The organism is Prevotella sp. HUN102, assembly GCF_000688375.1.
Lineage (GTDB): Bacteria > Bacteroidota > Bacteroidia > Bacteroidales > Bacteroidaceae > Prevotella.
On sequence record NZ_JIAF01000004.1, the window covers coordinates 1 to 114,164 of the forward strand.

Genomic DNA, 114,164 nt, shown 5'->3' on the forward strand with positions numbered 1-114,164 from the left:
GCATTTTGGGTAAAAGCAAATGCTCCAATACAGCTTAATATGGGCTTTATGAATCCGAAAGGCGATAAGAGAGTTGCACCATATAAGTATTTTACAGCCGATACAAAATGGAAACGAGTTGTATATACATTTGTGGCAACAGGAGATAGCCAACCCGATACAGAATTGTTTTTCCGCACCGATACAGCTGATATGCAATTTGCAAACTTATATATGACAAAGTTTGTTTTAGTTGAGGGGAACAAAGCCCCCGAATGGAACTCAAGCAACCAAGAGGTACAGAGCATGATTAAGGCTAACAAGGATTTATTAAAAGCCATTACCCAAAACTACACACAAATTGAGGGTGGGCTTATCCTATCCACATTCTTAAAGCTGGGCGCATTACAAAAAAGTGATGCTTGGGTTGAGAGTGCAGGCTTAAAAGCTATGCTCAATAGTACAGATGAGATTGCTGCATATTTTGGAGGCACTTACCAAGAGGCATTGGCAGGAAACAATGAGGGTATGACTATTATATATCACAATGGAAAGCTGAAAGCACTCAACGCAGAGATTACAGGTACTATAAATGCTACAAATGGAACTTTTAGTGGAAAATTAGATGGTGTTACAGGTACTTTCCGAGTTTTACAAGCTCTTGATAGTAACGGTAATGTAAAGGCAGAGATTGGCTTTAATTCCAGTGAGGGGAAGCTGTATTTTAGTGGAGATATGCAGCACCAAGGAACTAAGGACGGACGTAGCTTGCGCTTTTATTCCTCTGATATTTGGTGTCGTGGCTCATTTGGAGCAAGAGAAAGAAACTTGTTAGTTATCAAGGGAGCTTATGGTTATTATTATCCAAACGGTGTGTACACAGATGGCAACTATGTAAGTTTAGCATCTAAAACCAGTAGTAATGGGGAAAGATATTATGAGGTTGATTGCTATGGGCGAACTGGCGATTACAGCGGTTTCCCTGTTGATACCATAATCTTTAACATACAAGGTGGCTCTGTATTTCAATACTGCTTAAATGCTGCTGCAACACAAAGAATAATGATTATCAATGGTAATGATAGCAGCAATAATGTTAAAATCTTCTCCAATGGTAGAGCAGTTGTTTGGAATGGTGGAGAGATTGCAGAGGTCGTGCAAATGCCTACTCCCTCTTCATTCACAACACCAAGCATAAATACAAATCATTTAGGTGCTGGTTTGTTGGTGGGAGCTTTTAGAGATAATAACTGGCAATAATTGCCTATACTTTCAAAAGTTAGACAAACAAAGCGTGAATATAACTAACGCTTTTCGTATTTTTGAAGCGTAGAAGAATAAACAAATAATAATTAAACAATAGCCAAATGGGATTACTTATTGGTGTTGGGAACACAGTACCCAAATTTCCATACCAAGAGTTATGGTATGGCATTCGCATTAACCTCAAAAATGGAGGGCATAATGTAGCAGATGGTAAGGTTGAGCGTGTGGGGAACTTAGACCTACATCGCTCATTGCCTATACAGAAACGTATTAGGCGTTATGTAGCACATGAAGATGGAACGGTTAATTATTGGCTGGGGGCTAACGATAGCACCTTAAAAGAGGGAGGAGGAGCTGCAAAACTTAATGCTGTTGATGGTATTGTGCAACTCTACAAGCCCGATTATTACCGTAAGTTTGAGTTCGATGGGGATTACCTCCTTGTAGCCATTAGTGAGGTTGCATTGCCTGGATTTACACGTATGAAAGAGAAATCTCGTAGTCCGTGGCTGGCAACATTCAACCGCACAAACAATAAGCCCACCTGTGCATCTTTCCTACAATGGGAAAGCAACGGCTCTGTAAAGCGTGTTGCTGAAACAGGGCTGCTTGACCTACTCCCAAATGCAGCAGATTACAGAGGCGGTACTAATGTTACTGGCAACGATGGAAAGCCAACAAGCGTGCTGGGTATGCCTGCAACAAGCACCAACAAGGCTACTATACGGACACGGTGCAAGAGTTTGGGCGACAACTGGCATTGTGGAGGTTGGCGTTTTCGTGAAGAAATGAGCTGGTTAATGGCTATTGAATTTGGAGAACTTGATAGCCAAGCTCCTTACAATGCTCAAAAAACAGAAGATGGGTTTGCGCAAGGAGGATTGGGCAACGGCTCTTATGTAGGTGGAGAATGGGGAGGTTTTAATGGCTGGCAGCCATTTATTCCTGCTGGTATCACTGCCAAGCTGGGTAACAATACTGGAGTTGTTGATTACCTAATTAAAGAGTGGAAGAGCGGAGTAGATAAAACCATTAAAGTAGCCAGTTACAGAGGCTGGGAGCAACCGCAACAATACCTGTGGGAGCATAACGATGATGTGCTGGTATTCTATACACCTTTTGCAGATGGTGGAGCTTGTAAGTTGTATTTATGTAGTGACCCTGCAAAGTTTACCACTCCAAGCGACCACGCAGGGGAAAATGTAGATGGTTATCAAGAATTAGGATTGCTACCTACTGGTAGTAACTACATTTCTGAAATGGGAGTTGCCAATGGCTACTCTTTCCCAAGTAGCGTAACAGGTGGAGCTGCTAATAAGAATTATTGCGACTATTTTTGGAGGCAGACAGTAAATGCCACAAACAATGCTGATGGCTGGTATCAACTCCTCTCCTCTGCTGGTGCGTACTATTCGGAGCATGCGGGTGTTCGCTGTGCGTATGCGCTTCATCGAGGTGCGGATACGGGTGCGGTTGCGACGTGGGGTTTCCCCTTGTGCCTTGAATTTCCGAGTTCCGATGGCATTTAGTTTTGTTTGAGTAAAATATTGCTCTGTGTGAGTTCATAATAATACGGTTACGGTGGTTCGGGAACTCCTCTCCTCTGCTAATGCGAACAATTCGGAGAATGCGGGTGTTCGCTGTGCGAATGCGAATAATCGAGGTGCGAATACGAATGCGAATTGGGGTTTCCCCTTATACCATAATTACGGTTTTCCCTTTTAAGGAGAATCTTTGCAACCACCGTAAACCTTGCCTCACAAAAGCACCTTATACAAGGGTGCTGGCAAAAGAATATGGTTAAAATAAAGTGCTGGTAGATTGTGGTTTACCACAAGTGCGAAAGCTCTTATAAAACAATGGCACATAAGATATATGCAAATAGTGAGAATGGGTATTGGAGGGTATGCAACCCTCTAAACGTGCTAAGAGCTACGAATAATACCATACGTGGCAAAATGAATAGACACGATGTAAAAGATTACTAAAACGTGCTATTGTGATGCTATAAAAAATGTATGGGAGATGCTGGAATATCAAACATTCAAGCCATCAAAATACACAGAGAAAACTATTTTTGATGTGAAGCAACGCAACCTCAAAATAGCACCGCTATACCCCGATAGAATAGTACACCACTGCTTGATAGATGTTATTGAGGAAGATTTGCGCAAGATTTTTATTGCCAATACCTATGCTTGCATTAAAGGGCGTGGAATACATAAGTGCCTAACCGATTTGAACCGTGCGTTACAAAAAGATAAAGCAGGTACAAAGTATTGCCTAAAAATAGATGTAAGGCATTATTACGATAGCATTGTACATAGCATACTCAAAGATATAATAGCAAAAAGCTATGGGGATAAAAAGCTGCTTTGGCTTATGCACCTTATAATAGATAGTACAGAGGGCGATATTGGTTTACCAATAGGCTTTTTAACAAGCCAGCATTTTGCAAATTGGTATTTAAGCCCATTTGACCATTGGGTTAAAGAGGTGTTGCGTGTAAGGTATTATTACAGGTATATGGACGATATTGTAATACTCGCTAATAGTAAAGCAAAACTGCACTATATACTTGAACAAGTAAGAGAGTACTTGCAAACAAAGCTAAGGCTAACTATAAAAGCAAACTGGCAAATATTCCCAGTAGATGCACGCAGTATAGACTTTGTAGGTTACAAAAGCAACCATTACAATATATTGGCACGAAAAAGCATTTTGTACACCTATTGGAGAAAGTTGAAAAGGCTGCAAAATAGTTATGGAGCGATGACAGAAAGCGAGTTGCGACATAAGCTATCTGCACACTTTGGCTGGCTGCAACATTGCTCAAACAAGCATTATAAAGAGATAATAAGTTTAACATTAAAACAGATAAGAATAAAACAAATGGAAGAAAAAAGATTGAGTACAGGCTTGCATAGCGATAGCGTGCAGCCCACGTTTGATGTGATTGATAGAGCGAAAGGTACAACGCTGTACAATTTCAACCAGCACTACGAGCAAGTAGATGATGAGCAAGGTAAAAAGCACAAGGTTAATGTGTATGATAGCCTTTTGTGTTATTACCCTGTTACTGCCAATACTGTATTGGAAACTCTCATTATGGCTAAGTATAGCGATAACCTTGAGAAGAAACTGCTCAACGATTATAACGCAGCAGTAGCAGGTATTGAGGACGAAAGCAAGAAGCAGCCGTACCTTGATTTCCTTGCAGAGCGTAAGGCTTTGCGTGCTATGGTTGATGCAGATTGTGCAACTAATAACATTCCTATGGAGTAAGATATGACAGAGGAAACTTACGATTTTGCAGACCTCCCACTGCAAGGGGACGGAGCAAACCCACAAAAGCCAAGTGGAGATTACCCCAGTATAGACACTGTAATAAATAAGCCTATTTGGTGTACAGGTTTTACAGAAGATGTTGATACTGAAAATGGCAAACGCACTCTTATACGATTTAAGTGGGATTTGGGAGAGGCTGAAACGGCTTTTTGGACGAGCAGCAAGAAACTGCTTGCCATTGTAAAACACCCAAATATCCGTTTTCCTTTCCATACCATTATTAAGGTAGTACTCATTAGAGAAATGGCTGGCTTTGAGTTTCGCAGCGCAAAAGAAGCCATATCGCAAGATGATATAGATGCGTACAACCTCTATTTAATGAAGAAACGTAGTTATATGAAGCAAAGGAGATAAAGTATGAATTCAATCCTTAATTATGAGCAGTTACGCCTTATAGTCGTTACTGTAATTAGCACCCTATTAGGTATGATTACGCCTACTAATGGGTTTGTTTTAGCTCTCATTATTATGAGTAGCTGGAATATATGGTGTGGTATGCGTGCAGATGGTGTGGTTATACACACCTGCAAGAATTTTAATAAAAAGAAATTCAGAGGAGCATTAAAAGAATTGTTGCTTTACATTGCTATTATTTACCTCATACATTCTGTAATGGTTATGTGTGGAGATAAGGCAATAGCCTTGTATGCTGTAAAGAGCATAACTTATGTATTTGCATACGTTTACCTACAACACTCATTTCGCAATTTAACTATTGCATACCCTAACAACCTTGCAATATGGGTTATTTACCTTGTTATACGTTTGGAATTTAAGCGAGCAATGCCCAGCCATATTAAACCTATTATTGAGCAATACGAGCAAAAGAAAGCAAAACAAAAAGAAGAGGAGGCAAAAAATGAAAGTAATAATTGATAATGGACACGGCAAGGACACACTGGGCAAACGTAGCCCAGTGTGGGCTGATGGCTCACAGTTATTCGAGTGGAGGTATGCACGAGAAATAGCCGTAATACTGGAGCAAGAACTTGTAGGGCGAGGCATTGATGCAGTACGCATTGTACCCGAAGATACAGATATATCGTTACGAGAACGATGTAATAGGGTGAACAAGCTATGCGCAAAAGTAGGAGCTAAAAACTGCCTGCTTGTAAGCATACATTGTAATGCTGCTGGAAATGCAGGGAAGCCTATGCAAGCAAGAGGCTGGAGTGTGTTTGTAGGGCTTAACGCCTCACAAAATAGCAAATCATTAGCAACCCTTTTCAGCGCAAGTGCAGAGGCGCAAGGCTTAAAGGTGCGTGTTAGCTCTCCAAACCAAAGATACTGGGTGCAAAACCTTGCTATGTGTAGAGATACCAAATGCCCAGCAGTGCTAACTGAAAACTTATTTATGGACAACGAACAGGATTGCAAACTGCTACTCTCTAATGAGGGGAAACAGAAAATCGTTGAAACGCACGTGCAGGCAATCCTTGATTACATTAGTATGATATGAAAAGGTATTTAATTGTATTATTGCTTGCTGCTGTTGCGTTGGCATTTGGAGCTATACAAAGGTGTAGCAAGCTGAAAGAGGAGAACAAAAGGTTGGCAAATAACCAAACCGCTCTTATGCAAGAGGTTAAATTGTACAAAACCCAAGATGGTAAAAATGCTGCAAAGGTTGTTGAGCTATCTCTGAAAGGGAAAGAGTTTAAGCAACTCAATAGCTACCTTAAAGAGGAGGTAGAGAGGCTGGGGCTAAAAATTAAAAACCTCAAATCAGCTACCAGCACCATAACGCTTACCAGTTTGAAGATTGATACTGTTATAAAAGACAGTATTGTATTTTTACCAGCCAAAGGCATAACAGATACACTCAAATGTTTCAGCTACAACGATAGCTGGATAAATGCCAGTGGGTGTATAGGTGCTGATAATAGGTTTCAAGGTACATTTGAGAGCAACGACACTATTTCTATTATTGCTCACAGAGTACCTAAACGCTTCTTATTCTTCCGCTGGGGTTGCAAAGCGATAGAAGTTGAGGTTGTAAGCCATAACCCACACACAAAAATAAATTACGCAAAGATGATAGAGTTTCAAAGAAAATAGCTATTTTTGCAGCACATAACCACCGAGCTTTACACGCATTTTTTTGCAGTTGTGGCTCAAATGTGGTTCAAAATAGAATTACAAGTGCTTCCAATGGACTGACCCACAGCACAATAATAAGAATTGGCTATTAGCTTCCGGTTCTGAAGGTCTTGGGTTTGAATCCCAACGGAGTCACCATCACGGAACAAGCGTAAGCCCAATGAATAAAGGGTTTTCACTTGTTCCTTTTTATCTTTATCAGTATTCGTAATGTTTAAAAGTGGCATTTAAACGCCAAAAGTAATTCCAATTTGTTTTAGCAAAATTTTAGCAATAGTTATGGCAACATTCAAAGCGACTATATTCAAGGACAGGCAACGGTCAGATAAGACGTGGAACGTGGTAATACGGTTCACGCACGACAGAAAGGTAAGATACCTCTCCACAACTATGTACGTAACGAAAAAGGACATAACGGCTTCCTATAAAATAAAGAACGCAGACATTCTCGACCGATGTAACGACCTGATAAAAGTCTATCGGGAACGAGTGAATGAATTAGACTTGGAATTTAACGAGATAGATATTGACACGATTATTTCTTATCTCAAACAGAAGAAAGAAAATAATGGAGTATCCTTTACTGATTTTGCTCATAAATGGATGGCGAAGCACACCGAAATAAAGGGAATGAAGAACTACAAGACCTCTCTTAATTCATTCTGTGCCTTTATGGGACGAGATAATATACTATGTGATGAAATTACCGTAAAGATAATGAAAGCCTTTGAGGAAGCCTTAAAAGGCCGTCCACGAGCACAATCGCTATACCCTAACTGTATCGTCCGTATCTTCAATGAAGCAAGAGACTACTACAACGATGAGGATAACGATATTATCCGTATCAAGCACTCGCTAAGGAAGTATAAGCCGGTAGAGCAGAATGTGGCGGAGAAGCGTGCGTTAGACGTGGAAACGATAAGAAAAATATTTTCCCTACCTTATAGTAGGGAAATACAGAGAAATGGAAAATTAAGTAAGCGCAATCTCGCCCTTGACTGCTTCAGGCTGTCTTTCGGCCTAATGGGCATGAATTCGGCAGACCTTTATAATGCCACTGATTTTGATGGGAAGACTATCACGTACAATAGAATGAAGACCAAGGATAGGCGTAGCGATAAGGCAGAGATACGTGTGGACGTACATTCTAGTCTTGTCCCCTTAGTGGAAAAGTATCAAGGAGAAGGACGTGTATTTAATTTCTTTAAGCGTTTTTCAACTATGGAATCATTTAATAAAGCAATAAACAGCGGGTTAAAGAGCATAGGAGAAGAATTAGGTGTAGAACGGCTTCAGTTCTATGCCGCACGGCATTCCTTTGCTACTATTGCCGTGAACGACGTAGGAATAAGTAAGTATGTTGTAAATGACATGCTGAACCATATAGACCCTGCATTGAAAGTCACGGAATTGTATATCAGAAAGGATTTCAAGGCAATAAATGATGCGAATGTAAAAGTTTTAGATTATGTGCTAAATGAAAACTAACACAGCACTTAACACACGAGCTAACACAGCAAGCACCTTTGTAATTATCTGCAATTATGACACTTATAGAGTTGGGAAAAGAAAACTAACACACAACCTAACACAGCAGGTAACACAGCATAATATATTGTATTTGTCGTGTAATTTTGATATAACGAAACAAGATTTATCTAAGCAGAATTTGCTTTTCGATAATTTTTGCTATATTTTTGCAGGAAAACCTACAAAATGGAGCAGATAATCGAGACTATCAGAAGAATAGAGAAAGCACGCACGGCACTCCGTCAGGCGATAGTGGAAAATGAACTGGCAACATCACCGAAATTGAAAGATTTATCCTTGATGCCGAAGATGTACGAGGTGTTCGAGGAAATGAAAGGGCGCAATATAACAGTAAATGACCGCAAGGAATTTATCTTTGCAGTCATTTACCTGTATTCGCCTTGTAAATTCTTCGGAGGAAAGATGCCGCAGGGGATGCGCAAGGCCATCAGCAGAACGATGAAGATTGACAGTACCTGCATTTCCCGAACCTGCACGGAACTGATGGTGCTATACACCACCTATTCCGACTTCAGGCAGGGAGTGGACGAGCTGCTTAATGCAGTGTTGAAGAAGTTAGAGAGATTATCTTTCATGGCTTTCTCCCGAACGGCATCATTGATAAACCTGTTCTTGTTGGGTTGCGCATCAATAATTGTTACAAGGTCTATGTCTGCCTTGTAGTGATAGTCTTTCCCTATGCGAGGTGGTCTTCCCGCACCTACTCTTCTACCTCCACTTTTGCCTTTTGTTCCTACCATATTATCCTTTTATTAACCACTCTGCCGCCAATTCTATAAAATCAAACTGTGTCATATTCTTTGCCCGTAATGCCGATAGCGCAGCATTTAGGTTAATGATTAATCTTCAGAAACTCTTACAATGTAATATCTTTCGTCTTCTTCGTCGAAAGATTCGATTGATACGCTAATTGTAGTCTGCCAGTCGCCGTTCATTTCGCCGTCAATCTCAAACTGCTGCTCTGGCTCTGTAATGCGATAGGTATCTTCAACGACATTGTAGCCGAAACGGCTCATCTGGTCGAGAACCTGCGCCTTAACCCCTTCTGATTCTTCGCCGTGATGTTTGATTCGATAACTAAATTCTTCATAATAATTACAGTTGTTGCGGTGTGTCTCACCGTTCTAATCGTTTTGTTTCTAAATCACGATGCAAAGATAAACATTATCTTTCAAAGGTGTACACTTTTACTCTTTTATTTAATATATTTTAGTGTACACTTATTCAAATGTTAAAGTTAGGTTAAAAAGCATCTTTGATGTGCACTAAATCAAATATGATAGTTATCTTTGCATCGTGATTAAGAATAAAAGTAGTAACAATTAAACATTACGATTATGAACGCAGACATTTTTTCAGATGCAGAAGTTATTGCAATTTTTAACAAAGCTCTCAACGAGCCTACATTAGAAGAGAAAGAGACAAAGAGAGTGAGAAGAGCAAGACGGGCAAAGATAGACTTCTTCAATCTTGAAGAAGTTACAGAGAGAGAGATAAATTTATGAACTTATAAAGGTAACGAGGCGGCTAACCACCGCCTCACAATACAAAGAGATATGACGCAGATTGTAGTAGAGTTCTATGCTCGCAAAAAGAGTCTTTGGGGCGAAGAAAGATTAGAGCGCAAGATTGTCAAAACAGGCAAGAGTACCATTGAAGAAGCGTATGATGTGGCAGTGGCGAATGGGCATAACCCAAACAAAAATATACGCTGGTGGTCAGAACCCATGTAAATTGCAACAATCCGCTCGTTGTGGCTTATCACAGGGTGGATTTCTTTTTTATAATAATATTTAACCGTACCTTTGAGGTGCACAAATTTTTCAATATGAAAATTAAAGTAAATGGTCAAGAGTACGAGGCATACGACCTCGTAATGCGCAGAGAGAACGCAGAGGCAATCATTGACGGTAAGAAGCAGATGGAGATACGCAGTTTCAACAGTCATTATATGGGCTTGTTTTACGACAAAGAGAAGCGTAAGGCACTCGACCCGAACGACCCGAACGCAGAAGAGCCGTTTAAGGACATTCAATTTGTCAGATTCCACAATTACAATTATTCGTGGTATCTTGACGTGCAGATAGACGAGATAGGCAGCTTAATCCTCGACAAAGAGGGTATCGGCGGCTTGCAAGATGATTTCAATTTCCATGAGTTGGACGACGAACTTGAAAGATACAAGGACACCCCAGCCGATGAGATACCTCTTGTTTTCTACCTGCATATAAAAAAGATTGTAGGGCGTAAAGCCATATAATTCACGATAACATTAGTTACATTCAAAAGGTTGAGTTATGTCAAGAGAACCTTATGCCACGGACGCCAAGGGCAACAAGTACTATTCCCGAAAAGAGTACGAAGATGCACGTAGAAGGGCGTCAAACACGGCCGCTCATAGAAAGGCTTATGTGTTTAAGAAAATCAAGGCTTTAGCATCTTAATCTATGATTAGGGCAACTGAAATCATAGACAGGGTAGCCGAAGAGACCGACAGGGTTATATTGTTCCACTCGGCATCGGGTAAGGACAGTATAGCCCTTTTGGACTTGATTGCGCCACGCTTTAAGGAGGTGGTGTGTGCATATATGTATATCGTGAAGGACTTGCAGCATATCAACAGGTACATCAGCTATGCCGTGAACAAATACCCCAATGTTCGCTTTGTGCAGATTCCTCACTTCGCCCTTGCCTCCTATCGCAAGGTTGGCTATATGGGTTGTGCGAAGAATGAGAAGCAGAAGCAGCTGACAATGGCGAAGCTAACGGATATCGTGCGTGAGAGATACGATATCGAGTGGGCCTTCTTCGGATTCAAGAAGTCGGACAGCCTTTACAGGCGAGCAATGCTAAGGACGTATGAGGACGAGGCGATAAACAGGAAAACCAAGAAATGTTATCCGTTGTCTCCCTACAAGAACAAGGACGTACTGGCATATATCGAGCGTGAGGGGCTAATCAAACCCGAAAGGTATGGTAACGCACAATCGGCAGGGACGAATATCAGCGATATGGATTATCTGCTGTGGTTGAGAGAGAACTTCCCACAAGATTTGCAGAAGATATTAAAAGAGTTCCCTTTGGTAGAAAGGTTGATTTTTGAGTATGACAATAAAGACAAGTGAAACCTCCGTAATCAAGCGGTCGCAGATAAATCTCAATCCGCTCAACCCAAAGCGGCATACGGAAGAAGCCATTAAGTTGCAAAAGAAGAACCTGCAAAAAATAGGCTTTCTCGGTGGTATTGTTTGGAACAGGATAACGGGAAACCTTATAGACGGACATCGCAGGGTGTACGCTATGGACTTGTTGTATAAGTATGATGGAAGGAAGGAAACAGACTATGACATCAAGGTAGAGGTGTGTGAGTTGGACGACAAAACAGAAAAAGAGCAGCTTACCTATATGGCGGTCGGGAATACTAAAGCCGATTATGATCTCATTGCAAAATACGCTAATGATATTGACATTCATAACGTAGGACTTTCTGACAGCGACATTAAGGATATTCTTTCTTTTACTGATACGGACATTGAATCAGTCACGGACAGTATAGACGATTTAATACTCCCACCTGCCGAAGAAGAGAAACCAATACCATTAGAAAAGACAGCGGAAGAGAAGAAGCAGCACGTAAAGGATATAAAAGAACAGGTTAAAGAAAATGCCGAAAAAAGACAGGTAGACGAAGAGGCATATATCATGCTTTCCTTTACCAATTCTGAAAACAAACAGGCTTTCTGTGATTTGTTCGGAATTGATATATCAGATAAATTTATGAAGGGAGAGAAACTCCTTGAAATGATGGATTAAATATAAACAGTTATGGCAAAACCCAAACACGACTACGACAACATAGATTTCTTCAAGCGCATAGAAGCACTTGCAATGAATGGTTATACGGATGAGGAGATAGCAAATGAACTCGACCTCGCAGCAGACGTGTTTGGGGCTATGAAGAATGGCAACTATCAAGGGTGGAATGAAGAGGAAAACAAACGCAGAGGAAGTGAAATTTATAGGGTATTAGCGCATGGTCGCACCCGTATCAATGCCCTTGTACGCTCCGCCTACCTCAAAGGAGCTTTCGGTGGAAAGAAGACAAAATCGAAAATCGTCAAGTATGTGCAGGATAAATGCTACTGCATGGGGCAGGACAAGAAATGCCCAAAGTGTGGCGGTACAGGTTGGGTTGTCCTTACTGACAAGGCGGTAGTGCAGGAGGGCGAGACAGAACTTCCACCGAATATGCAAGCCCTCGCCATGTGGATGTACCACCACGACCCCGAATGGCGCAAAGTGGAGAGGAAACAAGACGAGGAAGCAATCGACATTCCGACAGACATCAATCACGGCGTAGATATTGGCAAGTGGATAGAAAAGGAGGTTAGCAATGATTAAGACCTTTCCAATCTATTATCCGCTGTACCAGAATACGGATAAGTTTATTATCCTCATTACAGGAGGTCGTGGTAGCGGTAAGTCGTTCAGTACCTCTACATTCCTCGAACGGCTGACCTTTGAAATGACCCCAGTGGAGAAAATAGTGCATCAGATACTCTATACTCGCTATACTATGGTTTCTGCCAATATCTCCATTATCCCCGAGTTCTTGGAAAAGGCAGAGTTAGACGGCACACAAAAGTATTTCCGTTCCACCCGTTCAGAGGTTATTAACCGAATGACAGGTAGCAAGGTAATGTTTCGTGGTCTTAAGACTTCCAGCGGTACACAAACGGCAAAGTTGAAATCCATTCACGGCATTACTACCTTTGTCGTTGATGAAGCGGAGGAGTGGGTGTCAGAGAAAGAGTTTGAGACTATCATGCTCTCTATCCGTCAAAAAGGAATACAGAACCGAATCATCATCGTGATGAACCCCACGGACAACAACCACTGGGTTTACAGGCGTTTCATCGAGAATACACATAAGGAGGTGATGTATGACGGTGTGCCCGTTCAGATAAGCACTCACCCGAATGTGTTGCACATTCACACTACCTACTTGGATAATATCGAAAACCTTTCTCCAGAGTTTATCAAGGAGGTAGAGGAAATGAAAGCCAACAACCCCGAGAAATACGCTCATACCGTCATGGGCAGGTGGGCAGACGTTGCGGAGGGTGCTGTCTTCAAACATATAGGTGTCGTTAAAGAGTTCCCGAAGTGGTGTAAAAAGGTTGCATTGGGGCAAGATTTCGGCTTCACACACGACCCCAGCGCAGGAATCCTTTGCGGTATTATTGACAACGACTTATACCTCGATGAGTTGTTCTACCACACTGGAATGTTATCTACCGACATCATCAAAGAATTGCGCAAGGTGGATGGCTTAAAGGTTTTCTCCGAGAGTGCCGACCCTCGACTGATACAAGAGATACACAATGCAGGCATAAAAATATACCCAGTGGATAAGAGCGGAAACTCTATTATTGCAGGTATTGATAAAATGCTGTCTTTCGACAATATCTTTGTTACCGAGCGGTCGTATAACCTCCGTAAGGAGTTCCGCAATTATGTATGGGACAAGGACAAAGACGGTAATTATATCAATCAGCCAATAGACGCATGGAATCACGGCATAGACGCTGTTAGGTACTATGTGCTTGGCTGTTTGTTAGGTAAGATTTTGAAACCAAAGGGCGACCTCGCAGCAGCATTTGCCCGATAAAAAGGATAATAAGATGGGAAGACAGAAGAAAATATCCGAGCTTCAAAAACTCTATAACAGTTCTGATGAGAAAAAACAGAAATTCATATTAGACACGCTATCCAATGACATGTTCAAAATGTTTTTCAATGCAACGCTGACAATGAAAAGGAAAAAGAAAGGATAACAATATGGCAACACCGAAGACATTACAGGAAATCCTCGCAATGGAGGACATAGACCAAAAGATAGCCTACCTAAAGAAAGGCAGGCGCACGGCAACTCCTGACACCGGAAAAAACCTTGCTGACTGGGAGCCGAAACGGCACGACATCAATGATGAAACCAAGTACCCGAAGATTAAGGTGCTTGTTCAGATGGAGGAAACGAAGTTTGACGCCGAAACAAATAAAACTATAAAAATCTCTGCCAAATACGATTACAAAGAGCCTAACCGCATAGCCCTCCCTATCGAGCAGGACATTGTGAACATTCAGACAGCGTTCACCGTGGGGACAGAGCCAAAACTCGATTGTACGCCCGAAGATGACAAGGAACGTGGAGTATTTGAGACCCTCAAGCAGGTGTTCAAGAAAGGCAAACTGAAATATCAGAACCGTAAAATAGTCCGTTCGTGGCTGTCCGAGCAAGACGTGGCGGAGTATTGGTATGCTGTGAAAGATGACAGTTTCTGGGCAAGGCTGAAAAGAAAGATTGCAGGGATATTTGGGCATGTAGTCCCCGAGTATCGTCTGAAATCGCAGCTGTGGTCTCCCTTTCGTGGTGATACCCTCTATCCGTTCTATGACGATAGCGGCGATATGGTGGCTTTCTCTCGTGAGTACAAGCGTAAGGACTTAGACGGAAACGAGCATACCGTGTTTATGACCGTTACCGACACTATGGTATATCAGTGGGAATTTGATAAGACGTGGACTGAAAATGCCGAGCGTTCAGTTAAACATGGATTTAAGAAGCTCCCTGTAATCTATGCCCACCGTAGCGAATCTCTTTGCAGCAAGATTAAGCCACAGCGTGAGCGACTGGAGAAGACCCTAAGCGGTTATGCCGATTGCTTGGATTACCACTATCTCCCTATGCTCATGCTCTTTGGCGACCTCAATCCCGAGCTGCTGACTGGTGATGTGAGAAACCGAATGATGCAACTAACAGGAGAGGGTGCTAACGCTAAATACCTCACTTGGAATCAGGCAAGCGACCCTATCAAGGTGGAGATTGAAACTTATTTTAATGAGATATACGCCCTTACCAATACCCCTCGCATATCCTTTGACCAGTTGAAAGGTACAGGTAACGCATTGAGTGGCACAGCGTTCAAATACGTGTTTATGGCTGCCCACATGGCAGTACAGAACCATGCGGAGGAATTAGGACCGTTCTTCCAAAGACGTGTGAACTTCCTCGTTTCTGCCATCGGCTCACTTAACTCTTCTTTGGAGAGTGCTTGTAATACTATTGGCGTGGAAACGGAGATCGTACCGTTTATGATTGACAATGAGCGTGAGAGAGTAGATACAGCTGCGGCTGCTGTGAGTGGTGGCGTGTGGTCGCAGGAACACGGAGTAACCTATTGTAGTAATTATGGCGAGTTACAAGACGAGTTGCTGCAAATCAAGGAGGAGCAACAGGAAAAGGCTGCATTGGCACAGCCGAAAGAGGAGTAACTTCTTTTCAAAGAATATTTATCGTTTACACATTTTCGAGCCGTCTGTACGTGAGTATGGGCGGCTTTTTTATGTCATTTTGCCACAACCGAAGCGTTGTGGCTTATGCGCTGATGAAAAACACAGATTTCCACATTATAAAGTGTAATTTTGGGCAAAAGATTGTTTCAGGATAACACTTTAAGAAAATGAACATTTACGAACAGATTTTGGCAGGTCTCAAAACCAAGTTTCAAGGGGTTGAGGATGCCACCCTCCAGCGTATCGCAAGCAAGAAAGCGGAGGGAGTAACGGACGAGAGTAAGGTAAACTCAATCGTTGAGGGTATCTCCTTTCAGGACGTATTGACAAGTTATGGCGACTATCGGGCTGATGGAGCGCAGAAGACCGCAATCACGAATTACGAGAAGAAGCACAACATCAAGGACGGTAAGCCAGTAGAGGAAACCAAGCCACAAGACCCACCCACAGACCCTAAGCCTAACGAGCCGCAGGATTTGGCTGCACAGATTGCAGCAGCATTGGGTACGGCACTCAAGCCACTATCAGACCGACTGGACGCAATGGACGCAAAGACAAAGGCGGACGCACGCAACCAGCAGATTGACGAGGTGGCAAAGTCGTTTGGTATTCCCGAATTTGCCTACAAGGGCAAAGTAATCGCTGAGGATGCAGACCTTAATCAGTACTTCACGGACTTGAAGCAGGAGATGCAGAACAGCGGTTTTCAGTTCGCCAAGTCTCCCGAAGAGGGAAATCACGAACACCAGAGCGAGGCGAGTGCCATCGCCGACCAAATCAACAAAGGCACTCAAGAGATTGTAGAACAGAATAACAAGTAAAAATTATGGCAGCAGGATTTGTTTATAATTTGAAACCCAAAGAGGTGCAGGAAGAGCGTTACGATGTCTCTACCGGAGTGCGCCGTCGTGGTAACTATATCCTCGACGTGGCAGGGCTGGCAGTAGGCAGTTACCTTCCGTCTTTCCTCCCCATCGCAGCGGATTTGAAAGCCAAGTCCGCAAAAATAGCAGTGCGTGCGCTGGTCGTAGAGACAGCAGACACCACAGCAACGAAAATCAAGGTAGTCAAGAACCCTTATCTCAAAGACGGAATGATATTGGGTACTGGCGCAAAAGGAGCGACTATCCAGTCTATCGACCGCACCAATGCAGATTATGACGAGGTAACACTCGCAGCAGCATTTGGCGCAAAGGTAAACGCAGGAGACGCCCTGTTTGAGGCATCAGCAGCAGACGGTAAAACTCCTAAGATTGTGGCTAACTCCGCCCTCTATGAGAACCATAAGGTAACGGAGGGTATCAACAGCGTTGCACTTCTGATGCGTGCATTTGAAATTGAACCCGAGAAGTTGGTTATGCCGTTCTGTGCGGCTGACAAAGCCAACCTTCCTCATTTCCAGTTTAACGAGTAAAAAGAAAGGACAAGATTATGACATTGACTATTCAGACTTTGTTCAACGAACCCGCTATTGTGGGTGCCGTTATTAACCGTGTCCTTCAGACCCGTAAGGACGCTATCTATTGGCAGCAGTACCTCAACTTCCGTCGTACCACTACCCGAGTGTTCAAGGACTACATCGGTTCCGTTCGTGGAGTTATGGCAGGTAGCATCAACTCCCAGTTTGGCGAGAAGCCTATCCGTGAACGTCAGAACATCGGCAGCGGATATGGTGAGATAGCCTACCTTGGCGACCGCTATCAGATGAGCGTAGACCGTCTTGAGGATTTGCGAGACCTCATTGACAAGTACAATGCAGCGAATGCCGCAGGGCAGGTTTCCGCCCTGAACGACATTATCGCCTTCATCTATGACGACTATCGGCAGGTAATGTTGGCGGCTCACAAGCGTATGGACTTGGTTGTGGGTTCGCTCCTTATGACTGGTAAGGCTGTTGTCCGCAACAAGGACAAGGCACAGAGCGAACAGGGTGCTACCGAGTTCCTTAACATCGAGTTGCCGTTTAACACACTTGTTCCTGCAAAGAGTGATGTGGTAGTGGACAGCAAGGTGAAGATGGTTTCTTGGTTGCAGGCTAAGCTCAACGAGATTGCTCCCGACTATGGCAAGTATCAGAAGATGATTATGAGCCGTGGCACATTCGTGAAGAATATTCTCGGTTCTTCGGAGTTCGGCGAGATGTTCAAGATGCAGTTAGGACAGAATCAGATGTACCTCTCCACTGGTTTGGTTACTTCTGACCTCGCATCGCAGCTGTTCACTGGCATTGGTCTCCCTGCCATCGAAATCAAGGAGGATTATGTCAAGGAACAGACAGGCAAGAACGTACAGGTGTACGCAGACGGCTACATTACCCTGCTTCCACAGGACAAGGTGGGCTATATGCGTTTCCACACTCCTTACGAGGCTACCGACCCAGTACCGGGCATGACCTATACACGTTCAGGTGAGGGAGAAATGCTGGTGGCTTCCAACCGTGACCACAACGGCCGCTATCTCGAGTACACGGCAGAGTGGATTCCACAGATTGCAGACCCGACAACCATTACCAACATTGACCTCTCTAAGGTAAACGCAGGCTAATGACCATCAAGGAATACATATCAGACAAGTTTCAGTCTTTCGGCATACAGGTGTCGGAGGCTGACTTGTTGGATATGTCCCTCAATGCCAACAAGGATTTGGAGGAAGAGGTAAGCCAAGAGTGTATCGGCTCTGTGTCGGTGGCTATGGCTCGCTTCATCCCCTCCCTTTTGCTCCGTGCGACCTCAATCAACGAGAGCGGTTTCTCCATGTCGTGGAATATAGACGGCATAAAGAGTTACTACTCTATGTTATGCAGACAGTACGGACTGAAAGACGAACTCAACGACAACAAACCCAAAATCCGTTTCCTATGATGTACGCTCCACACATATTGCAGGTAAAACAAGTAACACCGTTTCAAGAGGATGAGTTCGGACACTCTATCCCCGGTACTGGTGGCGAGCAATGGGTAACGCTTTGCAGATGCAGATGCGACGACAACACCACAAAGGAGTTCAAGTCTGCCAATGGCGAGGTGTACCGACCTAACTATCACGTGGTATGTGAGATGAGGGTAGATGTCAAGGCAGGGACAGAAGTAAGGTGTCTTGAGGGCGACAGCGTAAGGGGCGAGGGAAAGGTTTACATTCCAAAGAGAACGAATTTCTTTAATTATACAGAACTATGGTTATAGATAGCGATTTCTCCGATGTAGATGAGTTCTTCGATGAGGGAGAGTGGGAAGTGGAAAAGGCTATGATTGATGTTGGCGATGCAGCCGTAAAGGATGCGGAGGAAAGCGGCAACTACCAAGACCACACACTCACTTTGAGAACGTCTAACGGCTACGATGTAGATAAAGACGGACTGACATTGGAGAATACAGCCGACTACGCTTCTTATGTCGAGGCAAAGGGATTTGATGTGTTGAGCGGTTCAGCATTGAGAGCCGAGAAGAAACTAAAAGAATTGTTTGAATGATAGTAACTACCGACATAGCGGATATTCTCTTCCGGGACTGCAAGGATTTCGGGATAAAGATTGTGCCGTTTGGAAAGACCCTAACAGGTGAACTGACAGGCGAGCGCATCACTATCCATGTCAAGGGGCAGACACCCGAGACATATTGGGAGAAGAGCTTCTGTGAGGTCAATCTGTGCGTACCCGACCTTAGCCCCACCGAAGCGAACTACCCACGTCTGAAAGCGTTGGAGCGCAAGGCAAAGGAGAAGTTCAGAAGCGTAACGGACACTTTCGACGGCACGAGGTATCTCTATGAGGTGGACACTATTACTATTGAAGCGGACACTGCTTTGAAGTGCCATTTTGTTAATGTAAGATTATTGTTTAATGTATTAAATACTATTTGAGTATGAAACCATTTATCGGATTGAAAGCTGTTTATTATGGTGATGTTATGAAAGTGGCTCTTACCAAGCAGGCTTTGACAACTTGGCTGGGAACAGCTAAGAAGATTGAGAACGTTCACGAGGGAACGTGGAGATACGAGCAGGAAGATGCTACGGAAACCGAGTATATCAACGAACTTACGGGCGAGCCTTATTTCATCGACCAAGAAAAGAAAGGCAAGAAAACAATGTCCATCACTATTGGAGAGTACGATGTTGAAACCAGAGTTGCCCTTGCAGGTGGAAAGGCTCTCGATGCAGGTCTTGGTTGGGAAGCACCTGCCGATATTCCTGTTATCGAGAAATGTTTTGTCGGTCTCACCAAGACTGGCAATTACATCGTGTTCCCGAAAGCCTCTATCAAGGCAAAGGCAGACACACAGAACAAGAATGTAGGCTTGGGCATCACGGCCACAGCTATGGCTACGGGCGTATCTGGACTGCAAAGCGAGTATCTCATCGATGGCTCAAAGGTGGGTTAAGCTAAGAAGATTTTAGGATAACATCGGGGTGGAACGTGGCATTAGACCACCTCCACCCCCTTTTAATTATTTTCATTATGAGCAAAGCAAGTAAATTGATTTCTGATGCAATTATCGGTGCAGATTACATCCTTGTATATGTGAACAACAAAGCCTACCCTGTTAAACCTCCGACAATCAAGAAGATGGCAGGGGCTATCTCTTGTATCAGTAATTTGGATTTAGAAGACAAAGGGACATTAAAGGAGATGTTCCTATCAGCAAAGGACTGTAAAGCATACGCACAGGCTCTCTCGTGGTTTGTGAAAGGCGATTTGTCCCTTAGCGAGGAATTACAAGAGGGTACTTTTGAAGAGGTCGTAGATGCGCTTTCTTCCGCTTTTGATTTGGTGGGTATCAACCCTTTCTTGAAAGCTGCCAGTTTGACGAGGAACGCAAGCCTGCTGGCAGCAAGTCCGAGATAGTCGGAAACCGCACCCTTTTGGGGCAAATAGCGTCATTCGTGGATAGCTTGCATCTGACGTATGATGAAGTAGTTAATATTATTCCTTACCGTAACCTTGTCATCATGCAGAAAGACAAACAGCACGAGGCTTTCGGGGAGGTCGAGAGAGAAGTATCGGACAGCGAGATGTTCGGGGGCAAGTTTGACGAGCTGAAATAAAAAAGAGGGTAGCCAAAATTAACGGCTACCCTTTTCAATGTATTTTACTTCATTTTTCTCAAAATATCTATATCCTGAAAAAGAACCAGTCTTACAAAAGAACTTATCATCTTTTATTGAATCTACTATCAACTCACGACCGTCAAAAATAGACTCAACTTTATCTCCCGGTTTTACAGCATCAAGTCTTGGGTCATATTCTTTTCTCTTATCTTTAATTTCATTATCCACAACGTCTTTTTTAACGTCGGATATATTAGGTGTTTCAAAGCAAATATGCTCCGTCAATTTCCTCACATCATTTGTCATTATCCATAACTTGAAAAATAGGATAATCTGCAATATGCCAAAGATTATCAGCAAGATTGCGAATAGATTTAAGTCACCCATACCTTTAGTTATTTTGATTATTTAATAATTTCTTTGCTTTTTCTAAGCGAGTTATAAATTCCATAACATCATATTGAACAAAAGCCCATTTCCCATCTTCATATCTTATACTCTCGTTAGTTTCAAGTGCCTGCATAACCATATCGTGGAGAGAACTATCTGTATTACACGCAACATCTGCTCTTCTTTCATTCTCTTTCATAAAAACACTAATAGCAATCTTTATAACTCTAATTTCATTTACATAGTCCTTGCGTTTTCTGTATAAGATTGCCAATCTTTCGTATGGGTGTTTTACAGGTAATTGTGGAATAATCGCCTTTTCATAAACATTTATAGCTTCATCTATCATCTTTTCCTTTTCTAAGTTAATTCCAAGACCAATCAAGCGTGAACATTCCTCAAAATGATTTGTTTCCGTGAAAGGTTCTGTTTGTATTGGTTTCTTAAATTTCGCAACATCTAAATTAGATATTACTTCCATAAGTGCATTTTCATCTGAAAGCAAGACCTCTCTTGGAGTAGAGCCAGTCGCAATTCCTACAACTCCAATTTGTTCAAGTTGGTCAATTATTCTCCCTGCCCGATTATATCCAATACTAAATCTCCTTTGTATTGTACTTGTAGAACATTGCCGCGTGGAAATGACAAGACGTGCAGCATCTAAAAAACATGGGTCAAAATTTAGTAACTTGATTATATTTTGCACCTTAGATATATCTCCCTCTTTTAATTTTAAAGTTGGTTTTTCATATTCTTTCTCCACAATGTCATTTTGTAACGGTTCGTCATTTACAATGTCAACAGAATGTTTTTCTTTAGGGTTAGGAATACACAAGCCTATAATTATACCACCTATTGACAACAAAGGAAACCACCACCAAGAAGCATTGCCGAATGTTGGTAAAATGACAGATAGAAAAAGCGAAACGAAAATAACAAGAAAGCGTAAAGGATTTGCATTTATAGTTTCATTTTCTTGTTGCCTTTTCAGATCTCTATATGGAATATTTTTTGCACCACTTATCTTTTGTCTTGCATATAATCCAGTTCCCGGTATTCCTACATTTGTATAAATACCTTTCTTTCCTATTGTAACCTTTGCTCCTCGTGGTCCAACAGATAGACTTGTGCCACTTTTGCTTACATTCAAGTGTACGCCTTTAACTATTTTAATACGCTTGCGAAATAGTATTCCCATTATTTCCTATTGTTTACAAGTTCTTCCAAGTCTTTCCAACTATCGGCATGATAGATATTCTTACCATCCTTAATTAGAGCCACGAAGTTTGCACTCCCTGCCACTTCTTCGGATGAAGCGAACAACTGCCACATAGGGACATCAAGCATACAAGCAATCTCTTCTGCTTTTTCGACAAGCAACTTCCCTCCTACTTGGCGGCTCAACGCTTGGCGACTTACATCCATCTTGTCTGCAAGTTCCTGAAGCGTCATATTCTTTTCTTTTAGTATTTCCTTTATCCTCATATTGCAAAGATAGGCATTTATACATAATGTAAATAGAACTATTTACTAAATAATGTTAATAGCAATAATTTTATTACCCTTTTCCTTATTTATGTAAATAATTCTATTTACCTTTGCAATATGATTTAGAAACAAACGATTATTTCAGCCCTACGCATCACGGTTAAGCGACTTGATTATGGCAACAACATTTAGAAGTGAATTAAGCGAGTTGATGAAGAAGAGTTGGCAACTGGTTAAGACCTACGGCATCAGTCTTTCAGAAGCAATGCACAAAGTCTGGACACTCTTCAAGTTACGCAAGGCAATGAAGAAAGGTGTAGTGAAATTCTATTACGAGAAACTTTCGGGCGAGATAAGAACCGCTTGGGGTACTCTTAGAGAAGACTTGATACCTGCCACTTCGGGCGAGAACCGTAAGAAGAATGACAGCGTACAAGTGTATTATGATAGCGAAAAGCAAAGTTATCGTTGTTTCAAGATTGTAAACCTTATTAGAATGGCATAATTTATCTTAAAGGTAGGTATTGAAATAGTTAAATATCCCTTACAAAAAGTCCACTTGTGGATTTTGAAGCGAACAAGTAAAAATGCGCTACAAATCAAGGGGTTGCAACGTATCTGTTTAATATCTACCTTTGTATCAGAAAGTCGCTCGTGTGGTAACAAGCGATAGAGAAGAAATTTAGGGGTATTGATTTTAGGTGTATGTTACCACTTTAGACACCTTTAATCTTTGCCCCTGTTTTTATAAACAAAAAGGGCAGTGTTACAGCACCGCCCAACGTGAAACAATGAACACGAATAATACAATTCAGAATTTCGACAGCAAAGGTAATCAATCTTTTGCTAACAGCAACAAAAACGCTATCCAAGTTTTCAACAATCCGCAATTTGGCGCAATCCGAACTGCTGGCAGTGCAGACAATCCTTTGTTTTGTTTGTTAGATGTGTGCAAGGCTTTAGGACTTACGACAAAGTTTGTAAATTAACGACTTAACGATGAGGTTGTTTCAAAACACCCCATCACAGACAGCCTCGGAAGAACTCAACAAGCGTTGTTTGTGAATGAAGACGGTTTGTATGATGTGATACTCGATAGTCGTAAGCCCGAAGCACGACAATTTCGCAAATGGGTAACATCAGAAGTACTGCCCTCTATCCGCAAGACAGGCGGCTACATTGCCACCACCCAAGAGGACACGCCCGAACTTATTATGGCAAGAGCGTTGCAGGTTGCGCAGCAGACCATCACCAAGCACCAGCAGATGTTAGAGCAAGCCAAAGAGCGCATAGCCCTGCAAGAGCAAGAGATAAAGCAGCAAGCCCCCAAAGTTCAGTATGTAGATGAGGTGCTGCAATCAGTGAATACCTACACATCTACACAGATGAGCAAAGAACTCGGCTTGCGAGAGGCAGAGCAACTGCACAAGATACTCAAAGAAAAGGGTATCATGTTCAAGCAGTCGGGGCAGTGGCTACTCACGGCAAAGTATTGCGGCAAGGGCTACACAAAGCCACGCACGCACCAATTTACACGCAATGACGGCAGTATAGGCACGAACACCACCACCGTTTGGACAGAGAAAGGCAGAGCGTTTCTGCATCATATTATGAACGCAGCATAAACTTATTACAGATTAAACTTTCACTAACGATTATAAACGATTGAATATTATGGCAACAGAAGATATTAAAACGGCACGTACCATCGTGCTAAGCAAAGAAACGGCAGCATTGTTCGACTGCAAGAAGAATTTGGACGAGTGTTTCAACAAATTAGGTAAGGTTCACGATAAAATCTTCTGCCACAATGAGCAGTTCGATGATAAACTGTCCAATGCCTACGTGGCGATAAATCAACTTATCATGGACTTGCTCACCGAGCAGATTGATTATAACAGCACAGAGAGCCATTACAAGGTGATATGATTCGACATACAATATTCAAAGGGCTGCCTACCATTTGGTAAGCAGCCCTTTTTTGTGCCTTTTTGCCACAATAAAAACGTTGTGGCTTATAATGGAAAATGATATACACGCTTCTAATTTATAATGGGTATTTTTGGGAAATATACATTATAAAATTAGAATTAGATATGCCGCAGTTATCATTCCGTATAAATGCTGAGTGGGAGAAAGTTCAGAAACTCAGAGATGAAATTGCAAAGTTGAAGCAGGAGATTAAAGGTACTGATGCTATTCAGAATCCTACTGCTTTCAACAATCTTAATAACAAGTTACAGCAGACCTCCAAGGAGTTAGGCAACGTAACAGGTAGGATTGCGCAGGCTTCCGCCACAATGGAGACCGATTTCAAGCAGAAAATCTTTGCAGCCTCGCAGGGTGTCAATGACTTCACGGAGAAGATTATCGCACAGAAAGCGGTAGTCAAAGATGTTGCAGCTGATGTAAAGCGGTTGGGAGAAGCCTACCGTGATGCAAAGAAGTACAGCCCAATGTCGGCAGACGGAAAACTTGCCGAATGGAAAGCCGCCAAACGTGCGCTTGAAGAGGAGAAAGCCGCCTTATTCAGCCTTACCCAAGAGCAGGCAACCGCACGCCTATTCGTAAAAAGGCTGAATGATGAGTACAAGGCATTCCGGCAGGAAGGAGGAGGAACGGCGCAGACAATGAACTTGCTTTCCTCCAAGATGAAAGGAATTGCAGCTACCGTTATGGGTGGCATAGGGCTGAAAGAACTTGCAAGCCGTATTATCTCCGTTCGTGCCGAGTTTGAGAGTATGGAAACATCACTCAAAGTGTTGCTGGGTGGAAGCCAAGAAAGATTGGATAAAATAATGGGGCAAATCAAAGAGTACGCCCTTGCATCGCCTTTGAACACAAAGGACATGGTCGGTGCGGTGCAGATGATGACCTCTTTCGGTATCGAGGCGGAGAAGTCAATCGACTACTTGAAAGCCATCGGGGATATTTCAATGGGTGATACTGGCAAATTCAATTCCCTTGCACTCGCTTTCTCGCAGATGAGCAGCGCAGGAAAATTGATGGGGCAAGACCTTATGCAAATGGTCAATGCCGGATTCAATCCGTTGGAGGAAATTTCACGCAAGACTGGCAAATCCATAGGTGAATTGAAAGAAGAAATGTCTAAGGGTGCTATCACTTCTAAGATGGTACAGGACGCTTTCATATCCGTAACATCAGCAGGTGGCAAGTTTTACGGCATGGCATCAGAGGGCGCAAAGACGCTCAACGGACAGATTTCCATGCTGCAAGAGAGCTTCGATAATATGTTCAACGAGATAGGCTCAAAGGGCGAGGGGGTAGTTATGTCTGCCGTCAAGGCTGGTACTTATCTCGTGGAGAACTACGAGACCGTCGGAGGAATCATAATGGGAGTGGCAACCGTTTACGGAGTTTACAGGGCTGCATTGGTGGCGAATATTGCACTCGAGAAAATACAAGCCTTGAATCGTCTTTCTTCGATAAAACATACCACATTACTTGGAACGATAACAGATATTCTGAAAGCAAAAACGGCGGCACTCAATACCACAATGCTTGCAAGTCCCGTGTTTTGGATAGCTGCCGCAATAGTTGGAGTGGCTTATGCTTCTTATAAACTTGTTACATCTGAATCTGCCAAGGAGAGAGCAGTCAGGAAGACCAATGAGGCTATGGAGGAGCAGAAAAAAATACTTGATGAGCGAAAAGAAAAAATAAATGACCTTATAGGTATTATTAAGGATCAAAATTCAACAGAATATGATACTTTGAGTGCATATAAAGAACTCAAGGAAATAGCTCCTGAACTGACGGAAAAGTACACGCAGCAGCAGATTGCAGCACTTGAAACTTCTGAAGCACAAAAGGAACTCAACAAAAGTATGAATGAGATTGAGTACAAGAATGTGCAAAAAGAAATTGAAGATTTGACAGAAAAGCAGAAAGAACTTCAGGGAACAATAGAACTTTATGCCAATTCCAAATCATTGACTCAAGGAGATGCTCTGAATATGGCATCTACTGCCAACGAACTAAATGAGGTCAATGCTCAGCTTGATATTCTTAACGGAAAGTTAGGGCAGATGGACACTATCAGAAAAGAGATAGAGGAAAATAATAAACCTTACGAGATAAAGCTGAAGGAAGCCGAAGGTAATGTTGAGGCAAGGCAGCATATCCTTGATTTCTATTCTGAAGCTATGACTATGATTGAAGGCTTACAGGACAGTAATGATGGTATCAACTATGACAATGCAAAAGCACAGATAGACACATTTGTTAGTAATGCTGAAAAGGAATTGGACGACTTAAGGAAGGAACAAGAAAAAGACCCTTTAAATATGTCGTTGAAACTTGAGGCTATGGAAAAACAGTCGCTTCTCAATGACATATTGGCAATGAAGGACAATTTGGCCATAACTGGTGTTACGACCATTCCTCTGTTCTTTTCGGTAAAATATGATGGAGCAAAGGGATTGTTGGGAAAGGCTCTTGAGACCCTTTCGGGTGTGAAGAAGAACAAACCTCTTACTTTACAAGACGAATATGCCAATGCCTCAAAGGAATATCTAAATGCTAAAAAGAAACTCAACGAGATAGATAGAAATAAATCGGCACACACATCGAAGGAAAGAAAAGAGGCAGAGGAGGCTGTAAAGGTTGCAGAGTCGAGATTCAGGGCATTGGGTGGCAATATTGAAACACGCAATTCATCAAGAAATAAATCAAACGAGAAGCAGCGTAAGGCAGAGCAGGCAAGACATAAGGCAGAACAGGAAGCTCGGGAACGCCAACGTCAAGCCGAGGAAGCTGCACGCAAGCGTGAAACCCTCTTCGAGAGAAACATCGAGGCCGAGATAAAGGCGGACGACGACCTTATCAGGGCAGCAGAGGCGAAAGAGGAAGAGAGAATAGCATCCATAACCGACGCAGGAGAGAGAGAACGGGCTGAATACCAACTCCAGTATGACAAGACCATCCGACAGATACGGAAGCAGGCTGATGAAATGCAAAAGGCTAAGTACGAGGAGAACAAGAAAGACTGGGATCTGAACAACACCGACAAGACTAAGGTCTATTCCGACACCGAGGAGGGAAAGAAAGGTTACAAGGCCGTGAAACTCGGCGAGAACGAGGAAAGCTACATTCAGGCGATGATTGGCAAGGCTGACCGTGAATACGAGAGCCAACAGGGAAAATGGATGGAGGAACGGAGAGACGCACTCACGGCCTACCTGAAAGAGTACGGCTCGGTACAGCAGCAGCGTCTTGCCATCGCAGAGGAGTATGAGAGGAAGATAGCCGATGCAAGGACAGAGGGCGAGCGTCTCTCCCTCAATGCGCAGAAAATGAAAGCCTTGTCCGACTTCGATATAAAGAACGAGAAAGACGGACTGAACTGGGAAGAGGTTTTCGGAGACTTGGGAAATCAGACGATAGACAGGCTCGAGGAAATCAAGGCAAGGCTGCGTGAAATGCTCAATTCCGACAATCTCGACATCGAGGGCTATAAGTCTGCCGTGGAGCAGATAGGAAAGGTAAACGACGCTATCATCGAAGCACAAGACAGGCAGAACCCATTCTTCAGCCTTACCACGGAGCACGCAAGAGAGCGCAGAAAGCTCGAGATGGAAGCCGCAGACGCCATACAGCGGCAGACCGATGCAATGAACAGTCAGGCAGCTGCCAAGACGAGACTGTTCGGCAGGCAGTATGACGCAAGACAGGCTATTGAACGCACGGGCGTGAAGTATGACGGAGACATCACGGCTTCCAACACCGACGCCATTCTTCGTGAGGTGGAGAGGAAGTACGGCACGGACAGCGAGCAATACAGGAACGTGCGTAAGGCTATGGAGAAACTCGCAGAGAGCGAGATAGCCCTTGTATCGGCAAACAAGAAGAAGATTAAGGCGGACACCGATGCAGCCAATGCGCAGGGCAAGCTCAACAAGTTCCTCGATAACATTTCCAAAAAACTGCAAGGATTCATAGAGAGTTTTGAAAAAATCAACGCCAACATTCAGGAAATGCCGAACCTCCTTTCAAATCTCGGAGTGGACGGAGACAGTGCATTTTTCAAGGGGGTCGAGGATATGGCAAATGCCTCCAACGATGCGCTCGGGGCAATAAAGGATTTCGAGAGCGGTAATTTCGTGGGTGCCGCCGCAAAGGGCGTCAGCGCAATCGGCAATATAGTCAATGCGGGGCTGAATCTCTTCGGAGGTGGGGCTGACAGCGACAGGAATCTTGAAAAAGACATCGAACGGCTTACCTCATCGAACGAGGCTCTTATGAACTCCATAGATGCGCTTTCCGATGAAATGAAGAAAGGCGCAGTTGCGAATGCTCAGGAAATATACGAGGAGCAGAAGAAGCGGCTTGCGCAGGCCGAGAGCAATACACAGGAAATGATGGAACGCTCGGCAGGCTCGCACAAGAAGGGATTCGGAGGAAAGCACTCCTCAGCTTCGGCGATAGACAGAGACCTTAGGGGAACTGACTACTGGCAGCAGATAAGCAGCCTTCTCGGAAAGAAAGTAGGAAACGCCGGCAACTTCTTCAACCTCACGAGCGAGGAAATGGCGAGGGTCGCAAGAGAGCTTCCGGAGATATACTCGAGGATAAAGTCGCTTGCGGATGACGGATACAAGGACGCCGCCCAGTTTATGGACGAGTACATAGGCTATCACAAGCAGCTTGAGGAACTCGAGACGCAGGTGTTGGAGAAGCTCACATCCTCGTCATTCGACAGCATCGTGGGCGATTTCGAGAATGCGCTCCTTGATATGGAATCGGACGCCGAGAGTTTCGCCGAGAGTTTTGAGGGGTATATGCGCAAGGCTGTCATAGGTGCGCTTGTCTCGAACCAGTACAAGCCGTTGATAGAGAAATGGTACAAGGCTTTTGCCGGTTATATGGAATCGGACAAGAAGCTCGACCCCGAGGAAATCAGGAAACTCAAGGAGACGGGCGGCTCATACGTGGACAAGGAAACAGGAAAGAGCGTTGATTTTGAGAGTTGGAACGACATCGTAAAGATGGGGATTGATGCACGGAACGCCATCTTCGGAGAACTCGGACTTGGAAGCGGCAGCCAGTCGCAGAAAGCAACAGCTAACGGTGTTACGGAAATTACCTACGAGCAGGCGAGCAACATCGTTGCGCTCACTACGGCAGGGAATATCACACGAGACCAGATAAAGGACATCATAACCCTTACGAATGCGAAGATAGATGATTTCAAGGCCGTGCAGATGGAGACAAAGAATATTGCAGACGAGTTGAGGACAATACAGGCAAACTCCTATATTGAGTTGCAGGGCATACACGAGGACACCACTGCTATGAGCAAGGCTATCAAGTCTATGAGCAGCGACGTGTCGGATATTAAGAAACAAATTAAGGATATGTAACAATGGCAGAATTACTGATTAACGGAAAGGACGCTCTGGAAGAGTGGGGCGTGAGAATGGGGGATAACTTCCTTGATACGATTAACAGCTATGATACGTTGAAAGAGTACATCACCAACAACGACCGGACAAAGGACGGTGTGCAGTACGCTGATGTCATTCCCAAAGTGAACGAGCGGAGCCTTACGCTCAACTTCACGATGCAAGGAAATAGCGCAGCCGATTTCACGATAAAGAACAAGGCATTTAAGGAAGTCATGCGAGCAGGGAACGTTACAATACAAGTACCTGCCGACAGCCCCGATGTGTATCATCTTAAATACACGGGAAAGAGCTGCACCTTTGCACGGAACACGGAAAGGACATTTGCAAAAATTGGGTTGGCTTTTGTTGAGCCGAATCCGAAGAATCGATTGTAAAATACTCAACGCAAAAATGCGTTTAGCTTTTGAATCAACAAGTTACATAGAATCTTCGACCTTATCCGAGAAAACAAGGCAGCATAAATAAAGGGTAGTCTTAATGGCTACCCTTACATCTTTCTTAAATAGAAATAGATGGATGAATATCAAGTTTTTCTTTTATTTCGTCTAATGTTTTTGCATAATACACGTACCAACCACCATTTCCACCAGCATCTCGTGCTCCAATGTAATACTTATTCTTAAAAGTAAAAAGATAGATAGTTTGATATTGCCCCTTGTATGAATCTAAATATGTATATCTTTCTCGTAAACTTTTTGTAACCTGTATGAAAAAAGTACCATATCCCCCCGTTATACTTGGAATATCAATTTCTGAAAGAACATTTTGCAATTTACCATTTTCAAAATAGTAACGATGATAGACGGGGTATGTCAGCGTTTGGTCTACGTAATCGATTCTATTGTCGTATGAAGCATTATACATTGATGTCTCCTTTCCTTTTATTGTTGGTAAATCTACTCCGAAATCAATCACGGGCATACCTATATAATTGGTAATAGGCTTTACAACAACAGGTAAATCAACGTTTTGCCCTTTATAAGAAACGGTTATGATTGCACTTCCGACATGATTACCATTCACGTGGATTTTACGGTTCTGAAATTAGGTGCATCACCACATACAGCAGGGTTTTACAAGCGAATTTCAGACCTTGAAAATAAACTGAAATAAAGGTAACGGTGGGGCTAACCACCCCACCACAAAATAATGTCCATTAATGAAGATGATTATCCCGACTGGTTAGACAATCCCGTATCGAAAGAGGAAGCCGAGCAAATGATGGCTGAATACCTGTCATACACGGCTGGTATAGACCCTGAATAGCTAATTTGCCACAACAAAATCGTTGTGGCTTTTCTATTTTCTCTAATTTCTCTTGTCCTATCTCTTCTTGCTATCTTTGCCTATATGGTTATCTACGACATAGACGGTAAGAAGCTGCTTGACGCAATCCTTACAGAGAGTGCCGAGCATGAGCAAGAGTTGAGCAAGTCAGACTTCGTGAAACTCTCGTGGGAAAGTGATGTAAAACTCACTATTCCTGCCGGGTCGTATATTGTCCCATTTGAAGACGGACTGAAATACCGCTTACTCAATGCCTACACCCCTTCAGAGACAGATAAGGGTTTTAAGTATGATATAAGTTTCCATCATCCTTTGATGTGGCTTAGTCGTGTGCCGTTTCTGTATGTGGAGAACGACTTAAAACAACAGGAATGGTCGTTTGATGGGCTGACGGTTACGGCACTTGAATACGTCTGCAAGGCTATCAATGAAGCCTTTAACATCACAGACGATAACAAGAAATTTACCTACACCCTTTGCGGCACGGTGGACGGCTCTGTTAGTTTCTCCGTATCTTCAAATGACATACTCTCCGTTCTTTCCTCTATCGCACAGGCTTGCAAGGACAACAGCTGCGAGTGGCATCTGTCATGGGAGCATCGCTGCCTTTATTTCGGGCAGATAGCCATCAACTTAGGCGAGGAAGTTCCTTTGCTCAAAGTCCACGATAATATCCAGACAGCATCGGTAAGCGAGAGTAAGGAAGATTACTACAACTGCTTCTATCCGCAGGGTTCGACAAAGAACATGAGCCGCAAGGCGCAGGTAGGAACAGGAAACGTTGCTACCCTCGCACGTTTGGGGCTTGATACCACCAAGTACCCTGACGGCTGCATTTACATCGGTACAGATGGAAAGGTTATCACAAAGGCACAGTTTGAGGCAAGCAACGCTATCAAGCAGACACTTGCCCTCTCCTTTGATGACATATTTCCTCATATCGACCTTTACGCCTACAATATCCGCAAGCGCACAAGGTATCTGAAGAACGACACCACGGGCGAGTATGAACTGGATAGCAAGGGGAACAAGAAGATATACACAGTGTGGTATATGCGCCTTGCATACTGCACCACGACAAAGGACACGAGAAAGACACTCGTAAACACCACCACCGACAACGGTATTACCCACTACTGGTATGACTACGACCTCGACAGGAAGAAACAGGTCTTGCAGGGCTATGAGTTAAAAGGGACGTTCAAGGTAAACACGCATACCACGAACAACAAGTATGACGCCCTCACACAGTCTTTGGTCGGACAGCCGAGTGGACAGGACGGCTTCGAGTTGTACTACCACGAGGAAAACAGCCACTCAATCTCGGCCAATTCATCCGAGGGAGACAGTGGAGTGTCCGTGCTTAAGGGCGACTACAAGATTAAGATGTATCAGAGCGGCGACACTATTATCCCTACCAATGAGGAAGACGGACTGATACCGCACGGCAAGGCTCTTCCAGACCTCACCTGCAACATCGTTGTGCTGTTCAACATCGTAATGGGCGAGTACGAGACAAAGCTCGCACAGGAGGAACTCGCTGCACGCACCATCAAGACCATAGAAGACAGGACAAAGGACAAGAACAACTATACAACTCGTTCCAATCCCGTAGAGTTCGCAAGGAAGAATCCTAACCTCCATATCGGGCAGAAAGTAACCTATGATGACGGCTTTGGCTATAAGCTCTCCACACGAGTTATCAAGCTCGTAACGAAACTCGACTATCCTATTATACAGGAGATAACACTCGGAAACCAAGCCATCAAGGGAACAATCTCGCAGTTGAAGGAGGATGTGAGCAACATCCTCTCTGGCAATTTCAGCGGAGGGGGAATCAACGGAGAGCAGGCATACAGCATAGTGAGAAACTACGTTGATGACCGTTTCCTCCGTAAGAACGCTCCTGACACCGCCCGTGATCTCATCACTTTCCTCAAGGGCGTCATCCTCGGTAAGGACTACTCCATTACCGCACAGGGAAAGGCCGTATTATCAAGCATCTTCGGGAAATCGTTCCAGCAGGGCATCAACGGCAGGGATTTCGGCTTCTGGACGGACGAGAAGGGACGGGGACACATAGAGACGGATTTCCTCTCGGCGAGGGTAAAGGCCGTGTTCCAGTCGCTCGAGATCAGGGAACTCTCATACGTGGGCGGCAACTTCGTGTTCTCCGGCGCAGGCGGGAAGATATACAGGGTCGCGGCGACAGACAGTCAGGGGAAGCCGACCGACGGCGAGCCTTTCGCCTACCGCTGCTATATGATAGCCGACGACGGAACGACCCGGACCATAAACAAGTTCAAGATAGGAGACCAAGTTCGCTGCCAGACGTTCAACATCAAGGAGGGCGTCTATGAGAACGTGGGCAACAGGCACTACTGGAGGCTGTGCGTGGGCACGGGCACGGAGGAAGTGGACGGAAAGACGCTGAACTACATAGACCTCTCGAACTCACTCTCCGTGGAGGTGGAATATGGGGGAAGACGTATAAGCTGCATAGGCTACGACGAGGGAGCAATGGATATTCCACAGGCCGGAGACAGCATCGTTCAGGAGGGTTCTCAGACGGACGGGGAGCGTCAGAGTCTGATAATGATCCTGACCGAGGGAACGGAAGCTCCCGCGATAAGTATGTACGACGGAGTGAACGGCTACGACCTCTCATCCCACCGTGTGATACATTTATCTCCAAAGGGATGTGTAATCTCGTCCCAATACCTGACAGTGCAGAGCAGCTCGGGTGCAACCTCCCCGATGGTGACCTACCTCGGCGACTGGCAGCCCGACGGACGGTACGGGCACTACGACAGCGTTACCCACGACGGCTCCACGTGGCTCTGCACCGTCCCAAAGGGGCAGCTCGCCACGGAGGAGCCGTCCGAAAGCAGCAGCCAGTGGAAACGGCAGGTGGCAAAAGGAGAAAGTCCGGTATCCGTCCAGATATTGGGAGGCAACATCATCCGCAACGGACAGGGATCGACAACGCTCACGGCATACGTGTGGAAAGGCAACGAGGACATAACGGAAAGGTTCAAGCCCGGGGACTTCTCGTGGACAAGGGACAGCGGCAACCCGGAGTACGACACGGAATGGAACAGACGGCACAGGGGATTCGGACGGACGCTTACCGTGAGCGCGCAGGACGTTTTCAAGCGTGCCACGTTCGACTGCATACTCACGATGTGAGATGGGAAACGGGAAATGGGAAATGGGAAATGTGAAATGGGAAAACTCTCACATCCAACATCTCACATCCAACATCTCACATTTAAAATTATAAAGCAATGGCAACAACAGCAAGAAATCAAATCACGATCGTGGACCTCAACGACGCCAAGTCCGTGCAGGTCTACTTCACGGCGTCGCAGGGGTTCTCGCAGCACTACAACCCCGACACCCACAAGTTCAGCCCGGCGTACCCGTCGGCGAACAACGTCATAACCCCGAGGGTGTACGAGACGGGCGACCCCAACGACCATCTGGCGCGCTGTACGAACGTGAGGTACACCATCAACGGCACGGCCTTCACGGCGTCGAACTCCAACACCTCATACGTGGTCGGGGCGGACGGCAGGCTGACCGTCAAGGTAAACCTCACGGGCAACCTCAACGTAACCTTCGAAGCCGACTACGCCGACGAGGACAACATCGTCTCCAAGATCGGAGGCTCGTTCACGGTCGTGCGCAACGAGTCATCGGGCGCACTCTTCCAAGTGGTGCTCACCTGCCCCAAGGGCAACATCTTCGACAAGTCCGTAGCGGGCGACCTCACGGTAAAGGCGCAGGCCGTGCGCGGGGGAACGCCCGACACTACCAACGTGAGCTATGCGTGGACGCAGTTCGACATCAGGACAGGTGTGTGGAAGCCAGTGGCGTCGGGACGCTCCAACGGGGCGGTTCTCACCGTGAAGCCCGACGACGTGCTCAACTTTCAGACCTTCAAGTGCGTGGCCACCGACGCCGGGGGCAGCGACGCGGCGGCGACGGCGGAGGAGATCGTTACCTTCCAGGACCTCACCGACCCCTACGTGCTCGAACTCTACTGCCCCACGGGCGACAAGATAGTGAACGGCACTGGCTCCACCACCGTAAACGCCCGCGTATGGCAGGGAGGAACGAAGGTGGAGGACGAGGCAACGCCCGAGCCGAGCCGTAAGTTCACCTACGCGTGGATGAAGCTCGACGCCTCCGGAAAGCCCTCCAACTTCAACGGAACCACGTCGCCCTCCAAGGCCGGCAACCCCCTCACCGTGGGGGCGGCCGACATCAGCGGCAAGGCCACCTTCGTGTGCGAGATAACGAAGAAGTAAGAAGGGACGGGAAATGGGAAAGTTTTCCACATCTTCCATTTCCCCTCTCACATTTCACATCAATATGATACTTGCAAGAGGACAGATAACAATCACTTCGATACACGACGGCAGGGACGGGAAATCTTCTGCCGTGAGGAAACTCGACACGCACGTCCGTAAATATGACAGTGCGAAATGGGAAGTCTATGCACAGTCCGGGCGCAGGGAAACATGGAACGCCATCGCCAACGTCAGGGATTTCAACACTGGAGACACGGCCTATCTCGAAGGCATTGTAACCGACAGGGGAAACGCTGAATGTATGCTGTTTGGTGAAGTGGTGGGGAAAAACGGAAGCGACATCACGCTGAAAACGACGGCTTTCATAAAAGACGGAAACAACGGCACGGACGCCTACTCCGTGGACCTCACTCCCTCGGAAATAGTCTTCGAGACCGACATCAACGGCACAGCCGTCAATCCGAGTGGGAAGCCCGCCGCGCTCACGGTGCGCAGAGGCTCGTCCGTAATCCAGCCCACGTCCGTGAGCATCACACGCCTCGAGGGCTGCACGGCGCGCTTCGAGAGCGGAAAGGTCATCATAACCACCCTCGCCCGGAGGGACGGGATGTCCGTCCCCACCGGCTACGTGAACCTCCGTGTCACCGCGGATGGAAACACCTTCGAGAAGCAGCTCGTCTTCACGGTCAATACGCAGGCCGTGCTCACAAGCATCACGGCCGAGAACGGGCAGATACGGCAGCGCGTGGAAAAGGTTGAGAGCGAGAATGCGTCCCTCACCACCTCCGTGAGCCAAATCCGACAGCAGGCCGACAGAATTTCCGTTGAGCTGACGCAGCGCAGGTTCTCGGGCATCAACCTGCTCAAGGGGGCAAGCCTGAGAAGCGAGAACCTCACCATCGAGACCGACACGACGACCATCTGGGGAGGAACGCTGAGCGAGAAGAGAATCGAACTGACAGCCGGCTATCGCTGCGCCTACATCAAAGCGGCGGGGCAGACGGCCGACACGCAGGGCGGGCTTTTCTTCGTCGGACGCATCAACGGCAGGGGCGTCTACACCCTGTCATTCCGCGCCCAGCTCGCCACCACGCCCGACAGGGGGATGAGAATCAACGCCTGCCTGAACAGGACGATGAACACCCGCGTGCAATGGCTGCCCGAACAGTCATTCGAGCTGCTGTCCAATTCCGAATGGAATCAATACACGTTCCAGATACAAGTGCCCGACACTACCTGCCCGTATCTTGAGGTTTCCATCCGGCTCGTGCGCAACGGCGAGGTCAGGATCAGGGACATCCAGCTCGAGGAAGGAACCGTGGCCACGGCGTGGAAAGACCCAGACACGAGGGAGGCACTCAAACGGTCGGGCCTTGACATCGACCTTGAGAAATTCATAGCCACCACCGACAACTTCGTGATAAGGAACTCGAGGGGCGAGGACAACCTTCTCGTGGATGAGCACGGAATGGTAAACGCGAAGCTCATCAGGGCGCGGACGCTCGAGACCCTCAATCAGGGACGCGGCTCCGTCAGGGCCGAGAACGGCGTCCTCGAGGTGCTCAACCCACAGGGAAAGGTAAACATAAGGTTCGGACTCGTGAACGGTCTCGTCGTGCTCGCCTACTACGACAACTCCGGAAAGCTCCTCTACACCCTCGGACCCGACGGGATGAGCGCGAGGGACATCACCGAGGAGAAGTTTCTCGAGAAGCCCTTCGCAGAGATAAACCCCACGGTCTATCCCGTCGCCAAGATGGAGGACATCGTGTCCAACGGCAGCCTGATGCGCACGCTCTTCGCCCGGAAGGGCAGCCACCCCGGCAACGCCCTCAGGGACGTGATACTCTACCAGTACACTGCCGGAAGGGTGGGCAACGAGGTTGTGAGGGGACTCTGGGCAGATACTCCGTCGCAGGCAATCGGGGCAAACGGCAGGTACTTCCCGAGAATAGGCAACGTGGCATCAACGCCCAACGCAAGGGGATTTTTCGCCGAGACAAGTTACACTTGGGGACTGATAGGCGCAGTGCCACAGGATTACAGCAGATACGAGAGATTCTACGCCGTCAAGGTAAACTTCAACCAAGGCTCCTTCAAGCGGAGGATACTCGTGCTGCTCGACGGACTGCCAGCAACGGTCGAAGTATATTCAAACACGATTTATGAAATATGAAAAGGGAAACGGGAAAACTCTCCCATCTCCCATTTAACATCTCCCATTTAACATCTTAAAAACAACAAGCAATATGAAACAGTACAGAAAACAGGACGGAACAGTCTACGACGGCATTTCCATACAGTTCGAGGGAATGACCATTACCAACCCCACCGAGGAGATGCTTCTCCGTGCGGGCTACGAGGAGTACATCCCAGAGATCTACGTGCCCGTGGCCGAGGAACCCACGGCAGCCGAGGTGCTCGAGGCAGTAAAGAAGCACATCAGGACGGACGCCATCAGCGACGGGGATGCCGTTAAAATCGCAGCCGTCTTCCCGACGTGGAAGTCGAGGATAGGACGGCAGGTGAAGACGGGCGAGAGACTCTGGTTCAACGGCTGCCTCTATAAGGTAATGCGGGACCATACCGTGGCTGAGGAGCGGCAGCCGAGTATCTACACCCTCCAGCTTTACGATCAAGTGGGGACTCACGACAGGGGAAGGAATTCCTCCGATGCGATAGAGTTCCAGTACGGAATGGCTCTCGTGCAGGGACGCTACTACAAGGACGACGGACAGCTCTACCTCTGCACGATGTCCCTGCCCAACTGCACGTTTGACTTGAAACACCTCGTAGGAGAATACGTGGAGAAGGTACTTTAATTTAAAACGACGGCGCAAATGGTAAAGGAAAGTCTGGACACGGCAAGAGCCGTGAGCGACCTCGGGATGATGGCGGTGACGGCAGGGTTCTTCCTTGTACTGTCAGCCGGCTTGTGCATCGCCTGCTTCAGGTGGTTCAAGTCAATGATAGACAGGATGCTTGACAGGAACGTTGAAATGATGGACGAGCTGCTTTCGGAGACGAAGAGCCAGAAAGTCATACTTCAGGACATATCCGAGGGGCTGATGCCGGAGACCATCCTCCGGATAAGGAACACGGCGAACATAGTCTTCAACCTCTCCGTGCACGACGTGATAAGGGTAATCAGGCAGGTAAAGACGGAAAACCACATTTCCGACAGGGAAGCCACGAGGAGAAAAATCCGTCAGCTCCTGAAAACCCTGCACGACGAGAGGAACACGCTCTTCGACCTCTATACTTACGGAGGGCACAAGCTGAGGTTCTACACGAGGGAGGAATGGATAGACTGGGTGGCTGACGCCGTGGAGACGGAGGTCTACAAGGAGAGCTTCATAGAGGAGAAAGCCTATATGAGAGTGAAGTCCGTGTATGAGAGAATCAAGATAGATTTCAGCGAGCGGCTCACTTCGTGAGTTCAACGTTGATTTTACATGCAAACCATAAAAAGGAAAGGAAAACAAAATGGAACTGAGAGTGAAGAGAATTGCAAGGAGGGACACCTACACGGTAGGGCGTCTGTACGTGGACGGAAAGCGTTTCTGCGACACGCTCGAGGACACCGACAGGGGGCTGAGTTCCCTGATGACGGAGGCCGAGGTAAGGAACGTGAAGAAAAAGGGAATCACGGCGATTCCAACGGGAAGATACCGGGTGATATACACCTTCTCGCCGATGTTCAGGAGACGGATGCCCCTGCTCTGCGGTGTCAAGGGGTTCGAGGCGATACGCATACACCCCGGCAACACGGCGAGGGACACCGAGGGCTGCATCCTCGTGGGGAGGAACGCCAAGGTGGGGATGCTCACCGAGTCGCGCACGGAGTTTGAGCGCCTTGACGCCCTGATGAGGGATGCCGAGGCGAGGAACGAGGGTATTTACATAATGGTGGAATAACGGACTATGAATAAAATAAAGGGATATGTATGGGGCATCGTAATCTGCGCAGTCATCACGGTGCTCTCCGGGTGCGGGACGAAATACGTCCCTGTCGAGACACGCACCACCGACACCGTGTACAAGGCACGGACGGACAGCGTGGCGACGAGGAACGTATTCGAGACGAGGTATCTTTACGGCTTCAGGGATTCAATACGGATAAGGGATTCCGTGAGAATCAGGGTCAATGAGAGAGGGGAGGAGATAGGCAGGGACACGTGGCACCGTGAATTTGTCGGACGCAGCGAGAGGGAGTTCAGCGGCATCAGGAACGAGAGGGACTTCTACAAGGCGAAGGCCGACTCCCTTCAGGCACTCAGGTCTAAGTATAAGGAAGTGCCTAAGGTGGTGGAGAGGAAGCTGAACAGGTGGGAGCGGCTCAAGATGGACGTCGGAGGTGTCGCCATCGGCGTCAGCCTGATATTCGTCCTCTTCGTCATACGGTGGATAGTGAGAGCCGTGCGCGGCCGAATTTGATTTTTTTATATTTGTTTTTGTATCAGATTTTTTGTTCAGGTTAGTTTTTGGTTATGAAGAAGCCCCCATCCGTGCGTGAGTATGGATGGGGGCTGAAGTTTCAGGGTTTCGCATCAAGCTCCCTTACCAGTTCCTCGTTGAGTGACACCGCCTCCATCCCGCTTTCGTTGATGTACCGCTCCTTGGTGATATTGTACTCGATGATGTCGAATGCGAGCTTGCAGTCCGGCTCCTCGTCAAGGTCTATGTCGCAGTCCCGGCAGAGCCTGTCGGTTATTACCGACCACGCACTGAGGACAGGATGCAGCCGTGCGGGGAGGAAGGTCATCCTCAGATCCACAGGAGGTATCGGGGGTGTCTCCTCGAAAAACTTGTCGAAGAGGAAGACGGAGTATTTCAGCAGCTGGTCGGCGCAGATGACGTGCGCCTTCAGGGCTGACTCTTCCACGTTCCTCTTGTCGAGTGCCTGCTTGACGGCCATATACAGCTTGAAGACATGAGGCTTGAGCCTCTCGTTCACGGCATCGAGGAAGTCCATGTAGAGCTGCCTCTTGTCCACCTCCTCCGAGCGCATGTCTTCCAAGCTCCTCCTGTCGTAGTCTCCGTACCTCTTCAGAGCATCCTTGCAGGCTTTCTTGACCTCGTGCCTGTAATGCTTCGTTTTCTGCAGGAGCCTCACGGTGTCGAGCATTTCGGTGTGCGCCACGTCGTTGGCTGCGCACACTATCGTGTGGAAGAGTACCGATACCCTGTTGAACGTCCTCCTCTTCTCCTCCGTCATGGTCGTCTGGTTGGCAAGGTCTCCCGTCCCGATGCCTCCGGAGGGGAGTTTTCCAAGTGTGGTGTATGTCTTCATTTCTCTCGCTTGTATTGGTTGATGTAGTTCCTGTATAAGCGGGGGAAGAATCTCTTGATGTAATCCTCTCCGTACATTGCGTGCATTCTTTCGTACTGTTCTCTGTTCATATTCCTTTTGCTTTAAATTCCGTTTCAGGCGAACGGTGCTCGCCCTTCTTTATCATTCCTCTGTTCCGGACGCATCTGTTGATGGCTTGCATCAGCTTCAGGTTCCGCTCATTGAGCGCACGAGTGAACTTGGAATTCTTCTCAAGTCCGAGTTTGCGCGCTTTCCTTACAACCGTCCGTTGGGACACTCCGAGTTCCACGGCAAGGTCGGCGTTCTTGGTATCGCTGAAATGCTCCCTGAGCGTGCGGAGCATTGTGTCGCTCCAGTATATCCGCACCGTCCCTCCCTGCTTTGAGCAAGTCCGTCCGAACTGTGGGTAGAAGAAAATGCCGTCGGGCTTTTTTCTTTTGGACGCATACCACTCACGACCGATTTTCCTCTCACACTCCTTGCAGTATTTCGAGTATCTGTTCTTGCCCTTGTAGAACTCTCTCTTGTACTTCGTCTCCCCGCAGCGGGGACATCTTTTCTTCTTTGCGTATTTGGATTCTTTCATTTTAAATCTGGTTTATCTTTTATATTCCTTTTCTCCAGTAAGGTCTCCCGCCGAATAACGGATGGCCAAGCCAATAGCTTTTGCCAACAATGGTGGTACGGCATTCCCGATTTGTACCAACTGTTTGTTTTTCGTGCCTTCAAAAATGAAATCATCAGGGAAAGACTGCAATCGTGCCATCTCTCTTGCAGTCAAAACTCTCGGCAGTTTCGGGTGGATGTTCACGCCGCCGTGATTCTCTTTGATGGTACACGAAGCCTCGTTCCACGGGCATTTCTTCCACGCATCCGAATAACCCTTGTAGAGACTCTGTCCTTCGGGCAGCGCAGCCATTCTTTCAGCCATGTCGGGACGATGTCGTGTAGGCACGTGATTGAATTCCGGTGTAGAGGGCAACGTCATAAGGTCTTCAATGGCTTGTCCGGTGGTAACGTATTTGTCGGGTGTGAGTATCGGTTTCGGGTAATAAATTTTCTTTCCAATCTTGTTTCCGATGAAGATAACACGTTCACGCTTTTGCGGCACATAGTAGTCGGCAGCGCATAGTGTGGTTACGTGCATTTCGTAACCGATTTCCTTGAAGTCTGAAAGGATTTTTTCTTCCACCTTTCCTCCGAGCATACTGCGCAGCCCCTTCACATTTTCGCATAGTACATAGTCAGGATTCAGATTCTTCACTACTTCCAGCAGTTCTCTGTAAAGCGAATTTCTCGGGTCGTCCACAATTCTGTTGCCAGCCATACTGAAGCCTTGACAGGGAAACCCGCCTGCCACTAAGCTGAGCTTTCTGCCGTTCAGCTGTTGTTCCACGGTGGAATAAAATTCATTTTTCGCTTTCTGTGTGGTAATATCTCCCAATACGAACGGGTGATGGAAGTTTCTGTGATAAGTCATTCCTGCTTCCTTGAACCAGTCGAGACCACAAATGCCTTGCAACCCTGCCATTTCGAGGCCTTTGCTAAGTCCTCCGGCACCACAGAAACAATCCACGAAGGTCATTTCCGAGGGTTTTGTGTCGGTCCATGATGAGCTGATGTCTTGCCAGTTTACAATATCTGACCGCTTTGCTGCCTTTATAGGCTTCTTCTCTTCATATTCAGCTTCGCCAAAAAGATTATAAGTAATCTTTTCGGGGGCATTGCGCATCAGTCCAGCCAGTGCGTCGGCAGACCATGCGGGGAATATCTCCCCGTCGTAGTGCTTGCGGAAGAAAGCCCATTCGTCCTCCTCAAGGATTCCGTTCACGTAGCACATATCGGCAGTCTCGGGACTTACTCCCTGCTCAAGGAGTTTTCTGCCCTGTTCTATCGTCGTTGCTGTCCGTGTCATTTTCGATATATTTTCTGAATAACGCTCTCAGTTCCTCCTTGCACTTGCGATACGTCTCTATCGACTTGAAGGAAAAAAGAGTTAAAATGCCTTTTTCATATCCTAAAAAGGAGATTAGCTCCGGGGACATGGATATTATTATGGGTTCGCGGTCCTCAATCGTCCTCACTTCCATTTTCTCCGCATCCCACCAAAGACCTTCCTCTTTCATCCTGTCGAAGAGGAGCTGCTTTTCTTCTTCGGTGGCATGCCGGAAAGCGTCAGACCTCCATAATATATCCATCCCTCTTCCTCTTCTGTTATCGTAGTGAGAGGAAAAAGTTCCTCCGTCCGAATATTCCCTGAATATGACGGAGACACCATTTTCGTGGCTCATCAGTACGTCTCCGTTGCTGAACTCCTTTTTTTTCTCAACAACAACCTCGTTGTCGCTGACGGTGGCCTTGCATCCATCGGGAATCCGGATTCGGTCGCCTGACTGTAATTCTACCTTCATTTTATATGTGCTTTAATATCGTTACAATTACCCACGCAAGGCATATAGTCGTTACGCAGCCTAAGATACATTCTGTCGTTTCCATATTATTGATGTTTGTCGTAAAAAGCCGTCAATTCGTCTATGTACTTGTCGAGTTTCTCATCGAGTTCCCTCGCTTCCGGAGCATCGCCATAGCCTTTCTTGTAGCCGTTCTGATAGGCGTCATGGCACAGGCAGGCGACGGCAATTCCCATAAACAGGGAACCGATGAGGGCAAACGGCCTCTCTATGTGGAAGTGAAAGGAAGAGAAGCTGACGGTCGTGCGGCCTGCGATAAGCAGAAACACGACAAAAATGATGATGTAAAATACTGTTTTCATAATTTTCTTTCTTAAATCCATCTGTCCCGAATGGGCGTCCTTATGTTTTTCTCAAAGGTTCTGTATAACGATTCAGCTTTTTTTTCAATTTCCTCTACTGACAGCCATCTGCAAGACAGACCCAAAGCACTCCCTTCTATGAATAAAAATACTTTCACGTCATAGTTATGGCAGTCGTCAAGACGCCGTATATTCTTCTGTTCAGTATAGTCATACACGGCAAATTCTATCTGATAGGGTGGGCTGTCTTCACGGGAATTGCTGGGTAGTACCGTCTTGTACCATCCGAAGTCTTCGTGCTGATATGAGGACTTGAATTTCCCATATCCTTTTTTCCTAAGCTCTTCTTCGAGAGCGTTGTATTGCTCTGTTGTCATAGTCAATCTATCTTTTCAAATTGATACACCACCACAAACGGATTGCGCTCAAATGTACCCTTGCCGCTTACTTTGTCAATGAGGGCTGCATAGGCTTCACGAGGAGAAGTAAAATATCCTATCATATTGTTGTCAGAATGTTTGGGAGTTGGTCGGCAAGAAAAATAGTAATCATTATATCCGTCAGCTCTTAATTCTCCAACGAACTTAATACCTTCTCTCATACAATTTTCGTCAGATATATCCTGCAAGCATTCCATGCGCACATTGGTAATCCTGATGTGGTGGGGCATTAGGGAAACTTTCACGAACATCTTATTTGTGTTTCCCGGGACATCATGCCCAAACTTATCGAATTGTGGATTACCAATGTCAAGATAACATTGTGCTATCGCCACAACCTCGCCGACTTGATAGCGTGGAAAGAGTATGCCTATGGTGTCACCTTTTTTATTCACAAGGCCAAAGAAACGTTTGTTCCCACCCGTACAGCCACAGAAGAAACGGCGCACATCTCCTATTGTGTAACCAGCAGCCATTTTCGTAGGCTTCTCTATCCTCCGTGTCATTGTCTTTGTTCCGTCAAGCACCGCTTGGGTGAGGCAGAACTTATCGTTAAACATTATTTTCTTACTCATAATCCTCCAATATTTTAGCTTTTATTTCTTTTGCCTCCTCATAAGAACCGCGCCAAGGAAGACAACCGTCATATACTGTCTGCCACGGTAAATACCATGCGCGCTTTACTTCCACTTCACAGGAGCATATTCCTGCTTGAACAATTCTGACTTTCATATATTTATTTTCTTAAATTTTCCACACTTGCGACAAACAAATGTTTTCGTAATCTTGTATGGAAATTTGCTATCTCCATATTCATAGACACTCGTTCTGTATACCTGTTCCCATTCATGGCAACAGAGTAGTTTTGCTCTTATTTCTGACAATAAGCTCATTGCTTGCCTCCTTTCAGTTCTTCAATCAGTATATCAGCTATTTGCACGCAGTCTTTGATATAAGATACTATGCTCACATTCTCCATCGGCGTTGAGAATGAAGCCGATAGCACATCTTTCGCTATCTCAAACCTGCGTTGCTCCCAATTAGGTTCTACCTTAGGGTAATCATTCACACTTTCAGCGATTAAATCAACCTCGTGTATACGAAGAGATTTTACTTCACTTCCATATTTAACAAGTATTCTCTCGCTGTCTAAATCAAGTACTCTAAGCACCTCTCCTGTTTCTTTTATTCTTGCTTTCATAATATTTATTTTAATATTAACACTGCTGCTGCCACTCCCCAACCACTAAAAGCAATGGTGTAGCATATCCATTTTAGAAATTTTAATCTGTCTAAAGCATTAGCATACGCATTTTTGAATTTTATAGCGTCACCAAATTTTGCATCGAAAGTCTCATCACATAGATTTTTTACAATTCTTTCTATTTTTCGACGGCCTTTTTCGCTAAGAATAGGCTTAAATCCATCATTCTTATACAATCCGTTTTCTGTTGAGAAAGAAGTTGTATAATAAACCGTATCACCGTTATATCTGTCTTGGAAGCCCGTTTTTAAATCAATTCTGAACACACCTCTTTCTTGGTAATATGTCTCTGCCAAGCGTTTTATTTCTTTATCGTTCAACTTGGCTTTCTCATATAGTTGCGAATAATCATATTCGCTCAATTGCACTATTTTATTCATCTTTCACCTCGCTTTCTTTTGGGAGTTGCGGTATCTCCATCCAATAATTAACCTCATTAGCAGTCCTCGCACAATCTGCCGAATAGAACAAAGAAACTTCTACTCCTACCCACCCTTTATCATAGCGAGCTGTGATTACGCCATATTCCTTAGTGTTGATAAGCACGACAGTATCTAATTTCGGCAAATCCCCGTCGGCGACCGAGTGCCAAGGGCTTGCGGTTGCACCGTCATATAGACCTACATTGTACCATTGTTCCTCTCTGTCCGTTTCAAAGCAATTAGGCTCTGTTGGTCTGCCTTGATTTATTATTTCTTCTCGTGTCATAGTCTGTTATTTCATTAAATCAGGGTTATTACATGTAGGTTCAAATTGCCCTACTTCCAATTTGTAGTAGTTGCAGAAAAATGCGTACTTACCAAAAGAGGAGTGAGGGCATCTTGCACAATCCCCCCTTTTTGTGTTCGTATTTTCGATTTGTTTTACTTCTTCACCTGTTGCTTTAATTCTTGCTTTCATTTCCTATAATATTAGCTAAATATTAAATTCCAACGCTTTCGGTCGTGAAGATGTAGTGTCTGTCTTCTATCGTAATTCCGTTCATATTCGTATCGTAATTGTAAAAGGGGGTGCACTTCTCACTGGTAATTTACCTTTATCAGTGCGCCCCCTCTGTTGATTTATCTATTCCTTTTTTCCATTCTCCAAGTCGGCATACATCGCTTCCACGTAATCAACGATGCGCTTGTACTCCCTGCCACTTACCTTACTGTCCTTGTATGCCTTAGCGATAAGTTCCTCTCCAGTACCGTGAAAACAGCCTACTGTCCACATCTTATTAGAACGGGTATAAGTGAAGTAGCGTCCGCTTGACCAGATATTCTTTGACACATAGAAATCAAAGTAGCATTTTACCCGAGCATTGCCATACACCTCTGCATTGCCATACACCTCTGCATTGCCATACACCTCTGCATTGGCACACACCCGAGCATTGCCATACACCCGAGCATTGCCATACACCCGAGCATCGCCACACACCCGAGCATTGCCATACACCTCTGCATTGCCATACACCTCTGCATTGGCACACACCCAAGCATCGCCGCACACCCGAGCATCGCCGCACACCCGAGCATTGGCACACACCCGAGCATCGCCACACACCTCTGCATTGCCATACACCCGAGCATTGCCATACACCCGAGCATTGCCATACACCCGAGCATTGCCATACACCTCTGCATTGCCATACACCTCTGCATTGGCACACACCCAAGCATCGCCGTTCTGACTAAGATTCAGTTCACTCCGTACATAACCTCCAATATCTCCGGCATTAACGTTTCCAAAACTTACTAATGCTTCTATTGCATAGAGCGTAACTCCATCAACGACCTTTGTAAGGTCGGTTCTCAATTTGTACTTCTTTTCCATAATTATTTATTTTCTATATTCTATAAAACTGTTGATAATCGATGCAACCTGAATTATTACACCAAAAGTTATCTCCCTCATATCCGCCGTACCACCTGCATTCGTGGCAAGGGATATAGGTAAAATATTTTTTTGCTCATAATTATTTTCTGTTTTTTGCTTTCAGATATTCTTGATAAGACATACTGCTATTTTTATCCTTGCTTCTTTTCTCCTCCTCAATTTTGGATTTATGCTTAAAATAAGCGTTATTTCGCTCGATAATGAACTCTCGGATGGACAGGGTAATTACCATTGGCGAAAAATTACCGTAAATCTCTTTGTACTTCCCCAATTTGAACCTGCGAAAGAAAAGCATCAGTTCAGACACTTTCAAATAATAGTATTCGGAGGCTATCAGCGAGGCGAGTGATTCCGTCTGCCTGTCGTTAAGAGTTCCTTTGTTGTTTGTGAACGACACGCAGTCAGTAATCTGCGGCACGAGCCATATTGCGCCTGCCCTGCTGCCGTAGGTCTTGTTTAGTGTTGCGAGTGTAGGGTGATTGCCAAAGAAGCACTCCTGCGAGTCAGTGCAAAGCGTCTCCTGTAACGAGGGCGTGTAGACTTGCAGAATATGCTCCCTAAAGGTGTCAGCTCTTACCGTCAATGTCTGCGAGCATTCTGCCGAGGGCTGTTGCGCCTGCTTCGAGCGCACGCTGCGTATTGCTTCCGTTATTTCCATTCTTGTTAAATTGTTTATCGTTTTTTGCCCATATTATGAGCCGTTTTGATGTCTCCCAAGTCTTTTCGAGTTCAAAGCGCATCTTCGTTCCCGACTTGTTCCTTTCAGTCCAGTAGTTGAAGAAAGCCCTAATCATCTGTGGTTGGTAAATACCGCCACGAGAAACGACAAAGGGGATAAGGCTGTTTTCAAAGGCCTTTTCACGCTCCTTGCACTTAGCCTGTAAAACACCGATTACTCTCTGTGTTGGCTGCTGTGTTAGGTTGTGTGTTAGTTTTTTCTTTCCAACTCTATAAGTATCGTAATTACAGATGATTACAAAGGTGCTTGCTGTGTTAGCTCGTGTGTTAAGTGCTGTGTTAGTTTCCATTTCTATCTCTCCTTTTTTGATTAGGCTTGATAGCGTTGTACGGCATACTTGTAAAGTCATTCCACACGACTTTGCAAAGGCTCTGTAACTTATCCTCGTTATTCCGTCTTCGTCAGCCCCAACGAGTAACCGTAACATTACAAGCTGCTCGTTGGGGGAGAATTGCTCTGTAAACTTGTCATCGAGTTTTATCATGTTTTGTTAAGTTTACTTGCAAGAGAATTGAATACCCTTGCAAATTTCTTATACAGCTCCTTGTCCTGTATTGACGAAGTGAATTTATGAGCAATTTGTTTCTTTTTCAAGTCCCAAATCAGGCGCGCCTTATCCACTCCATCCACAAAGAAAATATGAGGATATTTGCGCCATTGAATTAACGTTCCGTCTTCAACCAACGAAACTATTTCAACAGGTAGCAATGAGGTGATGTACTCAACACCATTTATCTTGCTTTCCTCTCGTTCGATGGCTTTCTTTGTCTTTGCAATCTCATCTTGGAGGTTATTCAATGCGTTGTTCTGTCTGTCCCATCTACGCATTGTAGATTGACCGCACCGCTTATCGTTCAAAGGCTGTCCGTTAGCTTGCTTGACATCATTAAAATGCTCGGATAATTTGTTATTAAACCTTTCCTCTTTCGTTTTCAATGAGGATTTTAATATATCTAATCTGCTCATATCATTTCAATTTATACGGTGTCATCGGGTTTATCTCTGCCTCTCCCATTCTCTGCTTGAAGTGCCGGCATCTAATCATCTTGCTTGCCACCTCCCTCTCGTGAGTTATTGTACATTCAGAAATAACTGGATTGTGAGGAGCGGAGCGCATCAAATAGGCATTATTACATTGGTAGCAGGAATGAGTGATGAGTGATGAGTGATGAGTGATGATTGCTGGTTTCTTCATTGAAATAATACATTAGTTAATTGTTTTCCGTTGCTGAACACCGCCCACTTGCCTTTGCCGTTGGTATCGACAAGTTTCAAGTCCTCAACCTTGCCGAAGCGGTTGATATTACCACAGAGGTCTATAAACCACGCTTGTTTTCCTTTATATGGCCGTATCTCCCTGCCTACTATCTGATAGTACATAGCAAGCGACATTGTAGGGCGTGCCATAACCACCGTGTCAAGTTGAGGGTAGTCGAAGCCCGTAGTGAGGACATTCGCATTAGCAACTACTTGTATCTTTCCACTCTTGAAGTCAGTCAATATCCTGTCTCGTTCCGCTTTGGGGGTATCTCCAGAAACAACGGCACAATTAGGTATGCTGTCAGCCAGCCGTTGGGCTTCCTTGACAAATCGGGTAAACACCAGTATTCCTTTTCTCGCACCACCACGCTTGGGTTTCAGAAGTCTTTTCACGATGCTTACAAGGTAGAAATAGAAGTCTATACGCTGATACTCCCTTATCACAGACTTATCGGTATAATCAGCACCTGTGGTGTTGAGCTTCAGATTACCCTCGTTCCAACCAGTAGGAGATAATTGATAATACTCAATATTGGAGAGAAAGCCCATATCAAGCAAGGTTGAAATTTGCACTTGATAGATGACCTTTGAAAAGATGTGAGGTCGGGTGCGAGTGATGAACTTCAGCATTGAACCACCCATATAGGAAGAAAGACGGTATGGTGTTGCGCTTAGTCCTAAAATCTTCGTCTGTTCCAACGCTTCAAAGAAATCTTTGTACATTCCTTGCTTCGGGTTGCACTGGTGACATTCGTCCACGATGATGTATGTGAACCGTTGAAATAGTTCGGGGTGTGATTTTGCGCTGCCTATCGTTGCAAACGTTATCTTCCCCACCTCCTTTGAGTTGAACGATGCAGAGAAGATTGTGCAGCCAAAAGGATTGATTGCGCTCATCTTCTCGAAATTTTGTTGTAGTATTTCACGACTGGGGCAGAAGATAAGCACATTACTATTCAACCTTTCGGCTATTGATGCTATAATCCAACTCTTTCCTCCACCTGTCGGACAGACTATAATGCCGTTGTATTTTGCCTTGTTGTCGGTCAGAAAGGCTACTGCCTTATCGACCGCTTGCTGTTGATATTCTCGTAATTGTATGTTCATATTTCTTCCCATCCTTTAGGTATAAACTCATTATCATCTGTTTCTTTGGATTGGATGATGTCAACACACCCACGAATAAAATCATACCTATCAAGCGATTTGTCCTGAATGGCACGTGTAATTAAATCGGCATGGAAAATATTGAAATGCTGTAAAAGCAAATCATTGATTTTTTCTATTTCTAAATCATTCATACCTTTATCCCTTTCTCCTCACTTAGTTTCTTAACCAAAACCGAATAATACTTGATTAACATGATTTTATTTCCTTACCTTTATATACTTTGCCACTATCCTTGTATTTTCTGATAGTTTCATTACAACACCCCAATTCAAGCGCAAGACGTCTTATGCTTATGTATTCTTTGCATACATTGCTCTTCACATCTCTTGCTATAATATGGATAGAGCGAGGATTAGGCTTTATTTTTATTTCTTCAAAAACACTTTTATCAGAAGTTGAATAGTATTCAGCAGCAAAATACCATTTATATCCACGTGTGATATGGAGACCTCTTGCCGTCATACATCGTCTTATATTAGCTTCAGGAATACCAGTCTTTCGCATACATTCAAAAGCCGAAGTCCAATCTGCGATTTTATTACCTTTCATATCCAGTTGTACTATCGGTTTTGAGTTCCATCTTTTGTGAAAAGAATAATCTCCGCGTATCACACCAAGAACTTTAGCGGCATGATTTATATTTTCTTTTCTTGTACACCATTCAAGATTTGATGCTTTATTATTGCCTTTATTTCCATCTATATGATTAACGTCAGCACCATCAAAGAAGCCTTTTACAAACATTTTTGCAACCAGCCTATGAACGTAGAAAGTTTTGTATTTTTGCTTTCCTTTATACAAAATAATCGTTTGGTATGAGTTATTAGTTCTTGTATGATTTCTTGGGGACATAATCTTTTCTGCAATAACCCTTTTTTGGTTACCGAATTTAACCACTCTCGACAAAGACCTTACTCTCCCAAGATTACTTACTTGATATAACCCCTCATATCCAGTTATATCTTTCCAGATTTCTGTTTGTTCGGTTGTCGTACCGTTAGACGTAGTTAGGGCAATACTATTCTTCTTACCCTCTCTAATTTCATTGTTCTTTGGCATTTCTGAATGAAATTTGAGTGCATAAAAGAAGGCTATCAAGTCTCCATTCTCGCCAAAGAACAAATACTAACATCGAAATGTGAGTATCCAGTGGAAACTGATAGCCTATATCTTTGCAGAAATAGCTTCTAATAAGGATATAAAAATATACCCACGTTCCGATTGTCTTGTAAATGTTCTTTGGCGTTGAACATTGCAAAGATACGACTTTATTCTGAAATCGCAAAATCATTTGATATTTTTCTCGCTTTGTAATTTACTCACCAGTATAGAGTAGTATTTAATCAATTCCTCTAATTCCCAACAAGACCATTTTTTCGTACTATGCGCCTTAACGCTTAACATTTTATATCTTGTATCTCCTATCCTATTCAACACATATTGATTTAATTTTATAAGATGTTCGGAATTAAATCTATTGTCGTAGGCACATTCCATTACGCAATTATCCTCGTCAAATCGTGTTGCCATGTGTCTGCGGCTATATAGGTGGGAACAATCACCCTTTGCAAAAGGGAGTATTCTGCCACAAGTTGGACAACGAAACGTGCCGTTAGGAAAAGCATCCCTTAGCCTTATGTATTGGCTGAACACCTTATCCAGTTTCTTAACCAATGTTGCTTGGCTTGTCTGCCGTTTCTTCGGCTTGTCTGATTTCTTCTTTTTGATGTAATACGGCATTTTAGAATAGTGTTTGTTCTGTTATCTTTTGTTTCTTTCCGATGATGAAATCACAGATGAAATTCCTTACGTAATCCGGTGATATCAAAGAGCGCTCCATGCTGCATATTCCGGTTTTCTTTGAAGACTTTGCTGACATTATAGTCTTTTGTTTCTTGTCTTTTTGAAAGGAGCGTCCATAAGTCGGCTCACAGTTGACGAACCAGTATGCAGTTGGCTTCACGTAGTAGTCACCTCTTAACATTCTGTTTCTGTCTATTATCGTAGGCTTGAACAAAAAATTATTATTCAAGTAGCCGGGTTGAGTCCATGGATTTTCAACTATCATTTTTAGCCCACGTATCTTAACAATAGAGAATATTTTGATCAGTAACTTGTAGAAATATTCTCTATCTTCAGAACGTTTCAGTATTTTGTCTGCCATATCTCTGAATGTCAGCTTTCTGTAATTTACAGAATAAGCCGTCATTTCTATCATACTGTCTTGGCAGAAGTATATACAGGGAAAGAAAGCCATAATCAAGTCGTTTGGCGTTATATTGTCAAACACGCTTGCTTCACCATCGTAGCATTTCTCAATTTCCGCAAACAAGTCCATTACATGGTCTGTCTCGCCAAATTCGTTCTGTATGTCATAATCTTCTGCTTGATAACCGAGCTTGCGAAACTCATTCTTGAAAGTTCCCGATTGCTCGAAAAAACAATATATTTTACCTTTGATTTCCATTTGATAAATAATTAGTCGGAGTATGCGGACTCGAACCGCAACTGCTTAATCCCGTTTCACCTGCCACCGTTACAACTTAAAACAGATTGGCGTTTGGTATCGTCCCTGTTTGTGCTGTGCTACCATTACACTATACTCCAAAGTGTGGGGACGCTTCCCCACTGAACTTATAAAATTCCGATTATGAAGCCCTCACGGAGGATTATCTCCTATTGAGTTCTTTCAATCTTTCTTTAACATTACCGGAATAAACTATTAGATACTGATTGTGGAAATCAAAAACATGGTCTTTCTTGACCTCCCACCAACTGCTATAGTAATCTTTGAACACTATCGGTAGCCCTAATTTGAAAGCATACAACACATCGAGTATTTTGTTTATATCTGTCATTTGTTATTCATCTTTTATAAAAATTCTTTGTTGCGTTCAATCTCTATTTCCATCTGCTGAATTAGTATTGCTTCATCTGCCGATGGTATGTATATCCCAGCTTCCTGCGCTGCCCAATTTCTAAATCGGTCAATGGATAAGCTCATTTCTGCCGTATCAAGGTCGGCACTACTTCTAAGCACCTTTACCCTACCTAAATACTTGTCTTCCTTTTCTCGGATAAACAAGTCGGGATTAACGAGTTTCTTATAGTATTGCTGCTTAACCCATTCAAGCGTGTTTCCTGTCTGTGTTCCGAAATAGGCGAGAATAACGTGTAGATATTTATTGCTCTGCAATGTCCTACGTGGTTTCTTCTCTGTCAGCTCAACGATTTTCCCACTCTCTGCCAACTTCTTTGCACGGAGCAGGAAGTTGGCTTTGTCGAGTGGATTGGATGTGTCATACGTCATAGGCTAAAATGGAAAAGGCTCACCACTTGCATCTGTCTGCGGTGGAAACTGTTGCACCTGTGGCTGTGGTTGATACTGTGGTTGATACTGTGGTTGATACTGTGGTACAGGTTGGGGAACGTAACCGCCTTGTGGAGCTGGCTGTTGTGGTGCCTGTGGCTGCTGTGGTGCCTGTGGCTGCTGAACCTGCCTTACCTCAATGCCGAACGGTCGCACATGGATAAAGTGCTTGGTCTGCCCAGCCTGGTCTGTAATCTCTGTGCCTTGCAGGTCAAAGGAAACCGTTACCACTTGCCCGGGCTTGATATTGTCAAGCAGAGCCGTTTTACTCTCCATAAACTCAAATGCCAGTTTGTTTTCGTATTGAGAACGTTGCCCTGTGTACGGGTCGAATGTCGTACAATCCAAATAGAGTGTACGCTTGGTAAATGTTTTCCCACTTCTTTGAGATGTAATCTGCTGTGGTTGTCCTACTGCGAGGACAACTCCCGATTTGGTGTTTGCTGCCATTATGATTCGTTAAATAGTTTCTTGTCTGTTATCAGATTCCTGTTATCATTCACAAATCGTATGAAATCCTCACACCTTTGTTGGAGTATAGGAATATCACGATTTGGATTGAACCCATACGTTTCTGTGAATGATTCACAGTTGTACTTTCCTATCACCGCAACATTATACTCGAAAGTTCTCACATCACTACCCATCTGCATAAGACAGAAAGGATAAACCAAATGCTGATTATTTCGTTTGTACTTCCCTACGCTATATTGGCTTGCGGTTTTGATGTCGTGAACGGATAATGGCATAAGTTCGTCTATGAATCCATAGAGTTTAACATCGCCAAAGACTGTAGGAAGAATACCCTCAACGTATTTCTGCGTTACAGCCCCTTTGTAGTAGTTCGCAAACTCTCTGCATATACCGATAGGAAAGAAAAACTCATGTCCGTTATATTTTGCGTTCAGACCTATAAATTTTCTTGTATTTGTTACATCACAATAAATCGGTTTGCCTGTACATGGGTCGCAAGCACCATTAGCAATCTGTTCGTAGGCTTTTTCTATTTCCACCTTTTCAGATTTCCGATGCTCAATCATACAATCTATAACCTCATTGAAAGCCGTTCCTTTTGCGACGGCTTCATTATCATAAGGTACTCTGTTGATGCGGTCAATAAGCGACTGGAACTGTATATTGTGGAACTCTTCAGAAGTATGAGGGGGATTCTCGCTGAATCCCCAATACTTCTCATAGATGATGTCGCTATCCACGTATTGATGATAAGAATCAAGCAATGTCGGATAGATATTGTATTTAGGCTGATTTGCTTTCATAAGACTTTGTTTCTTTGTTGTAAACAATGCCCAGTTCTTTCAATTTTGCAGAAAACAAGGAGCGTGCTTTCATCAACGAGCTGCCGATATGTTGATAGTCATTGATATGCTCTGAAAAATATTCGGCATCTTGTGCATCTGTAATCTGCGAAATACCCTCCTCTATCTCGGCCAATAGGTTGTTGTACTTCTTTATCTCCTCTTCCTTTGCGGAGAGCATACCAAGATAAGGTACTATGACTTGTTTTTCTATAAAGTCATTTTTTATTGTCGGCTTACCCTGTGCATCAATAATAGTAGGAATATTCATCACGCCCGGAAGATTACAGGTATTCTTTCCGTCATTACGGCTTGTTGGGTCAAATGTAATAGTACGCATCTGACGTCCGTTCTCATTTTTCATTTCGAGGTAGCCAAGCAAATCAAGTTCTGTTACAATAGCGTTGTAGGACTTTTCACGCAAAGCAGGGATAAACACCGTATCATCACCCTCCTTGCGGGTATCACGGTGAGCAACAAAGACAACGTTTTTATTTAGGCTTCCAACGGTGCGAGTAAGCCAAGAAAACTCCTGATTGATACCTCCCCAATCTCTGATTTGAGGTTGTCTTGTTCCACACTTATAGGTAATGATGAAATCCATCATCTTTCCTATCGTGTCTATGACGATTGTCTGATATGCGGACAAATCTTCTTGCAGTACATCTTTCACATCTTGCCAACTGCTTACCTGCACAGTATCAACACCCTCCAAATGGGACATATTGATACGCTTAACGCCATTGTCGAAGTCCAGCAGCAACGGCTTAGGAGTTGATAGTGCCAACGTACTCTTACCCATACCAGCTTGTCCGTAAATCATCATCTTGATTGTGTTCGGAATACTTAATTCCGATGCTTTTCTGATTAGTGTCATAATTCCTTTATTTTATCGTTTACAAATAATCTATCTACTCTCATAATCGCTAGTGCTTTCTGTATCTCTGCCTTTGAATAGACCAAAGGAGAGTTTACGGCATTGCCCGAACGCCTTGCGTGTATCAAGCCTTTCTTTTCCAATTCCTGAAATGCCTTAAATTCTACATGGCGAAATTTAAGCCATTTCTTGACTTCGGATTGCCTTAATCTGTCCTGTGGCGGGTCATAATCAGCTACGGCTGTATTGTAACCCACTCGGACGAAATCGGCTATGATACCGCCAATCTCCTCTATACTCATATCAGTACCTTTGAATAATGGTAATATAACCGTTTTTTTCTGTCGTTGTGGTTGCAAACTTGTTGTTCATCGGGTCGCAGCCCGCATACTTGTTTTGTCGTGAACATTCCACTTGCACACCACTTGCAGTATAACAGTCCAATGGAACGTGCAATCTATTACCCCTGCCTACATGCTTGAATAATCCGGCATAGCTGTACTTCTTTTCCTTTAATATCCTTTCCATCTTGTTTTTTGAATTTTGATTCGTGGTGGCAGCAGGAGTCGAACCTGCATGGACTTACAAAGCGTTTAACATGGCCACTCTCACGCTATATGCCTTCCTCAATTTGAGGATGCGTCTACCAATTCCGCCATGCCACCAATTACCGCCCTATCCTCACGGACGGGACGGGTGATTTAAATTAAACTTACTACGATTATTCGCCTTGAATATAGGCAAGTGCCTCGTCCTTCGTGGCGAAGCAATATTTTTCCGCAAAACTCGTGAACTCATACCCACCCTTACCATCGGACGGATAGTATTCAACCTCTACGCTGTCCGCCTTGGCTGACACTACGATTTTCGCAATATCAAAGGCAACAAGCAGATGCTTGCTGCTGATACCTGTAACGTGGTCGCCCACGTTGAATTTTGTCTTGATTTCCATAATTGTATGATTTAAAAATTGTTTATCCACTCTGCGAGGCAGCACGTTGCAACCATAATGATGATGCCGACGTGCGCAAGTATTACCTCTTTATTCGTGAAGTTCTCGCCCCCAAGGAGAGAGAACGGCTCGTTTGTCTTTGCGAGCCAGTTCTTAAGGTTTGTCATATTATCTTCCATAAGCCCATCGCTCAAAGTCACCTCTGTGAGGAAATGCGGGGTCGCAGCCATAATCCACGTCTCGCCACATATCGCCGTCATACTCTTCTTGCCATGCCCCTTCAGGGTCTGCGTTGGCGTCAAGATAGTCGGCGATAGCCTCTTCAAGATTGGGAAGTTCGGTGTCCTTGTAAATCCTAACCTCATGCCTGCCGTGCTTGTCGCAGCCGACCTCTATCTGGTCGTCGTCCAGCAAATCTATCAGGCAAGAACAGCCATCGAAGTAATACTTGTCATTCTCATAATAGCTGTCGTGCGCAGCTTGCTCGATAGCTTCTTTTAGCTGCTTTCCAAATTCTTCTATAAACTTTTTCATAATCGTAATCTTTAACTTAAAATCGCACCCACGCCCAATTCGATTGCAGCACCCTGACGTGCAGCGTGGGTTATATTTTTCGCTTTAGCGAGACAGACCCCAAGCCTGCCTACTCAATCAAGTATTGAGGTTTTTCTTGACTGTCAGCGTCGTTCTGCGCCTACTTCTGCCATCTGCGGGGTCGTGGATTGTCAGTCTCGCCCGCAGCCTCTCATTTTCCGCGCCTCTCTGTTTTCACAATTTCAAAAAACACCGTAAACGCTTGCGAGGTTCAGATTATTTAATTATCTTTGCCGTGAACGTAAACAAATTACGTTTGCAAAGATAGTTTCTTTTTAGATACCAAACAAACATCTTGGTATCTTTTACGATACTATTAACACATATTTAACCTGACAAAAGGTTTATTTACAATTACACCTTATATAGAGAGGGAAAGAATATGGATTTAAAAGAGTTTGTAAGCGAAACCCTAACGCAGATATGTGAGGGCGTGAAAGATGCGCAGGAAAGATGTGAAAGCAGTGGTGCACTAATAAACCCAATGCTGGATGTTAAGGTCTGCAATAAGGAAACCTACCGCCACGACGGAAAAGATTATCCGGCCACCAACGTGAAATTCAACGTTGCCCTCACGGAATCTTCGTCAAATGGAGGAAAGACGGGGATAGGCGTTTTCTTGGGCAAGCTGTCCGTAGGACACGAATCCTCAAAAGGCGCACTATCCCAGTCTGTTACTTCTGTTGAATTTACAATAACCATCGTGCCTCCATACATAAATAGAAATGGTAAGCATGTACCATTGTCAAGCCTTGTCGGAATGTAACACCACCATCATGTCATGGAAATGCTCTGTCGCTAATCTAAATGCATCGTATGGGGCTGTTTTGGGATGATTTAGGATTGAAAAGTAGATTTTCGTAAATAATCTTTTTCTCCTATAATCTCTAATTTTTTTAAATATTCGTTTCATAGCAATATATTTAATCGTTCTTTGAAATACTGATACAACCGACCAAAGCAGTTCCTACACAGCTCTTACCTCCCTAACAAGGTCTGAAACGATAGCGTAAATCTTCTCAAGGAAGTGATTACGCTCGGCTACATCGAGGTTTGTCTCTCCTTTCGCTTTCTTGTAGGCTCTTATGGAGATATGGTAGCAATAATACAGACGCTCGTACACCTTGTGCCACACGTCCCTCTGCATGGTGTTCGTGGCTGCTGCGTATCTGTTCACGAGCTGACGGATTTTGTCCCTCAAAGACGGCTCCACGACTTCCTCCTCTGAAATCGTTACCGTGAGAAGTTTCCGGCCATTCTCCGCCCGCTCCCTGTCGAGTGCGTCCATACGGTTCTCCAGTACCTTCAGTCTGTGTTCCTGCTCCACCATAAGCTGAGCCTGTTTCAGCAGATACTCGGCACCAGTAAGCTGCTGTGGCTTCTCCTGTTGTCCTTTGAGGGCAGTTTCCATCTTGTTGAAGGCTGCGATATAGTCAAGTTTGAACTTCATCGCCTTTTTCCCTGTGAATCCCATAGCAAGGAGGGTAAACCCATCACGATTCATTACAAACATCGGATATTCCTGTCCATTCTGCACACTAACATAAGTCGCTTCTTCAAACATAGGGGTCTCGTTATTTTTGAGGACACCCCCTGTAAGGATGCTGCGAATGGCTTTCAAGACATTGTCGTGCGACTTCCCAAACTTCTCTGCAACCAACAAACTATTGGTTAAAACTTGGTGGTCTTCACTACAATAAACTATTTCTGACATAATATAAACTATAATAAAGATTAAACTGCTAACGGGAAGAGGAGCGAGTCCCCAGAGTTTGCCCTTACCCGTGATTGCTCATCGGGAAGGCTCTGAGGTTGTCTGCTTGACGGTTGTCGTCGCTGAGTAGCCCCACCACCACGGAGGACAATTCCGTAACGGTCGCCCGGCTTTCCACCATTGTCGGTGTCCCACCATCATCCGGACTCAAGTCTTGATGTTTGCCGTGTGTCCCACTTGCTAAGATGCAGGCCGTGGCGGTACTTCGCTCGTCTCCTCCTGCAAATCAAGGTCGGTTGTATAAAAAACAAAAAACCTCTGCAAGTGTGAGAGCCTTACAGAGGTGAAATATCTAAACTCCCGAAAGGGAAAATTTAGCGATGTCATTTGCATTTCTCTCACAAATGCAACGCAAAGATACTATCTTTTTAGATACCAAACAAATATTTTGGAGGATTTTTTATGGAAAAGACAAAAAAGGACAGATTATTCGAGGTTATGGAAGCCTTGGGATTGTCAGATTATCGGGTTTATACAGATGTTCCCGAGATAACAAAAAATATGATGACAAAATTGCGAAATGGAGAAACAAAAGACGCCTCGTCTAAGATACTTGAGCCATTTTGTAAGCATTACAAGAAAGTAAACCCATCCTATTTGTTAATAGGCGAAGGCTCCATGTTCACTACAGGCGACAATAACCAGTCCATTGTCGCAGGAGGAAATGTAACCAACTCAAACAACAGGACGACAGGAACATCCGGTATAAGTACAGCAAAGGCTGTTAAGCCGTATCTGCGTGAGGAACTTGCAAATATACCTTATGTTCCGGTGGATGCAAAGGCTTCTTTCATTGAAAGTCTCTACGACAATGCTTATGAAATGGAGACATACGGAGTAATGGCAGAAGATGGGGAGCAACTTAATGAAGCTGAATACAAAGTGTTTCAAATAGACGGAGACAGCATGATACCGAACATTCCGGATAGGTCTAAAGTTCTTGCAAAAATAATACCTGAGACAAAATGGGAGGAAGCATCAGGAGTTGTATTCGTCATCTATGGAAAAACTCTAACCATAAAGCGAATCTTAAAAAATAGCTTATTTAGCAAAAATATACTCACACTTAAAGCAGACAACCCTGTTTACGGGCAAGTGGATGTGGAAAGAAACGAGATAAGAGGAATATGGCAGGCTATTCGAATAGTGAGCCAAAGAATTGTTTAATTTAATATTTCATAGATGGGAAATAATCAAGAATTGGTTGCTGAACAAGGAAATATCAGCGATTCCAATAACAGTAACGAGGGAAACGCAGGGCGTGATATACTCAATAACTATACCGACAAAAATGCCGTAAATATGGAGATACATTCCAGTCAAGACGAAGTAATCAAAGGCCTGAAATCCGTCATTTTAGGATTGCAGCATCAGATTGACAGGATGCAGGACCAGATGGAGGTGTATCAGAAGCAGTTTACCAAGGCGCAGGAACTCAAGGAAAAACTTATGGATATGCTTTTGGAGGACAGGAAACTATTGCAGAAAAAATTAGAGGGTTTAAATTAGTTTTAGCAATGTTTCAACATTGGAGCTTATATGTTTTACAAACGCCTGTAAATAAAGCGTTTACACTCTTAAAGGACTTCGTTTCCGGTTCTGAAGGTCTTGGGTTTGAATCCCAACGGAGTCACCAACAGTAAAAAGAGAGTGTACGAATGGCGTTCACTCTCTTTTCTTTTTCAGTCTTACACCTATCTTATAAGCATACTTTACAGCAAGCCACGCACAATCGCTGCAAGGCTCTTGCCGTCTGCCATAGGCAACTGTGCCTTCACAGCCTTGATGATAATGCCCATATTCGCGCCCGGATTGGCTGCAATCGCTTCCTTTGCACACGCAGTAACTTCCTCTTCAGTAGGAACGGCAGGGAGATACAGGCTGATAATGTCAAGTTCCTTTTTCTCATTTTCAGCCAATTCCCCACGCCCGGCTTTCTCATACTGGTCGATGGCATCCTTGCGCTGCGCCACCATTTTCTTGAGAATGGAAAATTCCGTCTCCTCATCCATCTCCTTGCCTGCGCCCTCCTTGGAAGTCTTGAACTTCAGGAACTCTGTCTTTATCAGACGGAGCACGTCGCGTTTCTCTGTTTTCTTAGCCACCATCGCATCGCGAATCAGCTCATCAATATTGCCGTTAATCATCTTAATATATATTTTAGTTTGTCTTAAAACACATTTGTAGGTCTGCCCTCTCTGCAAAAGTAGCAAAATTTTGCTTAGTTTCATTCCGATATTCAATGTTTTTTCTGCAAAAGCGCAAATATCGCTCCAAGTTCAAGCTGATTCCGAACCCAGAGACATCAGTTTTCCCATCCGTAAGTCCTCAAGTGATTCATCTTTATACATCTAAAATATACGACCCGTAAGTATCTGAAAATCAATTATCTTTTTCCTCATTTCCATTCTTGCGAAGATTGCGTCCCATTCTTCGCAAAAACGCAATGCAATCTTGCGAAGAATGGAATGCAATCTTCGGTCATTTGCAAAGCGTGTATATTATCTCCGTAAAATAAGAGATATTCTGCTGAATCAATGATGAAATTTCTTTGGAGATTCAAGCAGGCAGTATTAAGAGAGCAAAAAGGTGTAGAGTCAACCAGCAAGTGCAAAATTACAACACATGTTTGAAGAACTCGCACTTTGGTGTGGAAAAGTTTAATTTTTCCCTTGGTCTTTCATTCAATTTCTTCTGTATGGCCATAATCCTCTTGTCCGTATAGTTCTCAAAGGAATCCTTTTTAGGTATATATTGTCTGATTAACTTGTTTGTATTCTCAATGGCTCCCTTTTGCCATGGACAATATGGATCTGCAAAGTACACAGGCACGCCCAACCATTTCGTGATATCCTTATGTGCGGCAAACTCAGGTCCGTTGTCAGTGGTAATGGTCTTCAGTCTGTCCTTGTATGGCAGCAGCAGTCTCCTGACTGCTTTTGCCAGAGGCTTCGACTGCTTCCCAAATGGCAGTTTCCGCATAAGCAACATATTGGTGGATTTCTCCACCAGTGTGAGTATGGCCCTTTGGGCAGGGTCGACGATCAGGTCCATCTCAAAGTCTCCAAATCTCTTCCCGTCCACTTCCTTGCTTCTCTCATGGATGCTCACCCTGTCCTTGACAGGAAGATGCCCACCCTTGGGGTGATGCCTGTATTTCATCTGATGTCTTGTGTGCCCGGCAAGTTTCCCTGTCGGGTCATCGTGGATGATGTTGTAGATGGACTGATGGGACACCCTTATCCCCTCATTCACACGCAGATACCCCGATATTTGTCTTGGAGACCATTGGTCATTAACGATATATTCCTTGATTCTCCAGACCAATTCGTCGGAGAGCCTGGAGTTGCTCACCGTTCGCCTCCTGCGCTCCATGGCCATGTCGTGCGCCTTCGTCCAGATATACTTTCCCGAGGGCGTGCTGTTGCGTTTGATTTCACGTGAGAGTGTTGCCTGACTGATGCCGACGATGGCGGCAATATCTTTTCTTGCGGTTTTCTTTTGAAGTAAGGCGAAAATTTGCGACCTTTGCTCCGAGATTAATTGATGGTACATAAACAATACAAAGTTAGTTAATCTTGGGGAGACTTCGGTCTCCCTTTTTTAATTTGTATTGCCGGTTGTTGCTTTTTCCTCGCCGAGAGATGCACACAACCTCTCGCTACGCTTCGAGAACGTCTGCATCTCTCGGCGAGGGCTACTCTTTTTTGCACTTCGATTTGGAATCTTCAAAGGTAGGGATGAAATTAATCGAACCAACAGGACGTTTATGAAGAAAAAGAATTAATTTTGCAATGACGAAATAGGTGATGGGTAATTATCGTCGCTCTTGAATGATGATTCCCCCTTTATTCCTTTCATTCGCTTATGAGGTGCTTCTCTCACTCAATTCGTTTAATCTCATAAATATATAAAAAGAAATATGACACAGCAACAATACAAACAGATTTTCAAGAACGACCTGAAGGAATATCTGCTCTCGCACGGCAAGGTGGACGAACGCCTGCCGGAAGCTCCCGACTTGGAGGCTCTCTGGTTGAAGATAGGACAGGCGTATCTTCCCGACGGAATGCGCGAGTACAACAGCTATCCTACCGTTGCGCTCGGATGGATGATGTATACCGGAATGGCTCTCGCCAAGTATTGGGACGAGGATTGGGAGGTCTATGGCAAAGTGGAGAATCTCTATACTTATCTCCTCGGCAAGACGGATTACGACCATTTGGACGACTACATTCGCGGGAAGGTTCTTCAGCTTACCGCTGAGGAGTCGAAAGCTCTCGAGCTGCTTGTGGGCGAATGTGCCTCGCGCACTTACAGTCAGATCAGAAGACTGCGCATAGAGCCGAGCACCAATGATGCTTTCCACGCCTTCCTCGGTGCTCTCCATCAGATGTATCTCTTCGGAATAGCCGTAGAGTTGAAGACGCTCGGCTATCGTATGACGGCAATAGGCTAAGAGATATTCCGAAAAACCGTTGAATAATAAATTTGTCAATAGTTCCATTCGCCATTTCGGTATCTCCGTGATAGTGTTTGCTTAGGTTATGCCATCTGAAGAGTATAACAGAAAACGCTCCCAAACCTGTGAGTGTGAGGTTTGGGAGCGTTTGTATTGTTTCTAATCCATAAAGTAAGAAAGGATGGGGCATATCAGCCTGTTCCTTCTTATGCAAACAGAAGAATCATCCACTGAGCCAACATTACGCGGAGGAACATCGTGAGCGGATAGACCGTGGCGTACTTGATGGCGGGAATATTGTTCTTCGACGCATCAGGCGTGAGCGACAAGGCAGGGGCGAAGGTCATATTGCCGGCTATGTAACCGAGCAGAGTGAAGTAGTCGAGCTTCAGCCAATAGCGACCGAGAATGCAAGTTGCCCAGAGAGGAATGAGCATTATCAGGGCAGCATAGGCCATCCAGAGATAACCGCCGTCGAGCAGCTTGCTCACGAAACTTCCTCCCACGCTCAATCCCACGCACGCAAGGAAGAGCGTAATGCCAAATTCCTTCAGCATAAGGTTCACACTCTGCGTGTTGTGCGTGTTCAGACGGAACCGGGTTCCGAAGTTGCTGATGAGGATTGCCACCACAAGCGTTCCTCCGGAGAATCCCAACTTGGCCGGCATCGGCATATTTCCGAGTGGGAATTCGATGCTTCCCACAAGAATACCTATCAGAATCACGACCGAAAGCACCATCAGGTTAGGTTTCTTGAGCGTGGAAACCGAGTTGCCCAGTATCTTTTCCACGCGCTTCACGTTTTCCTCCTCGCCTACGAGCACTACGGTGTCACCCGTCTGCAAAAGCAAGTCGGGCTTTCCGATAAGATGCACGCCGGCACGCAGCACACGCGAGATGTTCACGTGATAGATGGAACGGAACTTCAGTTCCTCAATGCTCTTTCCGTTTACCGTTCCCTGTGTTACGAGGCATCTTTTCGAGATGAGTCTTCTGTCGAGTTTTCCCCACAGGGCATCCGTCATTTCGATTCTGTGCCCGATGAAAGCGCATATCATTTCCATTTCGTGATGTTCGGAAATCACCATAATCTTGTCGCCTTCCTCGATAACCGACTTCGGATGCGCCATTTCTATCTCCGAGGTTTTCTTGTGCATAATTCTCGATACAAGGAAATCGTGCTTGTCGAGCAACAGTTTTACGTGTGCTATGTCGAGTCCGTAAACGCTGGGGTTCGATACTTCTATGGAATACACCAATGCCTCCTTGCCCTGTGCCTTCTCCCGGTCTTCAATGCGCTGCGATTCCTCGTCCACCTTCACTCTCAACACCCACTTCAGGCAGCCCGTTGTGAGTATCAGTCCGAGAATGGCCACCGGATAAGCCAGTGCATAACCGATACCGATGTCAGACGAAATGCTGCCCGATATTCCCTTTGCCGCTTCCTGCGCCGCACCGAGCGAAGGCGTATTCGTAACGGCTCCGGCCAATATGCCCACCATCGTGTCTATCGGAGTGCACGAAAGAGAGAAGATGAGATAGGTCATCAGGAGTGCCAGTCCGATGGAAAGGAGCGAGAGAAGATTGAGCTGGACACCTCCCTGCTTGAACGTTGAGAAGAATCCTGGCCCCACTATCATTCCGATACCGAAGATGAAGAGCACCATACCGCTTTCTTTCACGAATGAGAGCACCATCGGGTCGATCTGCAAGCCGAGGTGTCCGGCGAGAATGCCTGAGAACAACACCCAAGTAACGCCCAGCGAGAATCCTCCCACCTTGATTTTGCTCAGCAGAATGCCGACCGTAATGACAAGTGCCAGTACGAAGATAGACTGTCCGATTCCGGGTGTGGTAAGCAAACTTACGATTCCGTCCATAAGATAAGTTTTTTGCAGGATGCCCTGCATCCAAGTTTTTTATTGTAAAGCATCTTCCCCGTCCGTTCACTTCCGTGCCGTCGGCAGGGGGATTGATTAACGGTGCAAAGGTACAACAAACTTCTTATTCCAATCCCTTTTTCTCATTAATTATTTCTATGAGAGCGAAGAATGTCAATGCCTCTGGCAATGTCGGAGCATCAACAACGGCAGTTCTTGCTAAATAATTCCCCTCCATACACTTGCCGTTTGAAATAAAGTTTACGATATATTCTCGCTTTCGCTATCATTTGCTCTTTAATCTTTTGCCCTCTTAAAAGAAAAGCATTATATTTGCATTCGATTAATACATAATAGCCTATGAACAGGTAAAACAGAAAAAGACATAATAGATAGAAAGCGTTAGCTTGCATTCTTGTTCTTGAAATTCGCCAAAATTTATAGAGGCACGAGAGTAAAAGTTGATGCTCACGTCAAACGGCGTGGGCTTTTACTTGTTGAAGTGGCAATGGTGTTTGGCGATACCTCAAGAACATTAACGAAGTTATCAGTCCACGCTTTTTATTTGTCTCATTCAAAAATTTTTAAGGGCTGAAAAAAAGTTAATCATAAACGCATAAAAAACAGAATCAATGAAGAAAATATTAACCATCACGTGCCTTACTACAATGATACTGAGCGCAACAACGACATTTAGCTCTTGCAGCAGCGACAATAATGACACTCCAAACGTGCAGCCTTTTACTGCTATAAATCCTAAAAATGTATTTACAGGAGGACTTCCCAAAACAGCAGCCGAGATGAGCATTCAGACAAATGAGAAAGGACAGGTAGTCTCGCTCAAATCCGAAGAAGGAATCGTTACCTTCAAATATAATGAAGCAACAACACGTGGCACAGCACCTGCTTATGATGTAATAATGACGGTTGGAGATGGAAAGGAGAAGCTCGTCTGCAATTTGTACCTCAACAAAGACGGATTTGTCAGCCGTTGCGAGGAGGAAGAATATAATTTAGAGGGAATGGAAAGAGAATTATGGGATTTTACATACAACAGCGACGGCCAGCTGCTGACTATGCTGCGCATAGAAGGAGGCAAAGAGACTACTACTATTAAATATCAAGACGGAGATATCGTAGAAACAAAAACAGTTTCTGCCAGCGAACCTGAAGAAAGCAGCCTGTATAAGGTTTATTACACCTCGAATACAATTTCCACGCCTATTATAAACAAAGGCTGTATTATGCTTTTCGATGAAACTTTGGGTATTGATATGGACGAAATGAGATACGCCTACTATGCCGGACTGTTGGGTAAGGCTACCAAACATTTGCCCGTGCGTCTCGTTAGCGAGAAATATCAGGACACATCTCTGTTTGAGTGGACTTTGAATGCGGCAGGTTATCCTACATTGTTTTCAGCTGGAGTAGAAAAATACCCATTCACTTGGTAGCCAGAGAGGACGAAAAACATTTTATACTAACGCTCCCAAACCTGACACTCGCAGGTTTGGGAGCGTTTTTATTATCCTTTTTTTCAAGAAGGGAATTACCAACAATATGCTATTCCTCGCCTTTTGCAGACTCTGCGCAATGCTGCAAGATAATAACTGCGCTGACTGCACCATCCTCGCACATTACGTTCACGCTGAACAATCGCAGCGAGTTCTTCGTTGCTGCGCCTGCGCAAATAGAGATAATACCTGCCGGTAGCATACATTGCATAGAAGCCGGCCTTCATAGAAATGAATCTGATTTTCATAAAGATATTTTTTTAAGTTAAACTTACACATCTCTTTACCACCGTAGCTATCTTTATGTTTTGCTCGGTTGGTGCGTCTAAAGCGACGACTCTCGATGTTTCGTCTGCAAAGATACGAAATATTCTTGTATAATGAATTGATAAGGAGAGAAAAATTATTTCCTTTTCTAAGCAATAAAGCACGCAAAATAATTACAGTACGAGGAGATTCTCAAAAGCACTCAAGAGTCATTGATTTCATTTCAGACTGCAATTCATTATGCTCTGATATTGCTATGTTTTAATATTTATAAATGATTGATAGTCATTTGCTTACATCCTTGTGTCCGTTTTTGCGAAGAATGCATTGCAATCTTCGCACATTTGCTTTCCATTCTTGCGAAGATTGAAACGCATTCTTCGCACGTTTGAAAACAGAAAGAATGTCTATTGATTTTCAGCTATTTAGAAAGTGAACAACATTCTTATATGCAATGATAGATGTAAGGAGCAGTTCCGGCGAATTTGACATCAAATTTTTGAGCAATAATAGTAATAATCTGACATAATTTCGGTTATTAATAATGAATAGGAATGCCAATCAAGGCAAACTTTCTAAAATGTATGAGAATGATGGAAAAACTATCAAACATTGGCAGCTATCTTTTTTTAGCTGAACCTTTTCACTGTGATTTTTCAAAACGATTGTTTATTGGGCATCTGGGCAACCATCTGCTGAACGCAGCCGACTATCATAGCAGTGAGCGTGGATACGGAATGGACTATCTGAACACTATCAACAAAACGTGGGTATTGAGCCGTTTGGCTATTGAAATGGATGAAATGCCCGAGATGTACACAAGGTTCAACGTTGAGAGCTGGGTGGATGGAGTAATGAAATTCTTCACAAGCCGTAATTTCAAAGTGATTGGAGAAGACGGAATTGTTTATGGTTATGGTAAGAGTGTATGGGCAATGATTGATACGGAAACGCGTCAGCCGACTGATATCTTTGCCATTCGCGACGGACTGATAAAGGAGTATGTGGAAACGGAGCACGAATGTCCGATAGAAAAATCATCACGCGTGAAGATGGGTGGTGATGCTGAACTGGTACGCACGATTCCCACCTATTATAATGATGTGGATATCAATGGGCATATCAATTCCGTGAAATACATTGAGCACGTGATGGATTTATGGGATTTGGATTGGTATAAGGCGCACAGAGTGAAAAGATTTGAAATTGCATATATTGCTGAGTCGCATCAGGGCGACAATCTTAGTTTTTACAGGAGTGAAAATGCAGTAACTGATGGGCTTACGGACTTTTCTGTACGAATAACCAAGACTAATTCCGATGGCGAAGAGGTCGAGGTATGTAGAAGCAGAATATTATTCAAATAAATAAAATGGAATAATTTTCATTGTTTGTATAAAATATTTAAAGAAAATTTTGTAGTTTAATTTTAAATCGTTATCTTTGCATTAAGAAACAAAACAAGATAAGAAGTAAAGTTAATGATTAGGTATAAGTTGGATAAAAGGTAAAAGATTGTCAGGATAATTATGACAAGGGGCTGTTTGTTGATGGAAATGATGTGGAGGTGCGGATTTCTATTGCAAGGAACTCATAACTGACTGATGCGAACGATAAGACTGCAAGGTTCACGATGTGAAGATGTGGCGTGCAGCTGAAACAGTTTGCTGACTTTGCCTGAAAGCAACTAATTTTTTCTCGTACATAATTTTGTAAAGGAAGCTCTCTAATTGAAGAGAGCTTTCTTTTTATTTTGCATTGTCTGCAACTGAGTGTTGAGATTATTTTGTTCTGAAAACAAAGCTGCCATCCATCATAATTTCTTCTTCTGCCAATAAATCTTGCAGAGTCTGGCTTAAATAGTCTATATTCGTGGTGGAAGTGTCGGTCGGTATTTCCTTTAATTCTGTGATATGGTGCTTTTTGCCATCATTCAATATGTTGAGGATGGCTTTTTTGATTAAAGAGGTGGTATTCTTTTCTTCGGCTTTATGGTTCAGGCAGACGTCGCAATGCCCGCAATCCGTTGATTCTGTTTCTCCGAAATAGCGCAAAAGCTGTCTGCTTCGGCAAACACGATTGTTCTGGCAGTAATTGATCATTGCGAGAATGCGTTCCTCGAACTTTTCTTTCCTGTCTTCATATACTTCTTTTGGAATGCAGAGCTGCTCTCCGTCCACCCGGTCCAACGTGTATCTGATGAGTGGGATGTTCTTTCTTGGAATGAAATTGATGATGCGTTTCTTGCTGAGATTCTGCAGAACCATATAGGTTTGGTTTCTGTCCAGACCTGCTTCTTGGGCTATGTAGCTTTCGTCTATATAGCAATAGTCGGTGAAGAGTCCGCCGTAGTTTCTCAGTAAAGCTGTAATGACATTGTTCTCGTTCGGTGTGGAGTTGTCGAGACGGTATAACTCGTTGCGGCTGAGAATAAAACGAACCCTGGCTTTGGTATCGGGGTCCTGCACGTATTCCAAGTATCCTGCCCGTTGTATGATGAGCAGGGCGGCATTTACCTGAATTGGGAAATGCTTGAAGGCAACACAGAATTTGTCTATCGGAAATTCATAGGTCGCATCCATTCCGCTTCCTACGCCTATCTGATAGAAGTAGGCTAAGTGCTCGTAAACATTCTGTATATATTCTCTTGACGGGAATGTATCTTCGATTCTTTTTCTGAGATTTCGCTCGTCGTGGTTTCTCGTATAGAGCAAGATAGCGTAGGCTTTCCTGCCGTCTCGTCCGCCACGGCCGGCTTCCTGAAAGTAGGCTTCGGGCGAACTCGGCGCGTCAATATGGATGACAATACGCACGTCGGGCTTGTCGATGCCCATTCCGAAGGCGTTTGTTGCCACCATCACACGCACTTTGTCTTCCTGCCAGTCGTTCTGTCGCTGGTCCTTCACGGTAGGTTCCAAACCAGCGTGATACCAAGTGGAGGATATTTGTTTATGTATCAAGTATTTAGCTACTTCTTTCGTTCGCTGTCTGCTGCGGCAGTACACGATTGCCGTTCCTCCGACGGATTTGAGGATATGCACCATTTCTTCCATTTTATCCTCTGTCTCACGGAGCACATACGCAAGATTCTTGCGCTCAAAACTCATTCTAAACGCATTTTCTTCCCTGAATCCTAATTGTGTTTGTATGTCCTTGACTACTTCCGGAGTGGCTGTTGCGGTAAGGGCGAGGATAGGAATGTTCGGAAGTATCTCGCGAATTTTGATAATTTCAAGGTAGGAGGGACGGAAATCGTAGCCCCATTGGCTGATGCAGTGGGCTTCATCGACGGTGATGAAGCTCACTTTCATACGTTTAACCTTGATTTGAAAGAGGTCGGATGAAAGTCGTTCGGGCGATATATATAAAAGTTTTATACCTCCGAAAATACAGTTCTCCAATGTTGTTACAATCTCATCGCGCGACATTCCTGAATAAATGGCGGCAGCCTTAATGCCTTGTCGCTTGAGATGGTCCACCTGATCCTTCATCAATGATATCAGTGGTGTGATGACGATACACACACCTTCCGTTGCCATAGCCGGCACTTGGAATGTGAGCGACTTACCGCCCCCCGTGGGCATCAGTCCGAGCGTATCTTTCCCTGCTCCGATGCTTTCTATTACTTCAGCCTGAATGCCTCGGAAGTCGGGATATCCCCAATATTTATGAAGGATTTCCTTGTATGTCATTATATAGAGATTGCTCGATGATGAAGTTCTATTCTTCTTCTGACGGACGGATACCTTCTATCTGAAGCTGTACTGCACCACGCTTAAACACGTTGTCTTCTATGGTGTAGACGATATCGAAGGAACGTTTCGACTTGATGTAGCGTGCAGACTGGCTCTGTCCGAAAGCTATTCCGTTCATCACGTTGTTTGATTTGGAATCTACCAATTCCAGTTTGATGTGTTCCTGCTCACGGCCGACAACCTTGCTTGTGCCGAAATCGAATACGTCCTTTGTGCAGAACAGAGGTTTGGGATTGCTGGGACCGAAGGGGGCGAACCTCTTCAGGTCGTTGTGGAGTTTCTTTGTAATGTCCTTGAAGTCGATTACTGCATCGATGTCGAGCGAAGCCTCGGTCTGCTCGGGGAGAATATGCTCATCAACATATTTCTGGAAGCGTATTCTGAACTCCTTTACATTGTCCCATTTCAGTGTCAGACCTGCTGCGTAGGTGTGTCCGCCGAAGTTTTGGAGCAGATCGCTGCAACTCTTGATAGCCGAATACAGGTCGAAGCCTGCCACGCTGCGTGCAGAACCTGTTGCAAAGTCTTCATCTCGTGTGATGACAATCGTAGGACGATAGTAGATTTCCGTCAGTCTTGAAGCCACAATACCGATAACGCCTTTCTTCCAATGCTCGTCGTAGAGCACGATGCTCGTCTGGTGCTTCTGATTTTCAAGGCGTTCTACAATCTGATTGGCCTCTTCGGTCATCTGACGGTCCACATCCTTTCGCTTCTCATTGTATTCGTCGATGTGTTTTGCTGCGACAAGTGCCGTTGCCAAATCGCGTTCCACAAGGAGATCAACGCTCTCTCGGCCGTTCTCCATTCGTCCGCTTGCATTGATTCGTGGGCCTATCTTGAAGATAATATCGCTCATCGACAGTTCCCGTCCGTTGAGTCCACAGATGTCTATGATGGCTTTCAGGCCTACGCTTGGGTTCTGATTGAGCTGTTTGAGACCGTGAAAGGCGAGAATGCGATTCTCGTCCACTACTGGAACAAGGTCGGCTGCAATGCTCACGGCACAGAAATCGAGTAGAGGAATGAGGCGCGAGAAGGGAATATTATTGTTCTTTGCAAACGCTTGCATAAACTTAAAACCGACGCCACAGCCGCAAAGATTCTTGAAAGGATAAGGGTCGTCGGAACGTCTTGGGTTGAGAATGGCGACTGCCGGTGGCATATCCTCGTCGGGGACGTGGTGGTCGCAAATGATAAAGTCTATACCAAGCTCCTTGGCATAGGCTATTTCCTTGATAGCCTTAATGCCGCAATCAAGTATAATGATGAGTTTTACACCGGTTTCCTTTGCAAAGTCTATTCCTTTTTTGCTTACTCCATAGCCTTCTTCGTATCGGTCGGGAATGTAATAATCTATGTTGGAATAGAACTGTCGCAGAAATTTATACACCAATGCTACTGCCGTACAGCCGTCTACATCGTAGTCGCCATACACCATAATGCGCTCTTTTCGTCCCATGGCATCATTCAGCCTGTCAACGGCCACGTCCATATCCTTCATTAGGAAAGGATTGATGAGGTCGGATAGCTGTGGACGGAAGAATCTCTTCGCCGCACTTTCGGTAGTGATGCCACGCTTTATGAGGAGCGAAGCGAGGGTCGGACTTATGTTGAGTTTCTCTCCAAGCTCATTAGCTGCATTTGTCTGTTCAGATGTAGATGGTGTGTAGTTCCATTTAAAATGCATTTTAATTGTTTTTATTTCTGCTTGTAAAGGTACGAAAAAAAAGCGTAAGTCTGAAAAACTTACGCTTTTTTAATTCTATCTAACTATTAGCCGGCATTTGCCCGATAATAGTCAGGCTGTTTATATTCTTTTATTAGATGCCCATCTTCTGACGGATGTTAGCAGGAATTGCATTCTTGTTTACCATATAGTCCATTGTGTTGGCAGCAATGAATGTCTTTGTCATATACCAGATACCCTTGTACTTGCCTGTTTCGCCCCAAGAGTTCTTTACCATATAGTATTCCTTGCCGTTCTGGTCTTTAGCGATACCGAAGATAAGCATACCGTGGTCGTCTGTAAGCTCCCAGTTGTCGTAACGCTCCTGACGAAGCTGCTGTGTAGGAGTGATTTCAGGAACCTTTGCACCCATTTCTGCGATAAGGTCTTTCTGCTTTGCAGATGAAAGACCCAACCAACGTGCCATATCGCTGCCCTGCATGCTCTGAGCCTTCTTACCGTCTACCATATATGCAAGACCGTCGCGTGTGAAACCGGGTTCACTAACGTCGCCACCCCAAGCTACGCAATAGCCGTTCATAACAGCATTGTCGATGATTTCCATCATTTCATTCATAGGAACGTTGTGAGACTGTGGCATACGCCAGTTGTCCTGTACCTCAACAGCGAATGTTGAATAGAAAGGATGATGTGTGTAAGATGTAACTGTTACATAATCATCCCAGTTCAAACCGAGGCTGGCAGCGAATGACTTTGGTGTATATTCCTTGCCTTCGTATGTGAACTTCTCAGGACATTTGCCGAGATATGAATCCAAAATACCCTGAAGACCGACTTTCCACTGGCTGGAAATCTTGCTTGCCTTGTTTGTAGCAACAGCTTCAACGTATGGTTCCATTACAGAGAAGAACTCATTGAAGTTGAACAGAGAGTCGCCTGTCAATGAACCCGGGAAAGGCATTGCGCCTTCTGGGCAGATACCGTAGTTCATCAAGCAATAGAGAGGGTCGTAGCAAGAACCACCTTGTGAGAATTGAGCGTCGCCGTGCATACGTACAACGGTTGTAGCGCGGTCCATATAAGTCTTGTTGGCAACGAAACTCTCGCAAAGGTCGTAAGTTTTGCCACTCTTCTTCAGGATTTCAGCCTCAAAGTAGCCCAATGTAGAGTAGTCCCAACAAGTACCTGAACGGTTCTGATTCTTGATACTTGTGATAGGATTCTCCTTCACAACAGTAAATACAGGTTCGTTGTTTTCTTTTGCAGCCTTCTTCTTTGGTGCTGCTGTTGCGCCGGTAGCTATTGTAGCGAGAAGCGCAAGTGCTAAGATTTTTTTCATAATTCTTAAATAAATTTGCCGTCTAAATAAATAGATGTACAAATTGGTTAAAAGTTTAATTATTATTGTTTTTTATTTATTTCACTTTTACTATGCGTTCATAAATGCTTCCACATCATTCGGATGATAAGGAATCAGGTCCTTGCCAATGAAACGGCATCCGTCCTTAGTGATAAGGATATCGTCTTCGATACGAATACCACCGAAATCCTTATATGTATCGAGCTTATCGAAGTTGAGGAAGTCGGCACAGTGCTTCTTCTCACGCCATTCGTCGATGAGTGCAGGGATGAAATAGATACCCGGCTCGTCGGTTACAACGAAACCTTCCTCCAAACGGCGACCCATTCTCAGGCAGTTTGTACCGAACTGGTCGAGGTTAGGACGAGTTTCAGCATCAAAACCAACGTGAATCTGTCCCAATGCTTCCATATCGTGAACATCCATACCCATCATATGGCCGAGACCGTGAGGCAGGAACATAGCGTGAGCACCGGCAGCAACAGCGTCGTCGGTGTTGCCCTTAGCCAAGCCGAGTTCCTTCATTCTCTCGAAAATGATACGACATACTGCAAAATGCACGTCGGCATACTTCATTCCTGGTTTAGACAATTCGAGTGCTGCATCGTGAGCTTCCTCCACAGCCTTGTATATATCCAACTGACGTTGGGTGAACTTGCCGTTCACGGGATATGTACGTGTGTTGTCCGAGCAGTAATGGTTGATGGTTTCAGCACCACAGTCGCAAAGTACCAAACGACCGTCCTCCAAATCTGCCATAGATGGATTGCCGTGCATAATCTCTCCGTGCTGAGAGAGTATGATAGGGAACGAAATCATAGAACCGTATGAGTTTGCGATGCCTTCGAGCTGACCAGCGATGAACTTCTCCGTTACGCCCGGCTTTGCCAGTCGCATAGCGGTCGTGTGCATCTTGTAGCCAATTACTGCGGCGCGTTCCAATTCTTCAATTTCCTCCTGAGTCTTTACGGAGCGCATCTTTACCACAGCGTTGATCAGTTCAAGGCTGGCAGCCTCTTTCTGCTCGTTGGGATGAATGCCAAGAAGATCCATTATCTGAATCTTGATGTCGTGGCGGTAGGGAGGCAAGAAGTGAATCTTACGCTTCGACTGCATTGCTCTGTCGCAAATGTTCTTCAGCTCCTTCATAGGTGCTGATTCCCTCACGCCCACCTGAGCTGCAAGATCTTTCACGGCATCGACACTGCCAAACCAGACTATATCATCAATATCAATGTCATCACCAATCAGCTTTTCAGTGTCTTCATCGATATCAATCACTCCCACGAGTCCGTCGCGCTTCTGTCCGAAATAATAGAGGAAAGAAGAGTCCTGACGGAAAGGAGAATAGCCGTTAGCAGGGCAGTTTGCCGGCGATTCATTGTTGCCAAACAAAATGATAATGCCGTCTTTTACGAGCTTCTTGAGCTCAGCACGACGACCAATGTACGTTTCTTTGCTAAACATATCGGCTTAAATTTTATTGGTAATGCTGCAAAGATAATGAAAATTCCCATAAATTCCCTATCTTTGTAGTCAAATTAATGACTTTTTTTATGGAAATTAATAGAAATACGGGACTTGTGTTAGAAGGAGGAGGTATGAGAGGCGTTTTTACGGCAGGTGTGCTTGACGCTTTTATGAAACATAACCTTTATTTCCATTACGTGGTTGCAGTATCGGCAGGAGCCTGCAACGGACTTTCCTATATGAGCCGACAGCCCCGCAGAGCCAGAGCTTCCAATATCGACCTGTTGGCTAAATATAATTATATTGGTGTCCGGCATCTGGTTACGCAGGGATGTATCTTTGACCCCGAATTGCTCTACAAGCGTTTTCCTTATGAAATCATTCCGTTCGATTACGATACTTTCTTTGAGAATATGCGGAAGGGCGACGTTTTCGAGATGGTTACAACGAATTGCGAAACAGGCAGAAGCGAATACTTGCAGGAAACCTCTGGCGATGCTCATCGGCTGAACGAACTTGTACGCGCTTCGAGCAGTCTGCCTTATGTCAGCAAGATTGTGAATATCGACGGCACACCGATGCTCGACGGCGGAATTGCCGATTCCATTCCGGTTCTCAGGGCGATAGAGACAGGGCACGAAAAGAATATCGTAGTCTGCACGCGCAACAAAGGCTGGCGGGACAACGGCAGGGATCTGAAACAACCTAAGTTTGTGTACCGCAACTATCCACGTCTGAGAGTGTTGTTGAGCCGACGGTTGAAAGCCTACAACGAGCAGTTGGACTTGATTGATGCTTTGGAAGCAAAGGGCGATATTCTTGTTATCCGTCCTGAAAACCCGATTGTGGTTGGGAGAATGGAGAAAGACGTGCAGAAGCTCGAAGCGTTATACGAAGAAGGATTCCAACTTGGCGAAAGATTCACGGAATTATACGCCTGAAAACGTCTGGCAATTGTCAGGCAAGTTGATACTGTATTTTATCCCGCCTTCAGATAAATCCGAACGCATAGGCATATATAAATAAGGTATGTGCTTATCAATCCATTACCTTCTATTCGATATAGCCTTTTCCTGACCTTAAGACTGATTTTCAATCTTCGCAAGATTGCGTTCCATTCTTCGCAAGATTGCGTTGCGTTTTTGCGAAGATTGCGATGCATTCTTCGCACGTTTGGAAAACGCATCTTCATCGGTCTGAAATTACAGGTTGTATTTCTGAGTTTAGGAGAAGGATGATTGAAGAGATACAAGAGAATAAATGAATAAATATCTTCGCTAAGCGATTTGTTTATTCGCTTGCAAATCGCTCCTAAAATTGGATATTGTTTTTCGATTTCGTATATAAAATATACAAACGGCATTCAGATTGTGGTTCTGAATGCCGTTTTCTGTATAGTGATATTGAATTTTATGCTTCAGCAGCCTCGTCTTCAACTGCCTTGAAGTGTGCAAGGTCTTCCGCATTGAATGCCTTGACGTAGGCAGTGCTGCCGATAACTTCTTCTTCCGTCATACGGACGAATACGTTGGCAGACTTTGCGAACAGTTCGGGAGCCTTGCTTGCGTCCTCAATAAGGAGAAGCGACTCGATGATGCCTGCCGTCATATTGTAGAGACGGCGTGCAAGGAAGTCCTGTTCGTCCTGATTGTCGTCTGCCTTAACCTTCTCGAGGGCTTCCTCATAGCGTTCTACGAGTTTGGCAACACGAGCCTGCAAAGACTTCATTTCGTCGGAAACCTCGCCTTCGAGCATTTCCTTCATAATGGAAAGATAGGTGCCGTTGGTAATGTATCGGATTGCTGCAACCACCTGAAGCTGTGTCGTACCCTCATAGATGGAGAAGATGCGTGCATCGCGAAAGAGACGCTGGCTCTTGTACTCCATAATGAAGCCTGAACCACCGTGGATGGAGATGGCATCGTAGGCATTCTGGTTGGCATATTCGGAGTTGATTCCCTTTGACAATGGTGTGAAGGCATCGGCAAGACGTGTGTACTTCTTCATTTCCTGACGGTCTTCGGCAGAGAGTTTCTCGTCGCGCGCAATGTCTTCGAGTGCCTTGTAGATGTCTACGTAGCGTGCTGTCTGATAGAGCAGCGAACGGCCGGCGTCGAGCTTCGCCTTCATACGTGAAAGCATATCGTAGACAGCAGGGAAAGTGATGATTTTCTTGCCGAACTGGGCACGGTCCATGGCGTAGTTCAGGCCTTCAACGTAAGCCTCTCGCGCTACGCCGACACTCTGAGCGGCGATACCCAGTCGGGCACCGTTCATCAATGCCATCACGTACTTGATAAGTCCCATACGTGTATTGCCGCAAAGTTCGGCCTTGGCATTCTTGTAAACCAATTCACAGGTAGGCGAGCCGTGGATACCCAACTTATGTTCTATGTGGCGGACATCGACGCCGCCGTCGCGCTTGTCGTAGATGAACATCGAAAGACCGCGGCCGTCGCGTGTGCCTTCTTCGGAACGGGCGAGCACCAAGTGGAGGTCTGAGTCGCCGTTGGTGATGAAACGCTTCACACCGTTCAGCCGCCAGCAGTTCTCCTTCTCGTCGAATGTAGCCTTGAGCATAACGCGCTGCAAATCGGAACCTGCATCAGGCTCTGTCAGGTCCATTGACATCATTTCGCCTTCGCAGATGCGTGGGATGAACTTTGCACGCTGTTCGTCGGTTCCGAACTCGTAGAGCGTGTCGATACAGGACTGCAACGACCAGATGTTCTGGAAACCGGCGTCGGCTGAAGAAATCATTTCCGAGAGCATAGAGAACACCACGTTCGGCAGATTCAAGCCTCCGTACTGGCGCGGCATACTTACGCCCCAGAGTCCGGCCTTGCGTGTTGCCTCGATGTTTTCGTATGTCTTGCTCGCATAGTGCATACGGCTGTCAATGAGGTGTGGTCCTTCCAAGTCTACGGATTCGGCGTTCGGCTCGATGATGTTTGCCGTAACGTCGCCACAGATATCGAGGACACGCTTATAGTTTTCGATTGCGTCCTCGTAATTGACGGGAGCATCGTCGTATGTCGCAGCATCTTTATAGTTTCTTTCCTTCAACTCAACGATGCGCTTCATCAAAGGATGATTGAGGTGGAACTCAATCTCCGGTTGGTCGCTATAATAATTTGCCATAATCTTTATTTCTTTTTTGTTTCTTTATGAAGAATGTACAAGGCGCAGCTTAATAAAATCAAGGGCAGAATCCCTACCAGTTCAGGATGCTTGGCCGACATCATTGACACGATGCTGCCCATACTTCCCGCAATAAGAAGACTAACCTTTTGCATTTTACTTGCTGTTCTCCTTATAATATTTAATTAACTTCGGCACAACTTCCTCAACAGTACCGTTGATTACGTAGTCTGCAATCTGATTGATAGGCGCATCAGGGTCGTTGTTGATGGAGATAATGATACCTGCATCCTGCATTCCGGCGATATGCTGAATCTGTCCGGAAATGCCACAGGCGATATAAACCTTCGGATGAACGGTAACACCAGTCTGACCTACCTGACGGTCGTTGTCTACCCAACCTGCATCGACTGCCGCACGAGACGCACCCACCTCTCCGTGGAGCTCTTTTGCCAACTGGAACAGCAGATCGAAATTCTCCTTGGAACCGACACCATAGCCACCGGCTACGACGATAGGAGCACCCTTCAGGTTGTTCTGTGCCGGCTCAACGCGGCGTTCAATTACCTTTACGGCATAGGAAAGCTCGTCTACATACTTGCTTACTTCCGGATAAACCACTTCGTTCTTTGCCTTGCCGTCGTAGACAGCCTTCTGCATCACGCCCGAACGCACCGTAGCCATCTGAGGACGGTTTTCGGGATTCACGATGGTAGCCACGATGTTGCCGCCGAATGCAGGGCGAATCTGGTAGAGCATATTCTCATAGTGCTTGCCAGCCTTCTTGTCATCGTAATCTCCGATTTCAAGTTGAGTACAGTCGGCGGTAAGCCCAGACGTCAATGAGGATGAAACACGAGGCCCGAGGTCGCGCCCAATAACAGTAGCACCCATCAAGGCAATCTGCGGTTTCTCTTCATTAAAGAGATTCACGAGAATGTCTGTGTGAGGGGCTGACGTGTAAGGGAAGAGCCCTTCGCCGTCGAACACAAATAATTTATCCACTCCATAAGGAAGAATCTGGTCTTCCACCTTGCCCTTGATGCCGCTTCCGGCAACGATTGCGTGGAGTTCTACGCCTAATTCATTGGCGAGCTTACGGCCTTTCGTAAGCAATTCCTGCGAAACTTCCTGTACGGTTGTTTCTTCTATTTCGCAATATACAAATACGTTGTTCATAAATAATACTGTATCACATCATCGGTCTGCCGTTCTTTCTGCTTCTTTCTGAAAGCAATGCGGATGAAACAGCCTGCCGACCGTGGATGATTATATTTTCATTGGAATAATTTGAATTGATATGCTTGAACCTTTATCCTCTCCGTTGCTGAATGTTTCGGATTCCACAGCCTCCCTTTCAGAAGAAGAAGGAGAGAGATTTCCGGTTATCCAATTATCTTCTCGTCGAGAAGTTCCTTTACCAATCCTTCTATATCAGCATCCGAACCTGTGATAGTCTTGCTTTCCTTAGCTTGGAACACGATGTTCTGAACGCTCTTCACCTTGGTTGGAGAGCCGGAAAGACCACACTGGGCTTCGTCACCATCAACATCAGCTACCGACCATTGGGTCAAAGTCAGGTAAGGACGCGTCTCGTAAAGCTCTGCCCACGGCTCGTCGCCCTTGCGCTCCATAGGACAGGTTGCGTACTTATATTTCATTACGAGCTTGGCATTGCAGGGACGAGCCGGTGCAGCCGTGCCGTTTACCGTAATAACCACCGGAAGAGGGGCAACAACGGTTTCCACACCACCGTCGATATGGCGGCGGATGGTAGCCTTTCCGTCCTCCACCTTCAGGATTTCCTCTGCGTAAGTAACCTGATTCAGACCGAGCTTCTGTGCCACCTGCGGACCAACCTGTGCCGTATCGCCGTCGATAGCCTGACGGCCGCCGATAACAATATCCACATCGCCAATCTTCTTGATGGCAGTTGCCAGTGCATAAGACGTAGCCAACGTGTCGGCACCTGCAAACTTACGGTCGGTCAATAGCCAACCGGTGTCTGCTCCACGGAAAAGTCCCTGACGGATTATTTCGCCTGCACGGGGAGGTCCCATAGTGAGAATACCAACTGTTGAACCAGGGTTCTCGTCTTTCAGCCGAAGAGCCTGCTCCAAAGCATTCAAGTCTTCAGGGTTGAAGATAGCCGGCAGCGCGGCACGGTTCACAGTGCCTTCAGCTGTCATAGCATCCTTGCCCACATTTCTTGTGTCTGGTACCTGCTTGGCAAGTACAACGATTTTCAAACTCATAGATATAATGTGTTGTTTAGAATATTTTGTTTAATAGAATCGGATAGCAAAAGTACATTTTTTTTATAACACCAACAAATTAATTGCACAAAATAAGTACGTTCGTGCACAAATCTGTCAGATTGAGCATTCTCTTTATCTCCCTTTTGTAATAATTACAGCTCTGAAGATAACAAAAAGTATTCTGAATTTCGGTGCTTGAAAGTGTGTAAAATACAAATTTAACAGATATTCAGCCCTTTATCTCAATAAAAATATGTACCTTTGACAACTGTATTATAACGAAAAGTATGAGTAACAACTTATTATCAGGAAAAAGAGGCATCATTTTCGGTGCATTGAACGAACAGTCAATTGCTTGGAAAGTAGCCGAGCGTGCCGTTGAAGAAGGCGCACAGATTACACTTTCAAATACTCCAATTGCGGTAAGAATGGGAACAGTCAATGCACTGTCCGAAAAACTCAATTGCGAGGTTATACCGGCTGATGCCACAAGTGTTGAAGACTTGGAAAACGTATTCAAGCGTTCTATGGAAGTCTTAGGTGGAAAGATTGATTTTGTACTGCATTCTATCGGTATGTCGCCGAACGTTCGCAAGCGTCGCACATACGATAATCTCGACTACAAGATGCTCGACACGACACTCGACGTGTCTGCCGTTTCATTCCATAAGATGATTCAGAGTGCGAAGAAGCTCGATGCCATCAGCGAAGGAGGTTCAATCCTCGCCCTTACCTACGTGGCTGCACAGCGCACATTCTACGGCTACAACGATATGGCTGACGCAAAGGCACTCTTGGAAAGCATTGCGCGCAGCTTCGGCTACATCTATGGACGCGAAAAGGGCGTGCGCATCAACACGATTTCACAGTCTCCTACAATGACTACTGCCGGACAGGGCGTGAAGGGTATGGACAAGCTCTACGACTTTGCCGACCGTATGTCGCCACTCGGCAACGCCTCTGCTGCCGAATGCGCTGACTACTGTATCGTAATGTTCTCCGACCTTACCAAGAAAGTAACAATGCAGAATCTCTATCACGACGGTGGTTTCTCCAACGTGGGTATGAGTCTCCGTGCTATGGCTACTTACGAGAAGGGACTCGACGAGTACAAGGATGAAAACGGTAATATTATCTACGGATAAGCACCATTTTTCATACATTAATGAATGGGGCGACACTCTCAAAGTGTCGCCCCGTTTGTTTTCGTTTGATTTGAAGAACAGAGATTCTTTTTCTTGTTCTGTCCTGCATTTTTTGCGATAATATTTCTTATTCTCGTCTATGATTTTCTACTGATTTGGGATGCGTCTGCAAACGTGCGAAGAATGCAAAACAATCTTCGCACGTTTGCAGCGCGTTTTTGCGAAGAATAGAATGCAATCTTCGCACGTTTGGAATGAGAGAGGACAAGTATTGATTATCAGACACTTACATACGATAAAACAATAACGGCATAGAAAGGAGATGGATTGCACTATGGAATAGAGCTGATGGGTGTGAAGACCAGAGAAGCAAAGTATAACGGAGAACAAAAAGAAGGGAAGGAAAGATAGAGATGCTGGCAGAAGGAAGTGCAGACGTTTGGCGAATGATGTTCTCTTGCACCTTATTATATTTATTATAGATGGTAAGTTTTCTTGGCAAAGATAATATAATCAGCAGATATTTTGTTATCTTTGCAAGTGGTTCCCTTCGGAATGCCATCCTCAAAATTCAGCGAAAATATATGATTGACAACCCAACGGTACAAAGGATTCTTGATGCAGCGAATATTGTAGACGTAGTTTCGGAATTTGTTTCTTTGCGAAAGGCAGGAACAAGTTACAAGGGATTGTGCCCGTTCCACGACGACCGAACGCCGTCGTTTTCCGTCAGTCCGGTAAAGGGAGTGTATAAATGTTTCTCGTGTGGCGAAGCCGGCAACGTGGTAAACTTCATAATGAAGCACGAACAGGTTACGTATCCTGAAGCGTTGAAATGGATTGCAAGGAAATACAATATCGAAGTTCAGGAACGCGAGCTTACTTCGGAGGAAAAGCGTCTGGAAAACGAGCGCGAGTCTATGTTTCTCGTGAATGAATGGGCATCGAAGTATTTCCAGAATATCCTGAAAAACAATGTAGACGGACAGGCTATCGGTTTGCAGTATTTCCGCAGCCGTGGATTCCGGGACGACATTATTCAGAAATTCCAGTTGGGATATTGTCTGAACAACCGACAGGCTTTCTCCAATGCCGCCCTGCTGGCAGGCTACAAGAAAGAGTTTCTGATAAAGACAGGACTGTGTTTTGAACGCGAAAACGGCGAGCTCGTAGACCGTTTCAACGGCCGTGTCCTCTTTCCTTGGATAAGCGTGAGCGGCAAGGTTACTGCATTCGGAGGCCGTCTGCTCGACTCCCGCACAAAGGGCGTGAGTCAGAAATACGTCAATTCGCCCGACAGCGAAATCTATCACAAGGAAAGAGAACTTTACGGAATCTTTCAGGCGAAGAAAGCCATTGCGAAGTTCGACCTCGTATATATGGTGGAAGGCTATACGGACGTGGTTTCGATGCACCAGTGCGGCATTGAGAACGTGGTGGCAAACAGCGGAACTGCGCTCTCAACCCATCAGATAAAGCTGCTCCGGAGATTCACGCCGAACATTGTTTTGCTCTACGACGGCGACGCAGCCGGGCAGCACGCAGCTCTCCGCGGTACGGATATGCTGCTCTCGGAAGGGATGAACGTGAAGGTTTTGCTGATTCCCGACGGAAAGGATCCCGACGAACTGGCACGCAGCTATTCGGCTGAGGATTTCCGAAAATACATCGAGGAGAATCAGACCGACTTCATTGTCTTTAAGATAAACGTGCTCCTGAAGGGCGTGAGCGACCCCGTGAAGCGTTCGGAGGCCATCAATTCCATTGTTCAGAGCATTGCCGTGATCAAGGATCCCATTCTTCGCGACACCTATCTGCGCGAGTGCGCACACAGAACAGGCGTGAAGGAGGAGACGCTGATTGCACAGATGAACCGGTATATACACAGCGACCGCGAGCAGCAGCGCAAGGAACAGGAGCGAAGGATGGATGCAACGCCGCTTTCCGAGTCTGTTCCGAGTCCTGTCCGACCTGCAACGCCTGTGCAGCAGGCATCCAAAGTTGAGACAATGCTCGTGCAGGCAATCGTGCGCGATGGCGAGAAAATCATCATCCGCGATGTTCCCAATGAGGAAACAGGCACTACCGTAAATCTGAACGTGGCACAATACATTGCCTACGACCTCGGTCTGGACAACCTTTCCTTCTCCAATCCCGTCTCAATTCAGATTCTTCAAGAGGCAGTTGAGCACAGTTCGGACGAGGGATTCAAGGCAGAGGAATACTTCACTCATCATTCCGACATCAATCTTTCCACCCTTGCCGTGAAACTGAGTGTTGATAGGTTCCAACTTTCAGAGAGTCTGCAGCTCAAGGAACGCGAGACCGACCTCCGGGACAGAATCATCCACCTGATACTCGACTTCAGGATGAACTACGTGGAGCAGCATCTGAAGGCATTGCAGGCGAGACTTTCGCAGGAACAGGACATCGACAAGATGATGGAGATAATGGCAGAACTGAAGAATATGCAGGAAATGCGCAACATTCTCGCCAAGAAACTGGGCACGGATATTGTAGTAAGGTAAGTATGATAAACCATTTCAGGAATATATTCAGGCGCAAGATTCAGCTTTCGGAACTTGCCCCATCGATCAACCGACGGTTGGTCAGCAAGGCTCTGTCGGCTCTCAACTGCCAATATCAATGGAAGAAAGACGGCGAAGACCAGACAGCTTTCTATGATTTTCAGAGTGGGCACTTCGGAATCCGTGTTCAGCAGAATGCCCCGAATGTACTCTTGTCCTTCCCTTATATTGCAGAAGCACCAATGGAGCACGTGAACAATGTGCGGCAACTGTGCAATCAGTTCAATCTCAGCTCAGACGGACCACGCTTTACCTACGTTATTGATGAGGAAAAGAACGTCATAAATGTGCATTTGCTTCACAGTCTTCTGCTCGATGAAGACCGTGCGCGCGACATTCTGTCGCGGACAATGACCGATTTGTTCGGCTGGCAGAATGTGTTTGTGCGCAAATTGGGCGATTTGGTAGACATACAGAAGAATACAAAAAGCCCCGATGTGGAACTCACGTCAAAGCAACTGTCGCGCGAACTCTTTATGCTTCGCGAGCAGGAACTGAACCATCAGGCCGCTGTACCACGATGGAGGGAAAACGAGGTGGAGAAAATTACGTTTTCCCAATGGATGAAAACCGTCTTCGGAATCGATGATTTCTTTCCATCGCAACTGATGATATGCAGCGATGAGCCGAAGACTGTTACCGAAAAAGAGGCTATCAACAACCTCTCGTTCGCTTCCCTGCTGATAGAAAATGGCAAGTTCGTCCGGAAAGAAGCAACGCTTTCATTAGTTTTCTTCCAGACTTCAGAACCCGACCGCCGCAGGTTTATGACGCTTTTTGTTCAGCAGGCAGACGGTTCTGAGCAAGCATTATACTATCGGGTTACGGCTACGGTAATGCCGTTGCTGCCCAATGGAGACGCACCTTTAAGAACAAGGCAGTACCAACCTACGGTGCGCACCACTCTTTTAGCGTATGACCTCCGTACAGACAAGCAACTGCTGGACGAATTTAACTTTATGTGGGAAGACGCAAAAGACAAGATTGCCAAGGGAGAAACAGGCCAACTGACGGAGGAACAGCTTTTCATAGCAAAGATTTCGCTGCGCAATGTAGCGCATTTTATGTATCGCGGCAAGCAGCTTTACCTGTCAGGCCGTCATTATGAGGCTGCGCTGTGGCTCGAAAATGCGTTCCACATTCTCCACGACAGCTTCTCCGAGCTGAATACCACCGACCACGAGAACTTCTTTGAAATCTGTTATATGCTCGGTTTCTGCCATTCCAATATGCAGGATTACGAGCGTGCCTTCTATTATCTCACTTTCACGCTCGGCCTGAATCGCATCACTTACACCGAGGAATACATCAACTGTCTGGTGAATATGAGCGATTTCCGTGCAATGGGCTATATAAACAGTATTATTGCCGATATAGAGAACATCTATAACAACGGCGAAGAAGACGAAAATCCCGAACCTCATCTGCAATCCTTCCTTTCGTTCCTCTACCGGAGAAAGGCTTACGTGCTGATAGAAAAGAAGAATTACGATGCCGCCGAAGCCCTTTTGAAGCATCTTCTCAATGATCCGAACAGCAGTGAATATGCTTTGAAAGAACTGGTGTACCTCCAAAAACTGCGCGAAAAGAAAGAATAGTCTTATGATTTACATTCACTGGATAGTCCTTGTCGCCTATACGCTCGTGGCAATTGCTGCGCTCATTAGGGTACTGATGGAAAACCGTCAGCCGGCAAAGACTATGGCGTGGGCTTTGATTCTCTTGTTTATGCCGTTGGTGGGCATTGTCCTGTATTTCTTTTTCGGACAACGGACGCGCAAGGACCGACAAATATGGCAAAACAGCCTCGATCAGATAACCAAACGTGCGATGCTTGAGTTCGTGGAGCAGCGCAATCTCAGCCTGCCCGACGAGCATAAGGAACTCATCAGCTTGTTTATGAATCAGAACTGGGCACTTCCTTTCAAGAACAACGAAATGGAAGTGTATCGGAATGGCTATGAGTTTTTCCCGGCTTTATTGGCTGAAATAAGCCAAGCCAGGCATCACATACATTTCATTTCCTATATCATCGACGACGACCCATTGGGCAATCTGCTTGCCGACGCACTCATTGCGAAGGCGAGAGAAGGCGTGGAAATACGCCTGATATACGATGACGTGGGGTCGTGGAAGACGAAAGAGAGATTCTTTGAGCGAATGCGCGAGGAAGGAATAGACATACATCCCTTTATGCCTGTGCGTTTTCCGTTGTTCACAAGCAAGGTAAATTACAGGAACCACCGAAAACTTTGTGTCGTTGATGGTACGGTTGGTTTCATCGGTGGCATGAACGTGGCATTGCGATACGTTAAAGGCAATGAGAAACAACCTTGGCGAGATACCCATATCAAGATTAAGGGATACGGAGTCTACGGTCTTCAGCGTGCGTTTCTGCTCGATTGGTTCTTCGTGGACCGGACGCTGATCAGCGACCGAAAGTATTATCCCACTATGAATGTGGGACAGAATGACGTTCTGGCACAGATTGTTACGAGCAATCCAACCGGACAATGGCCCGAAATAGAGCAGGGATATATTAAGATTCTGCTGAGTGCGAAGAGATATGTATATATGGAAACACCGTATTTCCTGCCTACCGAGCCGATACTCTTCGCAATGCGCACGGCAGCCGTCTCAGGAGTGGACGTGCGTTTGCTGATACCTCTGCGCGCAGATTCAAAGATAGTGGAGTGGGCATCGCGTTCCTTCGTGCTCGAAGCTGCGCGGGCAGGTGTAAAGATAATGTTGTATAAACAAGGGTTTAACCATTCCAAGCTCCTTGTTTCCGATGATACATTATGCACAATAGGTTCTACGAACGTGGATTTCCGTAGTTTTGAAAATGCCTTTGAAGCCAATGCGTTCTTCTATGACAAGACAATGGCACTGAAGGTAAAGGAGATTTATCTTGAGGATGAGGCTTACAGCGTGAGTCTCGAAAGCGTGAAGGACATTACACAGCGCACCTTCCTGCAGCGTTTGTGGGAGTCTGTCATCAGATTGCTGAGTCCGTTATTGTAAGAAAACGCCTCTTTCTCCTTCCTGTCATTCGGTAAATCCACACTGCCTAAGGCTTGACGGCAAGCCCGAATATGCTGAAATTCACACTCCCATAGCTTCTGTGCTCCTTGAAATTAGGGTGTTCGGAAAAATCATTCTGCTTTCCATGCTCGAATACGAATATGCCGTCGTCGGCAAGCAGTCCGTTTTTCAGAACCAAATCGGGAATCGTTTCCAGTTCCGGGAGCGCATAAGGAGGGTCGGCAAAAATGAAATCGAACTTCTGATGACACGTTTTCAGGAAACGGAACACATCGCCACGGATGAGAATATTGTTATCCACACCGAGTTTCTTCACACATTCGGCTATGAAACGCGAGTGGTCTCTGTCTTTCTCCACGCTGACAATCTCACGGCAGCCGCGTGAAATCAGTTCGAGCGTTATGCTTCCGGTACCTGCAAACAAGTCGAGTGCCGTAGTGTCGTCGAAATCAATGTAGCCATTCAGCACGTTGAAAATATTCTCTTTAGCAAAGTCGGTCGTCGGCCGAGCCTTGAACGTGCGTGGAATATCGAAATGTCTTCCTTTATATAGTCCTGTTATGATGCGCATAATTCTTTGTTTTTGAAGATAAGCAGAACATTTCTGCCAGCTTCCGAGTGAATCTAACCTAAGTACAACGCTTTCAAATCGTAAGGGATGTCCTTTCTTTTGACAATGGAAGTGTTGTTGAAGTCTACCTCCTGATTGATGAAGTAACATCTTCTGAGGAACTTATGCACTTCCTCGTCCAGTCCTTTCTCGTCGGGAAAGCGTCCTGCAAGGTGCAGTTCATCATTCTCAGCATTCATTCCTAATTGTTTCCAGATATATAGCAGATAGTAAAGAATGTCGTTTATCTGCTTCACTTCATACGAGTTGCTGAATCGGAAACGGTTCTGTTGGAACGCAAACACCTCCATCCGTTTGTCGTGATAGTAGGCAAAGAGCTTTCGGCGTGCCCCGGTAAACGAACGATGGTAGATGTGCGACCATACGGGCTGCATCAACGGTTGGATTCTGATGTCCTCAAAATGATCGTTTACCACCAGTTTTAAGTCCTTGTTGATGCTGAACACAGCCACGGCATTGAGCCCGGGAAGCACGTTCGACACGATATCCTCGTTTCTTCGCCATCTGTATGTATGCTTGTAGAGTGTCTCCACATCCTGTTCCTGAAACTCATCCATAGGAACGAGCATTACCGGAGTACTCATAAGCACCAACGTCCGCTTGTATCCACTTTGCAGAAGTTCGGACACCTTGAAGGCTTCACGCAGATTGGCAGCAATGGAAATACCTTTGTTCAGTTCGTATTCCTCGTAGGCAATCTTTTCGTCGGCCTGCGGATCGCCAACGGAAAACGACATACCCCCTTCTCCAATACGGATGGTAAGCCTGATTCTCTTGTCTGAAATGTTGTTGTCTGTCTGTTTCATCGGGTTCAATATGATGCAAACTTACATATTTTTTTTCGATTACGTGCCGTTTCCCCTTGATAAATATAACCGACTTTCTGAAATTCCATTTTCCAAACAGCGATGAAACAATCGGCAAAATCTGCGAAATCGGCGTGAACAACTCTCGCAGATAGCACAGATTTTGCGATTTTTCGGGTGGCAAAGAAACGGTTGCAGGCTTTCATCTCATCTTTATTTCCTTCTTATCTACTCGAAACAAATAATCTATTCTCGTGTTTTAAAATGCACTTTTCATCCATTACAGAATCAATTACCGAAGCAAATTTCAGCCCGATATTCTATGTTTTTTCTGCAAAAGCGCAAATATCGCTCCAAGTTCAAGCTGATTCCGAATCCAGAGACACCAGTTTTCTTATCTGTAAGTCCTCAAGCAAGTTATCTTTATACATTCAAAGCACACGATTTGTAAGTAACTGAAAATCAACCATATTTATCCTCATTTCCATTCTTGCGAAGATTACGCCGCATTCTTCGCACGCTTGCATTGCGTTTTTGCGAAGAATGGAACGCAATCTTCGGTCATTTACAAATCGTGTTTTTTATCAGCTGGAAGTGCGATTGTTTTACTGCCGAACCGATGTAACAAACCTTTGAATGGAGAGAACGAAAAGCATAAGAAAGTTAAAAGACACGTGAAAAACAAATTTAACAGATACGCAAGGCATTTATTCCTGCGAAAAATTGTTTAATAGTTTTGCTGTAAAGGTCTTTTTTTCTATCTTTGCAGATAATAGGGCGAAACCTGTCCAAAAACTTATTGATAACCAAATTCCAATCAAATTATGGAAATAGCAGAAAGATTTATTAATTATACCAAGTTCGACACACAATCGGCTGACGAATCCGAAACCGTGCCAAGTACATTGAAGCAACTTGAGTTTGCAAAATACCTGAAGGAGGAACTCGAAAGAGAAGGACTAAAGGAAGTGGAAATGGACGAGAAGGGCTACATCTACGCCACGCTGCCCGCCACTACCAAGAAAGAAGTGCCTACCATCGGCTTCATTGCCCACTACGATACTGCGCTCGATGCCAGCGGTGCGAACATCAAGGCGCGCATCGTGAAGAATTACGACGGAGGAGACATACAGCTGAACGAGAATATGGTGTCGTCGCCAAAGCAGTTCCCTGAATTGCTCGACCACAAGGGCGAAGACCTGATTGTTACCGACGGAACAACATTGCTCGGTGCCGACGACAAGGCGGGCATTGCAGAGATTGTTCAGGCGATGTGCTTCCTTCGCGACCATCCGGAAATCGAACACGGAAAGATTCGCGTAGGCTTCAATCCCGACGAGGAAATCGGTATGGGTGCGCATCACTTCGACGTTGAGAAGTTCGGTTGCGAATGGGCATACACAATGGATGGCGGCGACATCGGTCAGTTGGAGTACGAAAACTTCAATGCGGCAGGTGCAAAGGTCTACATTCACGGCGTGAGCGTCCACACGGGCTATGCCAAAGGCAAGATGGTAAACGCAAGCAGACTGGCCATTGAGTTCAACCAGATGCTGCCACAGGACGAAATTCCTGAAACAACAGAGGGCTACGAAGGCTTCTATCACCTGCTGAACATTGACAGCCGTTGCGAAGAGGCAAAGCTGAACTACATCATCCGCGACCACGACAGGGAGAAATTCGAGGAGCGTAAGCGCGTAATGGAACGCTGTGTGCAGAAGATGAACGAGAAATACGGCGAGGGTACGGTTGAAATCAAGATGAACGACCAGTATTACAATATGAAGGAGAAGATTGATCCGAACATCCACGTCATCGACCTCGTTGTAAAGGCTATGGAACAGGCAGGCGTTACGCCGCTCGTGCAGCCTATCCGCGGCGGTACCGACGGAGCACAGCTCAGCTTCAAGGGCTTGCCTTGCCCTAATATCTTTGCAGGCGGTGTGAACTTCCACGGTCCTTACGAGTTTGTTTCCATTCAGGTAATGGAAAAGGCAATGCAAGTGATTGTGAACATCAGCCAACTGACGGCAGGATACAACGATTAACAACCCATATACATACCTCCAACTTCTCCCTCAAAGGAGGAATTGGAGGTGTTTTTTTTATTTTATGGCCGAACTCCACAACTTAGTAAAAGACCTCGCATTGATTCTTGTAGTGGCAAGTTTCGTAACGCTGCTGTTCAAGAAACTGAACCAGCCATTGGTATTGGGATACATCGTGGCCGGTTTTCTCGTATCGCCACATATGCCCTACCTTATGAGCGTAGTCGATAAAGCCGATATCCACACTTGGGCGGACATCGGCGTTATTTTCCTTCTGTTTTCATTGGGACTGGATTTCTCCGTCAAGAAGATTCTCAAGATGGGTGCCTCGCCCGCCATTGCCGCCTGTACGATTATTTTCTGTATGATGGCTCTGGGCGTTACCGTGGGTAAGGCATTCGGATGGCAGCAGATGGACTGCATATTTCTCGGAGGAATGCTGGCAATGAGTTCCACAACCATTATCTACAAGGCCTTTGCCGATATGGGACTGTCGCAGCAGGGCTTTGCAGCAACCGTTATGAGCGTGCTGATATTGGAAGACATACTGGCCATTGTGATGATGGTGATGCTCAGCGCAGTGGCAAGCGGAAACAGTCCTGACGGCGGAGAGCTTTTGGGCAGCCTGTTCAAGATAGGATTCTTCCTGATTCTGTGGTTCGTTATCGGACTGTTCGCAATTCCTCTCTTCCTCAAAGGTGTAAGAAGATACCTCAACAACGAGACATTGCTCATTGTTTCGCTCGGTTTGTGCTGTCTGATGGCTGTCGTTTCCACGCAGGTGGGTTTCAGTGCGGCCTTTGGCGCATTCGTTATGGGCAGCATTCTGGCAGAAACCATCGAGGCCGACAAGATAATTAAGATTGTAGAACCGGTCAAGAATCTATTCGGAGCCGTCTTCTTCGTGTCGGTAGGTATGTTGGTAGACCCTAAAATTCTGGTGGAATATGCCTTCCCTATCCTTATTCTTGTAATTACGATACTGTTGGGACAGGCTGTTTTCGGCACATTGGGCTATATGTTCGGCGGGCAGACGCTGAAGAATGCGCTGCGCTGCGGCTTCTCTATGGCGCAAGTGGGCGAATTTGCCTTCATCATCGCCACGCTCGGGCTTTCCCTTGGCGTTATCAGCGATTTCCTTTATCCGGTTGTCGTGGCAGTTTCGGTCATTACAACTTTCCTCACACCTTATATGATTCGTGCTGCTGAACCGTGCTACAACGCCCTTCTGCGCAGACTTCCCAGACGATGGGTGCGCCGTCTGACGCACATCGAAACCGTTTCCTCGGAATCTCTCTCGTCAGACAATCTGTGGAAGAGTCTCATCCGGGCAATGGTTTCAAACACGATTATTTACAGTATTCTTTCGGGTGCAGTCATAACCGTGATGTTCTCGCTGGCACTGCCCGTTCTTCGCCGGTTCTCAATCAGCCTCACGGGAACCCACTGGGCGGGAAATGCAGTGTGCGGACTGATTACGATACTGCTCATTTCGCCATTCCTCCGTGCGTTCGTTATGAAGAAAAACCACTCGGAGGAGTTCAAGACATTGTGGACGGTCCGACGAATCAACCGTCTGCCGCTCGTATTTACCGTTCTTGCACGTGTTGTCATTGCGCTGATGTTCATTTTCTACATCTGCAATTATCTCACACGCTTCAAGAACGCATTGCTCATCGTGATTGCAATCGGCTTCCTTGTGCTGATGGTTCTTTCGAGAAGCCTGAAGAAGCGCAGCATCAATCTTGAGCGACTGTTCGTGCAGAACCTCCGGAGCCGAGATATAGAGGCACGCGTGAAGGGCAGAAAGAAACCACTTTTTGCCGGGCATCTGCTCGACAGAGACATACATATCGGGTGCATTGAAATACCGGAAGATTCCACTTGGGCAGGCAAAACGCTGCAAAAACTCAAACTGCGAAACCGTTTCGGCACACACGTCAGCAGCATTCTCCGTGGCTCGCACCGCATCAATATCCCCAACGGAAACACGATTGTTTTCCCCGGCGACAAGATTCAGGTAATTGGCAACGACGAACAGCTTGCTGCCATCTCCGCCGCCATTGCTCACGAGATACATCCCGAGGAGTTCAACATAGAAAAACGTGAAATGGTGCTTCGCCAGATTGAGTTGTCGGAAAGCAGTCCGTTCATCGGAAAGACGCTGCGCGAGAGTGGAATCCGAGACGAATACAACTGTATGGTGGTGGGCGTGGACGAAGGCCAGACGCACATTACGCTCATCAACCCTGCAAGAGACCTTGAAGTGGGCGACACGCTGTGGGTTGTAGGGGAAAGGGACAACATCAAACGCATACAGGAAGTGAACCAATAAACGCATTTTAACGGGAGTTTTCTTCGCCTCAACACCACCATAAATTCAGGCGATATGAATACGATTTTCAAATAACCGAAGATTGCATTCCATTTTTGCGAAGAATGCAATGCAAACGTGCGAAGAATGCATTGCATTCTTCGCACGTTTGCAAACAGGATCATTTTCTACTGATTTTCAATTACTTACAGAATATATAAGATTCGATACTATCAGGGAATACCTTCTCTGTCAGAATCTGGTCATTACCTCAATCACGAACTTGTCTTTTTCCGACTTCTTTGGCACGGCATTGTCGCCATAGAAATATTTTTCGTAGTTGATTCGGATGTCTGAGATGAACGGACGGTCGATGCTGAACGTAACGCCACCCGTGATTCTCGAACGTTTGTAGTCTGTGAACTTCATTTTTCCAGCTTCGTCCTGCTCTCCGTTCAAATAACGGATACCATCGCTGTGGTCGCTCATAAAGTCGTAACGGAGCAGAGGGGATACCTTTGAGAAGAATTTATTGCGCAAAGGTATGTCGTAGTTCACGAAAGCATCCACAGAATGTGCCGGACGGAAAGCCTCCTTGCTGTAATGCTTGTAGAGATATTCCAGTTCTATGTGCCAGTTGTGTGCGTGATAGTATGCGCCGGCATCGTACATCATCACCGAAATATTGTCTGGTTTGATTTTCTGCGCACTCAAAGTCAGATTGAAGCCACGTGGAAACATAAACTGCACCTTGGCAGAATAGTTGATATTGTTTGTCCAGAAATCCTTCTGATTGGTCAGCCCCGACCCGTTGAAAACACCTGCCTCCAGCTTTATCGGAAAACCCGGATTGAAAGTATAGCCCACCGTAGCACCTACGTCGCGCACATTGCCCACTTGCTTTGCAATGAACGAACGGTTGGCAAAATACTGCTGATGAGGAGAACGGTGTGCGTCAATCGTAAACGGCACGCGCATCTGTCCGATTCTGAAATCAAACTTCTTGATTGGAGTCAGGCGTGTATAGGCATCGAGCATCTTGATTTTGCCTTCGTCAGACAAATCGATTTCAGCCTTGTAGCTAACCCAGTCGGTTACTTTGCCATCTATGCTGATTCGGGCGGTTCTCACTTCAAATCTTCCCTTTTCATCTTCAGGCTGATACTCATATTTTCCACGGATAGTGCCGTGAACGCTGGGCTTTCTGTCCACTTTCTGCTCCACTTGCGCAGATACTGAAATTCCTGTAAGCAAGCACAATGCCAAAAGACTTATATGTTTTCTTTGCATATATTTGATAGAGATATTAAAAATCTGCTGCAAAATTACATCACGTATGTTTAATTTTCTTGACAAAGATATAAAAAAATATTTCATTTTACGGATTTGAAACATCCTTTCTGCACTTTACTTTATTATATATAAAACCGTTCATTACAGATTGAAACGAAATTTCAACAGAATTATAATAGACAATACGATATAACTTGTTCCTTTTCTTATTAATTTTGCAACATAAAACAATCCTCTATATGAAAGAGGACAAGAAAATCATTGCCAACATTCTGAAGAAGAATGCTGAAAGAGAGGACAAATTCGAGAATCAGGTACTTAATCTTGCACTCAAGAGAGTGTATGGAGGCGACATCGAAATCTGTTGAAACAGAAGATACGGAAGAAAACAAGGCCGTTGAGGAATAAAGGATAAAGCATAGGTTTGCAAATATCACGCAACATTCCCACGAAAAGCTCTTAAGCTTTTTCCAAAAAGCTCTTAAGTTTTTTATGAAAAGGTCTTAAGAACTATCAGAGGAAAGGGTATAAGGGAGAGGATAGGAGGTAAGTGAATGAAAATGAGAGGGATTTGCGGTATATCTCTATGGTTTGCACAGAGGGGAAAAGTGCAGAAGATGTGGATTTATGCAGAAGTTCCGTTACCAAATCGTCAGTCCATTCTTTGGATGGTAACGAAGAGGTAGGAGAAGGTAACTGGCAGAAGAGTGTTAGGTAACTCATCTTTCTCGCGTTACGGTGCTTATACTTTGTACTACAATGTTTTGCGTAGCTGAGAACGCTTCGGTAACGGGTAATTTTGCCCATAAAACAGAAGCGTATGCAAAGAGAAAAATTCAAGGTTTTGCTCTACCTCAAAAAGAGCGGATTGGACAAGTCGGGGCAAGCCCCGATAATGGGGCGTATAACCTACGGGCGAACCATCGCCCAATTCAGTTGTAAGCTCTCGTGCGATCCGAAGTTGTGGAATGCTCGTGAGAGCAGACTGAACGGCAAAAGCCGTGAAGCGGTGGCAACGAATGGCAAGTTAGAACGATTACTTCTTTCGGTACAATCGGCTTATCGACTCCTTTGTGAGCGATGTGCGGTCTTTACGGCAACAGACATCAAAGAGCAGTTCCAAGGAAGTATGCAAACTCAAATCACCTTTTTGGAGCGATACGACCGAATGGTCGAAGAGATGGAACAAAAGGTGGGTATCGAAATAAAGGCTACAACTATGAGTAGTTACCACACTGTTCGCAAGCACTTACAAGCCTTTATCCGAGAGAAGTACCGCACGGCAGATATTCCTTTCGGACAGATAGAAGAAGATTTCTTGGAATGCCTGCAACACTACTCGGTCGGGAAGCTGGGACATTCGCAAGGTCATTACCGAACGATGGCATTAGCCGTGAAGAAAGTCTGCCGTTTGGCGTATCGTGAAGGCTTGACAGAGCGACAATTGTTCGCTCACGTACAGATAGAACGAGGAGAGAATAAACAACCTCGTGCGTTGGATAGAGCTTCGTTGGATAAGTTGCAGGGCTTGACCTTTGAGCCGTATGAAGTGGAGTTGGAGACCGTTCGCAATCTCTTTCTATTCTCTTGTTATACGGGTGTCGCTTATTGCGATATGGTTGCCCTGAATCGGGAACATCTCTTTACGGATGATGAAGGGGCATTGTGGCTGAAGTTCCACAGACAAAAGACCGATACGCTTTGTCGTGTAAAGCTCTTGCCTGAAGCCGTTCATTTGATAGAGCGTTATCAATCTGACGAACGAACCACGCTATTTGCTCCCATTGCTTATTCGGCTTACCTCGTCCAACTCAAAGCCCTGCAACTTCGAGCCGGTATCTCCATTCCCCTTTCGGCACATGTTGGGAGGCACACCTTTGCTACCTTGATTACATTGGAACGAGGTGTTCCCATCGAAACCGTGAGCCGAATGCTGGGGCATAGCAACATCCAAACGACCGAGCGGTATGCCCACGTTACCCCGAAGAAGCTCTTCGATGAGTTCAAGCGATTTCTCTCTTTCACTGAAAACCTAACCTTAACCCTATAAGAGCTATGCGTAGTACATTCAAAATCCTATTCTATATCAATAAGAGCAAAACCAAAGCGGACGGCACAACGACAATCCTCTGCCGTATCACCATAGACGGAGCGAACGCAGTGATAACCACAGGCGAAAGCACCACTCACCACGATTGGAGCGTGAAGCGAGGGGAAACAACGGACAAGAAGATAAACCAACGCCTGCAAGCCTTTCGGGAGGAAATCGAACAGGGGTACAATACCTTGCTCTACAAATATGGAGCGGTGAGTGCCGAGTTGCTGAAGAACTACTTACAAGGTATCGGGAGAACTCCGACAACACTTCTTGCCCTCAGTGCAGAAGAACTCAAAGCCCAACGAGCAAGCAAGAGCGAGGGGACGTACAGTAACAATCGGTGTTCCGACAGACAGCTTAACGCATTTGTACGAAGTCGTGGCGAGAAGGATATTCTCCTAACGACTCTCACGATAGAGTTCTTTGATGATTATCGTTTCCATTTGAAGAAAGAGGGCTATGCCCCTGCAACGATGAAGAAGCATTTATGCTGGTTGAGTCGGTTGATGTATCGAGCCGTCAGTCAAGGCACAATACGCTTCAATCCGTTTGAGGAGGCGAAGTACGAAGCCGTGGAGCGCAAACCTCGTTTCCTGAGCAAGGGTGACGTGGCAAAGCTCTTGGCATTCCCATTACAGGAAGAAGGAGCAGAACTAAGCCGAAGGATGTTTCTTTTCTCCGTCTTTACGGGTTTGGCATTTGCTGACTTACAGAGCCTGCGAGCCTCACAAATCGAAACGAACAGCGAGGGGAAGCGGTATATCCGCAAAGCAAGACAGAAGACGGAGGTGGAAAGTTTGATCCCTCTGCATCCGATAGCGGAGCAGATACTTTCGCTTTACACAAAGGAGAAAAGCAGGGAGGATTACAAGATATTTCCCGATACGATGAGCAAGGGGAAACTACTCACTCATCTCAAAGCCGTGGGCATGGCATGTGGCATTCGTACTACGCTGACTTGGCATGTCGGAAGACATAGCTTCGGTACGCTGACTTTGGAGGCAGGTATTCCGATAGAGAGTATCGCCAAGATGATGGGACATTCGTCCATTGCCAGCACGCAAATCTATGCCCAAATCACCGACCAAAAGATTGCAACAGATATGGATAGACTGATGATTAAAAACGAGTATTGACAAAATACTCTCTCTGAGTAATAAAAAGAGAAGAGGTGGATTTCTCCACCTCTTTTATCCTAAAATCTCATCTCAAATTCGCTATTCTTTTCAACTGTAAAAGGAGGTGCTATCTCTATTTCTTCTTGGGCTGTAAAAAGGAGTTTTGCCCCATTTCTTACAAGTACATTTTGTGAATAGATTATTCTTCCAAATACATTCTCATCATTGGACACTATCTTATCGTTAAAATAAACGATATTGTCTCCCATAACATATTGAAGAGCAGAAAAGGCATTGACAAGACCATACCCAACTTCTGCATTCCAAGAACCATAGGTCTTTATTTGAGAAAAAGAGTAAGACGGTAATTTTCTCGCACTTCTAAGAATCGCTCTAACAATCTTTTCCTGTGTTAATTCAGGTTTCACGGATATGATTAGCGCAGCAACAGCAGCGACATGTGGACATGCTGAAGAGGTTCCACTGAAAGAGGCGTAATAATTTCCTGAAGAATATCCAGAAGAACCAAGTAAGTCAGTTGTCTGTATTTTGACTCCAGGTGCTACAACATCCAAAGCGTTCCCATAATTGCTTCCCCAGTTTTCTCCATCACAAGAAGAAAAACTCTTACGTTCTCCACAGGGACTCATTGCTCCTACTACCAATATATCAGGAATAGATGATGCTGGATAGCTGACTTGCGAAGCATTTTCGTTGCCAGCTGAAAAAACGACAACACAGCCCTTTCCATTCCTACCCTTACTTAGGGCTTCCCTTATAGCATCTTCTAATATGGAAGAAGGAGAAAGTCTTCCCCATGAATTGGAAATTACAGAAGCTCCATTTCTCCATGCAAACCCAAATCCATCAGCAAGTTTTTGTGCAATGTCTGGCGAAGGCCTTAAATTATTACTAATAGACATCAAAGGTGACGCAGAGGCAATTCCCGCAATTCCAATGCCATTATTCGTTCTTGCTCCAATTATCCCAGCACATGCGGTACCATGAGAACCTCGAATTACACTCGGAGAAGTTCCACTTTCTGTATCATAACTGGAAGAATAAATATTTAAATCAGGATGATTTAATGCAATTCCATGATCAATTACTGCAACAATAACATCGGAACTCCCTTGTGTTATTCCATAAGCCTGACTAAATGCAATATCAAAACCTCCGCTACCTCCTGCTTGACCTGTGTTTTTTAATCCCCATTGGGTAGAGAATAATGGGTCATTAGGATTGCCGAAAGTAAGGTCTTCATCAACAATTATGTCAGGTTGAGCCACCTCGAATAAGCCTGTCTCGTGAAAAAGATTTGCTAAATCAATGGTAGAGGAATTTGTCTGTATTGCAGCTAACGTATACCATTGAGGCATATACTTATTTTGGGAAACAATCCAAAGACCGTATCTTCTTGCATACCCCTTTAGTACTTCAAAGTCTTTTTCAGATTTTAATTTGACGTAAAACAAGTGAGATAGTCCGACAGATTGACCTTTTTCATTAGTATAAAAATCTCCTCTGTACAAAATCTCAGGACGTCTGGATAAAGTGGTATTCTTGGGAATAACAGCCCATTTTAATTTTTCTCCTTTCATCTCTGATTGTTGTTTTGAGGGGATATACAACGAAGTAGTATACTGCTGCAATTCTCCACTTCTCACATTTGAAACTCCCTTTGAGATACTTTGAAGCAGGGTATTTTCATCTGAGGCTCGATAGAGAATATACTCTTTTTCGCTATTGGGAAATAACAAAATACGTTCTCCATTATGCCAGTAAAAAATATCACTTGACAGAGCTCTTGTTTCTGTTTTTCCTCCTCTATCCTCGTGTTGTAAATCTCCTGCGATGTCATCTCGGCAAGAACTTAATCCGACAAGAAAGAGAGATAGGAATAAAATGTAAATCTTTTTCATCTTAACACTTTCTTTTGTGGGGTTATGATATAGAAACACGATGTTGAAAAGAGATTTCTTAGATAGGGAATGTGTTTACACAACTTCAACTTGATTGCTGGGATGTTAAACTTCACCTTGTAATGCGGATTTATAAACCAAAGAATTCTATCTAAAACCTGATATTCGAGTTTTCGACACAAAGACTCGAACTTCTCTATTGTCACCCTCGAGCGTTTTATACTTAGAAGTTCTTCAATACAAGGTACACTTTCCCCAAAGGCTGAGAGAAGCCACCTATAAGCTCTTTTGGAGAGTAGATGTATGAAGGGAATCTTTGCAAGCAATGGGCTTCTACAAATTTGTTGATGTCCTCCGAATGGCATTTGCCAAGCAGGGAATCGAAAAAAAACAATCCCATCATCTTTGATAAACATCTTAATTCGAGATATAAAAGCTTCCTTGAATTGCGGTTCAATATGCTCTATCACATCATGTACCAATACGATGTCAAACAAATCCTCGCTTCGAGGAGATGCCATCTGAAGAAAATCCACATTGTGGAACTCGCCTTTTTGATTGGTTTCGAGAAAAAAGATACGAGCCTGCTCAATTCGAGCCTCAGATAAATCTACTCCAACAACTTTTGCACCTAATCTCGCAAAGGGTAATAGATTTCCTCCTTCACCGCACCCTACTTCTAATATTCGTGTGGCAGAATCAATATTCTTGTACTTTTTTACGTAATCCACGTAAAACGAACCCGATGTAGTAGCTAATTCGCAGAAATACCTCTTCCTATCTGTGTGTCTCTTTTGCATCTGCTATTTCTGTTTTTTCAGGGTCTCGATCTCTTTCTGTAGAGTCTTGACCGCATCGATAAGTACGGGGATCAAAGAGGTATAATCAACAAGTTTTCGTCCTTCGCTGTCCGTATAGACTAAGTTGGGAAGAATGGCTTCAACATCTTGAGCTAACAACCCAATTTCCATGTTGTTTTTGGTATATTCATTATAAGCCGTTCTGAAAGACCTTGTCTCGTTACCTATAAAATTATAGGTAACAGGACGAAGTCTTTTGATAATATCCATCCCTCGATTAAGGGGTGCTATACCTGACTTTGCACGAGCATCCGAGTAGTTGAAGACTCTGTGCACTTGAATACTATTAAAAGTGTTCGTTTGTGTATTGTAAAACACAATTTGGTCACCATGTCCTGCTAAGCGAGGAGCCGCTGGGGTCACATCAATTTGGAAGAAGTTGCTGTAATCTCCAGGAAATTTAAAGTACATACCCGTACCTGCAACCGTGTAATGATAAAATGCAAAAGGATCCGTATTTCCGATAGTCATTTTCCCATCAGACATATACCTTATTTGCCCTGTTGCATCGCAGATAGAGAACAGAACGACAACAAGTGTCGCTACCATAGTAGATAGAATACGTTTCATACTATTTGAATTTTTATTGTTACTAAATCTTGTTTTAGACTCAATATGAGTCTCCTCATGGGCAAAGATATGTATCACAATCACATCTCACAATACCTAATAATAGTGATTTTTGTTAATGAAAAATCGTTTTTTTGCAAAGAGGGGGCTCAGCGTGTCGAAACTGAATGATAGTTTTCTTGGAGCAGTCGGTCGATGTCGGAGAGGCGATAGAGTATTTTCCCTGCGATTTGGGTGTAAGGAATGATACCCTTGTCCCGATAGTCCTGCAAGGTGCGAGGGCTGACGAAAAGCCGTTCGCAGACCTCTCGCCCCGTGAGGTAGATTTCTCCTCCGAAGAACGGACGGTGCGTTTGGGCAATCTCCAGAAGGCGTTTGCTCACTTCTCTGATGCCTGAGATGAGTTGTTTCATTTCGGGTGTTTCTTTGTTTACGATTTCGTGTTCCATAGTCATTGTATTTTTCGGTTCGACTTTTCGAGGAGTGCTTCCACATCCTCACGTTTGTAATAGCACTTATGCCCGATTTGGATGAAGGGCAGCACGGACGTGTCCCGATAGTGCTGGAGCGTCCGCTTGCTGATGTTCAGTATTCGGCACACGTCCCCGTTGTGCAACAGGTCAGGAAGTTCGGGCTTCGTACCGAATTGTTCTCTCACACAAAGAGCCAGCTCTTCGATGCTCTTTTTCAGTTCCTCCCACGCGGAGGTGTCGATGGCGGTAAATCTCATATCAATATCGTTTTTAATTGTCGTTTTCTCTTTTCGGTGCAAATGTATGCAAGCGAAATCCTTGTCCCAAGAACCGATGAAATCAAGGGAAATAAAAGGAAATCGCAGGAAATATACGAGCGTAAATCGACCATTCCACCCACCTTTATCTAAGTGCGTACTTGTGGCTCTGATATGGTGTGAAATGTCCGCACGACACAACGGGAAAAAGATGCCGAGCAATCTCACGGTCGCTCGGTATCTTTTCTTCGATTACTCGGCATCTTTTGGAGGTTCTCTCGCCTATGATAATTCTCGCTTGCATATCCCTCGAAGAAAAAGTGTGCAAGAGTCAGCAATCCGATGAAGTTGGTTTCCGAGCCGTTCTTCTCTCGATTCTCTCCTTTTGAATGGTTTCGTCCCAATTTCTCCCGTTTACCCCGTCCATTTTCGGAGCATTTTCCCGTACCCCGAAGCAACAGCCTCGCAAACCTTGTCGGTATAGGTTCGGCTCTCTAACTTGGTTTCAGCATCCTGTTTCGGATGAAAGTTCAAAACCAAGCAAATAAAAGAGATACGAACAATGAAAAGAAACAGACGAACAAGAAATGCCATAGATACTTTCTTCTTTCACTGTGAAAGGAGATATACGGTGAAAGGGAAAAAGCAGGGAAAGACTTTTTGCTTTGAGGGCAAGAAAGTTCGTCCTCCGTGAGCCTATAGCCTTTCCCTTTCACCGTTTGAATCAACCTTTTATCCACACAATAATCATCGAATCAACTTATGAAATCAAGATATTACGATTTACAACATATCAAGGCGATACCGATAGCCGACTATCTGCACGCCTGCGGCATCGAGCCTGCGAAGCGTTACAACGGCTACGCCCTCTATCACGCACCCTACCGAGAAGACCCCAACGCCAGCCTGAAAGTGGACTTTCGGCAAAATCTGTGGCACGACTACGGCACAAGCCAAGGTGGAAGCATCATCGACCTTGTGATGCGGATGCAAGGATGCAGTGCCTATGAAGCAATGGCACATCTTGCCGAAGAGAAAGCGACAACCCTCGCACCCTCTTCCTTTCATCGTGAAGCACACACGGAGCGGAAGAGAAATGAACAGCGACAAAATGATGCAAGGCGTATTCTCTCCATTAGTGAAGAATTGCCTCTGCACCTGCAAAACTATCTCCGAGAAGTACGCAAGATAGACCTTGCCGTGGCAAGTCCTTATCTCCGTCATATTCGCTACGAAGTGGGAGGAAGAGAATACTCTGCCATCGGCTTTCCCAACCGAGCTGGAGGGTACGAGCTTCGGGGCGACAAGACATTCAAGGGAACGATCGCACCAAAGGATATATCCGTAGTTGCAGGAGAAGCGAACAACACCCCTCACTGCATCTTCGAGGGCTTTATGGACTTCCTTTCCTATCTCACAATGAAAGGGGAAGAAAGCATTTCGCCTTCCATAGTTCTGAACTCCGTCAGCAATCTACCACGAGCCATCGCCTATCTCTGCAAGAATGGCATTCTCTCCGTCCGTGCATTCTTCGACAACGACCAAGCAGGACGGCAAGCTCTTCAGGGTATCCAATCTTCAGGCATCAAGGTAGAGGATATGAGCCGACACTATTCCCAACATAAAGACCTCAACGACTACCATATTGCTCAATGTAAGCAAGAACAAAAAGAACAACAGCGGAAACCTGTTATTGTCAAACACAAAATAAGATAAGCTATGAAAGAAGAATTTGATTTGTCACGCTATTTGAACCATTCCGAAAAATCCGATGGCTCACAGATACTTTCTGAACTTATCAGTAAAGCCGTTTCCACTAAACAAGAAACTGAGCAAGCAGAGCCAATGAAGCAATCTGAAAGCTCACAGCATTCCTCTGTATCCGAGCAGACATTGCCTTCCGAGTCTTTGAATGAAGCAAAGGAAGCCGTGAAAGCAGAGCACTCCGAGCAGGAGAAGCGACAAGCGATATCAAGCATTCCGAGACGTATCAGCCACAAGCAACGACAAGAGAGCTTGGAGAGCTATCGGGAAGCCTTTCTCTTGCCCCATAAAATCATCGACCGAAAAGCAACCTATCTCAGTCGCTCCACGTGGGAACGCTTGGAGTTCGTTGTCCGTCGCTTGGGCGATTACGGGGCGAATGTTTCCAGTTTCTTGGAGTGCATAGCTCTCCGACATCTGGAGGAATATAGCGAGGACATAGAACGCTGGCGCAAACTTTAATCACGGCATTCCGAGCCATCGGTAAGGAAATGAATAATCGGCATTCTCAGAAGATGAGAAACACAGGAGATGAAAGCCAAGCATAGTATATGCGAGGGTATTCCATCGGTAACATTGCAAGACGTCAGTTTGTAGCCACAAACTGCGCTTGCCCCCTTTACCGCTACGCTCAGGGGGAGAGCCGTAATCACTTCGTTCTCATCGGTCGGAATGCCTTAATGAACAAACTAATATGAAACCCAAAACAGATAAAGAGAAAAGGAAGAAGAAGTCCAATAAGACCTGCCTTCTTCGGGTACGCTGCTCCGAAGAGGAGAAAGCAAGGATACAAAAGCGAGCGGAACGGACGGGCAAGAAACTCTCCGAGTTCTGTCGGGAGGCATTGCTTACCGGAGAGATTGTTGCCGTTCCCCAATTGGGAGAACACGAACGGGAAGCCATTCGGGTATTGCAACGGGTCAGCTACTTCTTCAGTCACATTTCCAACTTGATTAAGACGAAAGACCCCTCTTGGGTTGCCATTGCCAAGAACCTTTCTTGCATTTCACTACACGCTTTCGAGCGATTTTACAGTCCTCGGTATCGGATTACGGACGAGATATATGATGTTCTAAATATGAAGCGCAATGATAGCGAAGTGCAAAGCCATAGCACACGGTAAGACGGCATTGGAGTATATCTTCCGAGAAACGAAGCTCAAGAATAAGCTCTTAATCCAGAACCTTTGCAGAGATACGGCAGAGAGAATATACGAAGAGATGAACCTTGTCAATCGGTTCAACAGCCGTTGTCGCAACAAATTCCTGCGGATGGAAATCGGTATCGCTCCGAAAGATGAAGCAGGAATGAATTGGAAGAAGCTCCGAGAAATAGCCTGTGAGTTTATCCAAGCAATGAAATTGCAGGAGTATCAGGTGGTAGCCGTTACGCATAAGGATACCGACAATCTGCACATTCATGTCATTGCCAATCGGATGAGTATGAACGGGGCGGTTTATGATACGACCTTTGTAAGTAACAAGGCAGCACGGGTGGCAGAGGAATTAAGTCGCAAGCACGGTCTGACGATTGCCAATGAGATACGGGCAGAGAAAAGGTATCAAAAGCCGAGAGCCAATCAGGCACGGGAGGCGAGCAAGGAGAAACTGCGCACAATGGCTTACGGCTTGTTGGGAAAGTATACGAATGGCGGAGTGAATGGCTATGCTTCCTTTCGATATGATTTGAGACGACAAGGAGTAACCGTTGAACAGATGAAGAACAAGAAAGGTAAAGTCTATGGACTGAAGTTTCATTTTGAGGGGCAGACGTTCAAGGCTTCGGAGATAGGACGAGAGTTTGGATACAACTCTCTGTTGAAACAATTCGGGTTGTCCTATGCCGCTCCCTACCACTCTTCTGTTCCGATTTATCAGCCGAAAGAACCTTTACAGGAAGAAAAGCTACAGCCAACATCAAGCCCGGCACCGAATCTTGTCGAAAGTGTGGTGGATGTGGCTGAAGGGATTGCATCGGGAGTTGGCGGTGTGTTGGACTTCCAAGTCCACGGAGAGGATTATGCGGAGACCGCCTTTCAGCGAAGATTGCGCCACGAAGCCGACAAGAAAAAGAAACGGGGACGGAGGATGTAGGAAACAAATTTGCCTTCCCTAAGAAGAAAATCACGAAAGAGCGCTCACTTTCGCTCGCAAATCTGTACCTTTGCAGGTGATAAGAGTAAGCGTTCTTTGGCTATTCAAAACAATGTACCTAAAAGCACTCCGCTCATTTCCAAATCGTTACCTGTCTATCCAGCCCAAAACGGTAACAATCTATTTCTCAATAAGATAGTTCACAAGAGAAAAATCCTAAAAGCTTTTTGCGAAAAGATTTGAGTCAGCAAGAAATTTATTCCTAAACAAACCTCTCATAAGGCAGACAAAAAAGCAAGGAAAGGCAAGCCGTTGGGTATGGAAAACGCTGTCAAATTGTAAACGTGCGAAGAATGAATTGCATTCTTCGCACGTTTGCATTGCGTTTTTGCGAAGATTGCACGGCAATCTTCGCACGATTGAAAACCGAAAAAACAAAGTCTGATTATCAGTTATTTACAAAACAGAGAGCAACAGCGTCTCTGTTCGTCTGCATCTTCGCAGACAACGCACCAGAAAATGGTTTTAATACCACTGCACGGCATTCGTGATGCCGCTCCGCTTGTCGTATTTCAACGCATCGGTCAGGGTGGCAGCGTTGCAGCGGAAAGTGAAGTTATACGACGTGTAGGGTGCCAATACAACGGACGCGCTCATATTGAAGCAGTGCAGGTCGCGGGAGAGGCTCGCCGTGGTCATACTCATTGCGTGGTTCTCAAAGTCGTAACCACTGGAGAAATTGATGTTCCAGCCATCGCTGATTCGGATGTTTCCACTGACATTCAGCGTGTGGGAGAACTTGTATGGATAGCGCATCGTCTCCTTGTTGAACTTTCCTTGGGCATTTTCACGCATCGTGATACCGTAACCGATGGTCAGCGACCACGGCATACTGAAACGCATATAGCCGTTTTCGTCGGTCTCGGCAATGTTGCCGTGCTTCTTCTTTGCGGCGTGCTTGCCCCGCTCGAGGTCGTCGTCCATATTCGTTTCTATGTCAGGATCAGCTCCTTCGTCGCTGTCGTTCTCTTTCTCGTCTTCCTCTTCGCCTCCACCGAACCATTTCTTCAGTTTCTCGGGATTCAGCGTGAACGAGAAGTTCTGCGACATTCCCTGAAAACGAGGCAGACGGCCGTAGCCCCATTCCGTATGATTGCCCACATAGGGATTGCCGTTTGCGTCCAACTCGTAGGCATAGGTGGCAAACTGCGCATTCATAGAGAAAGTATAGTTTTTCCACCACTTGAGGCGCAGGCGCACGCTGAGGTCGCTCCATCTGTGATAGTCGGCTGCCGCATTGTAGGACATTGATGCACCCAACTCGTCGATAATGCTGAGTTTCCTGTATCCGGTGGAGTCCTTGTCGCTCTTTACCTTCATTTCGATGTTGTTGCTCACATCCCAACTTATCATCTTCGTCTTGCTCTGCCCCGGCACGCCGTACATCTGTTCGGCATAGGGAGAATACTGCACGAGCTTCACGTTGCCGTCGGCATCGGTGTACTGGTAGCTGTCCCAATAACCGTAGCTGCGTGCGCCGAAGTTTGGCGAATAGGATATACTCACCTGTGGGGTAATGACGTGTCGGATGGCTTGGATTCTGTCGCCGAATAACTTTCGGTTCGGTGTCCAGAAGCCGTAGAGCTTTGTGCTCGCCGACATATTGAGCGACCAGTTATACACGTTGTAGAAGCCGGAGATGGTATCTTGCACTTCCGCGCCCGACGTTCCGAGCGAACTGTCCCACGAACGCATTACCTTATTCGTGTACATACGGTCCGTGAAATTGAACGATGGGGAAAGATTGATGTAATTGAACAGCGTGAAATTGCCCTGAACAGGGATATTATGCTGGAATCCGTGCTTCCATTCCTTCATAAAGTTGGCCTTGAGAATACGGTCTTCCTTTGCATAAATGGAGTTGGACAACTGGCCGGTATAGCTCATTGAGATTTTTTCGTACCAGCGTTCCTTTCCGGCAGCGTGCTTTCTCTTGAACGGATAGAAACGGCTCAGGCTGATGTTGAGGTCGGGAAGCGTGAGCTGAATGGTGGAGTCGCGCATACTCTGAGCCAAGTTGGCCGTGGCACTCAGCGAAAGGCCGATGCTCGAGAACTGTGTGCTCCAACTTACGGATGATGTACGTGTAGACTGCGTGAGCGTCTGTGGGTTGTACATACTGTTAAGGTTGTTGCGCTCGTAGCTTGATGTTGCGAAGTTCACACTTGCTGAAAGCGTGCTGAACGGGTTTGCCTTCTGGTCCTGACGATGGTTCCACTGAATCTTGAAACTCTCCTGTTCGCTGAAATCGGGCAGTCCCTTGTCGCCGGTTTTCGTATCCTGATAGCTGAAATAGAACGAGCCGGAATACTTATAACGCTTACGGTAGTTGCTTGCGGCACTTACTCCCCACGAACCACGCGTATAGATTTCTCCCAAGAGCTTCAAGTCCCACTTGTCGCTGATGGCGAAATAATAACCTCCGTCGCGCAGATAGAAGCCACGTTCCTGTTCCTCGCCGTAGCTCGGCATTATGAATCCACTGGAATATTTCTTTGAAAAGGGGAAGAAGCCGTAGGGAATAGCCAATGGCAACGGTACATCGGCAACCACAAGATAGGCAGGTCCGAAAACAACGTCCTTTCCCGGGCGGACTTTGGCGCGGGAAAGCGCGATGTAGAAGTCAGGATGGGGATCGTCGCAAGTGGTGTAGCGGCCGTGTTGTAGGTAGATTACACCCGAAGAATCGCGCTTTGCCTTCTCTCCGCTGAGAAATCCGTCGTCCTGTGCCGTATAAACACCCTTGATTAAACCTTTCTTCGACTTGAAATTGAAAGCCATCGTGTCGCTTTCATACTCCTGTCCGCCCATCGTAAAAGTGGGTTTGCCCTTTATTCCGTTCTCTTCCGTTGAGTCGGCACTGCCCGAAGCGCGCACCAGACTGCTGTCAAGACTGAGATAAACCTTGTCGCTGGCGAGCTTCATATTCTGATAATCCACCTTGGAAGAGCCATAAAGATGCGCAACGCCCGTAGTGGCATCGTAGACCAGTGAGTCTTCGGCAGAATAGGTAACGGGAGATTCTATGCCATTCGAGCGTGAACGCAGCACGCTGTCGGCGTGAATGGAGTCGTCAATCGCCTTGTTATGGTAATAAATGGCCTTGCGCAATGAGTCCATCTGAGTGGTGTCGACAGCGTTCTGTCCCTTTGAATCAGAGGCATTTGCAGCTTTCATCCGTTGCAGCAGCGTGTCAATTACCACCGTGCTGTCGGCAGTTTTCTTTTTGGAAGACTTGTTTTTCCTTGGGGTAAAATGAACATTGGCCATCGCAAACACGATGACAAACGATAAAAGGAATATAACGGTCTTTCTTCTCATTGCCTAATAACGTGCAAAATTAAGCAAATAATGGGGAATATATGAGTTATTTTTAACTTTTAACGTTTATCATCCGAAGATTAAACGCCATTCACGGAAACGCTTCAATCCGTCTTCTCCATACTTTGCAAGGCTCTTTTCCACTTTCTCGAACGGCTTTTCCCTGTCCAGATGAGTCTTTGAATAGAACTTGTCGGCATAGCAGATGAGTTGCTCTTCAAGCGTTTCGGGCAGGAAATCCTCGTGGGGCAACGGAATATTCTGCGCAATAATGCTTTCCTTGGTAAGCCCTGCGCCGGTATGACGCTCGCAAACCCGTGCGTGATTGGGATAGCCTTCAGCACGCAAAAGTTCGGCACCGATTCGTCCGTGAACGATGTAGGGACTTGTTCCAAAACAATGTATGCCCACTGCATCGCATCGGAAGATGCCGATGTCGTGAAGCATAGCCGCCTCTTCCACGAAAATCCTATCCAGCTGAAGCTCGGGATGCGCGTCGAGAATGCGCAGTGCCTTGTCGGCAACACTCCTACTGTGAACCATAAGGATATGTTTCAGTTCGTTGTCTTCGGGATAAAACTTATTGATGATTGCCTGATAGTCCATTCTTACTGTTTCTTATGTTTTGCAATATAAGCCAATACTTTCTTCTTCGAATGCCTGAGACCCGACGTGAGTTGTTCGCTTTCAAGCAGATGGAGCGTGGATTCCAGTTCATTCATCAATTCCGGAAAATGGCAACATTGCTTGTAGGAAAGATAACAGCACAATGCCCGTACAGCTACGGAATGCCTTGAGGAAGTGATGGTGGAAAGACAGAAGTCCAAGAAATCGGTCCTTATTCGCTCTTTCTCGAACGGCTGCTTCAGAAGGAGCGACAGCAAGAGTCTTTGCATCGTGCTGCTCTCTGTGTTCAACACCTTTTCAATCACAGCATCCCGATATTGGCAAAGCCTTCGCATTCCCTTTTGCTTGCAATGCGTAAGCACCCAAGCTGCATTTTCGGCTATCCGTTTGTCTTCATCGAAGATAAATCCGAACAATGTTTGGAATATTTCAACATTGCGCTCGTCTTCTGCCTTGAAAGCCAACGTCTTTATGTCGGCAATGTGAAGTCTGCCCGCAAGCTGTTTCCTCAGCTCTTCCATTTCATTATTGCGATGTAAAAAGACAAACGGTCTATGCCTGCCGGTTCGTCTCAATCCTGTTGAAGCGAACTAAACGAGCATAAACCGTTTAACCTTATATATATTACTGCCTAAGCATTGTTCGGACGCTCGATATAAGCAATAACGTCGCCCTTGTTTATCTTAGAACCTTGCTTCGCATTGATTTCAACCAGCTTGCCACCCAACGCTGCCGGAACCTCAACAAACTCTCCCCAAGGAGCCAGAATGTAGCACAGCTTGTCGCCTTCGACGTATTCCTTGCCGATGAATGGTTCTGTTGCAGTTACTGCTTCACCGTCGCCTTGGAACTCCCAGAACAACTGGCCTTTGACAGGAGACACGATAGCGTCGGCCTTTGCGTGCTTGAACGCCGTAGCTTCTTCGATGCTTACCTTCGCTCCGAGCTTTGCATCCTTAGCAGCCTGCAAGTCTGCGAGGAAATTCTTCTTAGCCTGACCGCTCTTGTAGTTGCGATACTGTTCCGGGTGCATAGCCAATTCAAAGAGTTCTTCGTCGTCCTGACCATATTCCCATCCGTTCTCGTCCATTTCCTTGCGGAAACCATCGAGCGCATTGTCGAGCAACGTGTGCGGATCAGCCTCTGTAAACTCGAGTCCTTTCTCTTTTGCAAGGTCTTTCAAAACCTGATCGATTTCTCCCGGCACCTTACCGCTCTTGCCAAGAATCATACCCCACATAGAATCGTCCATCATTACGAAGCGACCCTTGCCCTGCTCGATAGTCAAGAGGTTCATCAAGGCGATGTTCTTAACGTACTGTGAGAATGGAGTTACCAATGGAGGATAACCCACGCGCGGCCAAACGTAAGCCACTTCGTCGAAGAGCTTCACGAGCATATCGTCTACTGTAAGTTCCGAATCGCCCTTCTTTGCACGGAGATTATTGATGGTTGCACGGATACCACCGAGGTCGGACATCATAGAACCCATCATTCCACCGGGCAGACCACAGCCGAGCAGCAACGAACTCATAAGTTTGTTCTGGTCGTTGATGAAGTAGCCGAGCCATTCGTCGATAAATTCCTGTGTCATAGCACGAGCCTTCATATAGGCATCCATATTGATTTCAGGCACATCGAAGCCCGCATTCTTCAGCATACTCTGAACAGAGATTACGTCCGGATGCACCTTACCCCACGACAATGGTTCGATGGCAACGTCGAGAATGTCGATACCGTTCTTTGCCACTTCCAACATTGAGGCCATTGAAAGTCCGGGACCAGTATGTCCGTGGTATTCAAGGATGATATTAGGATGTTTTTCCTTGATCATCTTCGTGAGCTGTCCCAAGAAAGCAGGCTGACCGATACCAGCCATATCCTTCAGACAGATTTCCTCAGCACCAGCTTCGATTTCCTGATCGGCGAGCTTGCTGTAATATTCCAACGTGTGAACCGGAGAAGTGGTGATACAGAGCGTACCCTGTGGAATCATACCTGCCTCCTTTGCCCACTTGATAGACGGCGCAATGTTGCGAATATCGTTCAGACCGTCGAAGATACGGGGAATGTCTACACCCTGTGCGTGCTTTACCTTATACATCAACTGACGCACGTCGTCGGGCACGGGATACATACGCAATGCGTTCAAACCGCGGTCGAGCATGTGTGTCTGAATGCCGGCATCGTGAAGAATCTTTGTATATGCACGTACAGACTCGTTGGGGTTTTCGCCTGCAAGAAGGTTTACCTGCTCGAAAGCACCGCCGTTTGTCTCTACGCGTGAGAAGCATCCCATCTCAACGAAGACAGGAGCAATGCGTACCAACTGGTCTTTGCGTGGCTGAAACTTACCTGAGCTTTGCCACATATCTCTATAAATGAGACTGAATTGAATTTTCTTTGCCATATCTAACTTTTTCCTTGTTCGTATTTAAAAGAATATTGCGCACGCACAATATTGCGTGCAAAAGTAGGAAAAAAAAATCAAAATAACTCCGATAAGCTACATTTTTTGCAATAATTGACTATCTTTGCATTCTATAAATCAGTGATTCAATGAGGAAACTAACACTTCTACTTCTTATATTTTCGCTTTTCTCCGTCGTTGCCTGCTACGACAACGGCGCAGTTGGAGACCGTGGTGCCATAGACAAGGAAGTCAAACTGAAAGGCGACAACACACTCTACGGCCTTGCCTGTGACGGATGTTCCGACTCGGTAATCGTCTTTCTTCCGAACGAGGGAGGCGACCCCGTGAAATTCAACATCGTGAATGCGATGAAAAACAATCAGGTGTTCGGCGATATAGAAATAGGCGACGAACTGGCCGTACTCCTGAATCCGAAAGACAGCACCGAGGCGACGTTGGTCATCGACCTTGAACAGATAAAAGGCACGTGGACTTTCCAAGTTATTCCGAAGCTGAAGCCCAATCCAACCAAGACCGAAGAGGAAATTATGGCAGAAATGTCAGACTCTATGAAAGCCGCACTCTTCGTTCCGCGCGAATACGGCTTTACGCTGAAGAGCTACAATCAGGCTTCGCCGGTGGGATACATCTTCAAATCCAACACGCTGGAGGATGAAAGTCCGGTGGAATACCCAAAGGTTACGGTGTATACAAGGTGGCACATCTACAACGGATGGCTGTATATATACAAGGACACCATTGATGAGAAGGGCAACAGAATACCCGATGAGAAGGTGGGACACGACGACGGCATTCTGAAACATCTCTCGGCTGATTCTATGGCTGCGCTGTTCGGAAAGAAAGTGATGCAGTATCACAGAAAGAAGAATGCCATTGAGGCCAACAAGAAGGCTCAGGAAGCAGAGCAGAAGGCATCGGTTAAGGATACCATCAAGAAATAACAGCCGGCAAACCACCCTATTATTAATGCGCATACTCCGTTTGAAGTGCATATATACTTCAAGCGGAGTATGTGCGTTTTTCTATTGAATTTCCACTTGTTCCTTCTCCCTTTTATCTCCTCGCCCACTCCTTCAATCTTATGTATTTTTATGCACGAAAACGAAATACGCATCCTTGCTTTCCAATCGTGCGAAAAACGGCTTGCGTTTTTGCGATAAATGCAAAACATTTATGCGAAGAACGCAACGCATTCTTCGCACAAACGAAACATCGTCATAAGTTATTGATTTCCAATCACTTTGAAAAACACAAAACTAAATATCTATATGTATATTTATACTTGGGTCTGGCTTATGACGAACTCAACATCTAAACACTCGGTTACTAAGTTCCTCGCTATCTCGTCTACTCGTAAACTTGTCATCTCGTAAACTCGTAAACTTGTAAACTCACAATCTTTGTTCCCTTACACGCTCAACTACTCGTGGTTCATAAAGCGTGTTTCTGCCATTTTCTCGTATTTCGTACCCGGCTTACCGTAGTTTGCGTAAGGATAGATACTGATACCGCCACGCGGAGTGAAGATTCCCGTAACCTCGATATACTTCGGATCCATCAGTTTGATGAGATCCTTCATAATCGTGTTCACGCAGTCTTCGTGGAAATCGCCGTGATTGCGGA

126 protein-coding genes, 1 tRNA gene, 1 pseudogene and 1 riboswitch (1 of these 129 running past the window's edge) are annotated in these 114,164 nt (G+C 45.3%); of the genes and pseudogenes, 62 read left to right on the forward strand and 66 right to left on the reverse strand.

What is annotated here, in order from left to right:
* The 9 genes and pseudogenes from P150_RS17800 to P150_RS15965 form a co-directional block, all read left to right on the forward strand.
* Positions 1–1,239: pseudogene (locus tag P150_RS17800) on the forward strand (hypothetical protein); the annotation flags it as partial.
* 389 nt (positions 1,240–1,628) lie between these two features.
* On the forward strand, positions 1,629–2,774 hold the full coding sequence (locus P150_RS0104575) for a hypothetical protein (RefSeq protein ID WP_155952932.1): 1,146 nt from the start codon (positions 1,629–1,631) through the stop codon (positions 2,772–2,774).
* A gap of 496 nt (positions 2,775–3,270) precedes the next feature.
* Entirely contained in the window at positions 3,271–4,530 is a 1,260-nt protein-coding gene (locus P150_RS15955) for an RNA-directed DNA polymerase (RefSeq protein WP_051617552.1), read from the forward strand.
* 3 nt (positions 4,531–4,533) lie between these two features.
* Positions 4,534–4,947 (forward strand): hypothetical protein, encoded by a 414-nt coding sequence (locus tag P150_RS15960; RefSeq protein ID WP_051617553.1) that lies wholly within the window; start codon positions 4,534–4,536, stop codon positions 4,945–4,947.
* 3 nt (positions 4,948–4,950) lie between these two features.
* Positions 4,951–5,469 (forward strand): hypothetical protein, encoded by a 519-nt coding sequence (locus P150_RS0104590; protein ID WP_028896664.1) that lies wholly within the window; start codon positions 4,951–4,953, stop codon positions 5,467–5,469.
* Positions 5,453–6,052, forward strand: a complete 600-nt coding sequence (locus P150_RS0104595; protein ID WP_028896665.1) for an N-acetylmuramoyl-L-alanine amidase — start codon at positions 5,453–5,455, stop codon at positions 6,050–6,052. The genes P150_RS0104590 and P150_RS0104595 overlap by 17 nt, the downstream gene beginning before the upstream one ends.
* Complete coding sequence (locus tag P150_RS0104600; RefSeq protein WP_051617554.1) at positions 6,049–6,651, forward strand: DUF6549 family protein; 603 nt, start codon at positions 6,049–6,051, stop codon at positions 6,649–6,651. Before P150_RS0104595 ends, P150_RS0104600 begins: the two co-directional genes overlap by 4 nt.
* Before the next feature lie 321 nt (positions 6,652–6,972).
* The gene (locus tag P150_RS0104610) at positions 6,973–8,181 is read left to right on the forward strand and encodes a phage integrase SAM-like domain-containing protein (protein WP_028896668.1); all 1,209 of its coding nucleotides are present in this window, start codon (positions 6,973–6,975) and stop codon (positions 8,179–8,181) included.
* A 228-nt stretch (positions 8,182–8,409) separates the two neighbouring features.
* A complete protein-coding gene (locus P150_RS15965; RefSeq protein ID WP_197018049.1) occupies positions 8,410–8,907 on the forward strand; it encodes a hypothetical protein in 498 nt (165 codons plus the stop codon).
* 176 nt (positions 8,908–9,083) lie between these two features.
* On the opposite strand, the gene P150_RS17445 is transcribed toward P150_RS15965, so the two are convergent.
* Complete coding sequence (locus P150_RS17445; RefSeq protein WP_155952933.1) at positions 9,084–9,260, reverse strand: hypothetical protein; 177 nt, start codon at positions 9,258–9,260, stop codon at positions 9,084–9,086.
* A 321-nt stretch (positions 9,261–9,581) separates the two neighbouring features.
* On the opposite strand from P150_RS17445, the gene P150_RS17450 reads away from it, so the two are divergent.
* From P150_RS17450 to P150_RS15975, 19 genes are all read left to right on the forward strand, one after another.
* Complete coding sequence (locus P150_RS17450) at positions 9,582–9,749, forward strand: hypothetical protein (protein ID WP_155952934.1); 168 nt, start codon at positions 9,582–9,584, stop codon at positions 9,747–9,749.
* A gap of 51 nt (positions 9,750–9,800) precedes the next feature.
* Entirely contained in the window at positions 9,801–9,977 is a 177-nt protein-coding gene (locus P150_RS17455) for a hypothetical protein (protein WP_155952935.1), read from the forward strand.
* A gap of 95 nt (positions 9,978–10,072) precedes the next feature.
* Entirely contained in the window at positions 10,073–10,504 is a 432-nt protein-coding gene (locus P150_RS0104635) for a hypothetical protein (protein ID WP_028896669.1), read from the forward strand.
* Between the two features lie 37 nt (positions 10,505–10,541).
* Positions 10,542–10,688: a hypothetical protein gene (locus P150_RS17460; protein WP_155952936.1), complete on the forward strand. Its 147-nt coding sequence runs from the start codon at positions 10,542–10,544 to the stop codon at positions 10,686–10,688.
* Positions 10,689–10,691: 3 nt separating this feature from the next.
* On the forward strand, positions 10,692–11,369 hold the full coding sequence (locus tag P150_RS0104640; RefSeq protein WP_028896670.1) for a phosphoadenosine phosphosulfate reductase family protein: 678 nt from the start codon (positions 10,692–10,694) through the stop codon (positions 11,367–11,369).
* Positions 11,350–12,057, forward strand: a complete 708-nt coding sequence (locus P150_RS0104645) for a hypothetical protein (RefSeq protein WP_036932077.1) — start codon at positions 11,350–11,352, stop codon at positions 12,055–12,057. The genes P150_RS0104640 and P150_RS0104645 overlap by 20 nt, the downstream gene beginning before the upstream one ends.
* 12 nt (positions 12,058–12,069) lie before the next feature.
* Complete coding sequence (locus tag P150_RS15970; RefSeq protein WP_051617555.1) at positions 12,070–12,645, forward strand: hypothetical protein; 576 nt, start codon at positions 12,070–12,072, stop codon at positions 12,643–12,645.
* Complete coding sequence (locus tag P150_RS0104655; protein ID WP_028896672.1) at positions 12,638–13,915, forward strand: PBSX family phage terminase large subunit; 1,278 nt, start codon at positions 12,638–12,640, stop codon at positions 13,913–13,915. The genes P150_RS15970 and P150_RS0104655 overlap by 8 nt, the downstream gene beginning before the upstream one ends.
* Positions 13,916–14,085: 170 nt before the next feature.
* Positions 14,086–15,579 carry a phage portal protein gene (locus P150_RS0104665; RefSeq protein ID WP_028896673.1) on the forward strand — a complete coding sequence of 498 codons (1,494 nt, stop codon included), beginning with the start codon at positions 14,086–14,088 and terminating at the stop codon, positions 15,577–15,579.
* 188 nt (positions 15,580–15,767) lie between these two features.
* Positions 15,768–16,421, forward strand: a complete 654-nt coding sequence (locus P150_RS0104670; protein WP_028896674.1) for a hypothetical protein — start codon at positions 15,768–15,770, stop codon at positions 16,419–16,421.
* 5 nt (positions 16,422–16,426) lie between these two features.
* Positions 16,427–17,014 (forward strand): head fiber protein, encoded by a 588-nt coding sequence (locus tag P150_RS0104675; protein ID WP_028896675.1) that lies wholly within the window; start codon positions 16,427–16,429, stop codon positions 17,012–17,014.
* A gap of 17 nt (positions 17,015–17,031) precedes the next feature.
* Positions 17,032–18,144, forward strand: a complete 1,113-nt coding sequence (locus P150_RS0104680) for a hypothetical protein (protein ID WP_028896676.1) — start codon at positions 17,032–17,034, stop codon at positions 18,142–18,144.
* Positions 18,144–18,461, forward strand: a complete 318-nt coding sequence (locus P150_RS0104685; RefSeq protein ID WP_028896677.1) for a DUF6706 family protein — start codon at positions 18,144–18,146, stop codon at positions 18,459–18,461. Before P150_RS0104680 ends, P150_RS0104685 begins: the two co-directional genes overlap by 1 nt.
* Positions 18,458–18,781 carry a hypothetical protein gene (locus P150_RS0104690; RefSeq protein WP_028896678.1) on the forward strand — a complete coding sequence of 108 codons (324 nt, stop codon included), beginning with the start codon at positions 18,458–18,460 and terminating at the stop codon, positions 18,779–18,781. The genes P150_RS0104685 and P150_RS0104690 overlap by 4 nt, the downstream gene beginning before the upstream one ends.
* On the forward strand, positions 18,772–19,068 hold the full coding sequence (locus P150_RS0104695) for a hypothetical protein (protein WP_028896679.1): 297 nt from the start codon (positions 18,772–18,774) through the stop codon (positions 19,066–19,068). Before P150_RS0104690 ends, P150_RS0104695 begins: the two co-directional genes overlap by 10 nt.
* The gene (locus tag P150_RS0104700) at positions 19,065–19,457 is read left to right on the forward strand and encodes a hypothetical protein (protein ID WP_028896680.1); all 393 of its coding nucleotides are present in this window, start codon (positions 19,065–19,067) and stop codon (positions 19,455–19,457) included. Before P150_RS0104695 ends, P150_RS0104700 begins: the two co-directional genes overlap by 4 nt.
* A gap of 2 nt (positions 19,458–19,459) precedes the next feature.
* Positions 19,460–19,978 (forward strand): hypothetical protein, encoded by a 519-nt coding sequence (locus P150_RS0104705; protein WP_028896681.1) that lies wholly within the window; start codon positions 19,460–19,462, stop codon positions 19,976–19,978.
* Between the two features lie 77 nt (positions 19,979–20,055).
* Positions 20,056–20,442, forward strand: coding sequence for a hypothetical protein (locus P150_RS0104710; RefSeq protein WP_028896682.1), 387 nt, complete (start codon positions 20,056–20,058; stop codon positions 20,440–20,442).
* 17 nt (positions 20,443–20,459) lie between these two features.
* Positions 20,460–20,642, forward strand: coding sequence for a hypothetical protein (locus tag P150_RS15975; protein ID WP_036932078.1), 183 nt, complete (start codon positions 20,460–20,462; stop codon positions 20,640–20,642).
* An 18-nt stretch (positions 20,643–20,660) separates the two neighbouring features.
* Here P150_RS15975 and P150_RS17940 read toward each other — a convergent pair whose 3' ends face one another.
* From P150_RS17940 to P150_RS0104730, 3 genes are read right to left on the reverse strand one after another with little or no spacing between them, the layout of a single operon-like run.
* Positions 20,661–21,032, reverse strand: a complete 372-nt coding sequence (locus P150_RS17940) for a hypothetical protein (RefSeq protein WP_036932079.1) — start codon at positions 21,030–21,032, stop codon at positions 20,661–20,663.
* Positions 21,033–21,036: 4 nt separating this feature from the next.
* Positions 21,037–22,233 carry a DUF4236 domain-containing protein gene (locus tag P150_RS18155; protein ID WP_028896683.1) on the reverse strand — a complete coding sequence of 399 codons (1,197 nt, stop codon included), beginning with the start codon at positions 22,231–22,233 and terminating at the stop codon, positions 21,037–21,039.
* Entirely contained in the window at positions 22,233–22,520 is a 288-nt protein-coding gene (locus P150_RS0104730; RefSeq protein WP_028896684.1) for a helix-turn-helix domain-containing protein, read from the reverse strand. Before P150_RS0104730 ends, P150_RS18155 begins: the two co-directional genes overlap by 1 nt.
* Positions 22,521–22,698: 178 nt before the next feature.
* On the opposite strand from P150_RS0104730, the gene P150_RS0104735 reads away from it, so the two are divergent.
* The 6 genes from P150_RS0104735 (at position 22,699) to P150_RS0104755 (ending at position 30,324) form a co-directional block, all read left to right on the forward strand.
* Entirely contained in the window at positions 22,699–23,028 is a 330-nt protein-coding gene (locus P150_RS0104735) for an SH3 beta-barrel fold-containing protein (protein ID WP_028896685.1), read from the forward strand.
* A 286-nt stretch (positions 23,029–23,314) separates the two neighbouring features.
* Entirely contained in the window at positions 23,315–23,512 is a 198-nt protein-coding gene (locus P150_RS17955; RefSeq protein ID WP_051617556.1) for a hypothetical protein, read from the forward strand.
* 33 nt (positions 23,513–23,545) lie between these two features.
* Entirely contained in the window at positions 23,546–24,148 is a 603-nt protein-coding gene (locus P150_RS15985) for a phage antirepressor KilAC domain-containing protein (RefSeq protein WP_051617557.1), read from the forward strand.
* 49 nt (positions 24,149–24,197) lie between these two features.
* The gene (locus P150_RS0104745) at positions 24,198–24,452 is read left to right on the forward strand and encodes a hypothetical protein (RefSeq protein ID WP_028896686.1); all 255 of its coding nucleotides are present in this window, start codon (positions 24,198–24,200) and stop codon (positions 24,450–24,452) included.
* A 167-nt stretch (positions 24,453–24,619) separates the two neighbouring features.
* A complete protein-coding gene (locus P150_RS15990; RefSeq protein WP_036932080.1) occupies positions 24,620–29,905 on the forward strand; it encodes a tape measure domain-containing protein in 5,286 nt (1,761 codons plus the stop codon).
* Positions 29,906–29,907: 2 nt separating this feature from the next.
* Positions 29,908–30,324, forward strand: coding sequence for a hypothetical protein (locus P150_RS0104755; RefSeq protein ID WP_028896687.1), 417 nt, complete (start codon positions 29,908–29,910; stop codon positions 30,322–30,324).
* Positions 30,325–30,448: 124 nt separating this feature from the next.
* On the opposite strand, the gene P150_RS0104760 is transcribed toward P150_RS0104755, so the two are convergent.
* Positions 30,449–30,973, reverse strand: coding sequence for a hypothetical protein (locus P150_RS0104760; protein WP_028896688.1), 525 nt, complete (start codon positions 30,971–30,973; stop codon positions 30,449–30,451).
* Between the two features lie 327 nt (positions 30,974–31,300).
* Here P150_RS0104760 and P150_RS15995 point away from each other — a divergent pair, with 327 nt between their 5' ends.
* The 7 genes from P150_RS15995 to P150_RS0104795 all read left to right on the forward strand — a co-directional run bounded on the left by P150_RS15995 (position 31,301) and on the right by P150_RS0104795 (position 39,990).
* Entirely contained in the window at positions 31,301–34,426 is a 3,126-nt protein-coding gene (locus P150_RS15995; protein WP_051617558.1) for a hypothetical protein, read from the forward strand.
* A 98-nt stretch (positions 34,427–34,524) separates the two neighbouring features.
* Entirely contained in the window at positions 34,525–35,550 is a 1,026-nt protein-coding gene (locus P150_RS0104770) for a hypothetical protein (protein ID WP_028896689.1), read from the forward strand.
* A gap of 64 nt (positions 35,551–35,614) precedes the next feature.
* Entirely contained in the window at positions 35,615–37,729 is a 2,115-nt protein-coding gene (locus P150_RS0104775; RefSeq protein ID WP_028896690.1) for a hypothetical protein, read from the forward strand.
* Between the two features lie 214 nt (positions 37,730–37,943).
* Positions 37,944–38,375: a hypothetical protein gene (locus tag P150_RS0104780; RefSeq protein ID WP_155952937.1), complete on the forward strand. Its 432-nt coding sequence runs from the start codon at positions 37,944–37,946 to the stop codon at positions 38,373–38,375.
* A gap of 18 nt (positions 38,376–38,393) precedes the next feature.
* Positions 38,394–38,990, forward strand: a complete 597-nt coding sequence (locus tag P150_RS0104785; protein WP_028896692.1) for a hypothetical protein — start codon at positions 38,394–38,396, stop codon at positions 38,988–38,990.
* 49 nt (positions 38,991–39,039) lie between these two features.
* Positions 39,040–39,471, forward strand: a complete 432-nt coding sequence (locus P150_RS0104790) for a DUF5675 family protein (protein ID WP_028896693.1) — start codon at positions 39,040–39,042, stop codon at positions 39,469–39,471.
* A 6-nt stretch (positions 39,472–39,477) separates the two neighbouring features.
* Positions 39,478–39,990 carry a hypothetical protein gene (locus P150_RS0104795; RefSeq protein WP_028896694.1) on the forward strand — a complete coding sequence of 171 codons (513 nt, stop codon included), beginning with the start codon at positions 39,478–39,480 and terminating at the stop codon, positions 39,988–39,990.
* Positions 39,991–40,090: 100 nt separating this feature from the next.
* Here P150_RS0104795 and P150_RS0104800 read toward each other — a convergent pair whose 3' ends face one another.
* The 32 genes from P150_RS0104800 to P150_RS0104955 all read right to left on the reverse strand — a co-directional run bounded on the left by P150_RS0104800 (position 40,091) and on the right by P150_RS0104955 (position 57,443).
* Positions 40,091–40,846, reverse strand: coding sequence for a hypothetical protein (locus P150_RS0104800; protein ID WP_028896695.1), 756 nt, complete (start codon positions 40,844–40,846; stop codon positions 40,091–40,093).
* A gap of 106 nt (positions 40,847–40,952) precedes the next feature.
* Entirely contained in the window at positions 40,953–41,453 is a 501-nt protein-coding gene (locus P150_RS16000; RefSeq protein ID WP_051617559.1) for a hypothetical protein, read from the reverse strand.
* Positions 41,454–41,465: 12 nt separating this feature from the next.
* Positions 41,466–42,782 (reverse strand): DNA cytosine methyltransferase, encoded by a 1,317-nt coding sequence (locus P150_RS16005; RefSeq protein ID WP_051617560.1) that lies wholly within the window; start codon positions 42,780–42,782, stop codon positions 41,466–41,468.
* Positions 42,736–43,278: a hypothetical protein gene (locus tag P150_RS0104820; protein WP_028896696.1), complete on the reverse strand. Its 543-nt coding sequence runs from the start codon at positions 43,276–43,278 to the stop codon at positions 42,736–42,738. Before P150_RS0104820 ends, P150_RS16005 begins: the two co-directional genes overlap by 47 nt.
* 86 nt (positions 43,279–43,364) lie before the next feature.
* On the reverse strand, positions 43,365–43,640 hold the full coding sequence (locus P150_RS0104825; protein WP_155952938.1) for a hypothetical protein: 276 nt from the start codon (positions 43,638–43,640) through the stop codon (positions 43,365–43,367).
* 11 nt (positions 43,641–43,651) lie between these two features.
* Positions 43,652–44,017: a hypothetical protein gene (locus P150_RS0104830; protein ID WP_028896698.1), complete on the reverse strand. Its 366-nt coding sequence runs from the start codon at positions 44,015–44,017 to the stop codon at positions 43,652–43,654.
* A 2-nt stretch (positions 44,018–44,019) separates the two neighbouring features.
* On the reverse strand, positions 44,020–44,655 hold the full coding sequence (locus tag P150_RS0104835) for a hypothetical protein (RefSeq protein ID WP_036932081.1): 636 nt from the start codon (positions 44,653–44,655) through the stop codon (positions 44,020–44,022).
* Positions 44,648–44,812, reverse strand: a complete 165-nt coding sequence (locus P150_RS17470) for a hypothetical protein (protein WP_155952939.1) — start codon at positions 44,810–44,812, stop codon at positions 44,648–44,650. The genes P150_RS0104835 and P150_RS17470 overlap by 8 nt, the downstream gene beginning before the upstream one ends.
* A 157-nt stretch (positions 44,813–44,969) precedes the next feature.
* Positions 44,970–45,281 carry a hypothetical protein gene (locus P150_RS16010; protein ID WP_036932082.1) on the reverse strand — a complete coding sequence of 104 codons (312 nt, stop codon included), beginning with the start codon at positions 45,279–45,281 and terminating at the stop codon, positions 44,970–44,972.
* A 5-nt stretch (positions 45,282–45,286) separates the two neighbouring features.
* Complete coding sequence (locus tag P150_RS0104855) at positions 45,287–45,724, reverse strand: hypothetical protein (RefSeq protein WP_028896700.1); 438 nt, start codon at positions 45,722–45,724, stop codon at positions 45,287–45,289.
* Positions 45,717–46,052, reverse strand: a complete 336-nt coding sequence (locus tag P150_RS0104860) for a hypothetical protein (protein WP_028896701.1) — start codon at positions 46,050–46,052, stop codon at positions 45,717–45,719. Before P150_RS0104860 ends, P150_RS0104855 begins: the two co-directional genes overlap by 8 nt.
* 6 nt (positions 46,053–46,058) lie before the next feature.
* Positions 46,059–46,244 carry a hypothetical protein gene (locus P150_RS17475; RefSeq protein ID WP_155952940.1) on the reverse strand — a complete coding sequence of 62 codons (186 nt, stop codon included), beginning with the start codon at positions 46,242–46,244 and terminating at the stop codon, positions 46,059–46,061.
* A 165-nt stretch (positions 46,245–46,409) separates the two neighbouring features.
* Positions 46,410–47,162 (reverse strand): hypothetical protein, encoded by a 753-nt coding sequence (locus P150_RS0104865; protein ID WP_028896702.1) that lies wholly within the window; start codon positions 47,160–47,162, stop codon positions 46,410–46,412.
* Between the two features lie 142 nt (positions 47,163–47,304).
* Entirely contained in the window at positions 47,305–47,883 is a 579-nt protein-coding gene (locus P150_RS16015) for a DUF6633 family protein (protein ID WP_155952941.1), read from the reverse strand.
* Entirely contained in the window at positions 47,792–48,253 is a 462-nt protein-coding gene (locus P150_RS0104875; RefSeq protein ID WP_197018051.1) for a hypothetical protein, read from the reverse strand. Before P150_RS0104875 ends, P150_RS16015 begins: the two co-directional genes overlap by 92 nt.
* Before the next feature lie 191 nt (positions 48,254–48,444).
* Positions 48,445–48,930 carry a hypothetical protein gene (locus P150_RS0104880; protein WP_028896705.1) on the reverse strand — a complete coding sequence of 162 codons (486 nt, stop codon included), beginning with the start codon at positions 48,928–48,930 and terminating at the stop codon, positions 48,445–48,447.
* A 1-nt stretch (position 48,931) separates the two neighbouring features.
* A complete protein-coding gene (locus P150_RS17480; protein WP_155952942.1) occupies positions 48,932–49,159 on the reverse strand; it encodes a hypothetical protein in 228 nt (75 codons plus the stop codon).
* Positions 49,156–50,331 carry a DEAD/DEAH box helicase gene (locus P150_RS0104885; protein ID WP_028896706.1) on the reverse strand — a complete coding sequence of 392 codons (1,176 nt, stop codon included), beginning with the start codon at positions 50,329–50,331 and terminating at the stop codon, positions 49,156–49,158. The genes P150_RS17480 and P150_RS0104885 overlap by 4 nt, the downstream gene beginning before the upstream one ends.
* On the reverse strand, positions 50,328–50,525 hold the full coding sequence (locus P150_RS0104890) for a hypothetical protein (protein WP_028896707.1): 198 nt from the start codon (positions 50,523–50,525) through the stop codon (positions 50,328–50,330). The genes P150_RS0104885 and P150_RS0104890 overlap by 4 nt, the downstream gene beginning before the upstream one ends.
* 55 nt (positions 50,526–50,580) lie before the next feature.
* On the reverse strand, positions 50,581–51,453 hold the full coding sequence (locus P150_RS16855) for an NUMOD4 domain-containing protein (protein ID WP_155952943.1): 873 nt from the start codon (positions 51,451–51,453) through the stop codon (positions 50,581–50,583).
* Between the two features lie 228 nt (positions 51,454–51,681).
* A complete protein-coding gene (locus tag P150_RS0104900; RefSeq protein WP_028896708.1) occupies positions 51,682–52,134 on the reverse strand; it encodes a recombination protein NinG in 453 nt (150 codons plus the stop codon).
* A gap of 1 nt (position 52,135) precedes the next feature.
* On the reverse strand, positions 52,136–52,861 hold the full coding sequence (locus P150_RS0104905) for a hypothetical protein (protein WP_028896709.1): 726 nt from the start codon (positions 52,859–52,861) through the stop codon (positions 52,136–52,138).
* Positions 52,862–53,266: 405 nt separating this feature from the next.
* Positions 53,267–53,704, reverse strand: a complete 438-nt coding sequence (locus tag P150_RS0104915) for a hypothetical protein (RefSeq protein ID WP_028896711.1) — start codon at positions 53,702–53,704, stop codon at positions 53,267–53,269.
* A 3-nt stretch (positions 53,705–53,707) separates the two neighbouring features.
* On the reverse strand, positions 53,708–54,214 hold the full coding sequence (locus P150_RS0104920) for a DUF3127 domain-containing protein (RefSeq protein WP_028896712.1): 507 nt from the start codon (positions 54,212–54,214) through the stop codon (positions 53,708–53,710).
* Complete coding sequence (locus P150_RS0104925; protein WP_028896713.1) at positions 54,214–55,041, reverse strand: hypothetical protein; 828 nt, start codon at positions 55,039–55,041, stop codon at positions 54,214–54,216. The genes P150_RS0104920 and P150_RS0104925 overlap by 1 nt, the downstream gene beginning before the upstream one ends.
* On the reverse strand, positions 55,022–55,957 hold the full coding sequence (locus P150_RS0104930; protein WP_028896714.1) for an ATP-binding protein: 936 nt from the start codon (positions 55,955–55,957) through the stop codon (positions 55,022–55,024). The genes P150_RS0104925 and P150_RS0104930 overlap by 20 nt, the downstream gene beginning before the upstream one ends.
* A complete protein-coding gene (locus tag P150_RS16025) occupies positions 55,954–56,259 on the reverse strand; it encodes a hypothetical protein (protein WP_051617562.1) in 306 nt (101 codons plus the stop codon). Before P150_RS16025 ends, P150_RS0104930 begins: the two co-directional genes overlap by 4 nt.
* 1 nt (position 56,260) lies before the next feature.
* Positions 56,261–56,485 (reverse strand): hypothetical protein, encoded by a 225-nt coding sequence (locus P150_RS0104940; protein ID WP_028896715.1) that lies wholly within the window; start codon positions 56,483–56,485, stop codon positions 56,261–56,263.
* Between the two features lie 23 nt (positions 56,486–56,508).
* Positions 56,509–56,622 (reverse strand) — tRNA-Phe (locus P150_RS17485).
* A 56-nt stretch (positions 56,623–56,678) separates the two neighbouring features.
* Positions 56,679–56,909 carry a hypothetical protein gene (locus P150_RS0104945; protein WP_028896716.1) on the reverse strand — a complete coding sequence of 77 codons (231 nt, stop codon included), beginning with the start codon at positions 56,907–56,909 and terminating at the stop codon, positions 56,679–56,681.
* Positions 56,910–56,920: 11 nt separating this feature from the next.
* Positions 56,921–57,076 (reverse strand): hypothetical protein, encoded by a 156-nt coding sequence (locus P150_RS17490; RefSeq protein WP_155952944.1) that lies wholly within the window; start codon positions 57,074–57,076, stop codon positions 56,921–56,923.
* A 1-nt stretch (position 57,077) separates the two neighbouring features.
* Complete coding sequence (locus tag P150_RS0104955) at positions 57,078–57,443, reverse strand: hypothetical protein (RefSeq protein ID WP_028896717.1); 366 nt, start codon at positions 57,441–57,443, stop codon at positions 57,078–57,080.
* A gap of 442 nt (positions 57,444–57,885) precedes the next feature.
* Between P150_RS0104955 and P150_RS0104960 the strand changes: the two genes are divergently transcribed.
* A complete protein-coding gene (locus P150_RS0104960) occupies positions 57,886–58,269 on the forward strand; it encodes a hypothetical protein (RefSeq protein ID WP_028896718.1) in 384 nt (127 codons plus the stop codon).
* Between the two features lie 201 nt (positions 58,270–58,470).
* On the opposite strand, the gene P150_RS16860 is transcribed toward P150_RS0104960, so the two are convergent.
* Positions 58,471–59,217 (reverse strand): Rha family transcriptional regulator, encoded by a 747-nt coding sequence (locus tag P150_RS16860; protein ID WP_081819279.1) that lies wholly within the window; start codon positions 59,215–59,217, stop codon positions 58,471–58,473.
* Positions 59,218–59,281: 64 nt separating this feature from the next.
* Complete coding sequence (locus P150_RS17495; protein WP_155952945.1) at positions 59,282–59,428, reverse strand: hypothetical protein; 147 nt, start codon at positions 59,426–59,428, stop codon at positions 59,282–59,284.
* Positions 59,429–59,679: 251 nt separating this feature from the next.
* Here P150_RS17495 and P150_RS0104970 point away from each other — a divergent pair, with 251 nt between their 5' ends.
* Together P150_RS0104970 and P150_RS0104975 are read left to right on the forward strand one after the other, a co-directional pair.
* A complete protein-coding gene (locus P150_RS0104970) occupies positions 59,680–60,444 on the forward strand; it encodes a S24/S26 family peptidase (RefSeq protein ID WP_028896719.1) in 765 nt (254 codons plus the stop codon).
* 15 nt (positions 60,445–60,459) lie between these two features.
* On the forward strand, positions 60,460–60,786 hold the full coding sequence (locus tag P150_RS0104975) for a hypothetical protein (RefSeq protein WP_028896720.1): 327 nt from the start codon (positions 60,460–60,462) through the stop codon (positions 60,784–60,786).
* A 203-nt stretch (positions 60,787–60,989) separates the two neighbouring features.
* On the opposite strand, the gene P150_RS0104980 is transcribed toward P150_RS0104975, so the two are convergent.
* A complete protein-coding gene (locus tag P150_RS0104980) occupies positions 60,990–61,424 on the reverse strand; it encodes a GatB/YqeY domain-containing protein (protein WP_028896721.1) in 435 nt (144 codons plus the stop codon).
* A 469-nt stretch (positions 61,425–61,893) separates the two neighbouring features.
* Positions 61,894–62,832 carry an IS30 family transposase gene (locus P150_RS0104990; RefSeq protein WP_028896722.1) on the reverse strand — a complete coding sequence of 313 codons (939 nt, stop codon included), beginning with the start codon at positions 62,830–62,832 and terminating at the stop codon, positions 61,894–61,896.
* A gap of 367 nt (positions 62,833–63,199) precedes the next feature.
* Between P150_RS0104990 and P150_RS0104995 the strand changes: the two genes are divergently transcribed.
* On the forward strand, positions 63,200–63,736 hold the full coding sequence (locus P150_RS0104995; protein WP_036932083.1) for a hypothetical protein: 537 nt from the start codon (positions 63,200–63,202) through the stop codon (positions 63,734–63,736).
* Positions 63,737–63,945: 209 nt separating this feature from the next.
* On the opposite strand, the gene P150_RS0105000 is transcribed toward P150_RS0104995, so the two are convergent.
* Complete coding sequence (locus P150_RS0105000) at positions 63,946–65,619, reverse strand: putative transporter (protein ID WP_028896724.1); 1,674 nt, start codon at positions 65,617–65,619, stop codon at positions 63,946–63,948.
* 632 nt (positions 65,620–66,251) lie between these two features.
* On the opposite strand from P150_RS0105000, the gene P150_RS0105010 reads away from it, so the two are divergent.
* The gene (locus P150_RS0105010) at positions 66,252–67,073 is read left to right on the forward strand and encodes a DUF4595 domain-containing protein (RefSeq protein WP_028896725.1); all 822 of its coding nucleotides are present in this window, start codon (positions 66,252–66,254) and stop codon (positions 67,071–67,073) included.
* Between the two features lie 95 nt (positions 67,074–67,168).
* Here the strand turns inward: P150_RS0105010 and P150_RS0105015 are convergent, their stop codons facing one another.
* Positions 67,169–67,381, reverse strand: coding sequence for a hypothetical protein (locus P150_RS0105015; protein ID WP_028896726.1), 213 nt, complete (start codon positions 67,379–67,381; stop codon positions 67,169–67,171).
* A riboswitch (SAM-I-IV-variant riboswitch) is annotated at positions 67,379–67,485 on the reverse strand. It overlaps the preceding gene by 3 nt.
* A gap of 508 nt (positions 67,486–67,993) precedes the next feature.
* Between P150_RS0105015 and P150_RS0105025 the strand changes: the two genes are divergently transcribed.
* The gene (locus P150_RS0105025) at positions 67,994–68,767 is read left to right on the forward strand and encodes an acyl-[acyl-carrier-protein] thioesterase (protein ID WP_028896727.1); all 774 of its coding nucleotides are present in this window, start codon (positions 67,994–67,996) and stop codon (positions 68,765–68,767) included.
* Positions 68,768–69,181: 414 nt separating this feature from the next.
* On the opposite strand, the gene P150_RS0105030 is transcribed toward P150_RS0105025, so the two are convergent.
* The 4 genes from P150_RS0105030 to P150_RS0105045 form a co-directional block, all read right to left on the reverse strand.
* Positions 69,182–71,092, reverse strand: a complete 1,911-nt coding sequence (locus tag P150_RS0105030) for an ATP-dependent DNA helicase RecQ (protein ID WP_028896728.1) — start codon at positions 71,090–71,092, stop codon at positions 69,182–69,184.
* 28 nt (positions 71,093–71,120) lie between these two features.
* Positions 71,121–72,845, reverse strand: coding sequence for a single-stranded-DNA-specific exonuclease RecJ (gene recJ, locus P150_RS0105035; RefSeq protein ID WP_028896729.1), 1,725 nt, complete (start codon positions 72,843–72,845; stop codon positions 71,121–71,123).
* A gap of 133 nt (positions 72,846–72,978) precedes the next feature.
* Positions 72,979–74,184, reverse strand: coding sequence for an aminopeptidase C (locus P150_RS0105040; protein WP_028896730.1), 1,206 nt, complete (start codon positions 74,182–74,184; stop codon positions 72,979–72,981).
* Between the two features lie 90 nt (positions 74,185–74,274).
* Positions 74,275–75,672: an aminopeptidase P family protein gene (locus P150_RS0105045; protein WP_028896731.1), complete on the reverse strand. Its 1,398-nt coding sequence runs from the start codon at positions 75,670–75,672 to the stop codon at positions 74,275–74,277.
* A gap of 89 nt (positions 75,673–75,761) precedes the next feature.
* Between P150_RS0105045 and P150_RS0105050 the strand changes: the two genes are divergently transcribed.
* On the forward strand, positions 75,762–76,616 hold the full coding sequence (locus P150_RS0105050; protein WP_028896732.1) for a patatin family protein: 855 nt from the start codon (positions 75,762–75,764) through the stop codon (positions 76,614–76,616).
* A gap of 469 nt (positions 76,617–77,085) precedes the next feature.
* Here the strand turns inward: P150_RS0105050 and P150_RS0105055 are convergent, their stop codons facing one another.
* From P150_RS0105055 to P150_RS0105065, 3 genes are all read right to left on the reverse strand, one after another.
* Positions 77,086–78,816 (reverse strand): acyl-CoA dehydrogenase family protein, encoded by a 1,731-nt coding sequence (locus P150_RS0105055; RefSeq protein ID WP_028896733.1) that lies wholly within the window; start codon positions 78,814–78,816, stop codon positions 77,086–77,088.
* Between the two features lie 156 nt (positions 78,817–78,972).
* The gene (locus tag P150_RS0105060; protein WP_028896734.1) at positions 78,973–79,995 is read right to left on the reverse strand and encodes an electron transfer flavoprotein subunit alpha/FixB family protein; all 1,023 of its coding nucleotides are present in this window, start codon (positions 79,993–79,995) and stop codon (positions 78,973–78,975) included.
* Between the two features lie 206 nt (positions 79,996–80,201).
* Positions 80,202–81,071, reverse strand: a complete 870-nt coding sequence (locus P150_RS0105065) for an electron transfer flavoprotein subunit beta/FixA family protein (RefSeq protein WP_028896735.1) — start codon at positions 81,069–81,071, stop codon at positions 80,202–80,204.
* A 290-nt stretch (positions 81,072–81,361) separates the two neighbouring features.
* Here P150_RS0105065 and P150_RS0105070 point away from each other — a divergent pair, with 290 nt between their 5' ends.
* From P150_RS0105070 to cls, 4 genes are all read left to right on the forward strand, one after another.
* Positions 81,362–82,219, forward strand: a complete 858-nt coding sequence (locus P150_RS0105070; protein ID WP_028896736.1) for an enoyl-ACP reductase — start codon at positions 81,362–81,364, stop codon at positions 82,217–82,219.
* Positions 82,220–82,803: 584 nt separating this feature from the next.
* Positions 82,804–84,747: a DNA primase gene (gene dnaG / locus P150_RS0105075; RefSeq protein ID WP_028896737.1), complete on the forward strand. Its 1,944-nt coding sequence runs from the start codon at positions 82,804–82,806 to the stop codon at positions 84,745–84,747.
* A gap of 2 nt (positions 84,748–84,749) precedes the next feature.
* Positions 84,750–86,405 carry a hypothetical protein gene (locus tag P150_RS0105080; RefSeq protein ID WP_028896738.1) on the forward strand — a complete coding sequence of 552 codons (1,656 nt, stop codon included), beginning with the start codon at positions 84,750–84,752 and terminating at the stop codon, positions 86,403–86,405.
* Between the two features lie 4 nt (positions 86,406–86,409).
* Positions 86,410–87,831 carry a cardiolipin synthase gene (gene cls / locus P150_RS0105085; RefSeq protein ID WP_028896739.1) on the forward strand — a complete coding sequence of 474 codons (1,422 nt, stop codon included), beginning with the start codon at positions 86,410–86,412 and terminating at the stop codon, positions 87,829–87,831.
* A gap of 46 nt (positions 87,832–87,877) precedes the next feature.
* Here cls and P150_RS0105090 read toward each other — a convergent pair whose 3' ends face one another.
* The gene (locus P150_RS0105090) at positions 87,878–88,423 is read right to left on the reverse strand and encodes an RsmD family RNA methyltransferase (RefSeq protein ID WP_028896740.1); all 546 of its coding nucleotides are present in this window, start codon (positions 88,421–88,423) and stop codon (positions 87,878–87,880) included.
* Positions 88,424–88,476: 53 nt separating this feature from the next.
* The gene (locus P150_RS0105095) at positions 88,477–89,289 is read right to left on the reverse strand and encodes a DUF3822 family protein (RefSeq protein WP_028896741.1); all 813 of its coding nucleotides are present in this window, start codon (positions 89,287–89,289) and stop codon (positions 88,477–88,479) included.
* An 824-nt stretch (positions 89,290–90,113) separates the two neighbouring features.
* Between P150_RS0105095 and pepT the strand changes: the two genes are divergently transcribed.
* Positions 90,114–91,337 carry a peptidase T gene (gene pepT, locus P150_RS0105105; protein ID WP_028896743.1) on the forward strand — a complete coding sequence of 408 codons (1,224 nt, stop codon included), beginning with the start codon at positions 90,114–90,116 and terminating at the stop codon, positions 91,335–91,337.
* 64 nt (positions 91,338–91,401) lie between these two features.
* A complete protein-coding gene (locus P150_RS0105110; protein ID WP_028896744.1) occupies positions 91,402–93,672 on the forward strand; it encodes a cation:proton antiporter in 2,271 nt (756 codons plus the stop codon).
* A 231-nt stretch (positions 93,673–93,903) separates the two neighbouring features.
* Here P150_RS0105110 and P150_RS0105115 read toward each other — a convergent pair whose 3' ends face one another.
* Complete coding sequence (locus tag P150_RS0105115) at positions 93,904–94,941, reverse strand: porin (RefSeq protein ID WP_028896745.1); 1,038 nt, start codon at positions 94,939–94,941, stop codon at positions 93,904–93,906.
* A gap of 242 nt (positions 94,942–95,183) precedes the next feature.
* Here P150_RS0105115 and P150_RS18115 point away from each other — a divergent pair, with 242 nt between their 5' ends.
* The 3 genes from P150_RS18115 (at position 95,184) to P150_RS0105130 (ending at position 98,178) form a co-directional block, all read left to right on the forward strand.
* Positions 95,184–95,312: a hypothetical protein gene (locus P150_RS18115; protein WP_255327169.1), complete on the forward strand. Its 129-nt coding sequence runs from the start codon at positions 95,184–95,186 to the stop codon at positions 95,310–95,312.
* Positions 95,313–95,764: 452 nt separating this feature from the next.
* Positions 95,765–96,994, forward strand: a complete 1,230-nt coding sequence (locus P150_RS0105125; protein WP_028896746.1) for a site-specific integrase — start codon at positions 95,765–95,767, stop codon at positions 96,992–96,994.
* 5 nt (positions 96,995–96,999) lie between these two features.
* Positions 97,000–98,178 carry a site-specific integrase gene (locus P150_RS0105130; protein ID WP_028896747.1) on the forward strand — a complete coding sequence of 393 codons (1,179 nt, stop codon included), beginning with the start codon at positions 97,000–97,002 and terminating at the stop codon, positions 98,176–98,178.
* A 59-nt stretch (positions 98,179–98,237) separates the two neighbouring features.
* On the opposite strand, the gene P150_RS0105135 is transcribed toward P150_RS0105130, so the two are convergent.
* From P150_RS0105135 to P150_RS17505, 7 genes are all read right to left on the reverse strand, one after another.
* On the reverse strand, positions 98,238–100,082 hold the full coding sequence (locus tag P150_RS0105135; protein ID WP_028896748.1) for a S8 family serine peptidase: 1,845 nt from the start codon (positions 100,080–100,082) through the stop codon (positions 98,238–98,240).
* On the reverse strand, positions 100,079–100,882 hold the full coding sequence (locus P150_RS0105140; protein ID WP_028896749.1) for a bifunctional 2-polyprenyl-6-hydroxyphenol methylase/3-demethylubiquinol 3-O-methyltransferase UbiG: 804 nt from the start codon (positions 100,880–100,882) through the stop codon (positions 100,079–100,081). The genes P150_RS0105135 and P150_RS0105140 overlap by 4 nt, the downstream gene beginning before the upstream one ends.
* Before the next feature lie 3 nt (positions 100,883–100,885).
* A complete protein-coding gene (locus P150_RS0105145; protein WP_028896750.1) occupies positions 100,886–101,512 on the reverse strand; it encodes a tail fiber domain-containing protein in 627 nt (208 codons plus the stop codon).
* Between the two features lie 149 nt (positions 101,513–101,661).
* The gene (locus P150_RS0105150; RefSeq protein WP_028896751.1) at positions 101,662–101,961 is read right to left on the reverse strand and encodes a helix-turn-helix domain-containing protein; all 300 of its coding nucleotides are present in this window, start codon (positions 101,959–101,961) and stop codon (positions 101,662–101,664) included.
* Between the two features lie 2 nt (positions 101,962–101,963).
* Positions 101,964–102,242: a helix-turn-helix domain-containing protein gene (locus P150_RS0105155; RefSeq protein WP_028896752.1), complete on the reverse strand. Its 279-nt coding sequence runs from the start codon at positions 102,240–102,242 to the stop codon at positions 101,964–101,966.
* A gap of 145 nt (positions 102,243–102,387) precedes the next feature.
* Complete coding sequence (locus P150_RS17500; protein WP_155952946.1) at positions 102,388–102,546, reverse strand: hypothetical protein; 159 nt, start codon at positions 102,544–102,546, stop codon at positions 102,388–102,390.
* A gap of 110 nt (positions 102,547–102,656) precedes the next feature.
* Positions 102,657–102,836 (reverse strand): hypothetical protein, encoded by a 180-nt coding sequence (locus P150_RS17505; protein ID WP_028896753.1) that lies wholly within the window; start codon positions 102,834–102,836, stop codon positions 102,657–102,659.
* Between the two features lie 168 nt (positions 102,837–103,004).
* Here P150_RS17505 and P150_RS0105165 point away from each other — a divergent pair, with 168 nt between their 5' ends.
* Both P150_RS0105165 and P150_RS0105170 read left to right on the forward strand, forming a co-directional pair.
* Positions 103,005–103,958 carry a toprim domain-containing protein gene (locus tag P150_RS0105165; RefSeq protein WP_028896754.1) on the forward strand — a complete coding sequence of 318 codons (954 nt, stop codon included), beginning with the start codon at positions 103,005–103,007 and terminating at the stop codon, positions 103,956–103,958.
* A gap of 3 nt (positions 103,959–103,961) precedes the next feature.
* Positions 103,962–104,468, forward strand: a complete 507-nt coding sequence (locus P150_RS0105170) for a DUF3408 domain-containing protein (RefSeq protein WP_028896755.1) — start codon at positions 103,962–103,964, stop codon at positions 104,466–104,468.
* Here P150_RS0105170 and P150_RS17510 read toward each other — a convergent pair.
* Positions 104,465–104,659, reverse strand: coding sequence for a hypothetical protein (locus tag P150_RS17510; RefSeq protein WP_155952947.1), 195 nt, complete (start codon positions 104,657–104,659; stop codon positions 104,465–104,467). The genes P150_RS0105170 and P150_RS17510 overlap by 4 nt on opposite strands.
* Before the next feature lie 41 nt (positions 104,660–104,700).
* Here P150_RS17510 and P150_RS0105175 point away from each other — a divergent pair, with 41 nt between their 5' ends.
* Entirely contained in the window at positions 104,701–105,129 is a 429-nt protein-coding gene (locus P150_RS0105175) for a ribbon-helix-helix protein, CopG family (RefSeq protein WP_028896756.1), read from the forward strand.
* Positions 105,095–106,099: a relaxase/mobilization nuclease domain-containing protein gene (locus P150_RS0105180; RefSeq protein ID WP_028896757.1), complete on the forward strand. Its 1,005-nt coding sequence runs from the start codon at positions 105,095–105,097 to the stop codon at positions 106,097–106,099. Before P150_RS0105175 ends, P150_RS0105180 begins: the two co-directional genes overlap by 35 nt.
* Before the next feature lie 525 nt (positions 106,100–106,624).
* On the opposite strand, the gene P150_RS0105190 is transcribed toward P150_RS0105180, so the two are convergent.
* The 4 genes from P150_RS0105190 to P150_RS0105205 form a co-directional block, all read right to left on the reverse strand.
* Positions 106,625–109,480 carry a putative LPS assembly protein LptD gene (locus tag P150_RS0105190; RefSeq protein ID WP_028896758.1) on the reverse strand — a complete coding sequence of 952 codons (2,856 nt, stop codon included), beginning with the start codon at positions 109,478–109,480 and terminating at the stop codon, positions 106,625–106,627.
* 69 nt (positions 109,481–109,549) lie between these two features.
* The gene (locus P150_RS0105195) at positions 109,550–110,086 is read right to left on the reverse strand and encodes an HD domain-containing protein (protein WP_028896759.1); all 537 of its coding nucleotides are present in this window, start codon (positions 110,084–110,086) and stop codon (positions 109,550–109,552) included.
* Positions 110,087–110,088: 2 nt separating this feature from the next.
* Positions 110,089–110,628 (reverse strand): hypothetical protein, encoded by a 540-nt coding sequence (locus P150_RS0105200; RefSeq protein ID WP_028896760.1) that lies wholly within the window; start codon positions 110,626–110,628, stop codon positions 110,089–110,091.
* Between the two features lie 110 nt (positions 110,629–110,738).
* Positions 110,739–112,517, reverse strand: coding sequence for a biotin/lipoyl-binding protein (locus P150_RS0105205; protein WP_028896761.1), 1,779 nt, complete (start codon positions 112,515–112,517; stop codon positions 110,739–110,741).
* Between the two features lie 149 nt (positions 112,518–112,666).
* Between P150_RS0105205 and P150_RS0105210 the strand changes: the two genes are divergently transcribed.
* A complete protein-coding gene (locus P150_RS0105210) occupies positions 112,667–113,482 on the forward strand; it encodes a hypothetical protein (RefSeq protein ID WP_028896762.1) in 816 nt (271 codons plus the stop codon).
* Positions 113,483–113,961: 479 nt separating this feature from the next.
* On the opposite strand, the gene queF is transcribed toward P150_RS0105210, so the two are convergent.
* Positions 113,962–114,164, reverse strand: partial view of a preQ(1) synthase gene (queF, locus tag P150_RS0105215; RefSeq protein ID WP_028896763.1) — the end only. It continues 253 nt past the right edge of the window; 203 of the gene's 456 nt are visible here — the last part of the coding sequence; its start codon lies off the right edge, out of view; the stop codon is at positions 113,962–113,964.

Coding starts and splice junctions, on each gene's coding strand:
- P150_RS0105170 (WP_028896755.1), top strand. CDS start 103,962: ATGAAAGAAGAATTTGATTTGTCACGCTATTTGAACCATTCCGAAAAA.
- P150_RS0104820 (WP_028896696.1), bottom strand. CDS start 43,278: ATGAAGGTAGAATTACAGTCAGGCGACCGAATCCGGATTCCCGATGGA.
- P150_RS17480 (WP_155952942.1), bottom strand. CDS start 49,159: ATGAAGAAACCAGCAATCATCACTCATCACTCATCACTCATCACTCAT.
- P150_RS0104600 (WP_051617554.1), top strand. CDS start 6,049: ATGAAAAGGTATTTAATTGTATTATTGCTTGCTGCTGTTGCGTTGGCA.
- P150_RS16000 (WP_051617559.1), bottom strand. CDS start 41,453: ATGAAAGAATCCAAATACGCAAAGAAGAAAAGATGTCCCCGCTGCGGG.
- P150_RS0105065 (WP_028896735.1), bottom strand. CDS start 81,071: ATGAGTTTGAAAATCGTTGTACTTGCCAAGCAGGTACCAGACACAAGA.
- P150_RS0105175 (WP_028896756.1), top strand. CDS start 104,701: ATGAAACCCAAAACAGATAAAGAGAAAAGGAAGAAGAAGTCCAATAAG.
- P150_RS0105000 (WP_028896724.1), bottom strand. CDS start 65,619: ATGGACGGAATCGTAAGTTTGCTTACCACACCCGGAATCGGACAGTCT.
- P150_RS0105015 (WP_028896726.1), bottom strand. CDS start 67,381: ATGAAAATCAGATTCATTTCTATGAAGGCCGGCTTCTATGCAATGTAT.
- P150_RS17450 (WP_155952934.1), top strand. CDS start 9,582: ATGAACGCAGACATTTTTTCAGATGCAGAAGTTATTGCAATTTTTAAC.
- P150_RS0104960 (WP_028896718.1), top strand. CDS start 57,886: ATGGATTTAAAAGAGTTTGTAAGCGAAACCCTAACGCAGATATGTGAG.
- P150_RS0105095 (WP_028896741.1), bottom strand. CDS start 89,289: ATGAAACAGACAGACAACAACATTTCAGACAAGAGAATCAGGCTTACC.
- P150_RS0104790 (WP_028896693.1), top strand. CDS start 39,040: ATGGAACTGAGAGTGAAGAGAATTGCAAGGAGGGACACCTACACGGTA.
- P150_RS0105060 (WP_028896734.1), bottom strand. CDS start 79,995: ATGAACAACGTATTTGTATATTGCGAAATAGAAGAAACAACCGTACAG.
- P150_RS0105140 (WP_028896749.1), bottom strand. CDS start 100,882: ATGCAAAAGAGACACACAGATAGGAAGAGGTATTTCTGCGAATTAGCT.
- P150_RS17475 (WP_155952940.1), bottom strand. CDS start 46,244: ATGAAAGCAAGAATTAAAGCAACAGGTGAAGAAGTAAAACAAATCGAA.
- P150_RS0104945 (WP_028896716.1), bottom strand. CDS start 56,909: ATGGAAATCAAGACAAAATTCAACGTGGGCGACCACGTTACAGGTATC.
- P150_RS0105190 (WP_028896758.1), bottom strand. CDS start 109,480: ATGAGAAGAAAGACCGTTATATTCCTTTTATCGTTTGTCATCGTGTTT.
- P150_RS15965 (WP_197018049.1), top strand. CDS start 8,410: ATGGAGCAGATAATCGAGACTATCAGAAGAATAGAGAAAGCACGCACG.
- P150_RS0105195 (WP_028896759.1), bottom strand. CDS start 110,086: ATGGACTATCAGGCAATCATCAATAAGTTTTATCCCGAAGACAACGAA.
- P150_RS0104680 (WP_028896676.1), top strand. CDS start 17,032: ATGACATTGACTATTCAGACTTTGTTCAACGAACCCGCTATTGTGGGT.
- P150_RS0104800 (WP_028896695.1), bottom strand. CDS start 40,846: ATGAAGACATACACCACACTTGGAAAACTCCCCTCCGGAGGCATCGGG.
- cls (WP_028896739.1), top strand. CDS start 86,410: ATGATTTACATTCACTGGATAGTCCTTGTCGCCTATACGCTCGTGGCA.
- P150_RS0104670 (WP_028896674.1), top strand. CDS start 15,768: ATGAACATTTACGAACAGATTTTGGCAGGTCTCAAAACCAAGTTTCAA.
- P150_RS0104665 (WP_028896673.1), top strand. CDS start 14,086: ATGGCAACACCGAAGACATTACAGGAAATCCTCGCAATGGAGGACATA.
- P150_RS0105110 (WP_028896744.1), top strand. CDS start 91,402: ATGGCCGAACTCCACAACTTAGTAAAAGACCTCGCATTGATTCTTGTA.
- P150_RS16855 (WP_155952943.1), bottom strand. CDS start 51,453: ATGCCAAAGAACAATGAAATTAGAGAGGGTAAGAAGAATAGTATTGCC.
- P150_RS0104705 (WP_028896681.1), top strand. CDS start 19,460: ATGAAACCATTTATCGGATTGAAAGCTGTTTATTATGGTGATGTTATG.
- P150_RS0104795 (WP_028896694.1), top strand. CDS start 39,478: ATGAATAAAATAAAGGGATATGTATGGGGCATCGTAATCTGCGCAGTC.
- P150_RS0104690 (WP_028896678.1), top strand. CDS start 18,458: ATGATGTACGCTCCACACATATTGCAGGTAAAACAAGTAACACCGTTT.
- P150_RS17460 (WP_155952936.1), top strand. CDS start 10,542: ATGTCAAGAGAACCTTATGCCACGGACGCCAAGGGCAACAAGTACTAT.
- P150_RS15990 (WP_036932080.1), top strand. CDS start 24,620: ATGCCGCAGTTATCATTCCGTATAAATGCTGAGTGGGAGAAAGTTCAG.
- P150_RS0105130 (WP_028896747.1), top strand. CDS start 97,000: ATGCGTAGTACATTCAAAATCCTATTCTATATCAATAAGAGCAAAACC.
- P150_RS0105090 (WP_028896740.1), bottom strand. CDS start 88,423: ATGCGCATCATAACAGGACTATATAAAGGAAGACATTTCGATATTCCA.
- pepT (WP_028896743.1), top strand. CDS start 90,114: ATGGAAATAGCAGAAAGATTTATTAATTATACCAAGTTCGACACACAA.
- P150_RS0104825 (WP_155952938.1), bottom strand. CDS start 43,640: ATGAAAACAGTATTTTACATCATCATTTTTGTCGTGTTTCTGCTTATC.
- P150_RS0104940 (WP_028896715.1), bottom strand. CDS start 56,485: ATGGAAAGGATATTAAAGGAAAAGAAGTACAGCTATGCCGGATTATTC.
- P150_RS0104900 (WP_028896708.1), bottom strand. CDS start 52,134: ATGCCGTATTACATCAAAAAGAAGAAATCAGACAAGCCGAAGAAACGG.
- P150_RS0104595 (WP_028896665.1), top strand. CDS start 5,453: ATGAAAGTAATAATTGATAATGGACACGGCAAGGACACACTGGGCAAA.
- P150_RS0105205 (WP_028896761.1), bottom strand. CDS start 112,517: ATGGCAAAGAAAATTCAATTCAGTCTCATTTATAGAGATATGTGGCAA.
- P150_RS16860 (WP_081819279.1), bottom strand. CDS start 59,217: ATGTCAGAAATAGTTTATTGTAGTGAAGACCACCAAGTTTTAACCAAT.
- P150_RS0104755 (WP_028896687.1), top strand. CDS start 29,908: ATGGCAGAATTACTGATTAACGGAAAGGACGCTCTGGAAGAGTGGGGC.
- P150_RS15995 (WP_051617558.1), top strand. CDS start 31,301: ATGGTTATCTACGACATAGACGGTAAGAAGCTGCTTGACGCAATCCTT.
- P150_RS0104830 (WP_028896698.1), bottom strand. CDS start 44,017: ATGACAACAGAGCAATACAACGCTCTCGAAGAAGAGCTTAGGAAAAAA.
- P150_RS0104655 (WP_028896672.1), top strand. CDS start 12,638: ATGATTAAGACCTTTCCAATCTATTATCCGCTGTACCAGAATACGGAT.
- P150_RS0104675 (WP_028896675.1), top strand. CDS start 16,427: ATGGCAGCAGGATTTGTTTATAATTTGAAACCCAAAGAGGTGCAGGAA.
- P150_RS0105125 (WP_028896746.1), top strand. CDS start 95,765: ATGCAAAGAGAAAAATTCAAGGTTTTGCTCTACCTCAAAAAGAGCGGA.
- P150_RS15970 (WP_051617555.1), top strand. CDS start 12,070: ATGGCAAAACCCAAACACGACTACGACAACATAGATTTCTTCAAGCGC.
- P150_RS17500 (WP_155952946.1), bottom strand. CDS start 102,546: ATGCAAGCGAGAATTATCATAGGCGAGAGAACCTCCAAAAGATGCCGA.
- P150_RS0104990 (WP_028896722.1), bottom strand. CDS start 62,832: ATGTACCATCAATTAATCTCGGAGCAAAGGTCGCAAATTTTCGCCTTA.
- P150_RS0105200 (WP_028896760.1), bottom strand. CDS start 110,628: ATGGAAGAGCTGAGGAAACAGCTTGCGGGCAGACTTCACATTGCCGAC.
- P150_RS16005 (WP_051617560.1), bottom strand. CDS start 42,782: ATGACACGGACAGCAACGACGATAGAACAGGGCAGAAAACTCCTTGAG.
- P150_RS0105040 (WP_028896730.1), bottom strand. CDS start 74,184: ATGAAAAAAATCTTAGCACTTGCGCTTCTCGCTACAATAGCTACCGGC.
- P150_RS0104920 (WP_028896712.1), bottom strand. CDS start 54,214: ATGGCAGCAAACACCAAATCGGGAGTTGTCCTCGCAGTAGGACAACCA.
- P150_RS0105080 (WP_028896738.1), top strand. CDS start 84,750: ATGATAAACCATTTCAGGAATATATTCAGGCGCAAGATTCAGCTTTCG.
- P150_RS0104695 (WP_028896679.1), top strand. CDS start 18,772: ATGGTTATAGATAGCGATTTCTCCGATGTAGATGAGTTCTTCGATGAG.
- P150_RS0105025 (WP_028896727.1), top strand. CDS start 67,994: ATGGAAAAACTATCAAACATTGGCAGCTATCTTTTTTTAGCTGAACCT.
- P150_RS0104835 (WP_036932081.1), bottom strand. CDS start 44,655: ATGAGTAAGAAAATAATGTTTAACGATAAGTTCTGCCTCACCCAAGCG.
- P150_RS0104640 (WP_028896670.1), top strand. CDS start 10,692: ATGATTAGGGCAACTGAAATCATAGACAGGGTAGCCGAAGAGACCGAC.
- P150_RS0105050 (WP_028896732.1), top strand. CDS start 75,762: ATGGAAATTAATAGAAATACGGGACTTGTGTTAGAAGGAGGAGGTATG.
- P150_RS17940 (WP_036932079.1), bottom strand. CDS start 21,032: ATGGGTGACTTAAATCTATTCGCAATCTTGCTGATAATCTTTGGCATA.
- P150_RS0104745 (WP_028896686.1), top strand. CDS start 24,198: ATGGCAACAGAAGATATTAAAACGGCACGTACCATCGTGCTAAGCAAA.
- P150_RS0104970 (WP_028896719.1), top strand. CDS start 59,680: ATGGAAAAGACAAAAAAGGACAGATTATTCGAGGTTATGGAAGCCTTG.
- P150_RS0104590 (WP_028896664.1), top strand. CDS start 4,951: ATGAATTCAATCCTTAATTATGAGCAGTTACGCCTTATAGTCGTTACT.
- P150_RS0104775 (WP_028896690.1), top strand. CDS start 35,615: ATGATACTTGCAAGAGGACAGATAACAATCACTTCGATACACGACGGC.
- P150_RS0104905 (WP_028896709.1), bottom strand. CDS start 52,861: ATGGAAATCAAAGGTAAAATATATTGTTTTTTCGAGCAATCGGGAACT.
- P150_RS0105055 (WP_028896733.1), bottom strand. CDS start 78,816: ATGGCAAATTATTATAGCGACCAACCGGAGATTGAGTTCCACCTCAAT.
- P150_RS0104700 (WP_028896680.1), top strand. CDS start 19,065: ATGATAGTAACTACCGACATAGCGGATATTCTCTTCCGGGACTGCAAG.
- P150_RS0104865 (WP_028896702.1), bottom strand. CDS start 47,162: ATGGAAAAGAAGTACAAATTGAGAACCGACCTTACAAAGGTCGTTGAT.
- P150_RS0104730 (WP_028896684.1), bottom strand. CDS start 22,520: ATGAGGATAAAGGAAATACTAAAAGAAAAGAATATGACGCTTCAGGAA.
- P150_RS17955 (WP_051617556.1), top strand. CDS start 23,315: ATGAACACGAATAATACAATTCAGAATTTCGACAGCAAAGGTAATCAA.
- P150_RS0104770 (WP_028896689.1), top strand. CDS start 34,525: ATGGCAACAACAGCAAGAAATCAAATCACGATCGTGGACCTCAACGAC.
- P150_RS18155 (WP_028896683.1), bottom strand. CDS start 22,233: ATGGGAATACTATTTCGCAAGCGTATTAAAATAGTTAAAGGCGTACAC.
- recJ (WP_028896729.1), bottom strand. CDS start 72,845: ATGCATTTTAAATGGAACTACACACCATCTACATCTGAACAGACAAAT.
- dnaG (WP_028896737.1), top strand. CDS start 82,804: ATGATTGACAACCCAACGGTACAAAGGATTCTTGATGCAGCGAATATT.
- P150_RS0105045 (WP_028896731.1), bottom strand. CDS start 75,672: ATGTTTAGCAAAGAAACGTACATTGGTCGTCGTGCTGAGCTCAAGAAG.
- P150_RS16010 (WP_036932082.1), bottom strand. CDS start 45,281: ATGAAAGCAAGAATAAAAGAAACAGGAGAGGTGCTTAGAGTACTTGAT.
- P150_RS0104785 (WP_028896692.1), top strand. CDS start 38,394: ATGGTAAAGGAAAGTCTGGACACGGCAAGAGCCGTGAGCGACCTCGGG.
- P150_RS0104610 (WP_028896668.1), top strand. CDS start 6,973: ATGGCAACATTCAAAGCGACTATATTCAAGGACAGGCAACGGTCAGAT.
- P150_RS0104915 (WP_028896711.1), bottom strand. CDS start 53,704: ATGACGTATGACACATCCAATCCACTCGACAAAGCCAACTTCCTGCTC.
- P150_RS0104995 (WP_036932083.1), top strand. CDS start 63,200: ATGACACAGCAACAATACAAACAGATTTTCAAGAACGACCTGAAGGAA.
- P150_RS15960 (WP_051617553.1), top strand. CDS start 4,534: ATGACAGAGGAAACTTACGATTTTGCAGACCTCCCACTGCAAGGGGAC.
- P150_RS0104635 (WP_028896669.1), top strand. CDS start 10,073: ATGAAAATTAAAGTAAATGGTCAAGAGTACGAGGCATACGACCTCGTA.
- P150_RS0105070 (WP_028896736.1), top strand. CDS start 81,362: ATGAGTAACAACTTATTATCAGGAAAAAGAGGCATCATTTTCGGTGCA.
- P150_RS0105145 (WP_028896750.1), bottom strand. CDS start 101,512: ATGAAACGTATTCTATCTACTATGGTAGCGACACTTGTTGTCGTTCTG.
- P150_RS0104685 (WP_028896677.1), top strand. CDS start 18,144: ATGACCATCAAGGAATACATATCAGACAAGTTTCAGTCTTTCGGCATA.
- P150_RS0104710 (WP_028896682.1), top strand. CDS start 20,056: ATGAGCAAAGCAAGTAAATTGATTTCTGATGCAATTATCGGTGCAGAT.
- P150_RS17470 (WP_155952939.1), bottom strand. CDS start 44,812: ATGAAAGTCAGAATTGTTCAAGCAGGAATATGCTCCTGTGAAGTGGAA.
- P150_RS0105155 (WP_028896752.1), bottom strand. CDS start 102,242: ATGAGATTTACCGCCATCGACACCTCCGCGTGGGAGGAACTGAAAAAG.
- P150_RS0105210 (WP_028896762.1), top strand. CDS start 112,667: ATGAGGAAACTAACACTTCTACTTCTTATATTTTCGCTTTTCTCCGTC.
- P150_RS0104955 (WP_028896717.1), bottom strand. CDS start 57,443: ATGAAAAAGTTTATAGAAGAATTTGGAAAGCAGCTAAAAGAAGCTATC.
- P150_RS0105150 (WP_028896751.1), bottom strand. CDS start 101,961: ATGGAACACGAAATCGTAAACAAAGAAACACCCGAAATGAAACAACTC.
- P150_RS0104980 (WP_028896721.1), bottom strand. CDS start 61,424: ATGATTAACGGCAATATTGATGAGCTGATTCGCGATGCGATGGTGGCT.
- P150_RS17455 (WP_155952935.1), top strand. CDS start 9,801: ATGACGCAGATTGTAGTAGAGTTCTATGCTCGCAAAAAGAGTCTTTGG.
- P150_RS16015 (WP_155952941.1), bottom strand. CDS start 47,883: ATGGAAATAACGGAAGCAATACGCAGCGTGCGCTCGAAGCAGGCGCAA.
- P150_RS0105115 (WP_028896745.1), bottom strand. CDS start 94,941: ATGCAAAGAAAACATATAAGTCTTTTGGCATTGTGCTTGCTTACAGGA.
- P150_RS0104645 (WP_036932077.1), top strand. CDS start 11,350: ATGACAATAAAGACAAGTGAAACCTCCGTAATCAAGCGGTCGCAGATA.
- P150_RS0105165 (WP_028896754.1), top strand. CDS start 103,005: ATGAAATCAAGATATTACGATTTACAACATATCAAGGCGATACCGATA.
- P150_RS0105135 (WP_028896748.1), bottom strand. CDS start 100,082: ATGAAAAAGATTTACATTTTATTCCTATCTCTCTTTCTTGTCGGATTA.
- P150_RS0104875 (WP_197018051.1), bottom strand. CDS start 48,253: ATGGAAACTAACACAGCACTTAACACACGAGCTAACACAGCAAGCACC.
- P150_RS17445 (WP_155952933.1), bottom strand. CDS start 9,260: ATGAGCCGTTTCGGCTACAATGTCGTTGAAGATACCTATCGCATTACA.
- P150_RS17490 (WP_155952944.1), bottom strand. CDS start 57,076: ATGACAAACCTTAAGAACTGGCTCGCAAAGACAAACGAGCCGTTCTCT.
- P150_RS0104880 (WP_028896705.1), bottom strand. CDS start 48,930: ATGAGCAGATTAGATATATTAAAATCCTCATTGAAAACGAAAGAGGAA.
- P150_RS18115 (WP_255327169.1), top strand. CDS start 95,184: ATGAAAGAGGACAAGAAAATCATTGCCAACATTCTGAAGAAGAATGCT.
- P150_RS16025 (WP_051617562.1), bottom strand. CDS start 56,259: ATGAGTATAGAGGAGATTGGCGGTATCATAGCCGATTTCGTCCGAGTG.
- P150_RS0104925 (WP_028896713.1), bottom strand. CDS start 55,041: ATGAAAGCAAATCAGCCTAAATACAATATCTATCCGACATTGCTTGAT.
- P150_RS0104885 (WP_028896706.1), bottom strand. CDS start 50,331: ATGAACATACAATTACGAGAATATCAACAGCAAGCGGTCGATAAGGCA.
- P150_RS17505 (WP_028896753.1), bottom strand. CDS start 102,836: ATGGCATTTCTTGTTCGTCTGTTTCTTTTCATTGTTCGTATCTCTTTT.
- P150_RS0104735 (WP_028896685.1), top strand. CDS start 22,699: ATGGCAACAACATTTAGAAGTGAATTAAGCGAGTTGATGAAGAAGAGT.
- P150_RS0104890 (WP_028896707.1), bottom strand. CDS start 50,525: ATGAATGATTTAGAAATAGAAAAAATCAATGATTTGCTTTTACAGCAT.
- P150_RS0104860 (WP_028896701.1), bottom strand. CDS start 46,052: ATGACACGAGAAGAAATAATAAATCAAGGCAGACCAACAGAGCCTAAT.
- P150_RS0104930 (WP_028896714.1), bottom strand. CDS start 55,957: ATGACACTAATCAGAAAAGCATCGGAATTAAGTATTCCGAACACAATC.
- P150_RS0104855 (WP_028896700.1), bottom strand. CDS start 45,724: ATGAATAAAATAGTGCAATTGAGCGAATATGATTATTCGCAACTATAT.
- P150_RS0105010 (WP_028896725.1), top strand. CDS start 66,252: ATGAAGAAAATATTAACCATCACGTGCCTTACTACAATGATACTGAGC.
- P150_RS0105030 (WP_028896728.1), bottom strand. CDS start 71,092: ATGACATACAAGGAAATCCTTCATAAATATTGGGGATATCCCGACTTC.
- P150_RS0105180 (WP_028896757.1), top strand. CDS start 105,095: ATGATAGCGAAGTGCAAAGCCATAGCACACGGTAAGACGGCATTGGAG.
- P150_RS15955 (WP_051617552.1), top strand. CDS start 3,271: ATGCTGGAATATCAAACATTCAAGCCATCAAAATACACAGAGAAAACT.
- P150_RS0104975 (WP_028896720.1), top strand. CDS start 60,460: ATGGGAAATAATCAAGAATTGGTTGCTGAACAAGGAAATATCAGCGAT.